Origin of the sequence: Nitrobacter vulgaris (genome assembly GCF_002028545.1) — a bacterium.
Taxonomy (GTDB): domain Bacteria; phylum Pseudomonadota; class Alphaproteobacteria; order Rhizobiales; family Xanthobacteraceae; genus Nitrobacter; species Nitrobacter vulgaris.
This window is the reverse complement of the sequence record NZ_MWPQ01000004.1, coordinates 1-108,464: the sequence shown is the minus strand read 5'-3', so window position 1 is coordinate 108,464 and position 108,464 is coordinate 1. Positions and strand designations below refer to the sequence as shown.

100 protein-coding genes, 2 tRNA genes and 4 pseudogenes are annotated in these 108,464 nt (G+C 60.0%); 52 read left to right on the top strand and 54 right to left on the bottom strand.

The genetic code is table 11. The features are described 5' to 3' along the window. Nucleotides 1–87 (top strand): annotated as a pseudogene (locus tag B2M20_RS18875) (IS5/IS1182 family transposase); the annotation flags it as partial. On the opposite strand, the gene B2M20_RS01840 reads toward B2M20_RS18875, so the two are convergent. From B2M20_RS01840 to B2M20_RS01825, 4 genes are all read right to left on the bottom strand, one after another. Further along, a complete protein-coding gene (locus B2M20_RS01840; protein ID WP_139372808.1) occupies nt 71–2,014 on the bottom strand; it encodes a P-loop NTPase family protein in 1,944 nt (647 codons plus the stop codon). The pseudogene B2M20_RS18875 and the gene B2M20_RS01840 sit on opposite strands and share 17 nt — an antisense overlap. 342 nt (nt 2,015–2,356) lie before the next feature. Further along, a complete protein-coding gene (locus B2M20_RS01835) occupies nt 2,357–3,664 on the bottom strand; it encodes a type II toxin-antitoxin system HipA family toxin (protein WP_079445392.1) in 1,308 nt (435 codons plus the stop codon). Continuing rightward, nucleotides 3,664–3,915, bottom strand: coding sequence for a helix-turn-helix domain-containing protein (locus B2M20_RS01830; RefSeq protein ID WP_079445391.1), 252 nt, complete (start codon nt 3,913–3,915; stop codon nt 3,664–3,666). Before B2M20_RS01830 ends, B2M20_RS01835 begins: the two co-directional genes overlap by 1 nt. Nucleotides 3,916–4,163: 248 nt before the next feature. Beyond that, nucleotides 4,164–4,511, bottom strand: coding sequence for a hypothetical protein (locus B2M20_RS01825; protein WP_079445390.1), 348 nt, complete (start codon nt 4,509–4,511; stop codon nt 4,164–4,166). A gap of 172 nt (nt 4,512–4,683) precedes the next feature. On the opposite strand from B2M20_RS01825, the gene B2M20_RS01820 reads away from it, so the two are divergent. From B2M20_RS01820 to B2M20_RS01810, 3 genes and pseudogenes are all read left to right on the top strand, one after another. Then, a complete protein-coding gene (locus tag B2M20_RS01820) occupies nt 4,684–4,947 on the top strand; it encodes a helix-turn-helix transcriptional regulator (RefSeq protein ID WP_079445389.1) in 264 nt (87 codons plus the stop codon). 191 nt (nt 4,948–5,138) lie between these two features. Further along, the gene (locus tag B2M20_RS01815) at nt 5,139–5,381 is read left to right on the top strand and encodes a helix-turn-helix domain-containing protein (RefSeq protein WP_079445408.1); all 243 of its coding nucleotides are present in this window, start codon (nt 5,139–5,141) and stop codon (nt 5,379–5,381) included. 270 nt (nt 5,382–5,651) lie between these two features. Then, nucleotides 5,652–5,816, top strand: a pseudogene (locus B2M20_RS01810) (JAB domain-containing protein); the annotation flags it as partial. An 80-nt stretch (nt 5,817–5,896) separates the two neighbouring features. On the opposite strand, the gene B2M20_RS01805 reads toward B2M20_RS01810, so the two are convergent. Genes B2M20_RS01805 through B2M20_RS01790 form a run of 4 tightly spaced genes read right to left on the bottom strand, consistent with a single transcriptional unit; the run spans nt 5,897 to nt 9,329 of the window. Next, on the bottom strand, nt 5,897–6,640 hold the full coding sequence (locus B2M20_RS01805; RefSeq protein ID WP_079445387.1) for an AprI/Inh family metalloprotease inhibitor: 744 nt from the start codon (nt 6,638–6,640) through the stop codon (nt 5,897–5,899). Beyond that, complete coding sequence (locus B2M20_RS01800) at nt 6,640–7,476, bottom strand: ABC transporter permease (protein ID WP_079445386.1); 837 nt, start codon at nt 7,474–7,476, stop codon at nt 6,640–6,642. Before B2M20_RS01800 ends, B2M20_RS01805 begins: the two co-directional genes overlap by 1 nt. Continuing rightward, nucleotides 7,473–8,279 carry an ABC transporter ATP-binding protein gene (locus B2M20_RS01795; RefSeq protein WP_079445385.1) on the bottom strand — a complete coding sequence of 269 codons (807 nt, stop codon included), beginning with the start codon at nt 8,277–8,279 and terminating at the stop codon, nt 7,473–7,475. The genes B2M20_RS01800 and B2M20_RS01795 overlap by 4 nt, the downstream gene beginning before the upstream one ends. 12 nt (nt 8,280–8,291) lie before the next feature. After that, nucleotides 8,292–9,329 (bottom strand): ABC transporter substrate-binding protein, encoded by a 1,038-nt coding sequence (locus tag B2M20_RS01790; RefSeq protein WP_079445384.1) that lies wholly within the window; start codon nt 9,327–9,329, stop codon nt 8,292–8,294. Nucleotides 9,330–9,560: 231 nt separating this feature from the next. Here B2M20_RS01790 and B2M20_RS01785 point away from each other — a divergent pair, with 231 nt between their 5' ends. Then, nucleotides 9,561–10,379, top strand: coding sequence for a creatininase family protein (locus tag B2M20_RS01785; RefSeq protein ID WP_079445383.1), 819 nt, complete (start codon nt 9,561–9,563; stop codon nt 10,377–10,379). 339 nt (nt 10,380–10,718) lie between these two features. Beyond that, a complete protein-coding gene (locus B2M20_RS01780) occupies nt 10,719–12,716 on the top strand; it encodes a carbohydrate porin (protein ID WP_079445382.1) in 1,998 nt (665 codons plus the stop codon). Nucleotides 12,717–12,752: 36 nt separating this feature from the next. Here the strand turns inward: B2M20_RS01780 and B2M20_RS01775 are convergent, their stop codons facing one another. From B2M20_RS01775 to B2M20_RS01760, 4 genes are all read right to left on the bottom strand, one after another. After that, on the bottom strand, nt 12,753–14,003 hold the full coding sequence (locus tag B2M20_RS01775; protein ID WP_079445381.1) for an MFS transporter: 1,251 nt from the start codon (nt 14,001–14,003) through the stop codon (nt 12,753–12,755). A 90-nt stretch (nt 14,004–14,093) separates the two neighbouring features. Further along, nucleotides 14,094–14,603: a PRC-barrel domain-containing protein gene (locus tag B2M20_RS01770; RefSeq protein ID WP_079445380.1), complete on the bottom strand. Its 510-nt coding sequence runs from the start codon at nt 14,601–14,603 to the stop codon at nt 14,094–14,096. 63 nt (nt 14,604–14,666) lie between these two features. Continuing rightward, nucleotides 14,667–16,871 carry an amylo-alpha-1,6-glucosidase gene (locus B2M20_RS01765; RefSeq protein WP_079445407.1) on the bottom strand — a complete coding sequence of 735 codons (2,205 nt, stop codon included), beginning with the start codon at nt 16,869–16,871 and terminating at the stop codon, nt 14,667–14,669. A gap of 71 nt (nt 16,872–16,942) precedes the next feature. Continuing rightward, on the bottom strand, nt 16,943–18,706 hold the full coding sequence (locus tag B2M20_RS01760) for an ABC transporter ATP-binding protein (RefSeq protein ID WP_079445379.1): 1,764 nt from the start codon (nt 18,704–18,706) through the stop codon (nt 16,943–16,945). Between the two features lie 291 nt (nt 18,707–18,997). Between B2M20_RS01760 and B2M20_RS01755 the strand changes: the two genes are divergently transcribed. Beyond that, complete coding sequence (locus B2M20_RS01755) at nt 18,998–20,065, top strand: glycosyltransferase family 4 protein (RefSeq protein ID WP_079445378.1); 1,068 nt, start codon at nt 18,998–19,000, stop codon at nt 20,063–20,065. A gap of 63 nt (nt 20,066–20,128) precedes the next feature. Here the strand turns inward: B2M20_RS01755 and B2M20_RS01750 are convergent, their stop codons facing one another. The 4 genes from B2M20_RS01750 to acnA form a co-directional block, all read right to left on the bottom strand. Next, the gene (locus tag B2M20_RS01750) at nt 20,129–20,821 is read right to left on the bottom strand and encodes a hypothetical protein (RefSeq protein ID WP_244553377.1); all 693 of its coding nucleotides are present in this window, start codon (nt 20,819–20,821) and stop codon (nt 20,129–20,131) included. A gap of 200 nt (nt 20,822–21,021) precedes the next feature. Then, nucleotides 21,022–21,393, bottom strand: a complete 372-nt coding sequence (locus B2M20_RS01745) for a DUF2794 domain-containing protein (protein ID WP_079445377.1) — start codon at nt 21,391–21,393, stop codon at nt 21,022–21,024. Between the two features lie 411 nt (nt 21,394–21,804). Beyond that, entirely contained in the window at nt 21,805–22,560 is a 756-nt protein-coding gene (locus tag B2M20_RS01735; RefSeq protein WP_079445405.1) for a DUF1223 domain-containing protein, read from the bottom strand. Nucleotides 22,561–22,852: 292 nt separating this feature from the next. Continuing rightward, the gene (acnA, locus tag B2M20_RS01730; RefSeq protein WP_079445375.1) at nt 22,853–25,570 is read right to left on the bottom strand and encodes an aconitate hydratase AcnA; all 2,718 of its coding nucleotides are present in this window, start codon (nt 25,568–25,570) and stop codon (nt 22,853–22,855) included. Nucleotides 25,571–25,795: 225 nt separating this feature from the next. Here acnA and ccmA point away from each other — a divergent pair, with 225 nt between their 5' ends. The 6 genes from ccmA to B2M20_RS01700 all read left to right on the top strand — a co-directional run bounded on the left by ccmA (nt 25,796) and on the right by B2M20_RS01700 (nt 29,165). Continuing rightward, nucleotides 25,796–26,398, top strand: a complete 603-nt coding sequence (ccmA, locus tag B2M20_RS01725; RefSeq protein WP_079445374.1) for a heme ABC exporter ATP-binding protein CcmA — start codon at nt 25,796–25,798, stop codon at nt 26,396–26,398. Then, nucleotides 26,395–27,063 carry a heme exporter protein CcmB gene (ccmB, locus tag B2M20_RS01720; RefSeq protein ID WP_079445373.1) on the top strand — a complete coding sequence of 223 codons (669 nt, stop codon included), beginning with the start codon at nt 26,395–26,397 and terminating at the stop codon, nt 27,061–27,063. The genes ccmA and ccmB overlap by 4 nt, the downstream gene beginning before the upstream one ends. Nucleotides 27,064–27,157: 94 nt before the next feature. Further along, entirely contained in the window at nt 27,158–27,889 is a 732-nt protein-coding gene (locus B2M20_RS01715; protein ID WP_079445372.1) for a heme ABC transporter permease, read from the top strand. Nucleotides 27,890–27,894: 5 nt separating this feature from the next. Beyond that, the gene (ccmD, locus tag B2M20_RS01710; RefSeq protein WP_079445404.1) at nt 27,895–28,074 is read left to right on the top strand and encodes a heme exporter protein CcmD; all 180 of its coding nucleotides are present in this window, start codon (nt 27,895–27,897) and stop codon (nt 28,072–28,074) included. Further along, the gene (locus tag B2M20_RS01705; RefSeq protein ID WP_079445371.1) at nt 28,071–28,664 is read left to right on the top strand and encodes a DsbE family thiol:disulfide interchange protein; all 594 of its coding nucleotides are present in this window, start codon (nt 28,071–28,073) and stop codon (nt 28,662–28,664) included. The genes ccmD and B2M20_RS01705 overlap by 4 nt, the downstream gene beginning before the upstream one ends. A gap of 138 nt (nt 28,665–28,802) precedes the next feature. Further along, nucleotides 28,803–29,165: a ComEA family DNA-binding protein gene (locus B2M20_RS01700; RefSeq protein WP_079445370.1), complete on the top strand. Its 363-nt coding sequence runs from the start codon at nt 28,803–28,805 to the stop codon at nt 29,163–29,165. 52 nt (nt 29,166–29,217) lie between these two features. On the opposite strand, the gene B2M20_RS01695 is transcribed toward B2M20_RS01700, so the two are convergent. Continuing rightward, nucleotides 29,218–29,820, bottom strand: coding sequence for a septation protein A (locus B2M20_RS01695; protein WP_079445369.1), 603 nt, complete (start codon nt 29,818–29,820; stop codon nt 29,218–29,220). Nucleotides 29,821–29,911: 91 nt separating this feature from the next. Then, complete coding sequence (gene ftsY, locus B2M20_RS01690; protein WP_079445368.1) at nt 29,912–30,859, bottom strand: signal recognition particle-docking protein FtsY; 948 nt, start codon at nt 30,857–30,859, stop codon at nt 29,912–29,914. A 112-nt stretch (nt 30,860–30,971) separates the two neighbouring features. Between ftsY and B2M20_RS01685 the strand changes: the two genes are divergently transcribed. From B2M20_RS01685 to B2M20_RS01670, 4 genes are all read left to right on the top strand, one after another. Then, on the top strand, nt 30,972–31,832 hold the full coding sequence (locus B2M20_RS01685) for an RluA family pseudouridine synthase (protein ID WP_079445367.1): 861 nt from the start codon (nt 30,972–30,974) through the stop codon (nt 31,830–31,832). Between the two features lie 345 nt (nt 31,833–32,177). Beyond that, on the top strand, nt 32,178–33,614 hold the full coding sequence (locus tag B2M20_RS01680) for a DEAD/DEAH box helicase (protein ID WP_079445366.1): 1,437 nt from the start codon (nt 32,178–32,180) through the stop codon (nt 33,612–33,614). 265 nt (nt 33,615–33,879) lie between these two features. Continuing rightward, a complete protein-coding gene (gene infA, locus B2M20_RS01675) occupies nt 33,880–34,161 on the top strand; it encodes a translation initiation factor IF-1 (protein ID WP_011313644.1) in 282 nt (93 codons plus the stop codon). Nucleotides 34,162–34,415: 254 nt separating this feature from the next. Beyond that, nucleotides 34,416–34,628 carry a cold-shock protein gene (locus B2M20_RS01670; RefSeq protein WP_002714433.1) on the top strand — a complete coding sequence of 71 codons (213 nt, stop codon included), beginning with the start codon at nt 34,416–34,418 and terminating at the stop codon, nt 34,626–34,628. 109 nt (nt 34,629–34,737) lie between these two features. Here the strand turns inward: B2M20_RS01670 and B2M20_RS01665 are convergent, their stop codons facing one another. From B2M20_RS01665 to B2M20_RS01655, 3 genes are all read right to left on the bottom strand, one after another. Next, a complete protein-coding gene (locus tag B2M20_RS01665) occupies nt 34,738–35,286 on the bottom strand; it encodes a TadE family protein (protein WP_420799256.1) in 549 nt (182 codons plus the stop codon). 216 nt (nt 35,287–35,502) lie between these two features. After that, on the bottom strand, nt 35,503–36,069 hold the full coding sequence (locus B2M20_RS01660) for a TadE/TadG family type IV pilus assembly protein (RefSeq protein ID WP_079445364.1): 567 nt from the start codon (nt 36,067–36,069) through the stop codon (nt 35,503–35,505). A 180-nt stretch (nt 36,070–36,249) separates the two neighbouring features. Further along, on the bottom strand, nt 36,250–36,741 hold the full coding sequence (locus B2M20_RS01655; RefSeq protein ID WP_079445363.1) for a pilus assembly protein N-terminal domain-containing protein: 492 nt from the start codon (nt 36,739–36,741) through the stop codon (nt 36,250–36,252). Nucleotides 36,742–37,123: 382 nt separating this feature from the next. Between B2M20_RS01655 and B2M20_RS01650 the strand changes: the two genes are divergently transcribed. From B2M20_RS01650 to B2M20_RS01610, 9 genes are all read left to right on the top strand, one after another. Next, a complete protein-coding gene (locus B2M20_RS01650; RefSeq protein ID WP_079445362.1) occupies nt 37,124–37,294 on the top strand; it encodes a Flp family type IVb pilin in 171 nt (56 codons plus the stop codon). 318 nt (nt 37,295–37,612) lie between these two features. After that, nucleotides 37,613–38,137 carry an A24 family peptidase gene (locus B2M20_RS01645; RefSeq protein ID WP_079445361.1) on the top strand — a complete coding sequence of 175 codons (525 nt, stop codon included), beginning with the start codon at nt 37,613–37,615 and terminating at the stop codon, nt 38,135–38,137. A gap of 126 nt (nt 38,138–38,263) precedes the next feature. Continuing rightward, nucleotides 38,264–39,046 (top strand): Flp pilus assembly protein CpaB, encoded by a 783-nt coding sequence (gene cpaB / locus B2M20_RS01640; protein WP_079445360.1) that lies wholly within the window; start codon nt 38,264–38,266, stop codon nt 39,044–39,046. Nucleotides 39,047–39,060: 14 nt separating this feature from the next. Beyond that, nucleotides 39,061–40,560, top strand: coding sequence for a type II and III secretion system protein family protein (locus B2M20_RS01635; protein ID WP_173815874.1), 1,500 nt, complete (start codon nt 39,061–39,063; stop codon nt 40,558–40,560). 20 nt (nt 40,561–40,580) lie between these two features. After that, nucleotides 40,581–41,318, top strand: coding sequence for a CpaD family pilus assembly protein (locus B2M20_RS01630; RefSeq protein WP_079445358.1), 738 nt, complete (start codon nt 40,581–40,583; stop codon nt 41,316–41,318). Further along, nucleotides 41,315–42,580, top strand: coding sequence for a CpaE/TadZ family protein (locus B2M20_RS01625; RefSeq protein ID WP_079445357.1), 1,266 nt, complete (start codon nt 41,315–41,317; stop codon nt 42,578–42,580). Before B2M20_RS01630 ends, B2M20_RS01625 begins: the two co-directional genes overlap by 4 nt. 81 nt (nt 42,581–42,661) lie before the next feature. Next, nucleotides 42,662–44,068 (top strand): TadA family conjugal transfer-associated ATPase, encoded by a 1,407-nt coding sequence (locus B2M20_RS01620; RefSeq protein WP_374708850.1) that lies wholly within the window; start codon nt 42,662–42,664, stop codon nt 44,066–44,068. Between the two features lie 12 nt (nt 44,069–44,080). Beyond that, complete coding sequence (locus B2M20_RS01615; protein ID WP_079445356.1) at nt 44,081–45,055, top strand: type II secretion system F family protein; 975 nt, start codon at nt 44,081–44,083, stop codon at nt 45,053–45,055. A gap of 9 nt (nt 45,056–45,064) precedes the next feature. Further along, a complete protein-coding gene (locus B2M20_RS01610; protein ID WP_079445355.1) occupies nt 45,065–46,042 on the top strand; it encodes a type II secretion system F family protein in 978 nt (325 codons plus the stop codon). A 19-nt stretch (nt 46,043–46,061) separates the two neighbouring features. Here the strand turns inward: B2M20_RS01610 and B2M20_RS01605 are convergent, their stop codons facing one another. Next, nucleotides 46,062–46,910 (bottom strand): tetratricopeptide repeat protein, encoded by an 849-nt coding sequence (locus tag B2M20_RS01605; RefSeq protein WP_079445354.1) that lies wholly within the window; start codon nt 46,908–46,910, stop codon nt 46,062–46,064. 149 nt (nt 46,911–47,059) lie between these two features. Here B2M20_RS01605 and B2M20_RS01600 point away from each other — a divergent pair, with 149 nt between their 5' ends. Further along, nucleotides 47,060–48,442, top strand: a complete 1,383-nt coding sequence (locus tag B2M20_RS01600; protein WP_079445353.1) for a leucyl aminopeptidase family protein — start codon at nt 47,060–47,062, stop codon at nt 48,440–48,442. Further along, complete coding sequence (locus tag B2M20_RS01595; RefSeq protein ID WP_079445352.1) at nt 48,435–49,280, top strand: C40 family peptidase; 846 nt, start codon at nt 48,435–48,437, stop codon at nt 49,278–49,280. Before B2M20_RS01600 ends, B2M20_RS01595 begins: the two co-directional genes overlap by 8 nt. 66 nt (nt 49,281–49,346) lie before the next feature. On the opposite strand, the gene B2M20_RS01590 is transcribed toward B2M20_RS01595, so the two are convergent. The 6 genes from B2M20_RS01590 to B2M20_RS01565 all read right to left on the bottom strand — a co-directional run bounded on the left by B2M20_RS01590 (nt 49,347) and on the right by B2M20_RS01565 (nt 58,048). Then, the gene (locus B2M20_RS01590; protein ID WP_079445351.1) at nt 49,347–50,984 is read right to left on the bottom strand and encodes an ABC transporter ATP-binding protein; all 1,638 of its coding nucleotides are present in this window, start codon (nt 50,982–50,984) and stop codon (nt 49,347–49,349) included. Between the two features lie 8 nt (nt 50,985–50,992). Then, nucleotides 50,993–52,171, bottom strand: coding sequence for an ABC transporter permease (locus tag B2M20_RS01585; RefSeq protein WP_079445350.1), 1,179 nt, complete (start codon nt 52,169–52,171; stop codon nt 50,993–50,995). Further along, on the bottom strand, nt 52,171–53,280 hold the full coding sequence (locus tag B2M20_RS01580; RefSeq protein ID WP_079445402.1) for a microcin C ABC transporter permease YejB: 1,110 nt from the start codon (nt 53,278–53,280) through the stop codon (nt 52,171–52,173). The genes B2M20_RS01585 and B2M20_RS01580 overlap by 1 nt, the downstream gene beginning before the upstream one ends. A gap of 2 nt (nt 53,281–53,282) precedes the next feature. Further along, nucleotides 53,283–55,160, bottom strand: a complete 1,878-nt coding sequence (locus B2M20_RS01575; RefSeq protein ID WP_079445349.1) for an extracellular solute-binding protein — start codon at nt 55,158–55,160, stop codon at nt 53,283–53,285. A gap of 14 nt (nt 55,161–55,174) precedes the next feature. Then, entirely contained in the window at nt 55,175–57,076 is a 1,902-nt protein-coding gene (locus tag B2M20_RS01570; protein WP_079445348.1) for an extracellular solute-binding protein, read from the bottom strand. A gap of 417 nt (nt 57,077–57,493) precedes the next feature. Continuing rightward, complete coding sequence (locus tag B2M20_RS01565; RefSeq protein ID WP_079445347.1) at nt 57,494–58,048, bottom strand: c-type cytochrome; 555 nt, start codon at nt 58,046–58,048, stop codon at nt 57,494–57,496. A 191-nt stretch (nt 58,049–58,239) separates the two neighbouring features. Here B2M20_RS01565 and B2M20_RS01560 point away from each other — a divergent pair, with 191 nt between their 5' ends. The 5 genes from B2M20_RS01560 (at nt 58,240) to B2M20_RS01540 (ending at nt 65,483) form a co-directional block, all read left to right on the top strand. Next, nucleotides 58,240–59,004, top strand: coding sequence for a 3-deoxy-manno-octulosonate cytidylyltransferase (locus tag B2M20_RS01560; RefSeq protein WP_079445346.1), 765 nt, complete (start codon nt 58,240–58,242; stop codon nt 59,002–59,004). Between the two features lie 11 nt (nt 59,005–59,015). Then, on the top strand, nt 59,016–59,876 hold the full coding sequence (locus B2M20_RS01555) for a prephenate dehydratase (RefSeq protein ID WP_079445345.1): 861 nt from the start codon (nt 59,016–59,018) through the stop codon (nt 59,874–59,876). A 328-nt stretch (nt 59,877–60,204) separates the two neighbouring features. Continuing rightward, complete coding sequence (gene metF, locus B2M20_RS01550; RefSeq protein WP_079445344.1) at nt 60,205–61,119, top strand: methylenetetrahydrofolate reductase [NAD(P)H]; 915 nt, start codon at nt 60,205–60,207, stop codon at nt 61,117–61,119. Between the two features lie 69 nt (nt 61,120–61,188). Continuing rightward, nucleotides 61,189–65,061, top strand: a complete 3,873-nt coding sequence (metH, locus tag B2M20_RS01545; protein WP_079445401.1) for a methionine synthase — start codon at nt 61,189–61,191, stop codon at nt 65,059–65,061. 2 nt (nt 65,062–65,063) lie between these two features. Next, complete coding sequence (locus B2M20_RS01540; protein WP_079445343.1) at nt 65,064–65,483, top strand: PAS domain-containing protein; 420 nt, start codon at nt 65,064–65,066, stop codon at nt 65,481–65,483. Between the two features lie 59 nt (nt 65,484–65,542). Here the strand turns inward: B2M20_RS01540 and glpK are convergent, their stop codons facing one another. Continuing rightward, entirely contained in the window at nt 65,543–67,045 is a 1,503-nt protein-coding gene (gene glpK / locus B2M20_RS01535; RefSeq protein ID WP_079445400.1) for a glycerol kinase GlpK, read from the bottom strand. A 245-nt stretch (nt 67,046–67,290) separates the two neighbouring features. On the opposite strand from glpK, the gene B2M20_RS01530 reads away from it, so the two are divergent. After that, entirely contained in the window at nt 67,291–67,677 is a 387-nt protein-coding gene (locus B2M20_RS01530) for a hypothetical protein (RefSeq protein WP_079445342.1), read from the top strand. Between the two features lie 138 nt (nt 67,678–67,815). On the opposite strand, the gene B2M20_RS01525 is transcribed toward B2M20_RS01530, so the two are convergent. Then, complete coding sequence (locus B2M20_RS01525) at nt 67,816–69,003, bottom strand: acetyl-CoA C-acyltransferase (protein WP_079445341.1); 1,188 nt, start codon at nt 69,001–69,003, stop codon at nt 67,816–67,818. A gap of 109 nt (nt 69,004–69,112) precedes the next feature. Further along, nucleotides 69,113–70,309: a hypothetical protein gene (locus B2M20_RS01520; protein ID WP_079445340.1), complete on the bottom strand. Its 1,197-nt coding sequence runs from the start codon at nt 70,307–70,309 to the stop codon at nt 69,113–69,115. Between the two features lie 304 nt (nt 70,310–70,613). Between B2M20_RS01520 and B2M20_RS01515 the strand changes: the two genes are divergently transcribed. The 3 genes from B2M20_RS01515 (at nt 70,614) to B2M20_RS01505 (ending at nt 71,682) form a co-directional block, all read left to right on the top strand. Further along, entirely contained in the window at nt 70,614–71,237 is a 624-nt protein-coding gene (locus B2M20_RS01515; protein WP_079445339.1) for a Maf-like protein, read from the top strand. Further along, nucleotides 71,227–71,409 (top strand): DNA gyrase inhibitor YacG, encoded by a 183-nt coding sequence (gene yacG, locus B2M20_RS01510; RefSeq protein ID WP_079445338.1) that lies wholly within the window; start codon nt 71,227–71,229, stop codon nt 71,407–71,409. Before B2M20_RS01515 ends, yacG begins: the two co-directional genes overlap by 11 nt. 197 nt (nt 71,410–71,606) lie before the next feature. Further along, a tRNA-Phe gene (locus B2M20_RS01505) sits at nt 71,607–71,682 on the top strand. Nucleotides 71,683–71,887: 205 nt separating this feature from the next. Here the strand turns inward: B2M20_RS01505 and B2M20_RS20055 are convergent. Together B2M20_RS20055 and B2M20_RS01490 are read right to left on the bottom strand one after the other, a co-directional pair. Further along, nucleotides 71,888–72,415 (bottom strand): annotated as a pseudogene (locus B2M20_RS20055) (tyrosine-type recombinase/integrase); the annotation flags it as partial. A gap of 795 nt (nt 72,416–73,210) precedes the next feature. Continuing rightward, the gene (locus B2M20_RS01490) at nt 73,211–73,510 is read right to left on the bottom strand and encodes a hypothetical protein (protein WP_079445336.1); all 300 of its coding nucleotides are present in this window, start codon (nt 73,508–73,510) and stop codon (nt 73,211–73,213) included. A gap of 371 nt (nt 73,511–73,881) precedes the next feature. Between B2M20_RS01490 and B2M20_RS01485 the strand changes: the two genes are divergently transcribed. Together B2M20_RS01485 and B2M20_RS01480 are read left to right on the top strand one after the other, a co-directional pair. Continuing rightward, nucleotides 73,882–74,655: a putative phage abortive infection protein gene (locus B2M20_RS01485; protein WP_079445335.1), complete on the top strand. Its 774-nt coding sequence runs from the start codon at nt 73,882–73,884 to the stop codon at nt 74,653–74,655. Nucleotides 74,656–74,733: 78 nt separating this feature from the next. Next, nucleotides 74,734–76,035 carry an AAA family ATPase gene (locus B2M20_RS01480; protein WP_079445334.1) on the top strand — a complete coding sequence of 434 codons (1,302 nt, stop codon included), beginning with the start codon at nt 74,734–74,736 and terminating at the stop codon, nt 76,033–76,035. Between the two features lie 200 nt (nt 76,036–76,235). Here B2M20_RS01480 and B2M20_RS01475 read toward each other — a convergent pair whose 3' ends face one another. The 8 genes from B2M20_RS01475 to B2M20_RS18865 all read right to left on the bottom strand — a co-directional run bounded on the left by B2M20_RS01475 (nt 76,236) and on the right by B2M20_RS18865 (nt 83,373). Beyond that, the gene (locus B2M20_RS01475) at nt 76,236–76,670 is read right to left on the bottom strand and encodes a hypothetical protein (RefSeq protein ID WP_079445333.1); all 435 of its coding nucleotides are present in this window, start codon (nt 76,668–76,670) and stop codon (nt 76,236–76,238) included. A 250-nt stretch (nt 76,671–76,920) separates the two neighbouring features. After that, nucleotides 76,921–77,502 carry an HK97 family phage prohead protease gene (locus B2M20_RS01470; RefSeq protein ID WP_139372805.1) on the bottom strand — a complete coding sequence of 194 codons (582 nt, stop codon included), beginning with the start codon at nt 77,500–77,502 and terminating at the stop codon, nt 76,921–76,923. 46 nt (nt 77,503–77,548) lie between these two features. After that, the gene (locus B2M20_RS01465) at nt 77,549–78,856 is read right to left on the bottom strand and encodes a phage major capsid protein (protein ID WP_079445331.1); all 1,308 of its coding nucleotides are present in this window, start codon (nt 78,854–78,856) and stop codon (nt 77,549–77,551) included. A gap of 1 nt (nt 78,857) precedes the next feature. Further along, nucleotides 78,858–79,277: a hypothetical protein gene (locus tag B2M20_RS01460; RefSeq protein WP_079445330.1), complete on the bottom strand. Its 420-nt coding sequence runs from the start codon at nt 79,275–79,277 to the stop codon at nt 78,858–78,860. A gap of 213 nt (nt 79,278–79,490) precedes the next feature. After that, complete coding sequence (locus B2M20_RS01455; RefSeq protein ID WP_079445329.1) at nt 79,491–80,159, bottom strand: hypothetical protein; 669 nt, start codon at nt 80,157–80,159, stop codon at nt 79,491–79,493. 267 nt (nt 80,160–80,426) lie between these two features. Further along, nucleotides 80,427–81,944 (bottom strand): AAA family ATPase, encoded by a 1,518-nt coding sequence (locus tag B2M20_RS01450; RefSeq protein ID WP_244553376.1) that lies wholly within the window; start codon nt 81,942–81,944, stop codon nt 80,427–80,429. A 272-nt stretch (nt 81,945–82,216) separates the two neighbouring features. After that, nucleotides 82,217–82,432 carry a helix-turn-helix transcriptional regulator gene (locus B2M20_RS01440; protein WP_079445326.1) on the bottom strand — a complete coding sequence of 72 codons (216 nt, stop codon included), beginning with the start codon at nt 82,430–82,432 and terminating at the stop codon, nt 82,217–82,219. A gap of 722 nt (nt 82,433–83,154) precedes the next feature. Continuing rightward, entirely contained in the window at nt 83,155–83,373 is a 219-nt protein-coding gene (locus tag B2M20_RS18865) for a hypothetical protein (protein ID WP_139372804.1), read from the bottom strand. A 152-nt stretch (nt 83,374–83,525) separates the two neighbouring features. On the opposite strand from B2M20_RS18865, the gene B2M20_RS01430 reads away from it, so the two are divergent. The 3 genes from B2M20_RS01430 (at nt 83,526) to B2M20_RS01420 (ending at nt 86,964) form a co-directional block, all read left to right on the top strand. Next, entirely contained in the window at nt 83,526–83,819 is a 294-nt protein-coding gene (locus tag B2M20_RS01430; protein WP_158081480.1) for an Imm27 family immunity protein, read from the top strand. Between the two features lie 317 nt (nt 83,820–84,136). Then, nucleotides 84,137–85,168, top strand: coding sequence for a cytochrome-c peroxidase (locus tag B2M20_RS01425; RefSeq protein ID WP_079445323.1), 1,032 nt, complete (start codon nt 84,137–84,139; stop codon nt 85,166–85,168). A gap of 734 nt (nt 85,169–85,902) precedes the next feature. Beyond that, complete coding sequence (locus tag B2M20_RS01420; protein WP_087881089.1) at nt 85,903–86,964, top strand: hypothetical protein; 1,062 nt, start codon at nt 85,903–85,905, stop codon at nt 86,962–86,964. A 24-nt stretch (nt 86,965–86,988) separates the two neighbouring features. On the opposite strand, the gene B2M20_RS01415 is transcribed toward B2M20_RS01420, so the two are convergent. Next, a complete protein-coding gene (locus tag B2M20_RS01415) occupies nt 86,989–87,348 on the bottom strand; it encodes a cupredoxin domain-containing protein (protein ID WP_079445322.1) in 360 nt (119 codons plus the stop codon). A 230-nt stretch (nt 87,349–87,578) separates the two neighbouring features. Here B2M20_RS01415 and B2M20_RS01410 point away from each other — a divergent pair, with 230 nt between their 5' ends. Next, nucleotides 87,579–90,491, top strand: coding sequence for an EAL domain-containing protein (locus B2M20_RS01410; RefSeq protein WP_079445321.1), 2,913 nt, complete (start codon nt 87,579–87,581; stop codon nt 90,489–90,491). 125 nt (nt 90,492–90,616) lie between these two features. Here the strand turns inward: B2M20_RS01410 and B2M20_RS01405 are convergent, their stop codons facing one another. The 5 genes from B2M20_RS01405 to B2M20_RS19930 form a co-directional block, all read right to left on the bottom strand. After that, nucleotides 90,617–91,087, bottom strand: coding sequence for an arsenate-mycothiol transferase ArsC (locus B2M20_RS01405; protein WP_079445398.1), 471 nt, complete (start codon nt 91,085–91,087; stop codon nt 90,617–90,619). An 87-nt stretch (nt 91,088–91,174) separates the two neighbouring features. Next, nucleotides 91,175–91,675, bottom strand: coding sequence for a UPF0262 family protein (locus tag B2M20_RS01400; protein WP_079445397.1), 501 nt, complete (start codon nt 91,673–91,675; stop codon nt 91,175–91,177). A 72-nt stretch (nt 91,676–91,747) separates the two neighbouring features. Beyond that, nucleotides 91,748–93,037, bottom strand: a complete 1,290-nt coding sequence (gene hisD, locus B2M20_RS01395; RefSeq protein WP_079445396.1) for a histidinol dehydrogenase — start codon at nt 93,035–93,037, stop codon at nt 91,748–91,750. Nucleotides 93,038–93,361: 324 nt separating this feature from the next. Further along, entirely contained in the window at nt 93,362–94,654 is a 1,293-nt protein-coding gene (murA, locus tag B2M20_RS01390; protein WP_079445320.1) for a UDP-N-acetylglucosamine 1-carboxyvinyltransferase, read from the bottom strand. Between the two features lie 295 nt (nt 94,655–94,949). Further along, the gene (locus tag B2M20_RS19930) at nt 94,950–95,117 is read right to left on the bottom strand and encodes a hypothetical protein (RefSeq protein ID WP_210189114.1); all 168 of its coding nucleotides are present in this window, start codon (nt 95,115–95,117) and stop codon (nt 94,950–94,952) included. A gap of 248 nt (nt 95,118–95,365) precedes the next feature. On the opposite strand from B2M20_RS19930, the gene B2M20_RS01380 reads away from it, so the two are divergent. The 4 genes from B2M20_RS01380 to hemA all read left to right on the top strand — a co-directional run bounded on the left by B2M20_RS01380 (nt 95,366) and on the right by hemA (nt 99,114). After that, nucleotides 95,366–95,440 (top strand) — tRNA-Thr (locus tag B2M20_RS01380). Between the two features lie 332 nt (nt 95,441–95,772). Next, nucleotides 95,773–96,453 carry an outer membrane protein gene (locus tag B2M20_RS01375; RefSeq protein ID WP_079445395.1) on the top strand — a complete coding sequence of 227 codons (681 nt, stop codon included), beginning with the start codon at nt 95,773–95,775 and terminating at the stop codon, nt 96,451–96,453. Nucleotides 96,454–96,634: 181 nt separating this feature from the next. Then, nucleotides 96,635–97,660, top strand: coding sequence for a biotin synthase BioB (gene bioB / locus B2M20_RS01370; RefSeq protein WP_079445318.1), 1,026 nt, complete (start codon nt 96,635–96,637; stop codon nt 97,658–97,660). A 224-nt stretch (nt 97,661–97,884) separates the two neighbouring features. Further along, the gene (hemA, locus tag B2M20_RS01365) at nt 97,885–99,114 is read left to right on the top strand and encodes a 5-aminolevulinate synthase (protein WP_079445317.1); all 1,230 of its coding nucleotides are present in this window, start codon (nt 97,885–97,887) and stop codon (nt 99,112–99,114) included. 297 nt (nt 99,115–99,411) lie between these two features. Here hemA and B2M20_RS01360 read toward each other — a convergent pair whose 3' ends face one another. Together B2M20_RS01360 and B2M20_RS01355 are read right to left on the bottom strand one after the other, a co-directional pair. Then, nucleotides 99,412–100,062, bottom strand: coding sequence for a response regulator transcription factor (locus tag B2M20_RS01360; RefSeq protein WP_079445316.1), 651 nt, complete (start codon nt 100,060–100,062; stop codon nt 99,412–99,414). A 228-nt stretch (nt 100,063–100,290) separates the two neighbouring features. Beyond that, nucleotides 100,291–100,818: a hypothetical protein gene (locus tag B2M20_RS01355; RefSeq protein WP_079445315.1), complete on the bottom strand. Its 528-nt coding sequence runs from the start codon at nt 100,816–100,818 to the stop codon at nt 100,291–100,293. A 424-nt stretch (nt 100,819–101,242) separates the two neighbouring features. Between B2M20_RS01355 and B2M20_RS01350 the strand changes: the two genes are divergently transcribed. From B2M20_RS01350 to B2M20_RS01330, 5 genes are all read left to right on the top strand, one after another. Further along, nucleotides 101,243–101,626, top strand: coding sequence for an AtpZ/AtpI family protein (locus B2M20_RS01350; protein WP_079445314.1), 384 nt, complete (start codon nt 101,243–101,245; stop codon nt 101,624–101,626). A 68-nt stretch (nt 101,627–101,694) separates the two neighbouring features. Next, nucleotides 101,695–102,438: a F0F1 ATP synthase subunit A gene (locus tag B2M20_RS01345; protein ID WP_079445313.1), complete on the top strand. Its 744-nt coding sequence runs from the start codon at nt 101,695–101,697 to the stop codon at nt 102,436–102,438. A 57-nt stretch (nt 102,439–102,495) separates the two neighbouring features. Then, nucleotides 102,496–102,723, top strand: a complete 228-nt coding sequence (locus tag B2M20_RS01340) for a F0F1 ATP synthase subunit C (RefSeq protein WP_009796340.1) — start codon at nt 102,496–102,498, stop codon at nt 102,721–102,723. 63 nt (nt 102,724–102,786) lie between these two features. Further along, on the top strand, nt 102,787–103,344 hold the full coding sequence (locus B2M20_RS01335) for a F0F1 ATP synthase subunit B family protein (protein ID WP_079445312.1): 558 nt from the start codon (nt 102,787–102,789) through the stop codon (nt 103,342–103,344). A gap of 7 nt (nt 103,345–103,351) precedes the next feature. Continuing rightward, nucleotides 103,352–103,837 carry a F0F1 ATP synthase subunit B family protein gene (locus tag B2M20_RS01330; RefSeq protein WP_079445311.1) on the top strand — a complete coding sequence of 162 codons (486 nt, stop codon included), beginning with the start codon at nt 103,352–103,354 and terminating at the stop codon, nt 103,835–103,837. Nucleotides 103,838–104,033: 196 nt separating this feature from the next. Here B2M20_RS01330 and B2M20_RS01325 read toward each other — a convergent pair whose 3' ends face one another. The 5 genes and pseudogenes from B2M20_RS01325 to B2M20_RS01305 all read right to left on the bottom strand — a co-directional run. Continuing rightward, nucleotides 104,034–104,729 (bottom strand): hypothetical protein, encoded by a 696-nt coding sequence (locus B2M20_RS01325; protein ID WP_079445310.1) that lies wholly within the window; start codon nt 104,727–104,729, stop codon nt 104,034–104,036. 131 nt (nt 104,730–104,860) lie between these two features. Continuing rightward, on the bottom strand, nt 104,861–105,445 hold the full coding sequence (locus B2M20_RS01320) for a GNAT family N-acetyltransferase (RefSeq protein WP_079445309.1): 585 nt from the start codon (nt 105,443–105,445) through the stop codon (nt 104,861–104,863). Nucleotides 105,446–105,478: 33 nt separating this feature from the next. Then, entirely contained in the window at nt 105,479–106,768 is a 1,290-nt protein-coding gene (locus B2M20_RS01315) for a M16 family metallopeptidase (protein WP_079445308.1), read from the bottom strand. Beyond that, nucleotides 106,765–108,183, bottom strand: coding sequence for a threonine synthase (gene thrC / locus B2M20_RS01310; protein ID WP_079445394.1), 1,419 nt, complete (start codon nt 108,181–108,183; stop codon nt 106,765–106,767). The genes B2M20_RS01315 and thrC overlap by 4 nt, the downstream gene beginning before the upstream one ends. Nucleotides 108,184–108,364: 181 nt before the next feature. Continuing rightward, nucleotides 108,365–108,464, bottom strand: a pseudogene (locus B2M20_RS01305) (DUF983 domain-containing protein); the annotation flags it as partial.

Sequence of the window (108,464 nt, the reverse complement as noted above, 5' to 3'; positions counted from 1 at the left end):
CGCCGCATCGCCACCAGATATGATCGTCTCGCAATCAATTTCCTCGCAGCCGTCTGCATCGCTGCGCTGGTCAGTTACTGGTTATGAGTCCGGACCCTAGTGTCAAACGCCGCCGTCCGAAGTCCGACTGAATTAAAGTCGGAAACCGTGTCGAATCCGCCAAAGCATAAGCCCGAGCACCGTCCTTGATTGCTACCAAGAACCCAGGCAGAGCCTCCGCTGCATATTGCGACGATACCTGTGCGTCATGGAGACGCTGCGCTATGGCTTGTTGAGAAGCCGTGTCGTTAGAATACGTATCACGGACATAAGTTTCTGTTGGTTCGTCGCGGAAAATCGCGCCGTGCGTGGGAACGATCTCGAGCATCGGAGCCAGATCAGAAGCCGCGCTCATCACTTGCGATATCGACCACCCTAAGGCGGTTGCCAGTTCGTCCAAAGGCATGGGCGGCGGCAATAAAGAAATAGCGGAGAAAAACTCCCGAACATCCGAATCTAGCCACCCAGCGATTCGAAGATCGGAGAAGATCTTGTTGCACTTCTCCGAGATGAGTTGATCAACGGTGATTTCGGTTTTGTCTGGATTTCCCGCTACGTTCGTAGCCCAAGTATCAACCAAATAAGCCAACACCCGCGCGTTGCCGCTAGATCGTGAAAACGCGGTCGCAAATTCAGCGCTCGTGATATTTTCGCGGCGGGAAGCCAGATATAATTCTGCTTCTTTCTGCGTAAACGGACGAAGCGGAAACGGTACAACTGTTGATCGATCGACAACGCGAGCCATTCGATGTGTGCGGGCCGTCAGAACAAGCTTTACTCCCTCGACGCTGTTTTCGCTGAGTGACGCCAGAAGAAGCCTTGGAAATGAATCGTCCTTACGGTCGTCAGCTTCGATTTGCGCATTGTCTGCCGCATCGATGATTATCATTACGCCCTTTCGCTTCGATTGGACTTTCAGCGTCTCAACGGCCTGAGTAAGGCGGCGGCGTAGTGCATTTATCAACGCAACGGATTCTGCGTCGCCAGGAAGCAACGGGTCGCACAGCCCTCTTGAAGCCAACTCATTGGCGATCTGTACGTATCCTACTCGCGGCAGATGCCGCTCTTGGTCCTGCGATCGATAAGCACCTCCGCCGAAGCAATCGAATACAATGACCTCGTACGCTTCAGATTGCGCGGCAGCGAGGCTGCCAATAAAGACTGTTTTACCAACACCGCCGTCGGCATGAATGAAGACTGGTTCGCTTGTCGTTGCGATCAAATGGCTCGCATCGTTCAATTGTTCGCGTGGGACAATGTCGCCCACATCAATGAAGCGAGTATCTGCCGGAAACAGATCTTCCTCTTCACAGCTCAAGGCGACGAGCACGTCTTCTCGTTTGATGAGGTTGTTGTTCTTGTTCTTCAGACCGGCCTTTTCGCGAACAACTTCGACCAGCTCAAAGAGTCGAGACTTGCTGCGCAGCTCATTTCCGGCTGACCAATCAGCCATGGCGCGTCTCAAGTTACTATTTAAAACTGGAAGCGTTTCCTCGGATGCGTGAAATTCGCAGCGGCTGAATAGCCGTTGTGCATCTACATTCTTCTTTGTGCAGAGGCCTTTCAGATAGTCATGTTGAGTTAGGGCTTCGCCTCCGGCAGGCGCTATACCCGATTTCAGGCCGCTAATCGCTGTCCATAGATCCGGCGAGAACTCCGCATTAGTGACAAACGCAAAGGTCAGTTTCTTGTCGATATCAGCCGACGGTATTGTCTTTTCATAGCCAACAATTGTGTCGGCAAACTTTTCGATTGTCTTACGAAGATACGACGCTGTCACTGCACCGGCTATTGTTCTGTATTTAAATTGCGCCGTCTGAACAGCTTCCGACGTGGCAAAGTTGTCGCCATCTCCGTAATAGAGAACGAGATCGGCCACGTCTTCGGCTTCCGCGCCGGGATCGGCTGTTTCGGTGTTCGAAAGTCCTTCAATGGCGATCGCTTTCAAGCGATCACTGGGGAAGACCAATTGCATCGCTCGCCGCGCTGCCCAGCGCTCATGGAACGTGTGTCCCGCGCGGGAGGCGCTCACGATACTTACGGTTGGACTTTTCGGAGCCTTTTTTGCCATGGTGAGAGCATAAAGAGTTTTGGAACGATCCCGAGCGCAAGTCCGGGGCCTTGCCCATCATCGTTCGCCCGAGCGCAATAAGCTGTTACACCATTATCCGACCGTAGGAGAATACGTGTCTACTCCTGCTTACCTCACCGTTGCTGAAGTCGTCGAACGCTACCGCGGCAAATAACCCCACTAGCACACTGCAACCAAGACGGCGATGCTGACTCCGACGGAGCTGGAGCACATTGATCTTTGGCATCACGCGTCCTCCAACCTGCGGAGACGAGCCTTGACCCCATTGCTGATGCTATCGGTGACTTCAGCGGGAAATGCTTTCGGGAGCGACGCGATGACCTGTTCGACTGCTGCTGACGCCTGTGTGCGCAGGTCACCGAAAATCGCGGTCACGAGTCCCGCGCCAATCCCTGCCTTGGCTGCGGTCTGGATAAAATGGCGGGGCATAACGCTGTCCACGACATAGTGGCGGCTTTCACCGACCGCCATGGCCAACTTCATCTTGTTACGCTTGATCTGGCCCGCGTCGAGACTGGGCTGCGCCGAGATCACATCGTAGAGCGGAGTCATGCGGAAGCGGCCGCCGGGAGAGAGAAAAACGCTGAAATTCTTGGCATGACCATCTGTGGCACCGAGCAGCCAGAAGGCCATCACGGCCTTCAGAAACGTCGCTTGATCCGCCTGCGGTTGATCGCTCCCCTTCAGCAGATTGAGGATAGCCGGAATGCCGGGGCCGCCATCGGATTCGTATTTCAAGGATGGCGGCACGGACAAGGCCTGGCAGCAATCCTCTTGCGGCAAACGCAGGAGACGGTTGTCGCTGGTCCAACGGCGATCGAACCGCTCGACCACGAGCACGCGGTTACCCTCAAACTCCTCAATCGCGACGGCGGCGCTCGGAAGTCCAAGAGCAGCCGCCAGCTTAAGGCAGAAGAACTCGTTTTCAACGCTGTAGGATAGATCGATGCCATTCGGCAGTCGGCCAATCTGCGGTTTGAGGATGTGCGTCGTGGCCGTAGTCGCCAGCGGCTTGTACCAACGCCCGTTCCAGAACAGCAGTGCGGTCTTTTCCTGGGCGCCGGCGATCGATATCCGAAAGTCCTCATCCTCGCCAAGTCCAAGGGGAGCGGATGCAAGGTCACCGAGAAGCCGGGCGATTCCCTTGTCGTCGATAGGTTTGCCGCCGACAGCGCCGGCGACGCCGGGTTCGATGCCGTCCGGCAGGAATTGCAATGCGCCGACGCAGTCCCGTCCGACAGCAGCGAGTAGGTCGTAAGCGTCTATGCCCTGAGCGTGAACTCGCTCCGCCATGCGGCGGCGGATGGGCATGCTATCCGGCAGGAGATTGTCGAAGACGGCGATGACAGGCGCACCGATATAGCGGTCCTCACGCAGAGGCAGAGATAGCGACACGGGCAGCGCATGCTCCCACGCAAGCCAGGACAGATCGTACTGAAAGTCGATTGCACCGCTGGATTGCCTGTTCAGCCGCCCGACGAGGCGGCCATTCAGGAAGACATTAAGCGGGATGTGCCGACGCGGGCGGGCCATCAGAAGATGTCCTCGATCTCGGCCGGCTTTGCCTTCGTCCTGGGACGGATAACAAACTCGAGGTCAAGCGCCGCGAGAATGTCGCAAAGCGTCCCGAGCTGGGTCCCGAGGGCGCCACTCTCGACGGCTGAGATGGTTGCCTGCCGTAGCTTTGTCTTGTCCCCGACGCCAGTCTGGTTCAGGCCGAGCTTGCGGCGCTGCCGGCGGATGGCATCTCCGATTTGCTTAGGCGTTCGGGCGATCTGGTCCACGGCGCACCTCTCTGAGCACGCTGTATACGCTCTAGAGGATAAATGTCAATATACGCTTCAGAGAATAAATACCTATATACGTCATAACGTATAACGCAGATAAATACCTCTTAGCGTATAATTCAGCACGCTCGCACTGGTCCGCGGGTTCTCAATTGAATATTCAGCGCGGCTTAATCACCTCTACCTGCCCCGGACCGGAGCACGGTATCGCGCGGGAGAATGATCCTCGCCAGCGAAGAGCGCGATCAGTCGGAAGCGGTCCAACTCCAGCCTTTAACGGCCATTGCTTCACCGATCCATGGCGCCACCACGCCCGGAGGTCCACTGCAATACCACAAGATGTAGTCACCCTCTTCACGTACCCAGGCGACAAGTGTGGCCGCTTCTCGAAAAGAGTAGGAAACAACGGCCCCATTCGATGCATGCCATCGAACGTTGGCCAACGCCGACCAGAGATCGACGCCACATGCACCATCGGCTCTCACCAGCTCTCCAATCGCGCGATCAATGGCGGCTTCAAATTCCTTGATCGGTCGCTTGGAGCGCTGGCTTGGAACGCCTGCAAAATCGCTTTTATCGAAGAACGGGAACATCCGCCTCCATGGTTCTCGTCTCTTTAGCTCCGCTGAAGAGGGGATGAAACAATTAAATTGAAGCGTGAGCAGCTGCACTCGACACTTCGCCAGCGGACAGTTCTTTCCAGTGAAATCGTAAAACCACCTGGTCGCAGGCCGTTCCGGCCCACGAAACAAAGGAGTTATCGATATGCAGCCACCCGTCATTCCGCCGCGTTATCTTCGTACCCGCGAGGCCGCAATGTTCCTCGGACTGTCGCCGCGAACACTAGAGAAGCATCGGACCTATGGAACAGGCCCGATCTACCGCAAGCTCGGCGGTCGGGTAGTGTATGCGCTCGCCGACCTGCAACAATGGGCGGATTCGGGGACAGTGAGTTCAACGTCCGATCCGAATAGCAAAACGGTCCGACCGGCTGCGCCACAGCATCAGGCAGCTCGCCGAAAGGCCTAAGCTCCGATCGGGCTCGCGGTCACTCCGTCGAGAAGCAGCCGCGAGCCTCGAGTCCGATGTCGGACTCCCCGATAACCGGCGTGATCACGGAATTGTCCAGCGCCAAGCGCAGCGAGGTCAATCCTGCTCATCCGCCTCATACACATTTGTGCAGCAGGCCGTTGCACAACTACTGGAGCTATGGAGAAATTGTGTCTGTTCCTGCCTATTTGACCCTAGAAGAGGTCGTCGAGCGTTATCGCAACCAGGTTAGCGAGGGTACGCTACGCAACTGGCGATCGAAGAGAATCGGTCCGTCATTCGTCAAAATTGGCAAAGCGATCCTATACCCGATCGAGGAGTTGGAGCGATGGGATCGTTCAAACCTGATTTCCTGTAAGCGCATATCAACTGCGTCCTTAGGCGCCAACGACACCGAGGGAGCGGTGGACTGAATGGACAGGGCTGGCCTTCGATTGACGATGGATGCGGTTTGCCATCGTCAATCAAGGTCAGCTCCTGTTCTGATCCGTGCTCGCCTAAAATGGGATAGACCGATGTGGAGTTCGTGCAGCAGCATGCGAATGCGGGCACTTGAGGGGTTGTCCGGGTTACACCGGGATTGTCCCGAATTGGCGCGAGTTACAGACACCAGATACCGGCACCACCTCATTTGCGCCGTTATATATCCTATTGAAATATAACAATTTTCTAAATTTCACAGGTTGGTCCATAATCATCCCTCCGGGGATCCGACGCCATCGCAAGCCGACATCCAAATGACCAAATCGATTATCGACATTTCGTCACCGCTCGGGATCTCCGTGCATGACCACATCATTGTCGGCAAGAACGGCCACGCCAGTCTGAAAGGGTTGCGGCTGATCTAGCGAAGAACGCCAAGCCGTGCGTGCACCGTGGGGTGCATCACAGCGACCGGACGGACCACCCATCCGAACGGTAGCCAGGGCTACTGCCGCATGAGAATCAGCGGATCGGTGCTATCGGGAACCAGCCGCCACTGTGCGTTGTCGTCGGCCTGGAAGTGCCAGGTCTCGCCGCTCGCCGACATCAGAAGGATTTCACCGCGCTCGAGACGCCAGACCTCTGGCTTGAGGTTCGCGATCGCCTCATCGCATTTGGGTTTAAGGAATGCCTGGAAATTATCCGGTGGGACTTCGGTGTTCGTCAGCGTGATGCCGCAGATCGGCTTACCGTTGCCGCGGACGAACGTCCAGTCGCCAATCATCTGGTCCATCGATCTGGCGAGCGAACGGGCCTCGGCGAGATTTTGCAGGATGTAAATGCCTTCATTCTCCCGCCGGCCTTCGAGAATTCCGCTCTCGACTTCGGTGAAATCGACCACCGGCTCTCCGGTCGCGGTCTGCAAGCGCACGATATCGAGGCCCGCGACAGTCCAGGCCGCAATGTCCTTCGTAAACGGTAGCGACGCCGCACAGCCCGGCTCAAGATCGACCTTGAAACCCTGCGGCGACGTCTCGCCCCTGAGCGTCACCACGCAGGTTTTGCTGCGTTCGGTCGTGGACAACTCCCACTGCCCGATCATGTTTTTTTTCAAGGCGGATGCATCCTGCGCCGATGCGGCCGGTCCGTAGGCCATCAACATCGCCACAACGACAAGAACAGGTCTCCGCTTCCGCCACATTGGCGTGCTGCCGCCATCGATCTTGTCCAGGGAGACAGGCGCGGCCATCAGTTTTCCCTCCCGAGCGCGCTTTCGTGCCAGCGCCGCAACATCAGATGCGACACTGTCGCAAGGAACATATAAATGACAATGCCAGCCACAGAGAGCAACAATAACGCCGCGAACATGCGCGGAATGTTGAGCCGGTAGCCGGACTCCGCAATTCTGTAGGCCAGACCCGACCCGGCGCCGGCCGAACCCGCCGCGATTTCCGCAACCACCGCGCCGATCAACGACAAGCCGCCGGCAATACGTAAACCGCCGAGAATGTACGGCAGAGCCGCCGGCAGTTTGAGATAACGCAGCGTCTGCAGCCGCGATGCCCCGTAGAGTTGAAACAGGCCGACGAGACTGCGGTCGACCGAGTTCAGGCCGAGCGTGGTGTTTGACAGCACCGGAAAGAACGCGACGATCCAGGCACAAACGACGACCGCGGTCTGCTGCGGCAGGTAGATCAAAAGGAGCGGCGCAATCGCGATCACCGGCGTGACCTGCAGGACGATCGCATAGGGCAGGAAGGCCTGTTCCAGCCATTTCGATTGGTTGAACAGCAGCGCCAGCACGATCCCGCCTGCGGCGGCGGCGGCAAAGCCCTCCACCGTGGTCAGTAAGGTTGTCAGCAGCGAGTGCCACAGGACCGGCCAGTCTTCCACCAGCGTCGCCGCCACCAGCACTGGGCCAGGCAGCACATAGGGCGGAATCTCATAGGTATCCACGATCCAATGCCATACCAGGACGCCAGCCCCCAACACGATCACCGGCAACAGCACGCGTGCCACCGGCGTCCCCCGAGCGCTCTGTGATGGCTCATTGTCGGCCGGCGCCGATGGGTTGGATGCCGTCATCGGCGACGCGCTCCCTTGCCCATGGCCAGTGACAACGCAGCCGACACCTCACGGCAATACGCTCCGTATTCCGCCGAAGTTCTGAAGTTCTCGTCCCTCGGCTCGGGCGTGTCGATGCAGTACTCGGCGCTGATGCGGCCGGGACGCGGCGTCATCACCACGACGCGGCGCGCGAGATAGACCGACTCAAACACCGAATGCGTGACGAAGATGACGGTCTTGCGCAAATCGCGCCACAGCGCGAGCAGATCGTTGTTGAGGCGGAAGCGGGTGATCTCGTCGAGCGCCGCGAAAGGTTCGTCCATCAACAGAACGTCCGGGTCAGTGACGAGGGCGCGGGCGAGTGATGCCCGCATCCTCATGCCGCCGGACAGTTCGCGCGGATAGGCGGCGGCGAACTCTGCAAGGCCCACCCGCGCCAGAGCAGCCTCGACGCAGCCGCCGATGTCGGCACGCGGACGGTGCGTCAGTTTCAGCGGCAGCGCCACGTTGTCGCGAACGCTGGCCCATGGCATGAGCGTCGGCTCCTGAAATACGAAGCCGATGGAGCGCCTGCCGCCGGCAACGCAAACCGTGCCGGAGGTTGGATCGCTCAATCCGGCGATGATCCGCAGCGCGGTCGATTTCCCACAGCCGGACGGCCCGAGCAGCGATACGAAATCGCCGCTGCGCACATTGAAATCGACAGGCCCCAGCGCCGCGACGCCGCGGTCATAGCGTTTCGTGACGCCCTTCAGGCTCACCGCGTCTCCCGCGCGCGGGCCTGTGCCGGCTGCGGACAACGCTGTTGCGTGCTCGATCATCGGCGACGGGTGCTATTTCTCGGGCTGCAAGTTTTTAGGCCGCAGATCGAGGCCGACGCCTTTGTTGACGAACTGCAGCGTGTAGGCCTTGCGGAAATCGATGTCCCGGCGTACCACGCCGGCCCGCACCATCATGTCGAAGAAGCTCGCATAGCGCGCGTCGTTCATGGCGCCGATGCCATCGCGCCGGGAGTCGCCCGAATCGACGATTCCATACTCCTTCATTCTCGCCACGGAATACGCCAAGAGGTCGTCGGTCATTTCTGGATTGAGCTTCTTGATCGTGGCATTGCCTGCGGCGTTGTCGCCGTAGAGGTAGGTATACCAGCCGACGATCGAGGCGTCGACGAAGCGCTGCACCAGATCCTGTTTGTTCTCCACCAGATCGCGGCGGGTTTCGATCAACGTCGAATATGGGTTGAATCCGGCGTCGGCGAGCAGAATCACGGTCGGCTTGAAGCCAGCCCGCTTCTCCACCGCATATGGCTCTGAGGTGACGTAGCCCTGCATCGCGCTTCGTTTATCGGCGAGAAAGGGCTGAGCGTTGAAGGTATAAGGTTTGACCTTCTCCGCACTGAATCCATGTTCTGATTTGAGCCACTGAAAATAGCTGGCGATGCCTTCCTTTGACACAAACAAGGTGAGTGGCTTCAGATCGTCGATTTTTGTCACCTTCGATTCCGGGTGCGCGAGAAAGACCTGCGGATCTTTCTGGAACATCGCAGCGACCGCCACGACGGGCACGTTATTGGCAACCGCATCGAACGACTGCATGGTGTTCGCGGTCATGAAGAAGTCGAGCTTGCCGGCAATCAGGAGAACCCGGTTGTTCACATTAGGGCCACCCGGAACGATGGTCACGTCCAGACCGAATTTTTTGTAGGTGCCATCGGCCAGGGCTTGAAAGAAACCGCCGTGCTCGCCCTCGGCGACCCAGTTCGTGCCAAAGGAAACTTTGTCCAGCGCCGGTTCAGCCTTGGCCGATGGCATGATGCCAAGCGCAAGCACGATTGCGGCGGTTAGCGTTCGCAGCGAAACGGCAAGGCTCATCCTTCGGCTCCTCGATCTTTATGGCCCATGACAGGAATCGACCGGCACCGGCGCGCCCGCTGGTCGGCCCACGGTCTTGATCGGACACATCAACTTAGAGCCTTTCGGTTTCTGAAGAAACAGAAGCAGGCTTTATGGTTTGGATTTGAACGCGTGTTTTCACGCGAAACGGTGTCCACGTTGCTCGAAACGCTATAATCTGCGTTCCCGTTCAATGAAACGCTGCGCGAGATGATCCGGACGCCCCCCTTCGACTGGTTGACCATCCATTGGCCCGGCGTTGCACCCGAGAACGCCGCAAACTGGATCGCGGTGCTGCCCCTGGCCGCAACCGAGCAGCACGGGCCACATCTGCCGCTTACGACCGACGTGCTGATCGCAGACGCCTATATTGCAAAGGTCCGCGAATTGCTGCCACAGGATACACCCGCGACCTTTCTGCCAGTGCAGCCCGTCGGCATTTCTACTGAGCACATGGATTTTCCGGGCACCCAGACGCTGACCGGCGAGGCAGCGCTCAGGGCCTGGACCACGCTCGGCGAGGAGGCGGCGCGGCGCGGAATCAGAAAGATCGTGATGGTGTCCAGTCATGGCGGCAACAGCGCCGCGATGACGATGGTGGCGCAGGACTTGCGCGCGCGACATCGTATGCTCGCGGTCACCACCGCATGGTCACGCTTCGGCGTACCGGATGGCCTGTTTGATGCGGAGGAGTTGCGCCACGGCATTCACGGCGGCGCGGTCGAAACCTCGATCATGCTGGCGCGCTATCCCGCCGAGGTCCGTCGCGACAGCATCGCCGACTTCCGCCCCGCGAGCATCGCGATTGAGAAGACCTATCGCTGGCTCGGCACGCAGCGGCCCGCGCCGTTTGCCTGGCAGACGCAGGACCTTCACCCGAGTGGCGCGGTGGGTGATGCGACGCAGGCCTCCGCGAAGAAAGGCGAGCGGCTGCTCGAACATGGCGCACGCGCTTTCTGCGAATTGCTGGCCGACATGGCGAGGTTCGATCCGGCACAGCTCAAAGCTGGCCCGCGCGATCCGACGTGACTTGCTCACGCCTATAATAACCTCGGCCTGGCCTTCACGTCATCGCAGTGCCTCCTAGAGGGCTGGGTCGCACCGGTGTCATCAGGAGATGGGATGTATCGTCATGCTTTGTTGCATATTTGCTATTGCAAATTAGTTGCAATAATAACCGGGAATAATTTTAACTGGACCTGGTCCGCAGACGGATCGAAGGCAGAATGGCGGTATCAAATTGGTCGCGGATCGGCCATCGCCTTGCCACCCGAGGAGACCTGTGGCGCATTACGGTCGAAATGGGGCGCGGTCGAATGGGGCGACAATGACCACCACGGTGCCTTACCGGTCTGAGCAAACGGTCCAATGAATGCAGTCCGGCCGGTCCTGCTACGGCTTATGCTGGCCGGCGTGGTGCTGGGCACGCTGATCGGCACGGCCGGTGCCGCCGATGTCGGTGTATCCCGCCAACCGGCCAAAGCCATGGCCCAGCCGCTTGTCGACTGGACCGGTCTCTATTTTGGCGCCCATGCTGGATTCGGCGGCGGCCGATCGGCCGCCGCAATCTCGGACCCCGCACGGGTCACTGGCCGCAACGATTTCGGCGGGCTGATCGGCGGCGTTCAGGGCGGCTACAACCTCTGGCTCCCCTCGGGACTACTGCTCGGCACCGAAGCCGACATCTCATTTCCGAGCTACATCGAATCAAATTCGATTGTCTCAAAGCTCGCGACAGCGCGCTCCGACGTCACGCACCAGTGGGACTTCATCGGATCGGCACGCGGCCGGATCGGCTACGCCACGGGTCCGTGGCTTGCCTATACCACCGGCGGCTTTGCCTTTGCCGGTGAGCGTTATCTGAACGATCTGCCGTCGGGCGATCGGGAGAAAACACTGGGCGCCCGTTATGGCTGGACCGCTGGCGCGGGGCTTGAATACGCTTTCGCGCCGCACTGGAGCGCAAGGCTTGAATATCTTTACTACCGATTCGACGGAACAAGCGTTCAGTTTCCGTCGGCTGCGCAATACACCGCGACCATGGATTTTCAGTCGGTCCGCGTCGGCCTAAACCGCAAGCTCGATCTAAACCCGGCCAGCGCCAACCTTTCGGCGGCCTCACTCACCGATCCCGAATCGGATCGCTGGGAAATTCACGGCCAGACCACTTACCTCGGCCAAGGTTATCCATCTTTCGCCGCGCCCTACAGCGGCAGCAACAGCCTGACGCCTGCCTCCCAATATAAGGCGACCTGGAGCAACAGCCTGTTTCTGAACGCGCGGCTATGGGACGGCGGCGAAGTCTATTATAACCCCGAGCTGCTTCAGGGTTTTGGCTTCAACGACACTGTTGGCATAGCGGGTTTTACAAACGGCGAGGCGCAAAGGTCCAACTTTCCTTATCCGCACTACAACACCACTCGGCTGTTCGCACGCCAGACCTTCGGCCTCGGTGGCGAGCAGGAAGAGCTGGACAACGGACCAACCCAATTGTCGGACAAGGCCGATATCTCGCGGCTGACGCTGCAAGCCGGCAAGTTCGCTGTTCTCGACGTGTTCGACGGCAACGACTTCGCCAAGGACACCCGCAAGGACTTCATGAACTGGGCGCTGTGGGCGCCGGGCGCCTTCGACTACTCCGCAGACAAGGTTGGCCTGAGCTACGGCGCCACCGCCGAACTCAATCAGAAACAATGGGCGCTCCGCGGCGGCTATTTTCTGATGGTTTCTGAATCGAACTCCAACAGCTTCGATTCAAACCTGTTTCAGCGCGGCGAGTATCTGCTGGAACTGGAGACGCGCTATTCGCTGCTGGGCCAGCCGGGCAAGCTCCGCGCCATCGGCTGGCTCAACAGCGCCTATATGGGCAGCTATCGTGACACGCTGAACAACCCCGCGTTCAATCTCAATATCGCGCTGACTCGTACCGGGCGTATCAAGTACGGGTACGTCTTCAGCGTCGAGCAGGTCGTCACTGACGACGTCGGGCTATTCGGACGCTGGAGCTGGAATGACGGCAAGACCGAGATCATGGCGTTCACCGACATCGACGCCAGCCTCTCGCTGGGAACCTCGATCAAGGGCACACGATGGGGCCGGCCGGACGACGTGATCGGCATCGGCGGCGCGATCAACGGTCTGTCACGGGATCATCGCGACTTCCTCGCAGCCGGCGGCCTTGGCATTCTCATCGGCGACGGCCAGCTCAATTACAGCCGCGAGCGCATATTGGAAACGTACTATGCCTATGCGCTGAACAAATGGTTCACGCTGACCGCCGACTATCAGCTTGTTACGAACCCCGCCTACAACGCCGACCGCGGCCCCGTGCATGTATTCTCCGGGCGGCTGCACGGCGAGTTTTGAAAATAGTTTCTTTCGGGAGCTATCGGGTTTTTCACCTTACGACCCTTGCTTCGCTCCCTCCGCGAGGCGGGTTTCCGGCATGAGGGCCCAGACCACAAGCAAGCCCAATGACGCGACAGCGGCCAATTGCAGAAACGCGATGCCATGTCCGAAATGATCGCTCACGTAGCCGCCAACCATGTTGCTGAGCGACGCGCCTATTCCGGTGGCCGTGCCGATGATGCCCTGCGCAAGGTTGAAGTGACCTGAACCGAAGGCAACATCGGCGACAATGAGGGGAATCATGACGCCGAAAACCGCAGCCGTGATGCCATCCAGCACCTGCACAGCGACCAGCAGCGACGGATCGTGGATCGTCGCAAACAACGTTCCGCGAGCGGCCAGCGCGGCGAAGGCAATCATGAGTAGCGGGCGGCGTCCCCATACCTGCGCCTTGCGGCCGACGGAAGGTGATATCAGAGCGACGATCGCTTGCGGAACGATGATGCAGAGCGCAATCAGCATCGGCGCACCCTGACTCGAGCGTGCGGTCACGATACCCGCCGTCAGGGGCAGCATGGCCGCATTGGCAAACTGAAGCAGGAAAACCACGCAGGCAAAAACGACCAGCGGCCGCTGATGCAGAAGATGCACGATGCTGGTCGCATCGGGATCCGGCTTCGCGCGCGCAATGGCACCATGGGCCTGTTCCGGATCGATCTCCCGATCGCGGATTCGCGCCAGCGAAAGCAGCGTCGCGATCACAAACACGAAACTCACCACGAACACGGCGCGGCTCGATAGCAGGTATCCGACGACACCCATCACCCCCGCAGCCACGCCATTGCCAAGCGATGCGTAGCGCGCGTTGCGTCCGAGTCTCTCGCCGATCGCTTCCGGTCCCACAAGTCCGAGGCTGATGGCGGCTATCGCAGGTCCAAGCACGCAACTCGCCGCGGCATGCAGGATCGCCGCTAGCGCGATTACCGGAAAGATCGGCCACGCCGCGTAGGCGAGCGCGCTGAGACCGATCGTGGCGACAGCAAGCCCTGCGACCAGACGCTCCGAGCGGGCCGCATCGATGACGGCACCACCCGGCATCTGACCGATCAGCCCGATGATCCCGCCGATCGACAGGATCAGTCCGATCTCGGATTGCGTCCACTTCTGCGTGGTGAGATAGACCGCGACGAAGGGACCGAATCCGGTCTGCACGTCTGCAAGGAAGAAGATGAACCAGTCGAGGCCGCGCTGGCTTTGCGCCGAGGGATGATGGCCCCGCGCGCTTGCCACCGGCGACGGACTCACGTCCTCTGCGCCCGCCCGCCGCGGGCGCGCACTATCCGGATCGGCCGATCGACGGGCCCCTCGCGCAAAACAGATCGGATATCCTCCTGATCAAGGACCGATATTGAGGGGCTGCAGCGTTCCCGACGCGCCCAGCACCACAACCGACGCGCCTTCCTTGTATTCCGGCGCCGCCCTCACCTGGTCCTGCGTCAGTTCGAGGCTAATGCTGTCGCTCTTGCCCTTAACCCCGCCAAAGTGGAGCGCGTTCCAGTCGACCACGATCTTCCGGCTGCCGACCCCGAGGAAGCCGCCAAAATCAATTACGGCGGCGCGAACCACGCCTGCCCGATCCACGATCACCTCGACGATCCGCCCCATGTTCTGACCGCCCGTGCTCCGCACGTCGCGTCCCAGCACGCCATGGGCATCGGCGGGACTGATCACGGTGATCGATGGCGGCGCTGTTGTCTCGCCCGAGGGTTTTGCAGCGGCCGGCGGGTTGGCGGGGGCGGGATTCGCCGGCGGCGAACCGGTGTCGTCGGCCATCGCATTTGGGACAGCGCAGATCAGGGCGGCAGCCATCAAAACAACGACGCTCGTCGGGACATTTCGAGACATGAATCCTCGCTGTCAAAACCCGCGATGCCTACGTACGCGGTCAATTCCTTGCGACCGTCCGTCCTAGCGCGTCATCACGATCGACACCTGAATGTGGCCTCGCGTCCGCAATACTTCGAGCGACACGTCCTCATCATGACGGCGCAGACGCAGATCAACACTAGATTCGCCGAGATGCAGCCCACGCAGGATCACCTCGTTTAGGAATGCGGGAAGCCGCGGGTTGCGCAGCCTTATCTCGTTCCTTGCAGCATCGAACTCCAGACCCAGCGCGGCTTCCAGCAGCGTGAAAGGCGTGGCGCTCGCCCACGCCTGCGGCAAACAGGCGACGGGATAGAGCGTAGGCCCACGCCGCGGCTCACGCCGGAAGCCGCAGAACAGTTCCGGCAGCCGCCGCAAATCCATATAGGAAGCCGCATCAAACAGGCCCTTGAAAACGTGCTCAACCGAGTGCTTGAGACCATATCGCGCGAGCCCGAGCGCTATCAGCGCGTTGTCGTGCGGCCAGATCGAGCCATTGTGATAGGACATCGGATTGTAACGCGCTTCCCCGATAGAAACGGTACGAATTCCCCATCCGGTGAAAAACGCCGGCCGCATCAGATCGGCGGCGACCATCCGCGCCCGGTCTTCCTGGACGATACCGGTGAACAGCAATTGTCCGGCGTTCGACGTCCGCACTTTGCAGGGGCGTTTCTTCCCATCGAGCGCCAGCGCGTAGGTGCGCAAATCCGGCAACCAGAATGCCTCCTCGAACCGGGCCGCCAAACGATCGGCCGCGCGCTCCAGTTCACGGGCGCGGTCGGTGAGACCGAGAGCACGCGCGCATCGCGCCGCCGATCGCTTGGCGGCGAAGACATAACCCTGCACCTCCGCCAGTGCGATATTGCCCTCAGCAAGCGTGCCGTCGGCATGAAAGATCGCGTCGAATGAATCCTTCCAGCCCTGATTGGCGAGCCCCTGTTCGGACGCGCACCGGTACTCAACGAATCCGTCGCCATCCGGATCGCCGGGGCCGTCAATCCAGCCCAGCGCAGCCTCGATCGCCGGCCACAACTCATCCAGGATGGATTCGTCGCCCGTGCGTTCGACGTAAAGCCCCGCTAACAGCACGAACAGCGGCGTCGAATCGACACTGCCGTAGTATCGCTCGAACGGTACCTCACGCAACGCGGCCATTTCTCCGCCGCGCATTTCGTGAAGAATCTTTCCCGGCTCCGCGTCCGCGAGGGGATCGACGGCCTGTGCCTGAAACGCCGCGAGCCTTCTGAGAACGCCGCGTGCGATGCCGGGGTCAATCCACAACATCTGCAACGCCGTTATCAGTCCGTCCCGCCCAAACGTCGTCGAGTACCAGGGGATCCCGGCATAGGGATAGCGGCCGTGCGGCGTCTGCGTCATCAGGATATTCAGATCGGCCATCGACTGGCACAGCACCTCGTTGAAGATGTTGTTCGAGGTTTCGATATTTGTCGCACCCGACCATGCGCGTCGCATTTCACGGCGATGCGCCAGCAATCCCCGAAAGAACGGACCGGGCACCTCCGTTGCCGGCGTGTTGCAGGACACGGTAAGGAATATGGCGGTGGACTGCTGCGGCGGCAGATCGAGGTGATAGATCGCACTATTGACGGCAAGGCGCGTCGGCCGCGGATCGAAATGCAGGCGCGAGGTCCGAACGATATCATCGAGACCGACGTAGGACAGAACGACGGTGGCGGGACCGGACAGTTCGCCGCTGCCGACGCCGCGGCGCGCACGTCGTTCGCCGCGCACCTCGAACAGATCAGCGAAATCGTTGTCGAACAGCAGGGAGAGATCGAAGCTCGCGGTCTGCTCGCCATGGTTCTGAATGCCGATCCTCTGATACGCGATCCCGCGCCAGAGAAAGATCGTGCGCACGATATGTATCGTATCCTTGCGGAATACGAGCCGGTCGCCGTCGTAGATATCCGGATTGGTCAGATCGACCGTCAGGCCGGAATTATCGTTGCGCAGATTGGAGCCAAGCAGCAGCGGCTGCATGTCGTTGAGAACCAACTCCAGCCGGGCAAGATAGCGCGTGTCGGTATTGAAAAGCCCGTCGGGTCCCCCCGCGGAAGCTCCGATATCGCCGTGGCTATCCAGCACAACGAACGTATCATCGTGCTTCAACGTGCGGCGCGGACGGGCGGAGGGCCCGGTCATCGGAATATAGAACGGCGATTCCACCGCTAGAATATCGGACAACGGCGTGATCGTGATCTGAGCCGCGCGTTTTGTTGCCATCACCTGCCCCTTGCCGAATTCCTGATCGTGCGGCGCCGGCCAGCGCCCGGCGCTTGACAACGATCAGGACTTTAAGCCGCGTGAACAGAGAGGCGGCTCATCTCCTTGGCGACGAGATTCCGATAGTGTCCGTCTTTGCGCATCAGACAAGCAGGTTGGCCGTCTTCGATGATCTTGCCGTTCTTGAGCACGACCACGCGATCGAAATTGCGCAAGGTCGAAAGCCGGTGCGCGATCGCGATCACTGTGCGGCCTCGCATCAAATGGCCGAGCGCCTCGCGGATCGCCTCTTCGGATTCACTGTCCAACGCCGAGGTCGCCTCGTCAAGCAGCAAGATCGGCGCATCCTTGAGGAACGCGCGCGCGATGGCGATGCGCTGACGCTGGCCGCCAGACAGTTTTACGCCGCGATCGCCGACCATAGTCGCCAGCCCTTCGGGTAGGGTTTCGACGAAATCGCAACGCGCCGCGATGGCCGCGCGCAGCACCTCGTCGTCGGTTGCGGTCGGACGGCCGTAGCGGATGTTCTCCAGAATGGATCTGTGAAACAGTGAAATATCCTGCGGCACCACAGATATGGCTGCGCGCAGGCTCTGCTGCGTAACTCGCGAGATATCCTGATCGTCGATCGTTACGCTTCCGCGCTCAGGATCGTAGAACCGCTGCAACAGGACGAACAGCGTCGACTTGCCGCCGCCGGATTCTCCAACCAATCCGACGCGTTGCCCCGGCTGAATCCTAAGGTTGAACCGCCTGAAAACGGATGGACTACCGGGGTAACGAAACGAAACGTTGTTGAACCCGATAGCCGCACCGCTTTTCTGCAACGGCTCCGCTTCCGGGTGATCGGTCAATTCGTGCGGGATCAGCAGCGTCGCGACCGCTTCAGACAGGCGCGCGATATGCTGGGTGATATCCACGAGGGCGACCGCCAAATCGCGGGTCGCATGCAGAATCGACAGGCCGAGCGTGCAGACAAGAACGACATCGCCGGTGGTGGCACCGCCGCGCTGCCACAGCGTGATGGCCCAGGCCAGCAGCGAAATGGTCAGCACGACGGTGATGGCGGCGTGGGTGACCCTGAGTTTCTCGAGATAGCGAAGACTTCGTCCGCGCGCGCTCAGCTCGCGGCCGACGGTCGCATCGAAACGATCATGCTCGTGATCAATCCCGCAAAAAGCCCTGACCAGCGGCATGTTGTTGACGACATCGACCATCTCGCCATCAACCGCCGCGGCCTTGTTGGCGAAATCGTCATGCAAGGGTTTGCCCGCCGCCGCCATTTTGAACATCGCGACGACCATGATGCCCGCCATGATCATCAGCCCGCCCGCCATCGGCAGACTGACGGTTCCAATCAGCGCAATCGCGGCGATGGTCGCGATGCAGGGCGGCAACACATTCCAGGCGAGCATATTTTCGACGGTAAACACGGCGTTCGAGGTCGCTGTGATCCGGCTTGTTAGCATCCCCGGCATCCGATTGGCGAAGTAACTCGGCGCATGACCCGTCAGGTGCTTGAAGATATCGCGGCGCAAGTCGCCGGTGACGCCAACAAAAGTGAAACTCGCGACCCAACTCGCCACGCGCCAGAGAAAATTGTCGGCGGCGATCAGCGACACAAGAAAGATAAACGCCAGCCATACCGCCCCGCTATGCGCTGGCCCGTGCGCCAGCGCATCGACCAGCGATTTGACGCCGTATTGCGTCCCCACTGAACACACCACCGCAGCCACGACGCACAAAAGGATCCCAATGTGCGACGCTGACCGCCGGCGGCAATAACCCATCACGAATGCAAAGGGCCGACTGGCGTATCCCGAGAAATCGTCCATGCATTCCTACCGAGCTGCGTTGAAAGTTCACCAGAGGTCGTCTGCTCGGGATCCTGTTCGACAATGCCGCACAAGACCCTCAGAAAAGCCGTCAATGCGCAGAAACTTCGTTGCAAAGCCTGCATAGGCTGTTTGCAAGGCAGTGATGGCATCACCAAGACGACAATGTGGAAGAAGTTGCGCAGAAGATAGGAACCTCTCAAATCCGAGAACGTTCCTGAATCCCGATAAACCCCGATGCCTCCACCCGCTGACCGGAAGTGACATGAACAAATCACAGGAGACTGCTAGATGCGCATCGCGCAGGTTGCCCCGCTAACGGAAGCCGTTCCCCCGAAATTATATGGCGGCACCGAACGTGTGGTGCACTGGTTGACGGAGGAACTTGTCGCGTTGGGCCACGACGTAACTCTTTTCGCCAGCGGCGATTCTCTCACCTCGGCTCGTCTGGATGCGACCTGGCCGAGAGCCTTGCGGCTGGATGGTGCCGTGCGCGATCCGAACGCCCTGCATATGGTGATGCTAGAACGGGTCCGCCGGAAATGCGACGATGGAGAGTTCGACTTTCTCCACTTTCACCTCGACTACTATCCCTTCTCCCTGTTTTCGAGGCAACCGACGCCCTTTCTCACGACGCTGCATGGCCGCCTCGATCTTCCAGAGCTCCAGCCTGTATTCAACGAGTTTTCATCAATTCCCTTGATTTCAATCTCCAACGCACAACGCCGCCCGGCGCCCCAGGCCCGCTGGCTCCGTACTGTTTACCACGGTCTTCCGGAGAAACTGCTGACACCCCGCCCCGGCCAACCGAGCTATCTTGCCGTGCTCGGCCGCATCGCTCCGGAGAAAGGCGTAGACCGTGCAATCAGGATCGCGATTCGATGCGGCATCCCGCTCAAGATCGCCGCAAAGGTCGATCGCGCGGACCAGGATTATTACGATGAATGCATCCGACCGATGATGGATCATCCGCTGGTGGAATTTATTGGCGAGATCAGCGACCATGAAAAGCCGGACTTCCTCAGCGGCGCCATCGGGCTGCTGGTGCCGATTGCCTGGCCTGAACCTTTCGGTCTGGTTATGATCGAGGCGATGGCGTGCGGTACGCCCGTTATTGCCTACAATCGCGGCTCCGTCGCCGAAATCATTTCGGACGGGCGAACGGGCTTTATTGTCGAGGACGAGATCAGCGCGGTTGCCGCCGTCCACGGCCTGGCAACGCTCGATCGCGCGGCCATCCGGGCGGAGTTCGAGGCACGCTTTACGGCGCGGCGTATGGCGCTGGATTATCTGGACGCCTATCGCAGCCTGATCGAGGCTACGACGCCGAGGATCAAGCTGGTTAGCAACGCCAACTAAGACCCTTGCGACGTGACTGATGGCATGGCGGTACACAGCGATCACCGCGCCATCGCCCAGGATTCATTTGGCGGTCTGAACCGGCGGTTTAGCAGGCAGATGAGCACGAACGGCCTGAGCATCGTTCGTGCTCGTCTTCGCGAGAGAACCGAAGAGAGCGTTTTTGAGGTCCTGCACGCCGGTTGAAATTCTCGACCAGTTGCAGGCTGACAAAATATCGTCCCCACAATGAGGAGCCGCCTTCGGGCGCGGGCGCGGAAGCACGGCGAGGCGCTTTACAGGCGTTTTCGGCGCCGGCGCCAGCCTGATATTGACCGGGTCTGCTTTGTCGCTAGCCACGGGCGTGGCATTGGCCTGCTCGGCCTGTTGCCGCTTCTGGAAAAACGCCGCCGCGATGATGCTGCGCCGCTGATCCTTGAGAAAAGCAGCATATTGCTCATCGATGTGCCTTTGCTCTTCCGTCGTCGGGTTCGGCCCCGCAATGTCGAAATGCCGGTTCTGCATGAAGTCGTAATAAGTGTAGCCTCCGCCGGGCTTCCGCCGGCCGGCGAATCGGGCCTCGCATGCCGTGAGCCGTCTGCCCTTTTCCTCGGACGAGGTCGCATTCTTTTCGGCGCCCGCCGCGCAATCCTCGAAGTCAACCGGCGCGCGCGACCACCACCCCGCATGGGCATCGACGGAGACCAGCGCCATGGCGGAGACAATTGCAAAACCGGCCAGAAGTCTTCTCGCGCCAGCCACCGCCAACAACCTCATCCATCGCTTTCCCGATCGAACGATTCTCGGGAAAAATCGCTGTCTTGTCAGCCCGGATTGAGGTTTATCCCGCTTTTGATTTTCGGTGGCCGTGGGAAAGCGACAGTTCCAAGGGTCGACGGCTTTCCGCTTCTAGGCTAAAGGAGGCTCCCTCATGCCGCAAAATACACGCAGGCGAGTGTCCGACCGACGCCGCCGAATCAGACCAGCGCCAGTTTGCGGTCGATGACAAGCAGAACCCGGTCAAGTTCGTGACCGCGCCGCAGAACAAGACCACTTGCTGAGATCACGCTATAGGCGCCTTGTTTGCGCGCCAGCCGCGGATCTTTCTCGATACGATAAATCGGAACCTCAGAGGCACGGCGGAAGACCGAGAACACTGCGCGGTCCTTGAAGAAGTCAATGGCATAATCGCACCAATCGCCGTCGGCGACCATCCGTCCATATAGATTGAGGATTCGATTGAGTTCGAGACGGTTGAACGTCACTCTGATTGGAACGGGAACAACGGCGGGGGCGCGTTCCGTCGGGCGGCTTTCCCCTGGATCGAAATCGTCCGGCAGCGAACTCATCGGCACCTCCTGTCAAGGTTGATGACATCCTCGTCCCGGATGCGACTTGCCGCAAGAGGTCTCACCTCTTGTCTCGCAAGTGGCGCAGGATAGCTGGTTCCTGACGCAAGCGAATCAGAACACCCGCTATGACGGCCGCTAAACAAGAACGTTAGCCAAAATCATAATACAGCCCAAATTCCGTCAAGCAACCGCCCCGCTGAGCTGCGAAAAAACATGCTCTGCGATGGCCCGATTCTTTTGGGACCGGATCCTCAGCCCCCAGCCCCCCGGGATCATCAGGATCGGGCCTAATCGCAGAACTTGAGTTCCGACAATTGCGGACTGGCCAAAGCCGGTCCTTTTTCTTTTCAGAGCATCCCCGACTAGGAGGCGTGACGCGTTTATCACGCGGAGCCGGGACTCGGAAAATCAATGCAGCAAGGTGTAAGCCGCACCTAGCATCGCACCAGGCTTTTCGCGATTGCCGTCCTGAACATAGACGACCGCGGCATCGACGCCATTATAAGCGATATTCTCCATCGGCACCGCCCAGGTACCGGCCTCGCCCGTCCAGTCACCGACCTTGAGCCAGCTCCGAACGACGTTGTGGTAGATCACTTCGCGGCCGCTATTTTCTCCGCGCCCGATCGCAATCGGAACCGCCTTCGAAATCGCGCATATCCAGATTTCGCCGTGATCGGAGGGATGGTTGCCGTTGGCGGATGCGACCGACACATTGAGCTGACTACCCGACACCGACATTGAAACCGGCACCGACATTACATCCTGGTTTTTCCGCGTATCGCGGACCGACCTTTCGATGGCTTCGCGATCGCTGCCGATCACATGGGCCGATCCATTGACAATCACCTGCGGCGTGTAGACATCGCGGTCGCCGCGCATCTGCGAATAGGCTTTCTGGCGCGCCGTGAAGCGATTGTCTGCCAGCGTATCCTTCCAGCCGAGATAATCCCAGTAATCGATCGGCATACTCAGTGCTACGATCGAAGGATCCTTGGAAAGATCGCCAAGAATCTCGTCGGCGGCCGGGCATGAGGAGCAGCCCTGCGACGTGAACAGTTCGACCACGGCGCGCGGCTCCGCCAAAGCGGGACGACTGATCGCGACAAGCGCACAAACGCCGAGCGCTCCGGACAGTCGCGACAAAACACCACGAGACATCATCAACCACCAAGACAGCGGCACGAAATGTGCCGGCGGCATGAAGGAAAAGCACGCCTCCACATGCGAGAAGCCGGCATTTTGATAGGCTGCCCCTGGCTTGCCCGCCACTCAATTCGCGGTGAAGGCATCATGCATGAGTGCACCGATTTGACATCGTCGCCCCGGCGATCACGATTTCCGGATGCGAAGGTCAAATGTAAATTGTTTCCATTCCAGTTCACATCGCTGCAGATCCTCTTGATTCCAACGCATCGCTTGAACGCGATGCAAATGTCGGAATAGGATCGGCAGGTCAAGCTGCGAGTTTGCGCAACACATAGTGCAGGATACCCCCGTTGCGGTAGTAGTCGAGCTCGTCGAGCGTATCGATGCGGCAGAGCAGCAAGACACGGCGAAGCGAACCATCGCGAGAAACGATGTCCGCCGTAAGCTTCTGGCGCGGTTTCAGATTGCCCTGCAAGCCGCGAATCGTCACCGTCTCGTCGCCCTTGAGCCCGAGGGATTGCCAGGACGCGCCATCCTCGAAAGTCAGCGGCAGGACGCCCATGCCGACGAGGTTGGAGCGGTGAATGCGCTCGAAGCTCTCGCAGATCACCGCACGCACGCCGAGCAGCAGCGTTCCCTTGGCTGCCCAGTCGCGCGACGAGCCGTTGCCGTATTCGGCTCCGGCGAACACGACAAGCGGGACATTCTCCTGCTGGTACTTCATCGCGGCGTCGTAAATCGACATCTGCTCGCCGTCCGGCCAGTGCCTGGTCAACCCGCCCTCCGGGACGGTGCCATCAGCGCCCCTGAGCATGAAGTTCTTGATGCGGATATTGGCGAAGGTGCCCCGCATCATCACCTCATGATTGCCGCGCCGCGTGCCGTACTGATTGAAATCAGCCGGACGCACCTGATGTTCGCTGAGATATTTTCCGGCCGGCGACGTCAGCTTGATCGCGCCCGCTGGTGAGATGTGATCGGTGGTGATCTTGTCACCGAGCATCGCCAGAATGTGCGCATCGACAATATCCGCAATCGGCTCCGGCTCCTTTTTCATCCCTTCGAAGTAAGGCGGGTTCTGCACATAGGTCGAATTCATGTTCCAGCGATAGGTCTCGCTCGCAACCGTCTGGATCTTGCGCCAGTTATCGTCGCCCTTGAACACGTCGGCGTACTTCTTCTTGAAGATTTTTGAGGTCACGTACTTCTTGATGAAGGCGTTGATCTCCTTCGAAGTCGGCCAGATCTCCTTCAAGTACACCGGCTTGCCATCCTTGTCCGTCCCCAGCGGCTCGCGGCTTAAATCTTTGGTCACCGACCCCGCCAGCGCATAGGCGACGACCAGCGGTGGCGAGGCGAGATAATTCGCCTGCACGTCCGGCGACACGCGGCCCTCGAAGTTGCGGTTACCCGACAGCACGGCGGCGGCGACAATGCCGTTGTCGTTGATCGACTTCGATATCTCTTCCGGCAGCGGCCCGGAGTTGCCGATGCAGGTTGTGCAGCCGAATCCGATCAGATTAAAACCAACCTTGTCGAGGTCGAGTTGAAGTCCTGACGCCGCGAGATATTCGGCAACCACCTGGCTGCCCGGAGCCAGCGACGTTTTCACCCAGGGCTTCGCGGTCAGTCCCCTCGCCACTGCCTTGCGCGCCAGCAGCCCGGCAGCCATCAGCACGCTCGGATTGGATGTGTTGGTGCATGAGGTGATCGCAGCGATCACCACGTCGCCATGTCCGAGATCAAAGTTGCGGCCTTCAACCGGGAAACGCGCCGTGGCGTCGGTCTTCCTGTATTCGTCTGCGAGCGCACTGGCGAAGCCGTCCGCGACTGCCGATAGCGGCTGGCGGCCCTCCGGCCGCTTCGGTCCCGCGAGTGATGGCACCACAGTTCCGAGATCGAGCGTCAGCTTTTCGGTGAATACCGGATCAGTCGAAGCGACGCTGCGAAACAAACCTTGCGCCTTGGCGTATTTCGTCACCAGTGCAACACGGGCCGCCGTGCGGCCGGAAGTCTTGAGGTAATCGATGGTCGCCGCATCGATCGGAAAGAAGCCACAGGTCGCGCCGTATTCCGGCGCCATGTTGGCGATGGTCGCCTTGTCCGCGACCGACAGATGATCGAGGCCAGGTCCGTAGAACTCGACGAACTTGCCGACGACGCCCTGCTTGCGCAGCATCTGGGTGACGGTGAGTACGAGATCGGTAGCGGTGACGCCTTCCTTGAGCACGCCCTTGAGCTTGAAGCCGACCACGTCGGGCAGCAGCATCGATAGCGGCTGGCCGAGCATGGCGGCTTCCGCCTCGATGCCGCCGACGCCCCAGCCCAGCACGGCAAGACCGTTGACCATGGTGGTGTGGGAATCGGTGCCGAGCAGCGTATCCGGATAGGCAACCTCGGTGCTGGCGGTCTTTCGGCCGATCGTCAGCTTTTCCTTCCTCGTCCACACCGTCTGCGCCAGATATTCCAGATTGACCTGATGGCAGATGCCGGTGCCGGGCGGAACCACGGAGAAATTTGAGAATGCCTTCTGGCCCCATTTCAGGAACTCGTAGCGCTCCTGGTTCTGCCTGTATTCCTCCACCACGTTCTTGGCGAACGCCTTGTTGTCACCGAAGAAGTTCACGATCACGCTATGGTCGATGACGAGATCAACCGGCACCAACGGATTGATCTTCTCGGGCTTGCCGCCAAGACTTTGCATCGCATTGCGCATCGCCGCGAGATCGACCACCGCGGGCACACCGGTAAAATCCTGCATCAACACGCGAGCAGGGCGGAATGCAATTTCGTGATCGAGCCTACGCTTCTTCAGCCATTTGGCGAATGCGGTAATGTTCTCCTTCGTCACCGAGCGGCCATCCTCGTTGCGCAGCAGATTTTCCAGAAGAACCTTCATGGAATAGGGCAGCCGAGAGATGCCCTTGAGACCGTTTTTTTCCGCAGCCGGCAGACTGTAGTAAGCATAGGTCTTGCCACCGACCTTGAGGGTTTTCAGACATTTGAAGCTATCGAGCGAAGCCATGTGAAATCCCGATCCAAAAAGTCTGGGGCGCCGGTCCGGCAAACTTTTAAGGTATTAAAACACCGCTGATACGCCGAGTCCCCGGGGTTTCGTTGCGGCGCGTTTTGTGCTGCATCAAGTTCCAGTTTTATAGAGTCTTTCCAGACCATCCGCCACGTCCACAATGCCTGTGCCCCCGCCTTTCAGCTCTCCACGGAAACAATCAGTTCCGCGAACAGGACCATCATGAGACTTTCAGGCAGCGGCTTGCGGTGCGTAAGGGGAGGGCGGGAGGTTTTTGTCGGCCTTGATGTGATGGCGGAGTCGGGCCGTGCGGTGGCGATCACCGGCCCCAACGGCGCGGGGAAAACGTCCCTGCTACGGCTGCTGGCCGGGCTGTTGGCCATGGCGGGTGGATCGATCGGCCTTGAGGGTGGCGATCCGGAGCTGACGCTGCCCGAACAGGCGCACTACCTCGGCCATCGCGATGCTTTGAAACCTGCGCTCACGGTCAACGAAAACCTGTCATTCTGGCGGGACTTCCTCGGCGGCGGAAAATCTGGCGAATCGGATGCGCTCGCGGCGGTCGGGCTCGATCATGTCGCGCATCTGCCGGCGGCCTATCTCTCGGCGGGACAGCGGCGACGGCTCTCGATCGCCCGGCTGCTGGCGGTCAAGCGCCCGGTCTGGCTGCTGGACGAGCCCACCTCGGCCCTCGACGTCACCGGCCAAGCCGCTTTCGCCGCCATCATGACCGGCCATCTCGCGGGCGGCGGCATCGTTCTGGCCGCAACCCATACGCCGCTCGGCATTGCCGTGCAGGAACTGCGGATCGGGAGGACAGCATGACCGCCCTCTCCGCCCTGGTCCGCCGGGATATCCGCGTCGCGTTGCGCGTCGGCGGCGGCGCGCTGATCGGCGTGCTGTTTTTTCTTATCGTCGTGGTGCTGATGCCGTTCGCGGTCGGCCCCGATCTCGCGCTCCTGAAAAAGCTCGGCCCCGCGATTCTCTGGCTCGGCGCACTGCTCGCAAGCCTGCTGACGCTCGATCGCCTGTTCACCGCCGATCACGACGATGGTTCGCTCGACCTGATCGTCATGAGCCGCACGCCGCTAGAGCTGGCTTGCGCCGCGAAGGCGTTGGCGCATTGGCTGGCGGTAGGGTTGCCGCTGGTCGCCGCAACGCCGATCCTGGGACTCCTGCTCAACCTCGACGCCGTCGCGACCGGCGCCGTGGCGCTGACGCTCCTTGCAGGAACGCCCGCGCTCACTTTCACCGGAATGATCGGCGCCGCCCTCGCCGTCGTCCTGCGTCGCGGCGGGCTGCTGCTCTCGGTGCTGGTCCTTCCGTTGTCGATCCCGGTACTGATCTTCGGCGTCGCCGCTTCTAACGCTGCGGTGTCCGGACCATCGCCGTTCGGCACGCCGTTCTCGATTCTGTGCGCGCTGTCGCTGGCGAGCCTTGTGATCGGCCCTTTTGCCGCCGCCGCCAGCCTGCGGCACGGGCTGGATTGAGGCGCAGCATGCGGCTAATCAATTTTTGCTCAGGAAAGAAACCGGACGCAAATCCGCATTGCCTGACGTAGCTACGGCGACTATCAGTGGTGCCATGACCCTGATTGATCTCGCCAACCCCTCCCGGTTTCTCACGCTTGCCGGCCGGATTCTGCCGTGGCTCGTGGCCGTTACCGCGCTGGTGCTCGCGATCGGCCTGTACCAGTCCGCCATCGCGCCCGACGACTACCAGCAGGGCGCGACCGTGAAAATCATGTTCATCCACGTTCCGAATGCGTGGCTGTCGATGTTCGTGTGGGGCGTGATGAGCATTGCCGCGCTGGGCACGCTGGTGTGGCGGCATCCGCTTGCGGACGTCGCTGCCAAGACCGCCGCTCCGATCGGCGCAGCCTTCACATTCCTTGCCCTTTTGACTGGATCACTGTGGGGCCGGCCGATGTGGGGCACCTATTGGGAATGGGATGCGCGGCTGACCTCGGTGCTGATCCTGTTCCTGATGTATCTCGGCCTGATGGCGCTGTGGCGCGCGGTTGAGGATCCCTCGCGCGCCGCGCGCGCCGCCGCGGTGCTGACGCTGGTTGGCTCGGTCAACATCCCTATCATCAAGTTCTCGGTCGACTGGTGGAATACGCTGCATCAGCCGGCCTCGGTTATCCGCATGGGTGGCTCGACACTCGACCGCTCGTTTCTGATCCCCCTGCTGGTGATGGCGATTGGATTCACGCTGCTGTTCCTGACGCTGCATATCGCGGCGATGCGGAACGAGATCCTGCGCCGACGCGTGCGCACCTTGCAGATGCTGCAAGCCAGCAAGTCGGCGGCGTGACGGCCATGACGCTCGGTCCTTATGCCTCTTTCATCGTGACCTCCTATGTATCGGTCGCAACCGTGGTTGTGGCGCTCATTGTCTGGGTGATCGTGGACTACCGCCGTCAGAAGGCGCGCCTGCGCGGCCTTGAAGCCGCGGGCGCCATCAGGCGATCGGGGCGCAGCGCTGCGGAGGTTCAATGACCGACCCCGCAATTCCGTCGGCCACCCCCAAACGACGTTGGTTGATGGCGCTGCCGCTCGTCGTCTTTGCCGCACTGGCACTCTTGTTCTGGTTCCGACTCGGCGACAGCGACATTTCGCGAATCCCCTCCGCGCTGATCGGCCGTGCCGCGCCTACAACCACGCTACCGCCACTGTCCGACCTCATGGCGGATGGCAAGCCGGTGCCGGGGATCGACCCCGCAACCTTCGTGGGCAAGGTCAGCATTGTGAATGTCTGGGCTTCCTGGTGCGTCCCCTGCCATAGCGAGGCGCCGCTGCTGACCGAGTTCGCCAAGGATCAGCGCGTGCAATTCGTCGGCATTAACTATAAGGACGCCCCCGACAACGCCCGCCGCTTCCTCGGCCGCTACGGCAACCCGTTCGACGTCGTCGGCGTCGACAGCCATGGCAGGGCCTCCATCGAATGGGGCGTCTACGGCGTGCCCGAGACCTTCGTGGTCGCGCGCGACGGCACGATCGCCTACAAGCTGGTCGGGGAGATCACGTCCCAAAATATCGAAGCGGTGCTGAAGCCGGAAATCGAAAAGGCCCTGAAGGCGGGCTCGTAACATCGCTTTGTCGTCGCGACGAAGACTCCGCGAGAATATTCAGGGCATTTATCCGCCGTTCATTTGACGGCCATGCCGCCGCCGCAAATTCCCAGCTAACTTGGCGTCGCCAGCAAACACCCGCTCAGGGAGGTTTTCATGCGCCGTTACACGCTCGCCTCGATCACCACCGCCGTTCTTGCGCTCGGCCTGCTTGTTTCCTCACCATCGATGGCCCAGTCGTTTCAACCCGCTCCCCACTCCGACAGGATGGCGCCGGCGGGGAAAATGGCGCCTGCCAGCAAGACGGCGCCCGCGAAATCCGACGCGGAAAAGCTCGACATCAACACCGCGACCAAGGAAGAATTGATGGCCTTCAAGGGCATCGGCGACAAGTATTCCGACAAGATCATCGCCGGCCGTCCCTACGCCAAGAAGGACCAACTCGTCTCCAAGAAGATTCTTCCTGAAGCGACCTACAAGAAGATCTCCGGCCAGATCATCGCCTCGCAACCAAAGTAAATCACGCCTTCGTTGCACATTGCTCTCGCAAGCCGCGAAAGGATGGAAGCGATTAGCCTTTCCCGATATCGCCTTCCCTCGCGTCGCTGGCCTCGAGCGTGGCGGGCTCCAGCTGATAGCGTTTAGTCAACGGCATCTGCATCATCGCGAAGATCATGGTGAGCGGGACCGCGCCGAAAACCTTGAAGTTGACCCAGACATCCGTGCTTTGGGTACGCCAGATGAATTCGTTGAGGATTGCCATCGCGAAAAAGAACAGCGCCCAGCGCAGCGTTAACAGCCGCCAACCGCGCGGCGTCAGATTGAACACCTGATCGAACATGATCGCGATGAAGGAGCGGCCGAACAGCAACCCGCCGCCGAGCACGCTTGCGAACAGCCCGTATATGATGGTCGGCTTCACCTTGATGAAGGTTTCGTCGTGCAGCACCAGCGTCAGCGTACCGAACACGATGACGATACCCCCCGTAACCAGGGCCATCAACGGAATATGTCGGGTCACCGCATAGGAGGCGATCATCGCCACTGTGATCGCCACCATGAACGCAGCCGTTGCGACGAACAGGTTAAACTTCGCATTGGCGGCGAAGAACACCAGCAGCGGCCCGAGTTCGGTCGCAAGCTTGAACAGCGGGTGCGGTTGCTTCTTGTCCATCCATCCTGCCTGTTGTGACCGTCCGCGAAAGCGGATGATCCGATATTCCGAACGGTTTCGATATCCCGTCGACGCGGGCATGACAAAAAAACTAGGTCTCGATCCCCGCGACCGCCCGTGCGAAATCGCGCGCGGTGAACGGCGCGAGATCGTCGATGCTCTCGCCGACGCCGATGAAATGTACCGGCAGTTTATGCTTCTCCGCCAGCGCCACCAGAATACCGCCGCGGGCGGTGCCATCCAGCTTGGTCATCACGAGACCGGTGACCCCGGCAGTGCGATGAAATGCCTCGACTTGCGACAGCGCGTTCTGTCCGACAGTGGCATCGAGCACGAGCAGCACCGCATGCGGGGCCAATGCATCGACCCTCCGGATGACGCGAACCATTTTTTCAAGTTCGTTCATCAGTTCCGCCTTGTTCTGCAGGCGACCCGCCGTATCGATCAGCAGCACATCGCGTTTCTCGTTCCGCGCCTCCGTCAGCGCGTTGAATGCCAGACTGGCCGAATCCGACCCCTGCGCGCCTGCGATGACCGGCGACCCGGTTCGCTCGCCCCATACCTTCAATTGCTCGATCGCCGCAGCGCGGAACGTGTCGCCGGCCGCCATCATCACCTTGCGGCCCTCGGCGGACAATTTCGCCGCCAGCTTGCCGATGGTCGTGGTCTTGCCGGAGCCGTTGACGCCGACCACCAGGATGACGAAGGGCTTTAACGTGTCGTCGATGACCAGCGGCCGTGCCACCGGAGCAAGAACTTTTTCCACTTCGGTCGCGACAACCGCCTTCACCTCATCGGCGGAAATCGCCTTGTCGTAGCGTCCCTCGCCCACCGCCTCCGCGATGCGTTCCGCGACCGCGGTTCCAAGATCGGCGCGCAACAGCACGTCCTCGATGTCGTCGAGCATCGCGCGGTCGAGCTTGCGCTTGGTGACAAGATCAGCCACTGCGGTCCCAAGCGAAGTCGAAGTCCGCTTGAGGCCGCCGGACAGCCTACGCCACCAGCTTTGTTTCGGTTTGTCCTCGGTGCTGTCGCTCATTATGGAGGTGTGTTAGCCGTTTCGACCTGCGAGCGAAAGGGTTGAGCGGCCCGATGCCAAAAAGCTGCAATTTTCGGATGAGGCTATGCCGACATCGGAATTAATGTGAGCCATGGATACAGCACAGCCGACGCCGGAGGAAATCCAGGCCCGCGTGCTCCACCGCGACGGGTTGATGCTGGTGATCGACAAGCCGGCCGGCATCCCCGTGCATCGCGGCCCCAAGGGCGGCGCCAATCTCGAAGCGTCGTTCGATGCGCTGCGGTTCGGCCTGCCGCGACCGCCGGTGCTTGCCCATCGGCTTGACCGCGACACATCGGGCTGTCTGGTGCTCGGACGCCATCGCAAGGCGACGGCTTCGCTCGGCTTGCTATTCAAGCACGGCAAGATCTCAAAAACCTACTGGGCCGTGGTCGAGGGCGGCCCTGCCGAGAACGAGGGCACCGTCGACATTCCGCTCGGGCGGCTGAACGAAGAACGCGGCTGGTGGCAGAAGCCAGATCCGAACGGGTTGCCGTCGGTCACGAAATGGAAAGTGCTGGGGCGATCTCCTCTTAATATCTCCCCTTCTGAGGGAGGGGTCGAACCCGAAGCGTGCAGGAGCGAAGTAAACTCAAGCGGCTGTGAGGCTGCAGTTCACCCCTTTCCCGAATCCTCCCCCACAAAGGGAAATGGAGTTCAGTTCACCTGGCTGTCGCTGGAGCCGGTTACCGGCCGCACCCATCAACTGCGCGTCCATTGTGCGGCGATGGACTGGCCGATCGTCGGCGACACCATTTACGGAACCGAGGCCAGTTTACGCCGCCTGCGAAACGAACAATACATCCCGCGTTTCGGCGAGCCTAGCCTTCACCTGCATGCGCGCGAGATCGCGATTCCCCTTTCGAAGAACAAGCCGCCTGTGGTGGTCACCGCGCCGGTGCCGGCGCATTTGCACGCGTTGCTCAAGGTCTGCGGTTGGAGCGGACAGTAAAAGTAAAGGCCGACTGGCAGTGGGCTGCCGGTCAACGGCCAAGTTCTGTACATTCCTGGCCGGGTGGGACCTCCAGCGTCGATGACGGCAGGCTGGCTATAGCTCCACGGGAACTCGTCGCGGGGCGAAACCACGACAATTCACCTTGAATCCGTCGCGTTCCTGCTTCATATGATAGCACGACCTTGAAAGATATCAGGTCACTGCGAGCCGCGTGTTCTGAGCCCGTCCGACGGTTTCTGGCTTGCCCTTTCTCTAGCTAACCTCATCGACGCCCCAAACACGCGGGTGTCACAGACGCCCTGGTACGCTCCGGCCGATGTGGCCCGGGCGCCTGGTCGCATAATGGAAAGAAACAGCCTTTTGTCTACCTTTCAGGATTTCGGCCTTGCCGATCCGATTTTGCGTGCGCTCGCGGAAGAAAACTATCTGACGCCCACGCCCATCCAAGCTCAAACCATTCCTCTTGCCCTTACGGGACGCGACATTGTCGGGATTGCCCAGACTGGCACCGGCAAGACGGCGGCCTTCGCGCTGCCGATCTTGCATCGGCTGCTGCAGAATCGCATCAAGCCGCAATCCAAGAACTGCCGGGTTCTGGTGCTCAGCCCAACGCGCGAGCTTTCGGGCCAGATCCTCGAAAACTTCAACGCCTACGGCCGTCACATGCGCCTGACTTCAGCTCTCGCGATCGGCGGCGTCCCGATGGGACGGCAGGTCCGCTCTGTTATGCACGGCGTCGACGTCATGGTCGCTACGCCAGGACGCTTGCTCGATCTCGTTCAAAGCAACGGCCTGAAGCTCGGCCAAGTCGAATTTCTCGTGCTGGACGAAGCCGACCGTATGCTCGACATGGGCTTCATCCATGACATTCGCAAAGTCATCGCCAAGCTGCCGGTGAAGCGGCAAACGCTGCTTTTCTCGGCCACCATGCCAAAGGACATCGCAGAACTCGCCAACCAGATGTTACGTGATCCGGCTCGCGTCGCGGTAACACCGGTCGCCTCGACCGTGGACCGCATCGCCCAACGCATCATCCAGGTCGATCATGCCAACAAGTCCGCGTTCCTGGCCCAGCTTCTGAAGCAGGAGCCGGTCAACCGGGCGTTGATCTTCACGCGGACCAAGCATGGCGCCGACAAGGTCGTGAAGAGCCTTGCCAAGTCCGGCATCAGGTCGGATGCGATCCACGGCAACAAATCGCAAAACCACCGCGAGCGCGTGCTGGCGGCGTTCCGAACCGGCGAGATCCGGACGCTGGTTGCGACCGACATCGCGGCGCGGGGCATCGACGTTGACGGGATCAGCCACGTCGTCAATTTCGACCTCCCGAATGTCCCGGAAACTTACGTCCATCGCATTGGCCGCACCGCGCGCGCAGGCACCGAAGGCGCGGCGATCTCCCTGGTCGCCGGAGCGGAAGAAATGGCCTATCTCCGCGATATCGAGAAACTGATCCGCGTGGTGCTGCCAAGAGAAGACCGCCGGACACCGGGGCAGCGCGAGACCGCGCCGGCTCAGCAACAGCCTCGCAGCGGACGCCCCGCACCCCACGGTCATGCGACCAGAGCGGACGCCGCCGCTCCCGGCGCAAAAAGCCCGCGCCGTCGCCGCCGTAATGGCAAGGGGACGCCGCAAACGAACCGCCGATCGGAAACCGCCCGGCAAGAGCCCTCCCGTTCATCACAGGGGAGCAAGGCCGACGGGATGCAGGGGGTTGCGTTCCTGCATCGCAAAAGTCGGCCTGCGCGCCTTAAATCCAACCAGCCGCCTCAGCGCTAGCGGGTGAATGTGACGTTTGCTATCCACTCGCGGCAAGTCGATAAGAGAATGCCGATCCAGAGATCATTTGCAGGACTCCTGTGCAGGACTCCTGCCCGACGGATGCAAATGCTAGAATCGCAAGACCAGAGCGGGCGAGCAAGTAGCGGTTTTCCGACCCTTCCCGCTTATCAGAATATCGGAATCGATCACGGTCATGGTTTTGGATCGCTTCGATCCACTATCATCGTGATCTAGTGAACCGCCACTCGATCCGGAGAAACTCATGGCGAAAGAAGAACTGATCCAGTTCGAAGGACTGGTTACCGAAATTCTGCCCGACGCCCGCTATCGGGTGCAGCTCGATGCCGGACACGAAATCGTTGCCTATACCGCCGGCAAGATGAAAAAAAACCGGATCAAGACGCTGGCCGGCGACCGCGTCACCATCGAGATGTCCCCCTACGATCTGGAGAAGGGACGTCTGATCTTCCGGCACAAGGACGAGCGTCCCGGTGGCCCGCCGCGCAGCGGACCACCGCGCGGTGGCCAGTTTCGCCGCAGATAACCTTCTCGGCGTGGGAGAAGACCGCTCGCCGATAGAGGGCCAAAGGCCCGGCGACGCATCTTTTAAAAAATCCTGCACGTCAGGATTGTTTCGGAGCTTACCTTCGAATAATATAGGGTTAGCGATTTTCGGCCGGACGACATTAGCTACCACCGGTATAGCCGGTTTAGACGCTGACGACCCTTCCAAAAATCCAATCTCACCAGCCCGCCAAAAGCGGGCTTCGACATACGTACTTGATAAAGGGACTACCCGTGAGCATGGGAACCGTGAAGTGGTTTAACGCAACCAAGGGCTACGGCTTCATTCAACCTGACGATGGCGGCAACGACGTGTTCGTTCACATCAGCGCAGTTGAGCGTGCCGGACTCGGAACGCTGCGTGAAGGACAGAAGATCAGCTACGAAATCGTCGCTGATCGCCGTTCTGGAAAGTCTTCAGCCGACAATCTCCGCGCGGCTGGTTAGGCAGCGACCTGCTCCTGTTGATAACCAAAAGATCACATCAGAAGAAAGGCCGCGCCCTCAGCGCGGCCTTTTTTGGTTTGTGACGATACCTTGGAGTTTTCGCGTAACTTCAACTGGTCGGGCAAGGAGGATAAATGCCAGAGGCCGGCGTGGGATAGGTGACGCAGCTGAACTTACGCGGGCGGGTATAAGTGGTGTCGCTTAGCCTGATGCCCGCCTTCGAGATCACGTAGCCGAGGACCGGCTCATAAAGATAGCTGACCTCGCTGAAGATCAGGTACTGATTGGGGAGCACGTTGCCAGACGAATCCCGCCCGATGAGCCCGGGGGGTATGCCGACTGTCGACCCTGTGCCTCGCGGCGCTTGACCTTGGCTCCATTGCACCCGCGCCACCGAGGTCGCAGGATCGATATACAACTCCGAAATCGTGGCCTGAACAGGTGCCGAGTTATAGGGCCACATGATGCCATAGCTGGCAGCCAAAAAATTCGTCACATCGGCATCGTTAACCCCCCGGGACTGCGAGGTGAGATCGGACAGAGTCCGCGCGACCAGCGTGACTTTGCGATTGACAGCCACGCCTGATGACACCTCGATGGTCCCGAACAGCATCACCAGCATCATCGGCACGATCATCGCAAACTCGGTCGCTGCCAAGCCGCGCGAATCCCGCCACAGCGCTGCGGCCGTACGTCTGAGGCAAGACCGGATGCTCGAGCCATTTCCGTTCCGATCAAATCGGAACGAGGCCCCAGATTCTTGTTTTGACGCGTTGTCTTCACGCGAACCGGTATCCACTTCGCTCGAAAACACTCTTAACATCGGTTTCACATTCTCAATTCGCATACACTGCCGTTTCCAGCACACCGATCATCAGGATGATGGTGTCGGGGCCGGATAGGGCTCGTTCTTGAAGGCGGCCGTCGCCGACAGCAGCCGCTTGCTGCCGCTGAGGTTTGCAAGATTGTAACCCAGTCCGGTGACATACAGCGGCCACTGATAGAACAGCCTTACAACGACGATATCGCCCGGGCCACCGGGATTGTATTGGGTGTTATCGACGAAGTTTCCTCCCGAGATCGGATCGGAGATCGTCACGCTCCCGAATCCGGACGGGTAGCTCTGGACATCGACAAAGATGCCGTTCTCACAGTCGAACAGAACACTGGCGTACTTGCAGACGATGTTGGCCTTGAAGCTCTGTTTTGTGAGATTGCTGATCTGTGCCTGACCGGTCATGATCGCGCGCGCGGAGTCCTGCAAGGCGGTCTCAAGGCTCTGGCTCGCAAAAAACACCAATCCTGTCTCGATGATCGCGAACAGGAGCGCGAAGAACAGCGGTGCGACGAGAGCAAATTCCACCGCCGCGGACCCGCGCTGGTTGCCGCGAAAACGAGCCGCGCTTGCGATTGTGGACCTGAGGCGGAGAAACGGCGACATCGTGAAATCCTTGCACACGGCGGGATTTATCTACCGTCAAGGACTAGCCGAAACTGATTGTTGAAGTGTTTCGTCAGATAGGAGCAGAATGCCCCTCGCCGTATACCAGATATTAACCGATTCAGAATTCGTGAAGGAATGCTGCCAGCAGAGCTGGAAGCCAGTCATCAATCGGCGCTCTTATTTTGTGGAGGTACCGCCGGCCTGCGAACTCAGATTGCTGGCCTGGTCCATTGTTGCCTTGAAGTAAGCGGTGCTGTCCCCGAGGGTGACCCGCTTCTGGCAAATCGGCATGCAGCTATATGATTCACGCTCCAGGCCCCGATAGACCGTCACCACCTGATCGCTCGGCCCTTCGACCTGAATGATGCGATCGACGAGAATGCTTCCAGCGCGGTCCATCGCAATCACGTTGGTTGCGCCATAACCCTTACCGGTCACGACAACGAGGCCGCCAGGCTGCAGGGTAACGTCGGCAATTAGCGGGTTACCGACCACAATCGTTGCGATATGCCCGGGCAGCCTGACCAGCTTCGCCTGGTCGACATTGACGGAAATCGGCTCACTGGTCACTTCGGCGGGAGCCGCCACCGGACCAAGCAAAATTGCCGCTGCGAGCGACATGCCGATGACCGAAGCAGGCGAAGGGCTGCGCAGGGACTTAAACCACATACTCTACTCCGGAACGCACAGGGACCGAAAAGGACAATGCCAACACTGCCGGCCACGACGTGAAATTTGCCGTTAATTGATGAATGAACTGCAAACGCGTACCAGGGAAACGTGCCGGCGCCTCGCTTTCGGACGGAGGGCGATCTGCAGAAGCCGCCGCCGCGAACATACTCCAGCGCAGTTTCATGTCGAACGCATTTTTATAAATCTCCCTTAAATATAAATTCACTCTGAGACACACATAGCCCCTTATGGCCGTGTTTCTTCAATCGAATTAACTGCGCTGCAATTCTCCCCGCTTACGGTGACGACATGGTCACGGTGCTGAGAACGCCGTTAGGACCAGGTAGTTCGACAGCCACGTGAACACATGGAGCCAGTTATGAAGACCCTTTTTTCGCGTTTTCTGAAGGATGAGTCCGGCGCGACCGCCATCGAATATGGACTGATCGCCGCCGGCATTGCCGTCGCGATCATCACGATGGTCCAGACGGTCGGAACTTCGCTGAACACCGTGTTCACAAACGTGAACACCGAATTGAACAAAAAGTAAGCGAAAGCTTTCCGCTTTTGCGATCGAAAAGGTCCCGGCATGCCGGGACCTTTTCTGTTCCTACTTCCCTTCTTTTTTTCGTGCAGCGATCATGTCGAGACATTCCGTGCCCAAGACGCATTCTTCGCCCTATGATGAGCCAACGAAACGGGCGATCCAAACCATTTGCATGGCACTCACCATCGCCGTCATTGCCATCGCAGCCAGAATTATCGCTGTATGGCCATGACCTTTCTCGTTTCCAGAATGTTCACATCGGACGACTACGATCGGACTCCATAACGGATCCGCCGTAGAGGAAATCGGGACGGGTATTCCATGGCACTCGATGTCGCACGATTGCTGTTATTCCCCGCCTTGATGGCGTTCGCGGCCGCGAGCGATCTGCTGACCATGACGATCTCGAATCGAGTCTCGCTGCTTTTGGTAGCCGGCTTTCTCGTGATGGCCCTCCTGAGCGGCATGGGACTTCACGAGATGCTATCCCATGCGGGAGCGGGGCTGGCGGTTCTCGTTGTAGCCTTCTCCTGTTTTGCGATGGGTTGGATCGGCGGCGGCGACGCCAAGGTGGCCGCCGCGGCCGCCCTCTGGTTCGGCTTCGGGCATACGCTGGAATATCTCGTCTATGCTTCCCTGCTCGGCGGAGTTCTGACGCTATTGCTGCTCCAGTTCCGGCAATGGCCATTGCCGGCATCGCTTTACAGTCAAGACTGGCTACTGCGACTGCATGGCAAGAATACAGGAATTCCGTATGGCATCGCGCTCGCCTTTGCCGCTCTGCTGATTTATCCGGAAACCGACTGGATACGTGCAGTCGATCTGACGCGCTTCGGTTTCCAGTGATCGCGCACAAGCAACATCTCATTAACGCGATTTAGATACGCCTCATTAACCATGCTTTGACGAATAAATGTTCAACTCCCGTGACGGCGACGCAAGCGCCGCGCCGTAACGTGGAAAATCAAGCGCATGAATACCGCCCGCATTGTCGTTCTGACCATCGCAGTCGGCGCTGGCGGCCTCGCCGCCTACCTCGCGAGCGGATCCGACAAGAAACCCGAACCCGCTCAGACGGTACAGCTGCCGACCGTCGACGTCCTGGTTGCGAAGTCGGATATCCCGCTCGGCCAAGCGGTCACCGCAAGCGACGTGGCATGGCAGACCTGGCCAGCGGATAGCGCCAGCAGCAGCTTCATTCGCCGCGACCGACGTCCGGACGCCACCACGCAACTCGAGGGGTCGATCGCCCGCTCGCCCTTCATCGCCGGAGAGCCCATTCGCGAACCCAAGCTCGTCAGCGCAAAGGGATCCGGGTTTATGGCGGCGATCCTGCCAACGGGGATGCGCGCGATTTCGACCGAAATTTCGCCGGAGACAGGCGCTGGCGGCTTCATTCTTCCCAATGACCGCGTCGACGTGATCCTCTCGAGGCGGGAGAAAGACGCCGATCATCCGAGCGGGGATTCCGTCAACTCGGAGACTATTCTCGGCAACGTACGCGTTCTCGCGGTCGATCAGACCATCGAGGAGAAGAACGGACAAAAGGTCGTGGTCGGCAGGACCGCGACGCTCGAATTGAAACCGGAGCAGGCGGAGACGCTGGCGCGGTCGCGCCAGATGGGAACGCTGTCGCTCGCGCTGCGCAGCCTCGCCGACGCCAATGCCCCGGAAAGCGACACCGATGATCGGAGGCGCGACAGCATCAATGTCGTCCGTTACGGCGTTCCGTCTCAAACCACCGTGCAGAGGTAATGAGGACGCCCGTCATGGAATGGACGACAAAACCCACATCAGTACGGGCCTTTGTGTCACGGTCATTCGCCTTCGCGGCAATTGGCGCTTTCACGCTGAACCCGGCGTTGACGCCAGTGTTCGCGAGCGATTACCGCGTGTCCGCCGCAACGGCCGGCGCAAAGATGTCCGCGCAATCTCTCTCGCTCGGTATCGGTAAGTCGGTGGTCGTGGATTTGCCCCGCGACGTGAAGGACGTTCTGGTCGCCGACCCGAAGATCGCAAATGCCGTGGTGAGGTCAGCGCAACGCGCCTACATCATCGGCGCGGCAGTCGGTCAAACCAACATCATATTCTTTGACAGCAGCGGCCAGCAGATTTCGGCTTACGATATCGCGGTCACGCGCGACCTAAACGGCTTGCGCGCCGCGCTCAAGCAGCTTTTGCCGAATGCCGCTATCAAGGTCGATGGCTTGGGTGACGGAGTCATGCTCTCAGGATGGGTGTCGAGCCCGATCGAGGCGCAACAGGCTGGCGATCTCGCCGCACGCCTCGCCGACGGCGCACAAAAAGTCGTCAATAATATCGCCGTACGGGGTCGCGACCAGGTCATGCTCAAGGTCACGGTCGCCGAAGTCGCTCGCACCATCATCAAGCAGATGGGCATCGACCTCACCGCCAACATGAACTACGGCACCGCGGTCGTGAACTTCAGCAATTCGAATCCGTTCACCGCTCTCGGTAGGCCGCTTGTAACTGGAAATGCTCTTAGCGGATCCTCCGGCCTGACAAATCTCCTGCCTGGGCAGGCCGGCTATCCTGGGGTGGTCCCGAGCGTACAGGCTACGCTTCGGGCGATGGAAAGCGCAGGTGTGATCCGGACGCTCGCCGAGCCGAACCTCACCGCGATATCCGGTGAGTCGGCAACGTTCGTCTCGGGAGGCGAGTTTCCCATTCCAGCGGGCTATTCATGCGATCCCGCAACCCGGGTCTGCCTGACGCAGATCAGATTCAAGAAGTTCGGCATCTCGCTGAATTTCACGCCGGTGGTACTGACCGAAGGCCGGATCAGCCTGCGGGTGATGACCGAGGTTTCGGAACTGTCGAGCGAGAACTCGATGACGATAACCCAGACGATCGGCAACTCGCTCACCGTCCCCTCGATAAGAACCCGGCGCGCGGAAACGACACTGGAGATTCCGTCCGGCGGCTCGATGGCCATGGCCGGCCTGATCCAGCAACAGACCAAGCAGGCCATCAACGGCTTGCCCGGTCTCACCCAGCTGCCGGTCCTCGGATCGCTGTTCCGCAGCCGCGACTATGTCAACGGACAGACCGAACTGGTGGTCCTCGTAACTCCCTATGTGGTGCGCGCCGTCGCACAAAAGGATCTGTCGCGGCCCGATGACGGTTTCGCCGACGCATCTGACCCGCAGTCCGACCTCCTGGGAAGCATCAACCGCATCTACGGCGCTCCGGGTCGTGCCGAACCCGCGCGTCCCTATCGCGGCACCTACGGCTTCATCACCGACTGAGGCGGGCAAGGAACGAAACGATGACATCCGCAGATTCCGCCGAACGCCGCAACCTTCGCATGGCCGTCCTCGTCGCCGGCCTCACCGCCGCGCTGGGCGCCTGCACTCATACGGGTCGGGTGGACACCACCGCGAGCATTCCGGACGATTATCGCTTGCGGCATCCTATCGCGATCCAGGAAACCGACCAAACCGTCAATATCTTCGTCGGCAACACACGAGGCGGCCTGACGGCTCCGCAGCGCGCAGATGTCATCGGGCTTGCGAGCGTCTGGCTCCGCGAGGGAACCGGCGCCATTATCGCTGAGGTACCCACGGGCACCAGCAATGCCCGGGCGGCGGCAGATTCATTCAAGGAGGTGCGTTCGCTATTGAACGCAGCCGGGGTGCCGCCGCGCGGAATCATCGTCCGGCAATACCACCCCGCCGATCCGCGCCTGTTCGCAACCATTCGCCTGACCTATCCGCGAATCGGCGCCGTGGCAGGCCCGTGCGGTGTCTGGCCTGACGATCTCGGCCCTTCGATCAAGAACAGGGGCTATCTCGACAACAAGCCTTACTGGAATTTGGGGTGCGCCACTCAGCGCAACCTTGCATCGATGATCGACAATCCATCGGACCTCGTCCAGCCGCGGCCCGAAACCCCGCCCTACACGGCTCGCCGCACCGAAGGTTTCGAAAAGTATCGCAAGGGCATGACCACCGCGACGGACTATCCCGAAGCCGAAAAAGCCAAACTCAGCGACACAGGCAAATGATCAGTTACGCTCGCCAGGACGCAGACTCGACCGCATCCCCTTCGCCGGGCGCGGAGGATCATATTGCACCGGCGCCGCGTGTATCGGTGCAGGTCTTTTGCGAGACGATGGAAACAGCGACGGCCGTTCAAGCCGCCGGCGAGGATCGCCGGCTGGCCAAGGCTCACCTCAAGATCCAGATGGGCGGCATGGCCGCTGCGGTGGAAGCCTATCGGTCGGCGCCGACACCGAACGTCATCATTCTCGAGACCGAAGAGCGCGGCGACATTCTGGCAGCACTCGACCACCTTGCGACCGTGTGCGACGCAGGCACGCGCGTTATCGTGATCGGCCGCGTCAACGACGTGACGCTGTATCGCGAGTTGGTCAAGCGCGGCGTCAGCGATTATGTCATCGCGCCCACCGCTCCCATCGACATCGTACGCTCCGTTTGCGGCTTGTTTTCAGCCCCGGAAGCGAAGGCGGTCGGCCGGGTCATCGCAATTGCCGGTGCCAAAGGCGGCGTCGGCGCCTCGGCGATCGCCCATAATGTCGCCTGGGCTATTGCACGCGATCTGGCGCTCGATTCCGTTGTTGCCGACCTCGACCTCGCTTTCGGTACCGCTGGGCTGGACTTTAATCAGGATCCATCTCAAGGAATCGCCGATGCCGTCTTTTCGCCGGACCGTATCGACACCGCTTTCGTCGATCGCCTGTTGTCGAAATGCACCGATCATCTGAGTCTGCTCGCCGCGCCGGCGACGCTGGACCGCGTCTATGACTTCGGGACGGAAGCATTCGATTCGACCCTTGATACGCTGCGGGCGACGATGCCCTGCATCGTGCTCGATATTCCACATCAATGGTCGGGCTGGACCAGGCGAGCCCTGATCGGAGCAGACGATATCCTCATCGTCGCGACACCTGATCTCGCCAGCCTTCGCAACACAAAAAACCTGTTCGACCTGCTCAAGGCCGCGCGGCCGAACGATCGACCTCCGCTGTATTGCCTCAACCAGGTCGGGGTTCCAAAGCGGCCGGAAATCAACGCCAGTGAATTCGCCAAGGCCATTGAAAGCCAGCCGATCGTCAGCATTCCGTTCGACCCACAGATGTTCGGGTCGGCCGCGAACAACGGCCAGATGATCGCGGAAATCGCGCCGAGCCATCGCACTACCGAAATGTTCCTGCAGATCGCCCAACGCCTCACCGGCCGCGGCGAAGCGAAAAAGCCGAGAAAATCGTTCCTGCCGCCATTCATCGAGAAGTTGCGGGCAAAATAAGTCATTGCGTGGAGTACCGTCGTGTTTGGCAAGCGTAGCGGACCAGAGGATAACGCCCGGAAGCTGGCGGGCCTGACGGAGATCACACCGCCCGCCCCGCTTGCGCAAACGTCCACGGAAATCGCTCCGCCCAAAGTCTCCTCACCGCAGCTCGCGCCAACACGCCCGGCGACCCAAACGCCGACCATCGATACCCGCCGGTCAGACACCTATTACCAGGTCAAGGCCACCATTTTCGGCGCGCTGATCGAGGCCATCGATCTCGCTCAGCTCGCCAAGCTCGACGGCGAATCCGCGCGCGAGGAAATTCGCGACATCGTCAACGAGATCATCGCGATCAAGAATATCGTGATGTCTATTGCCGAGCAGGAAGAACTGCTTGACGACATCTGCAACGACGTTCTCGGTTATGGCCCGCTCGAGCCGCTCCTGTCCCGCGACGATATCGCAGACATCATGGTCAATGGCGCCGGCACGGTCTTCATCGAAGTCGCAGGAAAAATCCAGCGAACCGGAATCCGGTTTCGCGACAACCAGCAACTATTGAACATCTGTCAGCGCATCGTCAGCCAGGTTGGCCGGCGGGTCGACGAATCCTCGCCGATATGCGATGCGCGTCTTGCCGACGGATCCCGCGTCAACGCCATCGTCCCGCCACTCGCGATTGACGGACCCGCGCTGACGATCCGCAAGTTCAAGAAGGACAAGCTGACCCTCGACCATTTGGTGAAGTTCGGCGCCATCACCCAGGAAGGCAGCACGATCCTTCAAATCATCGGTCGGTGCCGTGCCAATGTGCTGATCTCGGGTGGCACCGGCTCCGGCAAGACCACGCTGCTAAACTGCCTCACCAACTATATCGACCACGACGAACGCATCATCACCTGCGAGGACGCGGCCGAGCTTCAGTTGCAGCAACCGCACGTCGTTCGGCTCGAAACCCGCCCGCCGAACATCGAGGGCGAGGGTCAGGTCATGATGCGCGACCTGGTCCGCAACTGCCTGCGCATGCGCCCCGAACGCATCATCGTCGGCGAGGTTCGCGGACCGGAAGCGTTTGACCTGCTACAGGCAATGAACACAGGCCATGACGGCTCGATGGGCACGCTGCACGCGAACAATCCGCGCGAAGCGCTATCTCGCTGCGAGTCGATGATCACAATGGGCGGCTTTGCGCTGCCTTCGCGTACAATCCGCGAGATGATCTGCGCCTCGATCGATATCATCATCCAGGCCGCACGGCTGCGCGACGGCTCGCGACGCATCACTCACATTACCGAGTTGATGGGGATGGAGGGCGAAACCATCATCACCCAGGATATCTTCGTTTACGACCTGCTTGGCGAGGATGCCAACGGCAACGTGATCGGCCGGCACCGTTCGACGGGAATCGGCCGGCCGCGATTTTGGGAACGCGCGCGGTACTATAACGAGGAGAAGCGGCTCGCAGCCGCGCTCGATGCGTCGGAAGTCAAGGTCGAGATCTGAGGACGCGCGCTCATGAACTTGCAAATACTGGCCTTGGCATTCATGGCTGCAACCGCAGTGGGCGGCGTCGCATGGGTTTTCCTGTATCCGACGTTGTCGGGCGAGGTGAAGGCGGAAAAGCGCCGGGCCGCGTTCGCGCGAACCAGTCCGGATATCCGACAAGTCGATAGAACCCAGCGCTCGCGCCGCGAGCAGATCGAGGGATCGCTACGGGAAATCGAGCAACGCCAGAAACGCGACAGAAAAGTCACCCTCAACCATCGCATCACACAGGCGGGCCTGTCATGGTCGAAGGAGAAGTTTCTGATCGCTTCCGGCATTTTCGCCCTGATCTGTTTCGCCGTTCCAATGATTTGGGGAGCCGGACCGATCGCGGCGGTCGGTCTGGCATTCGCGGCAGGCTTTGGTGTGCCGCGCTGGCTCCTCGGATTTCTCAAGAAACGTCGGGAGACTGCGTTTCTGCGGGCTCTTCCCGATGCGGTGGACGTGATCGTCCGCGGCATCAAGGCCGGCTTGCCGCTGTTTGAATCGCTCAAGGTCGTCGCCGCCGACTCGCCGGAGCCGTTAAAAAGCGAATTCCGGGCCATCATCGAAACACAGGCGATCGGCATGCCACTCGGCGAGGCCTGTTCGCGATTGTTCGAACGCATGCCGGTGCCGGAAGCGAACTTTTTCGGGATCGTGATCTCGATCCAGCAGAAATCCGGCGGCAATCTGTCGGAAGCACTCGGCAACCTGTCCAAGGTGCTGCGCGACCGCAAGAAGATGGCCGAGAAAATCCAGGCCATGTCGATGGAGGCCAAGGCGTCCGCCGCGATCATCGGCTCGCTGCCTCCGATCGTCATGCTGCTGGTCTATCTATCCACGCCTGACTACATCGCGATGCTGTGGACCCATCCCACCGGGCGGCTGATGCTGGCCGGCTCCGTGCTGTGGATGTCGGCCGGCATCTACGTGATGAAGAAAATGATCAATTTCGATTTCTGACGGTGCAACATGCTCGAGTTCCTGATCGAGAAATTCCACGACCCGCGGTTCATGACGATGGTCCTCGCCGCCATCGCCGCCAGCGCGACCGTCTATACGCTGGTCACGCCTTTTCTTGCGACGGATGGCTTTACCAAGCGGATGAAGGCCGTCGCCAGCGAGCGCGAGCGCATTCGGCAGCGGGAGCGCGAGCGGCTCGCGAAATCCGAAAAGGTCTCTCTTCGTCAAGCACCGAAGCAGTTCGTTTCGAAGATCGTGGACGATCTCAATCTTGGGAAGTGGGTGGCTCAGGAGGCCGCACGCGAAAAACTCGTCATGGCGGGATATCGCGGTCAGGCTCCTTACGTCACCTTTCTATTCTTCCGCATGGTCACCCCGATCGTGATGCTGATCGGAGCGATCACCTACGTTTTTCTGATATCGCACACGCAGCAATCCACCCCTATCAAGATCGGCATCTGCATCGGCGCCGCGTTTTTGGGCTTGCAGGCGCCAATGTTGTTTCTGAAAAACGCCATTACCAAGCGTCAGCTCTCGATCAAGCGAGCCTTCCCGGACTCGCTCGATCTGCTGCTGATCTGCATTGAATCCGGCATGTCCATCGAAGTCGCGTTCCGCAAGGTCAGCACGGAGATCGGCAACCAGTCGGTCGCGCTGGCGGAAGAATTTACTCTGACCACAGCAGAACTGTCGTACCTTCAGGATCGCAAGATCGCCTACGAAAATCTGGCGAACCGCACCGGTGTCGAAGGAGTTAAATCGGTGTGTCTCGCGCTCCAGCAGTCAGAACGATACGGCACCCCGCTCGCGCAAAGCCTTCGCGTAATGGCGCAGGAAAATCGTGATATGCGCATGACCGAGGCCGAGAAGAAGGCCGCCGCTCTGCCGCCCAAGCTGACGGTCCCGATGATCGTGTTCTTCCTGCCCGTTCTGTTCGTGGTCATTCTCGGACCGAGCGGCATCAAGATCGCAGCGCAAATGCACTGAGGCTTTGCAAAACGGCGGTTTAAGAGACCGGCCCGTCCGACCGCGGATAACTTTCCGCCCGTGATCTGCGGGAGTCTTGCCTGACCGCATCAGCCGCACCGACCCGCGCGTTGGCGCCGCGCCCGAGCATCTGCTTCAGATAGGCCACGTTCGCCGCTGCTTCATCGACGGGCAGATCGGCCTTCACGATACCCTCGGCTTCGTCGAACCGGCCCTGCAATCCGACGACCAGCGCCAGGTTCTGCCGGATCCGGCCATCGACCGGAGCGCCGGCGTAAGCACGACGCAAGGTCTCCTCTGCTTTTGGCAACTCCTTGGTCAGGACATACGACATTCCGAGATTGGACAGCACCGAGGGCTCGTCGGGCACGATTCTGAGCGCGCTCGCGTAATAGCGGCGCGCATCCTCGTGACGACCGAGCTTGTCGAGCGTCGTCCCCTGGACGGAAAGAATCCGCCAGTCCGGATTCGCCGGCGTGTGCGCCCGGCCGAGAACATCGAAGGCTTGCTGCGACTGCCCGTTGTCCGCCAATGCCCGGCCCCAGCTGGCAAGCACCAACTTGTTTCCAGGATTGAGGATCGCGGCGCGTTCCAACACCGCGGCCGCCTGAGCGCGCTGCCCGATGGCGCGCAATGCCGCTCCATATTTCAAGGCCGCGTCGACATCCTTGGGGTTGGCACGAAACTTCTCGCCATAAAGTTCGGCCGCTTGATGAGGATCGGTTTCGGAATTTGTCGCGGATTTCGTGCCTAGCGAGCCGGTGACATCACGCATGCCCGCAGTCTGACAGCCGGCAAGACCGGACGCCAGCATTGTCGTTACGGTAGCGGATGCGAGAAGCCTAGCAAGGCACGACTGCTGACGCATGGCACTTTCACTCGCAATTGCGGCTGATCGAAAGTTGGGCCACTTCAGCAATAGACTGTTAACCCTAACGTCTGGTTAACTACTCCGACTGGCGCCAGCGTCGCTTCCGGTTTAACTCTCCCTCTTCTAACGGAATGAGATCACCCACCATGAATCCCGCGTTTGCGACTTCGTCAGCCGAGGCAGCTATTCCGATCATTTTTGTGTCGAAGGCAGCTTGGCAAGCGGCTGACGCAACGCCCGACGGTCCTGCTCGCCGTTTTGCCGAGGCGAGCGGCTTTCTGGCCAAGTCGGGACAGTACCTCGCGCTACCCGCGGCGAACGGCGACATCTCACACATTCTCTTCGGTCTTGGCGAGGAATCAGACCAAACGCGCGATCCCTTTCTCGCTGGCAAGCTGCCGGGTCTGTTGCCGCCCGGCACCTACCGCTTTGCCAATGCGCCGCGCGATATCCATCTCGCAACACTGGCCTTCGCGCTCGGCAACTATCGCTTCGATCGCTATCGCAAGGCCGACGCACCCAAAGCGCGTCTGGTGCCGCCCGAGGGCGTCGACATCGCGGCCATCTCGCGGATGGGGGAAGCGGCATCACTTGCCCGCGACCTGATCAATACGCCCGCCAACGACATGGGACCCGAAGAACTTGCGGCAGCGGCTCAACATCTCGCCCAGCGTTTCGGCGGGGAATTCAGTTGCATCGTCGGCGACGATCTGAAGCAGCGGAATTTTCCGCTGATCCATGCGGTCGGCATGGCCTCGCCGCGCGCGCCGCGCCTGATCGATATTGCCTGGGGCGATCCCACGCACCCGAAGGTCACGCTGGTCGGCAAGGGCGTCTGCTTCGATACCGGTGGCGTCGATCTCAAACCCGCCAGCGGCATGCAGATCATGAAGAAGGACATGGGCGGCGCCGCCAATGTGCTCGCTTTGGCGCTGATGGTGATGGATGCGAAGCTGAAAGTCAGGTTGCGCGTGCTGATCCCGGCCGTTGAGAACGCCGTGGCCGGGAACGCATTCCGGCCGCTCGACATCTTTCCGTCGCGTAAGGGACCGACGGTGGAAATCGGCAACACCGATGCCGAAGGCCGACTGGTCCTTGCCGACGCGCTGGCGCTGGCCGACGAAGAAGCACCTGAGCTACTGATCGATCTCGGAACGCTCACCGGCGCGGCCCGCGTGGCGCTGGGGCCGGACGTACCGCCGTTCTATACAAACGACGACGCATTGGCGCTCGACATCGCGCGCTGCGCGCAGACCGAGAACGATCCGCTGTGGCGGATGCCGCTGTGGCCGGCCTACGGTACTTGGCTCGATTCCAAGGTCGCCGACATCAATAATGCGCCGTCGGGCGGCTTTGCCGGATCGATCGTATGCGCGCTGTTTCTGCAACGCTTTGTCGAGGCGGCGACGAGCTGGCTTCACGTCGACATCTACGGCTGGACGCCGTCGGCCAAACCGGCGCGTCCGGAAGGTGGCGAATGCCAGGCCGCGCGCGCGATCTACAGACTGCTGAGCGAACGCTATGGATGATCCGCGTCTCACACCGGCCCGGCCGGAGGTCGCCGCCCGCTATCTCGAGGGCAAGATCAATGCGGCGCGCTTCACCGACGGCGAGGAACACGAAGTTGTCGAAGCGGTAGCTCCCCTACAGCGCGAGCCTGCGCCGGATGCAATGCTCGAGACCCAGGCGCTGCGCGGCGAGCGCGTCATGATCTACGACCACAGTGCCGAAGGCTGGGCCTGGGGCCAGTTGGAAGGCGACGGCTATGTCGGCTGGCTCCCGGACCGCGCGCTTGCAAGGCCCGGCGCAGCACCGACGCACAAGGTCGTTGCCTTGCGGACGTTTGCGTTTCCCGGACCGTCGATCAAACTGCCGCCGGTTGAGACGCTATCGATCGGCGCCAGACTAACCGTCCAGCGTCATGACGGCGATTTTGCCGTTGCCAATGGTCATCTCTACATACCCGCCATCCATATCGCGCCGCTCGATCATATTGTGGCGGATTTCGTCGCGGTCGCCGAAATGTTCGTCGGAACGCCGTATCTGTGGGGTGGCAAGACCAGCCTCGGCATCGATTGCTCTGGCCTCGTGCAGGTCGCGCTCAACGCATCCGGCATCGCATGTCCGCGCGACAGCGATATGCAGGAGCAAGCCATGGGTCGCACGTTGTCTTCGACGGAATCGCAAGAGCTGCGGCGCGGTGATCTGATGTTCTGGAAAGGACACGTCGCCATCATCCGCGACGCAACCACGCTCGTCCACGCCAACGCCTATCACATGGCAACGGCGATCGAGACAATCGAAGTGGCGCTCGCCCGCATCCAGACGGGAGGCAGCACCGTCACCTGTGTCAAGCGGCTGGATTGATTATAGCGTTTTCGAGCGACGAGGATCCAAAGCCCCGCTTCTGATTCCATCAGAAGCGCGAAGGCTCTAGTCTGCGTTCGATTCCCCCGACGCAGTCTCCAGCCGGAAGGCGGCGGCGAACAGCGCGCGCGTGTAATCTGATTTCGGACTCTTGAACAGCTCCGACGCCGGCCCTTCCTCGACGACCTTGCCGTGCCGCATCACGATGAGATGACTGGCAAGGGAAGCGACCACGCGCAGATCGTGGGAGATGAACATGTAGGTCAGGTCGCGCTTGCGCTGAAGCTCTCGCAAGAGATCGACCATCTGCGCCTGAAACAGCATGTCGAGTGCGCTGGTCGGTTCGTCGAGCACGACGAAATTCGGCTCCAGCACCACGGCGCGCGCGATACTGATACGCTGGCGCTGGCCGCCAGAAAATTCGTGCGGATAGCGGAAGCGCGTCGCAGGATCGAGCCCGACATCTTTCAGAGCCTTGACCACCCGTGTCTCGCGCTCGGCGTCCGTCAGTGCACGCTGATGCACGCTCAAGCCCTCGGCCACGATATCGCCGACCGACATCCGCGGACTTAACGCTCCGAACGGATCCTGAAAAACGATCTGCATATCGCGACGGAACGGCCGCATCTCCTTGAAGCGCAAACCCTGGATATTTTTGCCGAGGAACACGATCGGGCCGTCCGACGAGATCAGCCGCAACAGCGCCAGTCCGAGTGTGGTCTTGCCGGACCCGGATTCGCCGACGACACCGAGCGTTTCGCCCTTGCGCACCTTCAGCGTCACACCGTCCACCGCCTTGATGTGGCCGACCGTCCTGCGTAACAGACCGCGGCGGACTGGAAACCAGACCTTGAGTTCGTCGGCCGCGATCACGACGGGCGATTCCGGCCGCGGCGGCGCCGGGTCGGGCTTCGGCTCCGCGGCCAGCAGTTCGCGCGTGTAGGGATGCCGCGGCGACTCAAAAACCTCCTCGACCGGTCCCTTCTCGACGATCTTGCCGCCGTTCATGACGCAGACGCGATCGGCGATGCGGCGGACGATGCCGAGATCGTGCGTGATGAAGAGAAGGCTCATACCGAGCCGGGCGCGGATATCCGCCAACAGGGCCAGGATCTGCGCCTGCACCGTAACATCGAGCGCGGTGGTCGGCTCGTCCGCGATCAGAAGGTCGGGTTCGTTGGCAAGCGCCATCGCGATCATCACGCGCTGACGTTGGCCGCCGGACAACTGATGCGGATAGCTGGCAAGGCGGGTTTCCGGATCAAGAATGCCGACCTGGCCCAGCAGTTCCAGCGTCCGCTTCCGCGCCGCCGCGCCGCGAATTCCACCGTGCAGCAGCAATATCTCGCCGATCTGCGCCTCGATGGTGTGCAGCGGATTGAGCGAGGTCATCGGCTCCTGAAAGATAATCGAGATGTCGTTGCCGCGAACGCTCCTGATTTCGCGCTCGGACAGGCTGAGCAGCTCGCGTCCGTTAAAGCGGATGTTCCCGGAGGGATGCGATGCGGCCGGATAAGGCAACAGCTTCAGGACCGAGAGCGCGCTGACAGACTTTCCAGAACCGGACTCGCCGACCAATGCCACGCACTCGCCGCGCTTGATCTCGAATGAAATGCGATCAACGGCAATCGACGGTCCGCCGGCATGGTGAAATGCAACGGACAGGTCGCAAACGTCGAGCAGCGGCTGATCGATGGTGTCCATCCGGGGCCTTACCTGAACGTCTTGCGCGGATCGAAGGCGTCACGCACGGCTTCGCCGATGAAGATCAGCAGCGATAGCATGATCGCGAGCGCGAAGAACCCTGTGAAGCCGAGCCACGGCGCCTGCACGTTGGCCTTGCCCTGCGCCAGCATTTCGCCGAGCGAAGGCGAGCCCGGCGGCAATCCGAAGCCGAGAAAATCCAATGCAGTGAGAGTCATGACCGACGACGATACGATGAACGGCAGGAACGTCATGGTCGCGACCATGGCGTTCGGCAGAAGATGGCGAAACATGATGGTCGCATTCGATACGCCAAGCGCCCGCGCCGCCGTGATGTATTCGAAGTTTCGGCCACGCAGGAATTCGGCGCGCACAAGACCGACCAGCGAGACCCACGAGAACAGCAGCAGGATTCCGAGCAGGACGAAGAATCCCGGCACCAGGATCGACGACAGGATCAAGAGCAGATAGAGCGAGGGGATCGCGGTCCAGACTTCGATGAAGCGCTGAAAGCCGAGATCAACCCAGCCGCCGAAATAACCCTGCACCCCGCCAGCCGCGATACCGATGACCGACGAGACAATGGTCAGGCAAAGCCCGAACAGGACCGAAATCCGGAATCCGTAGATCAGCCGTGCCACCACATCGCGGCCCTGATCGTCGGTGCCGAGCCAGTTGTATTCGAGGTCGCGGCAGCTTGTGAGGTTCTTTCGCTGAACCACCTCCTTGCATTCGGCCTCGGTCAAAAGCCAGGTTGGTTTTGAAGGCGCCGGCGTCGGCAAATCGAGATTGTGGGTGTCGTAGGAATAACGGATCGGCGGCCAGATGATGGTGCCACCCTTGGCCGCGATCAGCTTCTGCAAATAGGGATCGCGATAATCGGCGGCGGTCTCGAAGTCGCCTCCAAATGCGGTTTCCGGATAGGTCACGAATGCCGGGAAATAAAGGTGCCCATCAAACCGGATCAGGAATGGCCGGTCGTTGGCGATTAATTCCGCGAACAGCGAGATGAAGAAAAGGATCAGGAATATCCAGAGCGACCAGTAGCCGCGCCGGTTGGATTTGAAGTTCTGCCAGCGGCGGCGATTGAGCGGCGACAGGCGCAGCGGATGGCGCGCCGGCGGCACAGCCTCCCCGAGCGGCGCCACGGAATCGGCTTCAACGGGCTTTGGCAACGTCACCGCCATCAGACCTCCCGCGCCTCGAAGTCGATCCGCGGGTCGATCCACATGTAGGTCAGATCGGAGATCAGGTTGATCACAAGCCCAACCAGCGAAAAGATGAACAGCGTGCCAAACACCACCGGATAATCGCGATTGAGCACGCTCTCAAAACCGAGAAGGCCGAGGCCGTCGAGCGAAAAGATGGTTTCGATCAAAAGCGAACCTGAAAAGAAAGCGTGAACGAACGCGCCGGGAAATCCGGCGATGACGATCAGCATGGCGTTGCGGAATACGTGATTGTAGAGCACCTGCCGCTCGCTGCAGCCCTTGGCGCGCGCCGTCATCACATACTGCTTGCGGATTTCGTCAAGGAATGAATTCTTGGTCAGCAATGTCATGGTGGCGAAGGCGCCCAGCGCCATCGAGATGATGGGCAGCGTGAGATGCCAGAAGTAATCAAGAATCTTCCAGTACCAGGGAAACTGGCTCCAGCCGTCCGACGTCAATCCGCGCAAAGGGAAGATGCTGAAGAACGATCCGCCGGCGAACAGAATGATGAGAAGAATCGCGAACAAGAATCCCGGAATCGCAAACCCGACGATGATGACCGCCGAAGTCCAGGTATCGAAGCGCGATCCGTCCCTCACCGCCTTGCGGATTCCGAGCGGGATCGAAATCAGATAGGTCAAAAGCGTCATCCAGATGCCGAGCGACATCGAAACCGGCAGCTTCTCCTTGATGAGCTGGATCACGGTGGTGTCGCGGAAATAGCTCTTTCCGAAATCGAAGCGGGAGAAGTTCCACAGCATCAGCAGAAAGCGCTCGGGCGCCGGTTTGTCGAATCCGAACTGCTGTTCAAGGCTTTTGATGAAGGCCGGATCAAGCCCCTGCGCGCCACGGTATTTCGAGCTGACAGCGTCGGAGGATGCTCCCACCTGGGCGCGCGCGCCGAAGTCGCCGCCGGACGATCCCGATATGCGCGACATCCCCCCGGTGTCGGAGCCGCTCAGTTGCGCGATCACCCGCTCGACCGGACCGCCGGGCGCGAACTGCACCACGACGAACGACACGAACAGGATGCCCAGCAGCGTGGGGATCATCAACAGAATGCGGCGGGCGATATAGGCGGCCATGCTTATTCCGCCTGACCGGACGACGCCGGTTTGGCCAGCGCCGACCACCAGATGTCAGGCGCCATGACGCCGAGATATTTTGGAAGGGTCGGCGGATGCCCGAACACATCCCAATAGGCCAGCCGGTGCGCGTTCGAATACCATTGCGGCACCCAGTAACGGCCCGCGCGAATGACGCGGTCCAGCGCGCGCGCGGCAAACACCAGCTTGGCGCGGGTATCGGCGGCGATCACCTGCTCCATCAGGGTGTCGACCGCGGGATCCGAAATGCCGGCGAGGTTGTACGATCCCTTGGTTGCTGCCGCCTGCGACGAAAAGAACGGCCGCAGCGAGTCACCCGGCACGGTCGAGAAGCTGAAGCGCTCGATCACCATGTCGAAATCGAAGTCGTCGCGCCGCGCCCTCGCCTGCACGGAATCTACCAGCCGCAGCGTCGCCTCAATACCGAGCGTCCCGAGGTTCTTGATGTAGGGCATGTGGTGGGCCTGGAATGACGGCTCGTCGAGCAGGAACTCAACGCGGAATGCCTCGCCCTGTGGCGTCATCCGCTTGCCGTCCTTGATGTGAAAGCCCGCGTCGTTGAGCAGTTGCGCGGCTCTGCGCAACAGCTTACGATCCTGTCCCGAGCCGTCGGACACCGGCGGCACGAACGGCATGCCGAACACCTCGTCCGGAACCTTGCCGCGGAACGGCTCCAGCAACGCCGCTTCCTCCGGCGACGGCAGGCCGCTCGCCATCAGATCGGAGTTCTGGAACGGCGACACCGTCCGCACATAGGCGCCGTACATGATGCTCTTGTTGGTCCACTCGAAATCGAAGGCGCAGTCGAGCGCCTCGCGAACGCGCAGGTCCCTGAACTTGTCGCGGCGCGTATTGATGAACCAGCCTTGCGCGCCGGACGGCGTCTCGTCGGGCAACTGCTCGCGCTTGACGCGGCCCTCGGTCATCGCCGGGAAATCGTAGCGCGTATTCCAGATGCGCGAGGTGAATTCCTCGCGGTACAGGTAGCTGCGGCCGGTGAAGCCTTCAAAAGCCACATCGCGATCGCGATAGAAGTCGAACCGCACCGTATCGAAATTATAACTGCCGCGGCAGACCGGAAGATCGGCGCCCCACCAGTCCTTGACCCGGTCGAACTCGATGAAGCGATTGGATTCGAACCGGCCGACCTTGTACGGCCCGCTGCCGAGCGGGACATCCATCGTCGATTCCTCGAACGGATGCGCGGTGTAATAGGCTTGCGAGAAGATCGGCATGCTTGCTACGAACGGCGGCACGTCACGGCCGCGCTTCGCAGCGAAGGTGACGACGAGCGTCGCATCGTCGATCGCTTCGGCCTTCACCATGTCACGCATCTGCTGCGTGATCAGGGGGTGGCCTTTGGTCTTCAAAATCGTCAGCGAAAAGGCGGCATCGCGCGCGGTGAGTTTTTGCCCGTCATGAAACCGGGCCTCCGGTCGCATCTTGAATTGATAGGTCAATCCGTCGGCCGAGATACGCACGGTCTTCGCCGCCAGACCGTACATCGCATCGGGTTCGTCGCCGGCACGCGCCATCAGCGAGGTGAACGTCATCCCCATGCCCTGCGCGCCGTCCCCTTTCAGAATGAAGGCGTTGAGCGAATTGAAGGTCTGGAACGACTGGTTGAAGGCGCGGCTGGACGGAATGGTCGAAAATAGCCCGCCCTTCGGCGCGTCGGGATTGACATAGTCAAAGTGGTGGAAATCAGCAGGGTATTTCAGGTCGCCGAATGCCGACATGCCGTGGGATTCACCATGGGATTCGGTCTTCGCGTCGTTCGCGGCAGCCGGCCGTAGCCATGCCGACCCTACCGCGCCGATCCCGAGAGCGATCACCTGCCGGCGGCTGGGCTGCCTCATCCGCGCGACCCTCCTCAAGATCGCTTGCCGACCTTGGCCGCCTTGTCGGCATCGTACCACCACAGCGCCGGAAAGGCGTCGACACCGTACTTCGGCATCTCGGCAGGCCGCCCAAAGCGGTCCCAACGGGCGGTGCGATGAAAGGGATAGCTGAATTGCGGCACCACATAGTGGTTCCACAACAGCACGCGGTCGAGTGCCTTGGTGGCTGCGACAAGGTCGGCGCGGTCTTTAGCGAAGATCACCCGCTCGATCAGCTTGTCGACGGCGGGATTCTTGATGCCGAGGACATTGCGCGAGCCCGGCATATCCGCCGCGTGCGAACCCCAGAACTCTCGCTGCTCATTGCCCGGCGACAGCGATTCAATCCAGTTATTGACGACCACATCGAAGTCCCAGCTGCGCATCCGGTTCTCGTACTGCGTCGTATCGACGGTCCGAACGGTTGCAGTGATGCCCATGCGCTCCAGCGACGGCTTGAAGAACAGCATGATCCGCTCAGCGCTCGGATCTTCCGACATTAATTCCAGTTCGAATGGCGCGCCGGTCTTGCTGTCTACCAGCTTGTGGTCACGCACCTCATATCCCGCCTCTTTGAAGAGCTTCATGCCTTCGCGCAGGTTGCTGCGAACCGCTTCGGGATTGCCGCCGACCGGATTGCTGTAAGGCGTGGTGAACACTTCGGCCGGAACTTCAGCGCGAACGGTTTCAAGGATTTCAAGCTCCCTGCCCTCGGGCAGGCCGCTTGATGCCAGTTCTGTGCCATAGAAATAGCTATTGATGCGCTTGTACTGGCCGTAGAATAGTTGCTTGTTCATTTCCTCGAAATCGAACGCGAAATTCAGCGCCCACCGCACGCGAGGATCCTTGAACTTGTCGCGGCGGATGTTGAGGGCGAACGCCTGCATCACGCCCGCATTGCGAATGGGAAATTCTTCCAGAACAACGCGGCCGTCCTTCACCGCCGGAAAATTGTAAGCCGTGGCCCAGTTCTTGGCGCTGTTTTCGGTGCGCCAGTCGACCTGATCGGCCTTAAAGGCTTCGAGCGCAACCGTGCCGTCGCGGAAATATTCATAGCGCAGCTCGTCGAAATTATTTTGGCCAACGTTGATATTGAGATCGCGGCCCCAGTAATCCTTGACCCGTTCCAGCGTCACCGAGCGCGCTGCTTCAAAACTCTTGATCCTGTAGGCCCCGCTGCCGAGCGGCGGCTCCAGCGTGGTCGCGGAAATGTCCCGTTTGACGCCCGCCTCGTTGGTGCCTTCCCACCAGTGCTTCGGTAACACCATCAACTGTCCGACGATCTGCGGCAGTTCGCGGTTGCCCGGCGCATCGAAGGTGAAGGTCACCTCGCGCTCCCCGGTCTTTTCGGCTTTCACAACATGGCGGTAATAAGCTGCATAGAACGGACGATGCTTCTTCAGCGCGTTGAACGAAAAAATCACGTCATCGGGCGTGACCGGCTTGCCGTCGTGCCACTTCGCCTCGGCCCGTAGCCGGTGGGTCACGAACGAGAAATCGTCGGGATAACCAACCGACTCGGCCAGCGCGCCATACTCCGTTGAAACCTCGTCCAGCGATTGAGTCGTCAGCGATTCATAGATCAGCGCGACTCCTGACGCGATCAAACCCTTCACGCCCGCCACGGCAGGGTTGAAATTATCGAAAGTGCCGAGCGCGATCTGCCGCGCCATACCGCCTTTGGGCGCGTCCGGATTGACATAGTCGAAATGCTTGAAGCCTTCCGGATATTTCACCTCGCCGAACAGCGAAAGCGCGTGCCGCCATTTGAGGCCGGCCGACCCCGCCTGCGCATGCGCCGCTTCGATTGCCGAAGCGCCGGTCAGGACTTTGATCGCGGGTGCGGCTGCGATCAGGGCACCGCCGTGAAGGAGACGTCGTCGTGTGAAGGCCAATGCGAGTATCCCTACGAGTTATCGGGGCGAGCTAGCGCATGATGCGCCAAAGTGTGATGGGCTGGCGACGATCATGCGCGTTCTCACTCCTGGAGCGCAATCGATCCAGGATTGCTGATCGCGCTCCAGAGTCCGATTCAACCGCGTTGAACCGACCTCTGTTCTATTTTTTCGATTGAGCATGATCTTGTTTGAAAACCGGTTTCCACTTTTCGGCATCATGCCTGGCGGTGCAACTCGAAGCGCACTGTCTCGGCCGATTATGTCGGTTTTCGGGGATGATACCACCCACCTCTCGAACTTGTGCGGTGAAACCAGCCGGTTAAGTGTGGGCGACCGGCACGGTGAGCGACTTTGAAAACTCCTGCCGCCGGTTGGCAAGGCTATACAGCGTAACCTTGCGGCATCCGTCAGCGGCTAGGGCTTGTCGGAATTCTTGCGCAGATAGGCAATGAGGTCGGCTCGGTCGGTGTCCTTCGGAATGCCGGCGAACGACATCGCCGTGCCGGGGATGTATTCCTTCGGACCGGCCAGGAACTTGTCCAGTTCATCAAGCGTCCAGGTGCCGCCCTTGGCCTTCATGGCAGCCGAGAAATTGAAGTCATGGCCCTTGCCGCGCGGCTCGCCGACGATGCCATAAAGGTTAGGACCGACGCGGTTCGGTCCGCCCTTCTCAAGGGTATGGCAGGCGGCGCATTTCTTGGCCACGATGGCGCCGTTCTCGACCGAAGCGGCTTGCAGCCGCTTCCCCAGCGACACCGCCGACGCGACCTCGGCTTCCTTGCTCGAAGCCGCCGGCTTGTCGTCCTTGTGAACTGCTTCCTTGTGAGCTGCCTCTGGCGCTTCCTTGACCTCAATTTTATAACCAGGCTTCGCAGGCGCATGCGACGCGAAAATCGTCTTGGCAACGAAATTCATGACCAGCAGAACGAGGCAGGTGCCCAGAACCGCGCCAAGAAATTTATTGATCATTGAGGAAGTCCATCTGCGGCAAGGCTCCACGCTCGAAAGTCGGCCGCACGGCCGGCTGAACGACGACGGAGATGCCGCGGACCGGCCTCGCGGAGGCGGCAGGACGAGATAACGGTTTGCCGGCGTTCTGACAACCCGTATAAATGCCGCAGATCTTAGAAGCTGCGCCAATTTCCGCTCTCCCCCAACCGATGACCCAGACCCGCACCCTCGTGCTGATACCCGCCCGCATGGCCGCGACCCGACTTCCAGGCAAACCATTGCTGGATATCGGCGGCCTGCCGATGGTCGTTCACGTCTTGCGGCGGGCTGAGGCAGCCGGCATCGGGCGCGTCGCTGTCGCCACCGACACTCCCGACATCGCGGCCGCGGTGACGGCCCATGGCGGCGAGGCGATCATGACGCGCGCCGATCATCCGTCCGGGTCCGACCGCGTTTTCGAGGCGCTAGGCAGACTGGACCCCGAAGGCAGCATCGATACAATCATCAACCTCCAGGGCGACTTCCCGACCATCCGTCCGGGCACGATTCGCGACGTGCTCAAGCCGCTGGCCGACCCCTCGGTCGATATCGCAACGCTGGCCGCCGAAATTCAATCCGATGAGGAGGCCACCAACCCGAATGTGGTCAAGGCCATCGGATCTCCGGTCGACTCTCGGCGACTGCGCGCGCTTTATTTTACCCGCGCCACCGCCCCGTATGGCGAGGGCCCGCGCTACCATCATGTCGGGCTTTACGCATATCGCCGCGAGGCCTTGCAGCGCTTTGTCGAGCTGCCGCCCTCGCCTCTCGAGCGACAGGAACGGCTCGAGCAGTTGCGGGCGCTGGAAGGCGGAATGCGGATAGACATCATGATTGTGGACGACGTGCCGCGGGGCGTCGATACCCCGGCCGACCTCGAAACCGCCCGTCGGCTCCTCGCCAATTCAGCCTCTGGCGAACACCCGGCCCGCTGATAGAACAGCTGATGACCAAGATGATGAAAATCGTATTCCAGGGCGAACCCGGCGCGAATTCCCATATTGCCATCGCGGACGCCTATCCCGATGCCGAACCATTGCCTTGCGCGACCTTCGAGGACGCGCTCGCCGCCATCGCGTCCGGCGAAGCCGACCTCGGCATGATCCCAATCGAGAATTCGGTGGCCGGCCGCGTCGCCGACATTCACCACCTGCTTCCGCAGTCGGGGTTGTTCATCGTCGGCGAATACTTCCTGCCGGTCCGCCATCAACTGGTGGCGCCGCGCGGAGCAACGCTCGCGGATATCAAGACCGTCGAAAGTCACGTTCACGCCCTCGGGCAATGCCGCCGTATCATCCGCAAACTTGGCATCCGGCCGATCGTCTCGGGCGATACCGCCGGCGCTGCCCGCCTTGTCGCCGAACGCCGCGATACCAGCTGTGCGGCGATCGCTTCGCGTCTCGCTGCGCAACTCCATCATCTCGACATTCTCGCCGAGGATGTCGAGGACGAGGACCACAACACCACGCGTTTCGTGGTGCTGGCACGAGAGGCCAACTGGGCCAAGCAAGGATCTGGGCCGCTGGTCACCAGTTTTGTCTTTCGAGTGCGCAACCTGCCGGCCGCGCTCTATAAAGCGATGGGGGGATTTGCCACCAACAGCGTCAACATGACCAAGCTCGAAAGCTACATGGTCGATGGCAACTTCTTCGCTACACAATTCTATGCGGATGTCGAAGGCCACCCGGACGATCGCGGCCTCGCATTCGCGCTGGAGGAGTTGAGGTTCTTTTCAAAGGAGCTTCGCATCGTGGGCGTCTATCCGGCTCATCCGTTCCGCGCGACTTTCCGCGAACGAGCGGATTGACCAAGTTTCGTGCATTGTCCGCCCCTTGAGTTGGGCAATTTTCAGTTTATGTCGATATATGTGCATGTTCCCAAACAGGTGATATTTGATATCATCAACGAATTCAATATAATACAATTTCTCAGTCTGCCCATTATATCGCACGCCTGATCTATTTGCCTTACATTTATGGGTGAGGTGGGCTACTTCCCATCACGAGGATGTCTAATTATGGGCTACCCTAGTGGGAACGCCAATCTGTGATGGCACGGCCATGAGGCCTAGGCGTTTTCCGGAAACTATCGGCGCTGAAGGCACGGTGAGGCAGATGCAGTGGAGTTCACGAGTCATGACAGACGCTTCCGCCGCGGTTCATAATGACCTTGGCGCGCAAAAACGACCCACGATCTCGTTCGAGTTCTTTCCGCCCAAAACCGAGGAGATGGAGCACAATCTTTGGGGCACCATTACCCGCCTCGCGCCCCTTGATCCGAGCTTTGTCTCTGTGACATACGGCGCCGGCGGCTCGACTCGCGAGCGCACCCATTCGACCATCGCGCGCATCCTGTCGGAGACCCAGCTTCGTCCGGCGGCGCATCTCACCTGTGTCGGCGCTCCGCGCGGGGAGGTCGATGAGATTGTCAGCCGCTATCGCGACATCGGCGTCCGCCATATCGTCGCCCTTCGCGGAGACCCCCCGGGCGGCATCGGCACGGCCTACAGCACCCATCCCGAAGGTTATCGCAGTTCGACCGACCTCGTCGCCGGCATCAAGCGGCGGCATGGCGACATCGAAATTTCTGTGTCGGCCTATCCCGAAAAGCACCCCGAGAGTCCCGACATCGATACCGACATCGACGTCCTTAAGGCAAAGGTCGATGCCGGCGCGACCCGCGCCATCACCCAGGTCTTTTTCGACAACGACCTTTACCTTCGCTATCTCGATCGCGTCCGCGCGCGCGGCATTGATATTCCGATTGTGCCGGGCATCATGCCGATGCACAACTTCAAGCAGGCCAGAGCCTTTGTGACCAAGGCGGGCACCACGGTTCCAACCTGGCTCGCCGAAAAATTCGAAGGGCTCGATGAGGATCCGGAAACGCGCAAGCTGATCGCGGCGACGGTCGCGGCCGGTCAGGTCCAGAAGCTCGCCAAGCGCGGCGTCGATACGTTCCACTTCTACACCATGAACCGCGCCGACCTGGTGTTCGCGATTTGTCATCTGCTCGGCATCCGGCCCGATGCTGCCCAGAAGGCGGCGTGATCCCATCTTCCGCCCAAAGACGTGGATGTCCGCTATAAGCGCGGGCATAACGATCACAGGATAACAAGCGTGACAAAAAGTTCGAATCCCACTGCCGAGAAACTCCGGAACCTCGCGCGCGAGCGCATTCTGGTGCTCGACGGCGCCATGGGCACCATGATCCAGGCGCGAGGGTTCGATGAAGCCGCGTTTCGTGGCGAGCGATTCAAGGATTTTCACCGCGACGTGCGCGGCAACAACGACCTCCTCATCCTCACCCAACCGCAAGCGATCGAGGACATTCACGCGCAGTATCTGCGCGCCGGCGCTGACCTCGTCGCCACCAACACGTTTTCATCGACATCGATCGCGCAGGCCGACTATGACATGTCGGATCTCGTCTACGAACTCAACCGCGAGGGCGCGAAGCTCGCGCGCGCCGCCGCCGCCCGGGTCAGTGGCGAGGACGGCAAGCCGCGTTTTGTCGTCGGCGCTATCGGCCCAACCAATCGCACCGCGTCGATCTCACCAGACGTCGCCAATCCTGGCTACCGGGCGGTCACCTTCGACGACCTGCGCAAGGCCTATGGCGAACAGATCAATGGCCTGCTCGACGGCGGCGCGGATCTGCTGCTGGTTGAAACCATCTTCGACACGCTGAACGCCAAGGCTGCGCTTTACGCCGTCGCCGAAATCGGCGAGGAGCGCGGCATCGAGATTCCGGTGATGGTCTCCGGCACCATCACCGACAAGTCCGGCCGCTTGCTGTCGGGCCAATTGCCCGAAGCGTTCTGGCACTCGGTACGGCACGCCAGTCCGCTCACCATCGGTTTCAATTGCGCGCTCGGCGCGGAAGACCTGCGCGCGCATGTCGCCGAGATCGGACGCGTCGCCGACACGCTGGTTTGCGCCTATCCGAACGCGGGCCTGCCCAACGAGTTCGGCGAGTACGACGAGAGCCCGGACTACATGGCGCGGCTGATCGGCGAGTTCGCACAAGCCGGCCTCGTCAACATCGTCGGCGGCTGCTGCGGCACCACGCCGGATCATATCGCGGCCATCGCGGCCGTGGTCGCCCCACACAAGCCGCGCGTGGTGCCGGTCGTTGCGCCGCGGCTGCGGCTGTCGGGGCTGGAGCCGTTCTCGCTGACCTCCGACATCCCCTTCGTCAACGTCGGCGAGCGCACCAACGTCACCGGCTCGGCCAAATTCCGTAACCTGATCAAGGCCGGCGATTACACCGCTGCGCTCGATGTGGCGCGCAACCAGGTCGAGAACGGCGCCCAGATCATCGACGTCAACATGGACGAAGGCCTGCTGGATTCGGAAGCGGCGATGGTCACCTTCCTCAACCTGATCGCGTCCGAACCCGACATCGCCCGCGTGCCAGTGATGGTCGATTCCTCCAAGTTCTCGGTGATCGAGGCTGGGCTGAAATGCATCCAGGGCAAGCCGGTAGTGAACTCAATCTCGCTCAAGGAAGGCGAGGAGAAATTCTTGCACGAGGCGCGGATTGCACGACGCCACGGCGCGGCTGTGGTGGTGATGGCGTTCGACGAGACTGGGCAGGCCGACACCTATCAACGCAAAACCGAAATCTGCAAGCGCGCTTACGACATCCTGACCGAGGAGGTCGGCTTTCCCCCGGAAGACATCATCTTCGATCCGAACATCTTCGCCATCGCCACCGGTCTCGAGGAGCACAACAACTACGGCGTCGACTTCATCGAGGGAACGCGCTGGATTCGCCAAAACCTGCCGCACGCGCATATCTCAGGCGGCGTCTCCAACCTGTCGTTCTCGTTCCGCGGCAATGAGCCGGTGCGCGAGGCCATGCACTCGGTGTTCCTGTATCACGCCATCAAGGCCGGCATGGATATGGGCATCGTCAATGCCGGGCAGATGATCATCTACGACGACATCGACCCCGAGCTGCGACAGACCTGCGAAGACGTGATTCTGAACCGCGATCCCGGAGCATCGGAACGGCTGCTGCAACTGGCGGAGAAATTCCGCGGCGCTGGCAAGGAAGTGAAGGAGAAGGATCTCTCCTGGCGCGAATGGCCGGTGGAGAAGCGGCTGAGCCACGCGCTGGTCAACGGCATCACCGAATATATCGAGGAAGACACCGAAGCCGCGCGCTTGACGGTCGAGCGCCCGCTCAACGTGATCGAAGGGCCGCTGATGGCCGGTATGAACGTGGTCGGCGACCTGTTCGGCGACGGCAAGATGTTCCTGCCGCAGGTGGTGAAGTCGGCGCGGGTGATGAAGCAGGCGGTCGCCTATCTGATGCCGTTCATGGAGGAGGAGAAGGCACGCAATCAGGCCGCCGGCATCGAGGGCGCGGGCAGCACCTCCGCCGGCAAGATCCTGCTCGCCACCGTCAAGGGCGACGTCCACGATATCGGGAAGAACATCGTCGGCATTGTGCTTCAGTGCAACAACTACGAGGTGATCGACCTCGGCGTGATGGTGCCGGCCGCCAAGATCATCGAGACGGCAAAGGCCGAGAAGGCCGATATCGTCGGCCTCTCCGGCCTGATCACGCCGTCGCTGGACGAGATGGGCTATTTCGCGGCGGAGCTTGAGCGTCAGGGTCTCAACCTGCCGCTCCTGATCGGCGGTGCGACCACCAGCCGCGTCCATACCGCCGTGAAGATCGACCCTAACTATCGCAACGGCCCGGTGATCCACGTCAACGACGCCAGCCGCGCCGTCGGCGTCGTTGCCTCGCTGATGTCGCCGGAGCGGCGGGAGGCCTACGCGGCCGGAGTGCGCGCCGAATACGCCAAGATTTCCGCGGCGCATTTCCGCGCCCAGCAGGACAAGAAACGGCTGCCACTCGCGGCCGCCCGCGCCAACGCAGTGCCGATTGACTGGAGCAGCTACCGCCCGGTCAAGCCGACCTTCCTCGGAACCAAAGCCTTCACCGACTATCCGCTGGAAGAACTGGTGGAGGTGATCGACTGGACGCCGTTCTTCCAGGTGTGGGAACTGGCCGGGCGCTTTCCAGCGATCCTCGACGACAAGGTGGTCGGCGAGACCGCGCGCGCCCTTTATGACGACGCACGCAAGATGCTGGACCGCATCGTTAAAGAAAAGTGGTTCAAGGCCTCCAGCGTGATCGGCTTTTGGCCCGCCAACCGTGTCGGCGACGATATCGCGGTTTACAGCGACGAGAGCCGCACCACGCAGATCGCGACCTATCACACCCTGCGCCAGCAACTCGAAAAACGCGAGGGCCGTCACAACTCCGCGCTGGCGGACTTCATCGCTCCGAAAGAAACCGGCATCGCCGACTATATCGGCGGCTTCGCCGTCACCGCAGGCCTAGGCGAGGATGAAATCGCAGCGCGCTTCAAGAACGCCAATGACGACTACTCGTCCATTCTGGTGAAGGCGCTGGCCGACCGCCTCGCGGAAGCCTTCGCCGAACGGATGCATCAGCGCGTGCGAACGGAATTCTGGGGCTACGCGCCGGATGAGGCGCTGACCAACGATCAGCTCATCCGGGAAGAATATGTCGGTATCCGCCCCGCGCCCGGCTATCCGGCGCAGCCCGATCATACAGAGAAGGCCACGCTGTTCCGCCTGCTGGATGCGACTCGCGCGACCGGCGTCGAGCTGACGGAGAGCTTTGCGATGTGGCCCGGCTCCTCGGTCTCCGGTCTCTATTACAGCCATCCCGAAAGCCAATATTTCGGCGTCGGCAAGATCGAGCGCGATCAGGTCGAGGACTATGCCGCGCGCAAGGAGATGGAGGTCGCCGAGATCGAGCGCTGGCTGGCGTCGATCCTCAACTACATTCCCGGTCAGGATGTTTCCGGCCAGGGCGGAAAGCCCACCGCGACGCCGGCGCCCGCGCCCGCCAACGACGCCTCCGCCGACGTCGCCGGTCATCCGCCGGGCTGCCAATGCGCGGTGCATCTGAAATTGCGCAAGACCGCTGCGCGGGCGGGCTGACTGTGGACACATCCGCGATCGCCGCCGCACTGCTGGATTCATCCGCGGACGCGATCATCGCCACCGATCGCAACGGCACGATCACGTTCTGGAGCCCAGGCGCGGTCAGGATTTTCGGCCATAGCACCAGCGAGGCAATCGGCCAGTCGCTCGACCTCATCATTCCGGAAAACCAGCGCGCCCGGCACTGGGCCGGATACCGCGAGGTGATGCTGACCGGGCAGAGCCGCTACAGCGGTGGCGACGTGCTTGCCGTTCCCGCGCTTCACAGGGACGGCCGGCGCATCTCACTCGAATTCACCATCGTGCCGCTGACGGACGTCGCTGGCCGCATCACCGGGCTGGTGTCGGTGCTGCGCGATGTCACCGCCCGTTTCGAGGAAATCCGTCAACTGCGCCACAAGGCGGCGGCGAAAGTCTGAGCGACTGGTCCTGCCGCGCGTGCGCGGCCGGCATGCCGCATTCCCCACATACGAAAAGCCTATTGCTCGTCGCTCGCCAGCACGCCACGCACTGCGGCCGCCCAACCCTTGAGCTTTCGCGTCCGCGTCGCGGCACTCATCGCCGGCCTGAAACGGCGCTCGAGCCGCCAGCTGTCGGCAAATCTCGACGGCTCCGGATAAACGCCTGCGGAGAGCCCCGCGAGGTAGGCCGCGCCCAGCGCCGTGGTCTCCTGAATCACCGGCCGATCGACCGGTGCCTCGAGCAGGTCCGCAAGGCGCTGCATAGTCCAGTCCGAGGCCGTCATGCCGCCGTCGACACGGAGCACGGTGTGCGCGGCGTCGGCGCCCGGCCAATCGGCGCGCATTGCGTCCCAAAGATCAAACGTCTGGTAGCAGACGCTTTCCAGCGCCGCATGAGCGAGTTCCGCCGGCCCGGTGTTGCGGGTCAGTCCGAACAGCGCACCGCGCACATTCGGTTTCCAGTACGGCGCTCCCATGCCGACGAAAGCCGGCACAAGATACACGGATTGGGTGGGATCGGACTGTTCGGCCAGCGGCCCGGTGTCCGAAGCCTGCTTGATGAGACCAAGGCCGTCCCGCAGCCACTGCACCGCGGAGCCTGCGACGAAGATCGAGCCTTCCAGCGCGTAGGTGCGTTGGCCGTTCAGCTGATAGGCGATCGTCGTGAGCAGCTTGTTGTTCGATGCGACCGGCGTCGTGCCGGTGTTGAGCAGCGCAAAGCAGCCGGTGCCATAGGTCGACTTGATCATACCGGGGGCGAAACACGCCTGACCCACCACCGCGGCCTGCTGGTCGCCGGCGATGCCCCGGATCGAGATCGGCGCGCCAAACAGCTCGGGGGCGCTGTCGCCGAAATGCAGGGACGAATCTTTCACCTCCGGCAACATCGCGCGGGGCACCTGGAGCATATCCAGCAGTTCGTCGTCCCACTGCCCGGTGTGAATGTTGAACAGCAGCGTGCGTGACGCATTGGTGGCGTCGGTTGCGTGCACCTTGCCGCCGGTCAGCCGCCACAAGAGATAACAATCCACGGTACCGAACATCAGCTCTCCGCGCATCGCTCGCGCACGCGCGCCGGGCACCGAGTCGAGGATCCAGGCGACCTTGGTGCCGGAAAAATAGGGATCGATGATCAGGCCGGTTTTCGCCGATATCGCGGGCTCATGGCCCTCGGCCTTCAGCCGCGCGCAAATATCCGCCGTGCGCCGGTCCTGCCACACGATCGCGCGATGCACCGCCTTTCCGGTGGCCCGATCCCAGACCACAGTGGTTTCCCGCTGGTTGGTGATGCCGATGGCGGCGATGTCCTTCGGCGTGACGCCCGCTTTCTTCATCGCCTGCCGGCAGGTCGCAACGGTCGAGGTCCAGATGTCTTCCGGCTCGTGCTCGACCCAGCCCGACGCTGGAAAATGCTGCGGGAATTCCTGCTGCGCGATCGCGGCGATGGAGATGTCAGCGCGAAACACGATGGCACGCGACGATGTGGTGCCCTGATCGATGGCGAGAATGTGAGTTTCCATGAATTTCTTTTCAAACTTGCGGGCTTGCTCCCCGGCTGCGCCAAGCAAGCGGAGGGTCGAGGCAAGCGGATTGCCTGACCAAGGTCAAGTTTGTGCCTTCGTTTTGATTCACGCTTCCCCCCGACGAAAGGATAAGATGCCGGCACGGCTTCCATCCGACCGTCCGTCCCGCCGGGCAGAAGTGCCCGACCGAAAGCAAATTACACTCGTTTGTCCATGACTATTCAGCAACCGAAAGACCCTAGATGATACTGGCAAAGATGATTTTGGCCGGCTCCTTGTTCGCGATCGTCGGTGCAACGGCCTCCGCTCAAGCAACGCCTCCGACCCAGCAGACGCCATCGGCGGAGACCCGGAAGGGTCTGGTGACGGTCGTCAACCGGCTCAACGGCACGATTGCGATCCGGGAGGAGCAGGACGACAAGGGCAAGGAGGGAGATAAAGAGAAAGAGAATAAGGCTAAGGAAAAAGAGAAGGATAAGGCTGACGTCGAAGACGCGGCCACGCAGTTCAAGATCGACCACAAGCTGTCAGAGTCGGTTCACGCCGGCGACAAGGTGAAGTTTTCCGTCAGGGACGGCGGCGATCCCAAAAATACCGAAAAGACCATCACCAAAATCGAGGTGGATTAGCGGGAAGCCGATTGCCCTTGGAGCATGATCCCGAAAAGTGGAAACCGGCTTTCGGACAAGATCTTGCTCAATCGAAAGAATGCGATGCGGAATCCGTGCAGTTGCGTGGATTCCGCGCTTCGCGTTCGCCAAGGAAGCTTACGGGAGCACCTCGAACAGGCCTGCCGCGCCCATGCCGCCGCCAACGCACATGGTAACCACGGCGTACTTGGCCTTGCGCCGGCGCCCTTCGATCAGAGCATGGCCGGCGAGGCGCGCGCCCGACATGCCATAGGGATGGCCGACCGCGATGGCGCCGCCGTCGACGTTGAGTTTCTCCGGATCGATGCCGAGCTTGTCGCGGCAATAGATCACCTGCACCGCGAATGCCTCGTTCAACTCCCAGAGATCAATGTCTTCCACCGTGAGGCCGTGACGCTTGAGCAGGCGCGGCACCGCGAACACCGGCCCGATGCCCATTTCATCGGGCTCACAGCCCGCGGCGACGAAGCCGCGGAAGATACCGAGCGGCTTCAGGCCGCGCCTCGACGCCTCCTTGTCGCTCATGATCACGGTAGCGCTGGCGCCATCCGATAACTGGCTGGCGTTGCCGGCTGTGATAGTGAAGCCCTCGCCACGGACCGGCTTAAGCCCGGCGAGACCTTCAGCGGTCGTATCAGGACGCGGACCTTCGTCCTGCGACAGCGTCACGTCCTTGAACGTGACCTCTTTGGTCTGCTTGTCGACGATCGCCATTCTTGTGGAGATCGGCGCCAGCTCGTCCTTGAATCTGCCGACCTGTTGCGCGGCCGCCGTGCGGCGCTGGCTTTCCAGCGCGTATTCATCCTGCGCCTCGCGCGAGATGCCGTAGCGCTTCGCCACCACTTCCGCGGTGTCGATCATGGGCATGTAGACTTCGCTTTTGATCTCGAGAAGCGCGGGATCTTGCGCGTGGAAGGTGTTGGCGTGCTCGTTCTGCACCAGACTGATCGATTCGCCGCCGCCGCCGACCGCGATTCCGACGCCGTCGAACAGGACCGAGCGCGCGGCGAGAGCGATCGCCTGAAGGCCCGAGGCGCATTGGCGGTCTATGGTGGTGCCGGCCACGGTTACGGGGAGCCCGGCGCGAAGCAGCGCCTTGCGGGCGATATTGCCGCCGGTGGCGCCCTGCTGCATGGCGACACCCATCACCACATCCTCGATCTCTTTCGGATCAACCCCGGCGCGGGCAACGGCTTCTCCGATGGCATGGCCGAGCAGGGTCGCTCCTTCAGTGGCGTTGAGAGCGCCCCGATAAGCCTTGCCGATCGGCGTGCGGGCGGTGGAAACAATCACGGCTTCGGTCATCGGCGGTCCCCTGGCAAAATTTGGGTCATTTGATCTCTCGTTTTCTTCAACGCGAACTAGAATCCATCCTCAGATCAATCCCGGGGACATTCTGCGTTCGGAGACTCCGTCAGAACGCCGCCGCCAGATCCCGCGCACCCGGCTTCGCGCTGTTGCTGTCCATCCGGGCGTCGGTGACCGCGAGCAGCTTCGCCACCGTGTCGTGACGGATCGCCACCGGATTGCGTTCGTAGCCCTGACGCTGGAAAAAATTCGCTGTCGGGACGCGTTCTCGCATCGCCGGCGGCATCGTCACCATGTCGAGGCCGGTGCCGTCACCGGTGAGATTCATCATCTCCAGTTCGGCGGCGGTCAGCGGACGAGCGTAGCCCTTGTTGCGTGCGAAAATGATCGAGGTCAGGAGCTTGTGGGTCTGCAACAGCGGACCGACATCGATATCCAGCACCAGCGCATGGATCGCCCAGCCTTTCGGCGTGTCGGCAAGCTTCTCGTGCGCGCTCCAGGTATCGGGCATCGAGTGTGCGTAGGCTACCATCCGCTTGATCGCCGCGATCTTGCGCTCCATCGCGGCGCGCTGCGGTCCTGACAATCGCGCCGCTTTCTCCCCAAGCGCGCGCAGGATGTCATCGCCTTGCTCGGCGAGAAGTTCGACGCTGTTGGTGGTGAGCAACTGGTTATAGCCAATCGCGGTGGAGATCGCGCGGGATCCCGGTCGGGACGTGCTGAGACCCGATTGCATGTCGTGATTGCCGTTGCCGCCGGTCTCGAACGAATAGACCCGAACCGCCTGCTCCTTCGTCAGGCCGTAGGCTTGCGCCACCCGCGCATAGGCGCGCTTGAAATCGATTTCGGTTCTAGGCCGCTGCGGCGCGAACTGGAACTGCTCCGCCGCAGCCTTCAGGAAATCGGCGACAACGGGAATGTGTTTGCGCTGCCGCGGCGCAGGCCCCTCTTCCGGCTCCGGGTTGATCGGGCGGTGCGGTCCCTCGTAGAGCGGAGGCCGGGCCAGCACGTAGTCGTCAAGCGTGATCGACTGGTGGCTGCGTCGCTTGGCACTGCGAATACGCCTCTTGTCAGCAATCGCGTTCCAATAGGCGCCCGCCTCCTGCTCGAAAGCAGCGCGGGCCTCCTGATACGCGTTCAGCTTGCGGCGGTAATCCGCAATTGCGGCCGGGGCCGCAGCCTGCGCCATCGCGTCGGCTGGCGTCGCGGGAGCGGCCGCGCCCTCGGAAACGTCAGCGAGCGGCGCAAGCAGCAATGCGCCCACGACGATCTGGTGACAACGACGAATCACTCGGCTCCGCATCGCTCCTGTGTAGCAACCCCTCGACAGATGTCAGCCGCCAATCACCCCAGCCGCCGCCGGAACGCCCTCAAAAGGGCTTGGAGAACGGGCATCGTTGCGGTCACGGTTGTGGAACCGGGCGCGTTCCGATAGCTTCCCCGCACTCGATCCCTGCCCTTAAGAGTCCGAATTCAACTGCGTTGAATCAAGCTCTGCTATATTTTCTTCAACCGAACATGATCTTGTCCGAAAACCGGATTTGACGCGTTTTCTTCACGCGAACCGGATTCCACTTCGCTCGAAAACGCTATAGACACGAAACCGCATGTCAGGCCGCCCCAAACTCGTACTCGCCTCCGGTTCGCCGCGACGGCTTAGCCTCCTCAACCAGGCAGGCATCGAACCCGACGCGCTGCGGCCTGTCGACATTGACGAGACACCGACGAAAGGGGAGCTTCCGCGCGCCTGCGCCAATCGCCTTGCTCGCGCCAAGGCTGATGCAGCCCTGAGAGCGTTGCAGCTCGACGACGAACTGCGCGGCTCGTTCATTCTGGCTGCCGATACCGTTGTCGCAGTCGGCCGCCGCATCCTGCCCAAGGCCGACCTGGTCGATGAGGCCTCCCAGTGCCTGCGGCTGCTCTCGGGCCGCAATCATCGCGTCTACACCGCGGTATGCCTCGTGACGCCGAAGGAAAACTTTCGTCAGCGGCTGGTCGAAACGCGTGTTCGCTTCAAACGGCTGACCGAGGAAGACATTCGAGCCTACATCGGCTCCGGCGAATGGCGAGGCAAGGCAGGCGGCTACGCGGTTCAGGGCATCGCCGGTTCGTTCGTGGTCAAGCTGGTGGGCTCCTATACCAATGTGGTCGGATTGCCACTCAACGAGTCGATTGCGCTACTCGGCGGCGAGGAATTTCCGATCCGCGCCGGCTGGTTGAATGCCGGTTAGGAAACCGGCCCCCGCACGGCCGGAGAAGCCGTGCCCGATCTGCGGCAAGCCATCGGTTAAGGCTTCGCGTCCGTTTTGCTCGGAACGCTGCCGCGACGTGGATCTGAACCGCTGGCTGTCCGGTTCTTACGTTATTCCGGTCAACAAGTCCGACGGCGAGGATGAGGAATAGGTGTCCGGTCTCAGCGAGACGGATTGGTTTTGCCGGCTCCCGTGCGCTTCTGTGAGAGTGAACGCCGGGGTCCGGCGGCTTTCGGGGTTGATCTCCGGTCAAAGCCTTGAACGCCTAGCGACGCCAATTTGGCGGACGGGTGGACACGGCCATCGGGCCTGACTATAAACCGGCGCGCCCGGCTGTAGTCGGACGACGCCCAGGTAGCTCAGTTGGTAGAGCATGCGACTGAAAATCGCAGTGTCGGTGGTTCGATCCCGCCCCTGGGCACCATCAGTTTGTCTATATCCTTATTTTTCAATGTGTTAGTTGGTGGTTTCTTCCCACCACCTTTCTGGCCGGATTCCGGTGGGAAAGTCACGGCTATTTCTGACTTGGGATTGAGTCGCGCCATTGCCGAAGCGGCGAGCACCTTCTGCCGCGCCGCCCGGGTGTATCGCATGACTTCCTTCGAGGTGGTGTGGCCGGTGATCGACATGATCTCACGCTCGCTGGAGCCAAGCTCGGCGAGGCGGGTTGCGGCGGCCTTTCGCAGTCCATGAAAGCGGCCGGGAACGCCGGCCTCGACACAGCGATCGTGAAACCAATTGCCGAATCCGTTGGCGGTGAAGGATCTACCGAGGCCGTTCAGAAGGAAGGTCTCCTTTCCGCACGCGGTGGCGTCAATGATTGCCTGCAACTCGTCGACCACGGGGATGTCGAGCGTGATCGGCTTCCGCTCCCGGCCCTTGAATTGCGTGAAGTGAAGCCAACCATCCTTGACGTGTTTTGGCCCGAGCAGCACGGCATCTGATTTCCGCTGGCCGGTGTAAAGCCCCAGCGCGAGCGCGAGGCGTGCCGTGGTGCCAATAGGATGCTTCTTCTCGAAGCGCTCGACCTCTTCCAACGTCCAGGTGTGGTGTCCGTCACCATTCGCCTTGAGATATGGCACGGCTTTCGCCGGGTTCGAAGCGACGTAATCATTCTCAATGGCAAAGGCGAAAACCTGCCTCAGCGCCTTGATCATGCCGTTCGCCGACTCGGGACGATCTGCACGCGCATCGCGACGCGCTCTGATATGCTTCGGCAAAAGCAACTTGTATGGTTTTTCGCCATCCGCCGCGCAGATGTGATCAAGAGTCGCGCGCCGAACGTATCGGGTTCGCTCATTCAACTGCTTGTATTCGGCGGAGGTATAATACTGCGAGCATAGCCACGCGAGCGAGTCCCTGTTGAACGGCTTGCGTTCAATGCGAGTGCTTGGCGGTGGCGGCTTGATGTTGCCGGCCATCGCGTCACGGTATGCCTGCCAGAAGGCGGGCGTGCCATATTCATCGCGCAGCCGAACCTTTGGCCCTTCGAGCGTGCGAACGTACCATCGGATATTACCGTGCCGGTCGATGTCTTTCGTCAGGCGTGGAGGGTTCGGTCGTGGCACCTACGCATCCCACGGGTTCGCAGCCTCTTTGCGGGGCAACGCATCAAATGCTTCATCGAGTTCGAATCGATCCCAGACAGTCCGGCTGTTGATCATCCGCGGCCCCGGCATCCTGCCATCCCTAACCATTTCATCAAACAGCGAAGGTGAAATGCAAATGTACGCCGCCGCATCCGCCCTTCGGAGACCGCGAGGAATGATTCCCCCGCGTTGATTGTCGTTGGCGTGAGGTGTGGTCATGGCTTGGCTCTGGTAAAGGGCGGCGTAGTTGCAAGCCCCCATTATAACAGGTGCTGCCACCGGTAGACGTGCGGCCCGCCGCTCAGTTGCTGGGCGGACCGCGCAGGTGAGCCGGCACCCTATGGGTGTCGAGTCGATGGTGGGTTACTCCGCTGCTTGCGCAAACATGGTCTCATCCTGGTCGCAGCGGGTCCCGTCAAATTCGAATCCCAACTTGTGGATGTCCTCGTCGAGGCGCTTCGCGATCCATTGTGCCGCGATAATGGCGTCCATAACGTCCGAGCCAACCTTCATATCCAGCTCAAATCCGGCATTGAAGGCCTTATCAAGGTGGGAAATCAGTAACTCGATCCCAACGCCGAGCTCGCAGGTCACGTCGTTAAATGCCGGGCGATTGTCAGTAGTGGTGGTGGGTGTGGTATCCGTGTCGGTAGCCTGTGCCATTGGCGGCCCCTCTGGTTCGGGTTAGGGCCGGTAGGAAGCTCCAACTTCCTTCCGGTCTGTCCTTGTGGTATCACACCGAAATGAAGAAAGCAAGCAGTGGTACCACGACGCCACGATGGCGGCGCTCACCCGAAACAGGCACTCAAATTCAAGTGCGGCTGCAGCCTGACGATTTGGCTGCGGTAGATGCTTGGCGAGACGAGCAAGACGACGCGCCGACAAGGCCGGAAGCGGTGCGGAAGCTAATAAGAAAAGCACTAAAGACCAAAACAAAATGACCAACTGGTCCCGCCGCTTCGACAATCCTATCCCGATGCCAGACGGCAGCACCATTCGCACCATTGGCGAAGCGGCAGAATACGCGACTAAAAATGACTGACCTGATCAGTCTATCTCTGGTGAGCTGGATGAGCAGAACGACGATCAATGTATTAATGTTTTCCGTAGGAATTATTTTCGGCGGATGGGTCATCTATGTGATGGTGCGCGCGACAATCACATGGGATGTACACAGCATCGGTGAGTTTGGTGACAGCTTCGGTGTGTTGAATGCTCTGTTCGCGGCAGGCGCATTTATTGCGGTACTGTTTAGCCTCAAATCGCAGAGCGACGAATTGCACCGCCAGCGTTTCGAGGCATCTTATTTTGAGTTGCTCGCTCTACTCCGCGAACTGCGAAAGCAAGCTGTAATTTTCCAACCTGGAGCATACCAACCAGACGTTCGTGGTGAGGCTGCAATAATCAAAATCTACAATGCGATGCACGTCATGGCGAAGCAAATAGCACCACAACGAAAGGTCGAGAAGGAGCAGTGGGCCAACTGGTACGATCAGACCTGCCAATTCGACGGCAGCAACACACTAGGTCCCTACTTTCGCGTTATGTACAGTATGCTTCAACGGGTATCCGAAGATAAAATTCTCACCTCAGCTGAGAAAGTACGTTACGGGAATCTTCTAAGAGGCCAGTTGTCCACATATGAAATCGGTATAGTCGGATGGAACGGGCTGACGGACGGTTCGAATGATTTTGCAAAATACGTCGAAGAATTTCGACTTCTGAAATACCTCAATGACCCCGATCTACGGGGCGTATTTGGGCAATATTATCAGCCACCTGCATTCGAAGGTCGGCCGAACAAATGAGATAGCGCTCCATCGTCTCTCGGATGTACAACCTTCGTTGCAGCTCCGCTTTTTAACCGCGACACACTTGGTGGATAAATGCCTAAATTAAATCCGTTTCGTCCCGGAAGCGTTATATCACCCGGCATGTTTGTGGGCAGAACGGAGGAAATCCAGGTCGTCGAACAATCTCTTTTGCAAACTCGCGATGGAAATCCCCAACACTTCATAATTGAAGGGGAGCGCGGGATTGGGAAATCGTCGCTTTGTCTGTGGGTCGACTATCTGGCTAAGGGAGACAGAACTTATGATGGAGTAAACCGACTCACCTTTGTTGTGGTGAACATCGAACTTCACGGTGCGATGGCCTATGATGATATCGTCGACGAGATTCTTACGGAACTAAAGCGCCAAATTTCAACAAGGCAGCCCCTAGTGGAAAGCTGCAAAAAAGCTTGGGACTTTCTCAGTCGTTTCGAAATATCGGGTGTAAAATATGGTCACCCAATACCTTTATCGAACGACGGCCGGAGGCTGGATGAACTTACAGAGGTCCTCGTAAACTTAATTGAGGAGTCCGCCGGCGCCATCGAGGGCGTTCTAATTTTAATAGATGAGGCGGACCGACCAACCAGCGACGCTCACCTAGGACAGCTATGCAAACTACTCACCGAGCGCCTTTCCCGGCGACGTTGCGAGAAAGTTTGCATCGGTCTCAGCGGTCTCCCCGACCTCTTGCAGAAACTTAAGGAGTCTCACGAATCATCACTAAGGATTTTCAACATCCTTGAGCTAAAACCGTTAGAATTTTCCGAACGGATGACTGTAATTGACCAGGGCTTGAATCAAGCAAACGCAAAAAACGTACCGCCAACCACCATCGATCTACAAGCCAAGCAACTGATCGCAAACCTATCGGAGGGGTATCCGCACTTCCTACAAGAATTTGCCCATTGCTCTTTCGCGACAGATACCGACAATAGAATCAATATCGAAGACGTTCTTCAGGGTACCTTCAGTGAACACGGAGCCCTGAATCAGCTTGGAAAAAAATATTTTGCTGACATCTATATCGATAAAATTGGATCTGAAGACTATCGTCGCGTACTCATCGCGATGGCTGACCACATGGACGATTGGGTCGGGCGCCAGACGATTATTAATCGATCTGGTGTGAAACCATCGATAGTCAATAACGCTCTCACCGCCTTGAGAGATCGGAAGATAATCCTACTCAATCCTAGGGTACGAGGTGAATACCGCCTCCCAACGCGGTCATTCGCTGTATGGATAAAGGCTAGAGAATCTCAGAAAAAGGCAGAGCCCGCGCTGTCTCAAGGCGATACCCAAACGGCAGTCAATGTTCTTTCCAGCACACAGAATGCGGCTAGTGGGCACTAATAAACGCTAGTGAAAGCTAAAAAACGCTAGTGAAGGCTAGTGAAAGAGAACAAAGCGGGCACTCTCCTCTTCTCTGGACGGAACAATCCTCCTCCAGGCGCATTGGAACCCCCGGAACGGGTTGTACCGCCTCCTGTGATTCCCGAACTCACTTTGGTCCGCTGTAGCCTCCGTCTGGCCGACCTTTTTGTGCGTCGCATCTAAGCCCGCACCGCCCTCATCAGCTGTTCCGGCAAAGCCGCCACGTCCAAGCCAGCGACATACGCCGGGACGTCGGCCTCTTCCGCCCTGGCCGTATCCTTCTCCAAAGCCACCAGATCTTTTTGCAATTTCCCACGCAGGGCTTCAACCGCGCCGCCGACTATGGCCCGACGCAGCCACGGTCGCAGATCGAAGGCGAAGCCACCACCGCCCTCCAAAAGCCCCGCATTAAGAGCGAGTGATCCGTCAGACTTGCGTCGCAGGCGGCACCCTCTCATGCGAAGCAAGTCGGCAAGCTCAACTTCAAACGTGGCGAGCGTTCCTATGCCGCCCGGTGGATGCAACGCCTTGACGTTGAGAAACCGCAGCGATTCCCGGACTTCTTTCCGGTCAAATATTTCTTCCACCGCGTCCTCCTTCACCGTCTCAGCCATTCGCTTTCGATAACCCGCGGCCTCTGCAAGGCCGGAAGCCACAGTCGATTTCCTATTCTACGGATGCGTGCTGCGTGCGCAGAACGAGCGCGAATGCTTGTCCTACCGAAGAAATCGTTCGGTCTTCAAAATCATCAATAGTCCCAATAGGAAGGAAGCGGCCCACGAAAAAAATTGCAACGAGCGAAAATCCGGGGTTACGCGTACCCGCATAGGTGGTGGGGGTTCAGGGGGAAACTAACGGAGGGGGTCAGTGGGCCAGCCTTTGTGCCAGCGCCTGCCGTAGCGCCCCCCGCCGCGCCACCATGCCACGCACTGCCACCCCACTGCGCACCTGGGCTCCTGCGTCAGCTGGAATTGTCACGAGGCTAAGCTCATGCGGCACCCAGCGCGTCACTGTTCGTACCGCAACATCATCGGCTCCGGTAGCGGACTCGTCTTTCCAATCATCCTGACTATAACCAACGCTAACGTTGCGCACGATCCCCTGCTCTATGAGCGCGAACACCTCGTCAGCCCGAGCACTGGTCCCAGCATCTGGGAAGCGCAACAATGCGATGCCACTGCCGCCGGCAATCCATGCCCGCTCGACGACTGCAAGCTGATCAGAGACGCCTCCAGCGCGGTGTCCATCAAGTACAGGTGCGCCCGCATTCAAGCGTGATAAATCGATCGCCTTATCCGAGACAATCAGGCGCTCCTCGTAAGGCACGACGTCATAGCCATCAATATGGTAACGACGCACTGGAGCGCCGGTAGTCCAAACCACTTCGACCGTGCGCGCGGCCGGGTCGGCAGTGTTTCTGCGAAGTGTTTCAGTTCGAGTTTGCACGACAGTCCTCATAGGAGCGGGCGGGCCGAAGCCCGCCCTTGAAGCGCTACACGCCCGGATTTTTAACGATGCCGCGATGATCAAGGAAGCCCGCGCCGAAATCCAAACGAACGCGAGTTTCGAGGCCATCGATGTCGAAGCCATGGCGAGTTTCTAGCTGCGGGCCGGACGCGCCCTCCAGGTACGAGTATTCTATCGACGGCACAGCGGCTGGATCGGCTGCGATGAACCACGCCTTAACGTCAGTCAACCGGGGCTCGACGATCAGGGAAAGACGCTGCGCGAACGGGTTCACCTCATCAACCGTTGCAGCCGCAAGCGTTGCGAGAACCTGCTCGGCCTTTGTCTCAAGCGCTGCGGGCACGACAAGAAACTTCGGCGCCACGGCAATCGGTTCGCCTGCGAGTCCTCGCTGCGTCCGTAACGCGAGCCGCGCAGCGGAAAGCGCGTCAACGGAAAGCGCGGCTGCAGTCAGCAAGTTGCCATGGTTCGCGTGGAAGACCGCTTTGGTATCCGACATCACGGGGTTTGCTTCGAGAAGCTTCACGAGAAAGTCCGCCTCGAACTCAGCCGACGCAGCGCCCAGAACCCTCCCGATCGCATCGAACGCGCCAAGATCGTCATTCACGAGGGCTTGACGGGTAATAGCGAAGACTTTTCCAAACGTAGCTACCCGGTAGCTTTCAGCTCCTTCAACGAGCGAACCGCGTTTGAACTCTCCGTGTTCATTCACCAGTTCAAGCTTCGGACCGGCTGAAAGTTGAATCGACGATTTCGCTTTGAAGTTGCGCGCCGTCGACTGTCGGGCAATTGCTTTAATCGCGGCCGGTGCTGCCTCATAGCCTGCGCGCAGGACGGCATTCGCAACATTGCCCATGATAATCGGGAAATCCGACGTCGTAGCGAATCCGCGAGTCAGGGCTTCGGCGGGCGACAGCCCTTCGGCGCGTTGATGCTCAGACAACAGCGTCCGCGCAATCTCGGGGAGACTGAGGCCCGCATACCTTTCCGCTCCCGAAAGCAGCTGCTGGCCCGGCACTGCGCGAGCAATCAACGCCGACGTAATAGCAGAGCGGCGATCGTGCGATGTCGCGTGCGCGGCCACAGTGCTATGAGTGGCGGGAGCCTTAGCTTCAACCAACGCGTCAAGCAGCGCGGTCCGACGTTTAGCGTTGCTTCCTTTCGATGGAATGCCGAGACGCTTCTCCTCAGGCTGAAAATTGCGTTCGAAATCGATTTGTTCGAGAAGTTCAGCGTGGCGAGCCTCAATCTCTGCAACGTCGGCCTCAGCCATGTCGGGTGTGATCGAGTCCGCGAGTTTCTGCGCGCGGCGGATAAGGGTTTGGATGTTCAATTTAGTAGCTCCTGAAATGGGAAAGTTGCGGCTCGAGTTTGAGCCATATCTGCGAGAGCTCGACCTCGATTACGACTGGCCCGTCGTGGAGATGAAGTTGGTCAAACAGGTTCGGTAGGACAGGACGTCCCTGGTGAAACGTGATCTGCAACACTGATTTGACGAGGGATGCTGTCAATGTGACGTGGGCGGCAGAAATGTGTCGCAACACCGAAACCACGTATGCCCCATGCGCCGACAGCAATCGGCGCGGGCCAGGTTTCACCGAAAGTTCGTAGCCAGCCGCGGCGGCTAAGGTCGACCAGTAGCTTACGGTGTTCGGCGGTGCGCCCGTCAGGGCTGCAATTTCCTTCAGGGTGAAGGCCGGCTCGGTGAGCCATGCAGGCGCATCGATTCCGATCTTCACCGGAGGTCCGGTCATTGATTGTCTCCTTAGGTGTTGGGAGTGTTGGGTTTTAAAAAATCGCGCAGTGCGCGAGCGTCGGCCATTAGCCGGGAAAGGGTGCTCGCCTGTACTTCCGAGGACGAGCGAGAAAAGGAATGCGCGGGATCGAACCGCGCGAAGTTTTTAACGAGGAACGAGGGTTATGAAGCCCTATACCTTATAGGTGCGGGAGGCAGGAATTTTTCAGTTTTAGGCCGCGACGCTCAAATATTTTTCAATCACCGCGTCGACATACTTCTCAGCCTTGGCACGGCTCACACTAAGGCTGTCCGCAATCTCCGTCGTGGTGGCTCCACTTGCTGCAAGGTCAAGCAACGTGCAGACAGCGGCCCCAAGCTTTTCGCGAATGCGCTCGCAGTCGATCGCATGGAGCCGTTTGTCTTCTTCCGAAACGTCATCGACGCTCCAATCCGGTTTCGCCCCTGAATGGCGCCGGCTGGAGAAACTGACGCCAGCGATTGACCGCCACTCGCCTTTGATCGGCTGGCCCTCCTCGTCTCGTTTAGAGACAACGAAGATTTCCTGCGTGTCTTCGCGGTAGTGTTTTCCAGGCTCCTTCTTCTCCGCTTCAACCGCGGCCATGATGGTGTCGGCGTCCACGACGTCACGCTCTGTGATCTCGGTGCAGGCTGCGTTGACGGACTGATTATCGTTCGCGGCGGCTAGGCGTGGCATACTGTTGAGAAGTTGCCAACTCGCGAGCCCTCCTAGAAGGCGGATATTACCGGCCTTGTGGAGGCGGTTGCCCTGCGGCCACGAGCCGGATTGATAAGTGCGCTCGCCCGTCGTGGATTGCTCGGCAACCATGGCGCGGTGTTCAGCGGGGGTTCGCGGGCTATTGTCGTTGGCGTAGTTCATCGTGATGGTCCTCGTTAGTGGCCGGCAGCGCGGCCCTTTTTCTCTCTGCCCTTAGGCGCGCTCCTCAGGAGCGCGCCAGAAGGGCGCTAGGGGTATGGGGGGTGTGCGAACACCCATGCGAAGGCGTGCGAAGTCAATGAAATCAAGAACTTGCGACACCATGCGAAGGGTGCGAAGGCGATATGCGAACATTCATGATTTCAACGGTTTAGCGAACCATGCGAAGGCGTGCGAAGTGGTGCGAATCTGATGCGAAGGTGTGCGAAGTCACCCGCTATCCGCATCGTCATCCACTCCCCCGAAGTCCTCCGCGGAGACGATCAACCGAGCATATCGGCGCGAGGGCGGACCTTCCTGCACCACCTTGATCTTGCCAGCGTCCAGCAAGCGGTGCATCGCCTGCTCCATTGCCTGAGTCTTCGTGCCCTTCCCGTCGGGGTGCTTCGCGATCATTTTCGGTGCGAAGGATGGCGACTTATTCGGACTTGGTCGCATACCGTTCCGATTGAGTTTCGATAGGACGGCTAGAAACTTCTTGTCGTCGTGACTTGCAATCAATCCATCCGCGATCGTCGGCTCAGTGGGATCGTGGGTCACAAACACACCCTCCCGCCATTCCAAGTGGAGTTCGCCGCCCTTTTTTCCGTAATTCGATTTTACTGTTTTCAAGATTCGGGCGTCGCCTTCGCCGCTCGTGAGATACAGGCGCGAACGGACACTGTTATTCCACGCGGTAGAGCCGCTATAGCCCGATCCCGACGTCATTCCGGCAACAGAAGGATGAGCCAACAGCAACACCGCACACTTGTGGCCTATAGCGATCTTGCGCAACATCCCGACAAAGTGCCGGACCTGAGATCGCTTGATTTCATCGCCACCATACAGATCTGCGGCGGTGTCGAGCACAATGAGGCCGGGCTGCCAATCCTTAACGAACCGCTCAACACGCTTCCAAAGAGGCGTGGCCTTCATGTTGCCTTTCGCGTCCGGTTCGGAAAGGATCGCATCCTGATCCGCGAGCGGTAGAATGCGAAGGTCAGTCAAGTCGCCAATCTCGCGGCCATGAGCCGCGCAGATGTCATCTAACCGGCGATGAAACTCGTCGGCCTCGTCTTCCGCGCCGAGATAAAGAACACGGCCTGGTCGCGGCTCTAGCCCTAGCGTTTTAATCGCCAAGGCGGACGTGGCACCGATCTGCAGCGCCAGGAGCGACTTGCCCATACCGCCGTCGCCCGATAGTAGCGTCACCTGCCGGTGTGGAATGAGGCCGGACAGAAACCACTCCCGCTCCGTCGCGACAGTCCCGTGCCATTCGGAAGGATCTACGAGGGGAAACGGTGCCGATGGTGTGATGGGCTCGACGATACCGTCAACGTGCAATTTCGGTGCGCCGTCAAGCACGCCCATAAAGACATCACCGGCGAAACCTTCAATGATCGCTTCTTTGATGTGCCAGAATGGGCCGGTTGAAGGTGCGCGGAACGCAGCGTCATCAAAGACAAGCTCGCCGCGCTCGCCGGGCAGCAGTTGCTCGCGCTGGAAGTTCTCCAGATACTCGCGTTCCTCGTCGGCTGTCAGTTTGGATTTGGTTGGCGTTGCTGCTGCGGGAAGCTCGTTGTCATTGTCCGCCGCTAGATCATTGGCCTCACACGCGCCGGCATACCGCTGGCGCCACCGTTCCATAATTTCCGGGTCAACATCCTCATCGAATGCGATCCAGTTCTGGGTTGTCTCGCCGCGGTGCGGCAGCGTCGAAGGATCGATCCATTTGTAAGGCGCAATCATTCGGCGTGCCTCCCGCATGTTTGGGAAGCCGCAAGTGCAAGCTCGATTAGCTCTTGCTCGGCGTGGCGTTTCAGAAACACGCCCTTGCCATTGCCGAAGACGCGGAATTGTCCGTCTGGCCTTCGAATCAGCGCAAGTTGGTTGATGATAATTCCTGGCGCTACTTCAGCATCGAAATTGCCAAAGCGTCGCCCCTCGCCACGGCCGTGGCGAAAGCTCAAAATTTTCAAGTTGAAAGTACTCCAGTGGAGGAATGCCCAAAGGGGCGGTTGTCAGGCGGCGTTGGGCTGCCGGACGTTTTCGTTCGCCGCCCAGGTGCTCCTGCGACGTTGCGACAGAATCCAGGCATCCACATCGGCGCGGTCATATTTAATGACTCGCCCGAGCTTGAAAAAAGCCGGGCCACTCCCGTTGCAGCGGCGTTTGGCGAGGGTCGAGCGGCTGAGGCCGGTGAGTGCGGCCGCATCATTAATAGAAAGCAAGTTCATAACGTCCCCCAGAAGTTGGGAGGAGTTTCCACCCCGGCCGGGTTCTAACCGTTAGCGCCAGTCGGCGGCCCCGGAAACCAAGCAATGGCGTTGGTTGTCGTTGGTTTTCAAAGATAAGACGCGAGGCGGCAAAAACTGCAGAAAAAGATTCAGCCTGGCAAACTGCGAGAACCAAGCTCTATCGCGAGGCCAGTTCGATTCCGCCTTTAGGCATCGAACCACCGCCCGTAAGTCGGTGGGAACGCGCAATCAAAAAGCTATGGAATAGTGGGAAACAAAACGACTTTCCCACCTCACCTAACTATCGGTTTTTGCTTTTCTTCCTTCGCCCGCCCCTGGGCACCATTTCATCAAAGAAAATCAATGAGTTCGAACTGGCCGTATCGCCCATCGTGGTGATGTACCGTCGCTGCGTACGGTATGGGTGCTAGTAGAGTGCTCGAATGGTGCAATGACGAGCACAAACATCAACGAGAGTTGGGCCGACCAGGTTTTTCCTTCCAAGTAGGAAACGATCTGCGATGACCAATTCGATGTGGCTCAGAGCGGTTCTTGGCTTCCTCGTTGCCCCGATAACGCCACGTCTGCTGGCAGCGATTCTCGCGGCACCGTTTCGCATCGAAGCAATCGGCTTTGATCTCCGAGAATTGTCTGAAGCGGCGTGGATAATCGGCCTCTCCGCAGTGCTTGGATATCCGATCACCGTTGTTTTTGGGGTGCCTTTATTCATCTTTCTTAGGTCGCGCGACTGGAATGGTTAGCCGGTTTACGTGGCCGCCGGAGCGCTTCTGGGGCTCGTGATTTATGTAGTACGTGCTGCTCCCCGAGTACTCATCAAACGGTTCGTGGGGATTAACGACGAAATTTTTGAACACTGCGGCGGTCCAAATTCCATTGGTGATGATCTGCGGAACAGTGACTGCCTTGTTCTTCTGGCTCATCGCACGCCCTGACCGCAGCGGCCTTGTGACAGGGCAATAGTCATATCGGATACAGCGACTCGGCAGAATGAGCGTTGACCCGCCTGATTGGAGTCGGCGCAGATGCGTCGTAGTCGGGGATCGGCGGTCGGTCTAGCGATGGCGGTGCCATGATGAACATCGAACCTGATGAAACGATGCTGATTGGTCAGTGGGTGTTGAAGGATGGCCGCCTCGTCGCTGATGATGTCAACATGCGGATCGTGGCGCTTACCAAATCGCATCTTCTTGAGATCGGGCGCGATGCAAGCGGGTGGCTCACTCTCTATCGCGATCCCAATGATGGAAGGCTCTGGGAACTCGATTATCCGCAGAGCGAACTTCACGGTGGAGGACCAACCTCGTTTGCGAGCGATATCGCCCGAAGAAGCGCGCCAGAAATTTCGTCGAAACTTAGGACCAAATAGCCCGTTTTTAGCAATCGCGAAATGAGCGATTGAAGAGGATGATTCTCCGAACGTGTTTGGCCGGGACTTTGCGCATTCCTACGTTCAGATACGTTGGGAATGACGCAACGGTTGCCGTAAGTCCTCAGGGAAACATGGTAACGAGCTGGGCGACAAAGCCGAGTCGTGGGGAAATCCTGCGACGCTTGCTCGACATTTCGCGGATCACAGAGCTGATTTTCAAATGTGACTTGCGTGCGCCCTAGCTTCCCCGAACCCTGCCATCAATCTTTAAGCATTAGGAAAGTATATCAGGCTATCGTCAAACTTGGTGCTACATGACACGACGGACTGGGCTTCTTATCGCAGCGTTGCTTGCCTGCGTTCCGCTTAATTTTTCAGCGGCCGAAGAAACGGATAGTTCTGGCCTCATCTCTGATAAGGTCAAGTCCGACTATCAACGCCCGGCAAAGATCCCATTTCCGGACAGCAATCCCTACACTCCCGCCAAGGCTGATCTTGGCAGGATGCTGTTCTTCGATCCCATTCTTTCAGGATCGCGCAAGATCTCCTGTGCGTCATGTCATGACCCGTCGAAATCATGGGCAGACGGCTTGCCGCAGGCGGTCGGCGAAGACCCGGCGGGGCTTAAGATTCGTACGCCCACATTAATTGACATCGCGTTCGTTGATATTCTTGGCTGGGATGGAAAATTTCCGGATCTCGAGTCGGTGGCCTTCAAGCCATTGGTGAGTCCGCAGATCATGGACATCACAGAACGTGAACTGGTGCGACGCTTGCGCCACGCGCCGAGATATGTTGCCGCCTTTAACGCCGCCTTCGGGAAAGGCGCTATCACACGAACCAGAATTGAGAAGGCGTTGGGAATCTACCAACGCACCATCGTCGCCGGTGAAGCACCGTTCGATCGCTGGATTGCGGGCGACGAGACGGCCATTTCTACCGAAGCCAAGCGCGGGTTCGCGCTGTTCAACGGCAAAGCTCATTGCTCGCACTGCCACAGCGGCCCATCGTTCACTGATGGATCCTTTCAGGACATTGGTACTGCGACCGGCGCCGATATTGGAAGGGGCCGAATTTTTCCGAAATCAGAGATGCTGCGCTACGCCTTCAAGACTCCGACGTTACGCAACGTCGCGAAGCGTGCACCCTACATGCACGATGGCTCGATTCCGACTTTGGAAGGCGTGATCGAGTTATACAATAGAGGCGGCATCGATCGACCTAGCCGCTCGCCTTCCATTGAACCACTCTCGCTGACGGAAGCCGATAAGAAGGCGCTCATTGAATTTCTACAAACATTGACCGCCGACTCGCCTAGTGCGCGGCTATCTGGACCCACTCAATAAATCCATCGCGAAAAATCTGCCTCGTTCGATCACGCGGCCAAATGCGATAGCAAAGCGCCTAAAAGACCGAAGCCGGCAAAAAGCGATATACCCGCGCAGGTCTCCAGTGTTTCCAAATGGACGGTGTGTCTATCCGCAGCCCACGCCAGTACAACCCCGGCCAAAATAGCCGCGACACTCAATAGGACAAACATCCCAATCTCCGCCTCTCGCTTACATAAACGATAGGTCAAAAAAATTGATATCTCGTGGTTCCAATACCTAAAATTTGAAAGAGAAGCGCCGCTGAATGGGGACTCATTGATTGAAATAAAGGCGACTGTAGCTGCAGTACAGATTGCTGAGAAGACGATGCGCGCGGAATGCGTCGTAGCGGATGGCAACCCGGATGATGCGCCAATCTTTGAGACGGCCGAGTCGATCCTATGTCGTTGACGATAGAGACGATCTTCGGTCGGCGATCAGACTTGTGGCCCGCGCCCTTGTGGTACTCATCCGACCTTCGCTCAGTTTGCGTCGCAGACAGCATACTCATCACACGAATAGATTGGCCATCAGAGTTCCCCAATCGCAGACTCCTCGAAACTCCTACAAATTAGTAGGTCCCTAACCCGAGTTCCGCGCGGGTTTTGTCCAATTTTAACCATGCTAAATGGCATGCCTTCCAAACTATTCAATTTGCAGTATAGTAAATAAATTCCCAACACGTTCTGGTTAATTGCCTGGATTGCGCGATGAACGGCTACCTTCAGCGGAGCATCCCCGTCCTGAGAAACTCGTCTCTTGTCCTCGCCCGGTGTCTCCTCGCCTTGCTGTTCGCCGTGACGAGCACTGCCAGTGCCAGCGCCCATGTGAAATGGTTCTGCGCTTACGATGTCGCGGGCCAGCCACTGGAACTCTCCAACGTGCTGTGCCAGGACTTCGAAATCCTAATCTTCATTGCCGCGGTCGGACTTCTTGCCGGTTGCTTTCTCGAGAAGACGCCTCTCGGTGAAGCGATGTTACGGTCAATGGATCGCGTCACCATTGGAATACGCCTCCATACTGAGGAAATGGTGCGTGCGTTCTGCTTCTTTTTCTTCATCGGTGTTTGGACGCTGGGTGGCATCCTGTTAACGCCAGAATTGACCAGCAAATCGCTGCTCCTCCCTCCCCTGCAGTTCACAATCGCGATTTGCCTATTGTGGAGGCGGACTTTGCCGATCTCCGCGCTCGGCATCGTCATCTTGTTCGGCATGGCGATACACGACTACGGAATGTTCCATTTGGCGGACTACCCAATCTTTCTGGGCATCGCAGCATATCTTGCTTTGAGGGGACTTCAGAAGAAGTTCTTCGGGATCGAGCCGATTGATATCATGCGCTATGCGACAGCGGTGACTCTGATGTGGGCGTCCGTTGAAAAATGGGCCTATCCTCAGTGGAGTTATCCGATCTTCATCACGCATCCGAGCATTACTTTCGGGTTTGATCCCGCGTTCTATATGCGTGCTGCTGGCGCCGTTGAGTTCGTATTGGCATTTGCGTTGCTCTGGACGCCGCTGGTCCGGCGCTGCGCAGCGGCAATTCTCGCCGGTATGTTCATCGCTGCTTGCCTGGAATTTGGAAAAATAGACACCATCGGGCATTCCGGCATCATTGCGGTGCTGTTCGCAGTGCTTGCCGATGACCGCCGGGTAGAGAACGACCGGCGTGTTCCACTCGCCGCTCCGGCCGGGTTCTGCGCTGCACTTGCCGCAACGCTGTTTGCCTACTACGTCGGCCACGCAGCGCTGTTCAATACGACGGTTTTGTAACCCCGGGCGGGCCAGCAAACAAACTCAGTTCACCTTCACCGTCAGCTTCATTTTTGGATGGATCCCGCACCGCACCGTAAAGCTGCCCGCGACCGGAAAGACAACGGTGAATGAGGTGCCCGGCTTCTGATCGTTCGAATCGAACGAGAACGTTGGGGAGGTGAGATAAGCGTGGTGAAGAAGATCGCCATCGTCGTTGATAAAGCGCAAAGCCTCGCCGCGGTTAATGGCAATATGGCCTGGCTGAAATTCACGATTTTTCTGTGAAATTTGATAAGGGCTGGCAGCTAATGCACCGCCGGCGAGCAAACCACCTAACACTGCTAACAAAACATGCGTATCACTCCGTCTTAGAAGGATCGAAATCCATCTGAGCACATGCATTCCGTTGCTCCGTCAGACCTTCATGCGCGAACTGTAAATTAGAACGATTCGATGCACTAACTGGTTACCATAATCCAGAAGTACCTTTACTCAACACCGGCCGTAAAGATTATATCGCTATTCCGATGAGTGATGTCACCTTCGAATGCCCTTATCGCCAGGGCTATCCCTGAAAGTAGGGCTTATTCTTCGGTCGCTGACGGAAGTGGAGCCATCGTGTGGGTGCGAGTATGTCGTCAGGAGTCGGGGCAAATCGCGCGCTGTTCCACGCTGCTTACGAAAGCATACGCTCCTGCATACCGGCGGGTAACACAATCCGAACACAGATCCTGGTTTGCTATCTGTTAATGAGTGCCATCACGGCGGCTCTCGGATTCTACGCCATGCAAAGCATCAAGCACGCTGGCGGTCTTGTTGCCAAAACATTCGACGAATCTCTGATGTCGATCAACTACGCACGGGCAGCGGCCGCAGACTTCTCTAAAATGCGCGCAGTCGCCTCCCGGCGACTGGGGATTCTCGACCTTCAGGCGCGCACCGAGCTTGATAAAAAAATTACCAGGCTTGAAAGTACCTTTTACGACGATCTGAATATCGCCGCCGAACGGTCTCAGTCCCCCGGCGCGACTGATGCGGTCACAAAGGTACGCAAAGCAGTCAGTGAATGGGCCACGCTGTATAGCAACGGCGGCAAAGTACCTGATGTGAATAACCGCGCCATCTATGTCGACCGCCTGGATGGCTACGCGAAGACCGTTGACCAGCAGATTGATCTTTTGATCAACCACACTGCTGGCGACGGCTTTTTGTTCCGCCAACGAGCTCTGTCCGCGATTGATCGTGACTTGCATTTCAATCTCGGCGCTATCGCCATCGCGCTTCTTCTCTCCGGATTCGTCACTTGGCTGTTAAGCCGCCGTATTATTGGGCAGGTTGCTGTTGCCTCCAAAGCCGCACGAAGCATCGCGGCGGGCGAGCTCGATGTTAACATCCCCAGGGGAGGAGCCGACGAACTCGGTACGTTAATCGCCGCGATGAGCGTGATGCGAAATAATATTAAAGATATGGTTGGGCGTGAAATCGCTCAGCGGAGGTCCGCACAAGCGCGTTTGACCGATGCGCTTGAAAATTCCCGCGAAGGCGTCGTTCTTCTTCATCCTGACGGAAAGATCGCGCTGGCCAACTCCCGCTCAAGCGAATTTCTTGCCAGTGCACCGGAGCTTCTCCGGTTCGACTCGCTAGACACATTCAAGATTGCGTTTCCCTCAACTGGCCCGGCGCTCCTCGCGAACGACGACCTCACAGGCGAAGCGTGTTTACCGGACGGTCGGTGGCTGCGCGTCAGCCGTAGCAAGACCCAGGAAGGCGGCGAGATCGTAGTTTTCAGCGACATCACAGCCTTAAAGAGGCAGGAAGAGCAACTCTACGAGACCAACCGAAGACTCGATGCCGCTCTCGACAACATGTCGCAGGGTTTGTGTCTGTATGACAACGATGGTTGCCTGCAAGTCGTCAACCGTCGTTTCTGCGAGATTTTCCGCATTCCTTCCGGCCATGTCCGCGCTGGCATGCAGTTCGAATCTGTTCTGAAGCTGAGCATCATGGCAGGAAATCACGCGGGTCAGACCCTCGATGAACTCGTGGAGTCGTCCATATCGCGCTCGGAGATCGGAAGCTATTTTCAGAGTTTAAGCGATGGTCGCATTATTCGTATCGACCGCCGTTCGACCTCCGATGGCGGATGGCTGGAAACTTGCGAAGACGTCACCGAGCAGCAGCGGGCGGAGACTCAGATCGCTTTTATGGCCCGTCACGATGCCCTCACCCACCTCCCGAATCGTCTGCTGCTGGCGGAGCGTATCGAACAAGCTATTGCCCAAGCCGGACGCGGAGCTGGATTCAGCGTTCTATGTTTGGACCTCGACAACTTCAAACAGGTCAACGACACACTCGGACATCCGATCGGCGACGAGCTGCTTTGTGCAGTCGCCGACAGGCTGCTCGCCTGTGTCCGGGAGATCGATACCGTCGCTCGTTTGGGCGGCGATGAGTTTGCCATCATCCAAGCAGGCACGCGAGACTCTAACGATGTGGAGCGACTTGCACGACGTATCGTTGAATGCATCGGACAGTCTTATGAATTCAACGGACAACGGATTGTCATCGGCTGTAGTATCGGTATCTCGCTGGCTCCTCACGATGGCTCGAATGGCGAAAAGCTCCTGAAGAATGCAGACTTGGCGTTGTATCGTGCCAAGGCTGAAGGTAGCGGCGTCTGGCGGTTCTTTGAAACTGAGATGGACGAAAGTCTACAGAAACGCCGCGCTCTCGAACTCGATCTTCGGGACGCGATGACGAATGGCCAGTTTGAGTTGGTCTATCAGCCAATCTACAATCTCAAACTTGAAAAGATTTGCCGGTTCGAAGCTCTGCTGCGGTGGCGTCACCCGCAGCTCGGCCTCGTGTCTCCCGAAAAGTTCATCCCTGTGGCCGAGGAGATTGGTCTCATTATTCGGCTCGGCGAATGGGTGATTGATCAGGCTTGCCAACAAGCTGCATCCTGGCCAGACGACATCAAGGTCTCAGTGAATGTCTCTTCCGTGCAATTCCGTAGCCCGCGCCTCGTCGAGGCTTTCTCATCGGCGCTGATGCACTCGCGGCTACCAGCCGGACGCCTGGAGATCGAGATCACCGAGTCGGTGCTTCTTACGAATAGCACGGAAACCATGGCGACCCTGCACAAGCTCCGGTCGCTTGGCTTGCGGATCGCAATTGACGATTTCGGGACGGGATATTCTTCTTTGAGCTACCTGCAGAGTTTTCCCTTCGATAAGCTCAAGATTGATCAATCGTTCGTCCATGACTTGACCTCGACAGAAGGGTCGAAGCTGATCGTTCGCGCTATCGTGAGCCTTGGAAAAAGCCTCGGCATGCAAATCACTGCCGAAGGCGTGGAGAACATCGCCCAGTTTGATCAGGCTGCCGCTGAAGGCTGCGATGAAGTGCAAGGCTTTTTCCTCAGCAAACCGGTATCGGCGCCCCAAGTCTCATCCGTGATTCGCAAATTTGAGAGGCGTCGTGGTACTTCGCGTTCATCCCGGAAGCTCGGCAAGCTCACGACTGCAAGTGGCTTTTCACGCTGATTGCGTAGCTTGAAACGAAACGATGCTCCCGAAGATATGGGGCCGGTAGGCCGTCTTGGATCTGCGGACGTTAAGCTGACTCGAACCGCGGCGGTCTTTCGCTCAACCGGTTCCGTTCTCGCAAATCAGGCCTTGAGTCCTGTTCCGCCCCGAGCAAAGCGCTTGCGGATACGTGACAGCAATCCGTCGCAGACGTCGCGATAGGCCTGCAGACGCTGCTCGCGGCTGCCTTCGATGCTGGTGGGATCCGGCGTCGGCCAGTATTCGACATCGGCTGCAATCGTCCGCGTCAATTCCAGCGCCTTGTGATGGGCTTCCGGTGACAGCGTGATGATGAGATCGAAGTTGAGACCTTCCCAGTCCTCGACTTCTTCGAACGTCATCGGCCGGTGCTTCGCGATATCCTGGCCCAGTTCGGCCATCACGGCGACGGCGAACGGATCGAGTTCACCGGTCCGGACACCGGCGGATCGTACATAGAGCGTTCGCGGAAACATGTGCTGCAACAGGCTCGCCGCCATCGGCGAGCGCACGCTGTTATGCGCGCAGGCGAACAGCACCGACTGGGGATTGTCCACGCGCGCCGGCGCGGCCATGCGCTCAGGCCACTTTCGTTTCGCGCGCGCCCTCCGCGCAACCATCACGCAGGTATCGCGACAGCGACAGATGTTCCGCCATTCGGATCATGCGCCACCCTTCCAATGCAAGACGGAGATCAGCGTGAACAGCCGCCGCGCGGTCTCGAAATCGACGCGGACCTTGCCGCTCAGTCGCTCCTGAAGCGTGCGTGAACCTTCGTCGTGAACACCGCGCCGGCCCATGTCGATGGCTTCGATCTTGTCCGACGTCGCGGTGCGGATCGCCTGATAATAGCTATCGCAGATCATAAAGTAGTCTTTCACGATCCGACGAAACGGGGTCAGGGACAACAGGTGCGTCACCACCGGCGCGCCGTCTTCGCGCCTGATATCGAACATCAGGCGGTTGCCGGTGATCGCGATGTGCAGCGTGAACGGGCCACCTTCCGCGCCTTCCGGCGCGAACAGGTTCTTCTCGACGAGATCGTAGATCGCGATCGCCCGCTCGTGTTCGATATCCGGCCCGGAACGCCCAATCGAATCCTCATCGAGCGTGACCGCCACGATACAATTGCGAGAATCATCCTGGGGTGAGTCCTGGCTCATCGCCTGCTGGTCCAATTCCAACATTCGCATCCCGTTTCGGCGCGGTGAGAGGCGGATGTCAAATTCGCTCCACTAGTTGAGACGCACTCCGACCGAGCGGGCGTGGGCGTCAAGGCCCTCGGCCTTGCCCAGGGTCATCGCCGCCGGCCCCAGCGCCCGCAACTGGTCCGGTCCGCATTTCAGGATTGACGTTCGCTTCATGAAGTCAAGCACGCCAAGGCCCGATGAGAACCGCGCCGAGCGTGCCGTCGGCAGCACATGGTTGGAGCCGCCGACATAATCGCCAATCGCCTCCGGCGTGTGGGGGCCGAGAAAGATCGCGCCAGCATTTCGGATCCGCGCGGCGAGGCTTTCAGGGTCGACTGTCATGATCTCCAGATGCTCCGCGGCAATGGCATCCGCCAGCGTCACCGCTTCATCGAGGCTCTTTACCAGAATGATGGCGCCGTAATTGGTCCATGAGGCGCGCGCGATGTCCGCCCTCGGCAATGTTGCAAGTTGCGCCTCCACGGCGCGCTCGACGTCGGCGGCAAGCGTCTCGCTGTCGGTGATCAGGATCGACTGCGCATTGGCATCGTGCTCCGCCTGCGCCAGCAAGTCAGCGGCGATCCAGTTCGCATTACCGGTGTCGTCGGCGATGACAAGAACTTCCGAGGGACCAGCGATCATGTCGATGCCGACCCTGCCGAATACCTGGCGCTTCGCGGCGGCGACATAGGCGTTGCCCGGTCCCACGATTTTGGCTACCGGCGCGATGGTCGCGGTGCCGTAGGCGAGAGCAGCGACCGCCTGCGCGCCGCCGACGCGATAGATTTCGGAGACACCGCCAAGCCGCGCCGCCGCCAGCACCAGTGGATTGATCTTGCCCTCTGGCGAGGGCACGACCATGACAACGCGGGCGACACCGGCGACCCTGGCCGGCACCGCGTTCATCAGCACCGACGACGGATACGCCGCGGAGCCGCCCGGGACGTAAAGTCCGACCGCCTCGATCGCAGTCCAGCGCGAGCCGAGCTCGACGCCGAGCGCGTCGGTGAAATGGTCGTCCTTCGGCAGTTGGCGGCGATGAAAAATCTCGATCCGATCGCGCGCCAGTTTCAGCGCGTCCAGCGTCGCCGTGTCGCAAGCCTCCGCGGCGGCGTCGATCTCGGCGGCCGTGAAGCGGAGTCCTGCGGCATCAATGGAAAGCCGGTCGAACCTGCGGGTCGCCTCGATCAGCGCCGCATCGCCGCGTGCCGCCACGTCATCGACGATCACACGAGTGGCCGCCTCGATATCGGCCGAGACCTCGCGCTTGGTCGCGAGAAACGCCCTGAAGCGCGAGGCAAAATCGGCGCTGCGGCTATCGATACGGATCGGCATGGGAATGTTTCCGGCAAGATCTATAGCGTTTTCAAGCGAAGTGGGCACCGGTTCGCATGAAGAAAACGTGTCAAATCAAAATCATAGAGCCCCGCTTCCGATTCCATCAGAAGCGGAAAGGCTCTCATGGAGCGAACCCGCTCTCGGGTACAGCGCTCAATGGCGCGGCCTCAAATCGCCGTCAACCCTTCGAGACACCTGACGCCTGATTCAGCGTTAAAAACTGACTTGTCTTCATCCTTGATCGAGGATGATCGTGCCCGAAACCGGTTGGCACGAGCCCGCTCCGGCGGCGCGAAGCTAGCGGGAACGGTAAAAATCGGATCACCGTTCGCTGATCCGCTCGATCGAAGCCCCGCACGCCGACAGTTTTTTCTCAAGCTGCTCGAAACCGCGGTCGAGGTGGTAGACGCGGTTGACCACGGTCTCCCCTTCGGCGGCAAGTCCCGCAATCACCAGCGACACCGAGGCTCGCAAATCCGTCGCCATGACCGGCGCTCCGCGCAGCGTTCCAATGCCATCGATGGTGGCTGTTTCGCCGTCCAGATGAATGCGTGCGCCGAACCGTGCCAGCTCCTGCACGTGCATGAAGCGGTTTTCGAAGATTGTCTCGGTGATATGGGACGCCCCCTTGGCGCGCGTCATCAACGCCATGAGTTGTGCCTGAAGGTCGGTCGGAAATCCCGGAAACGGCGCGGTGGAGACCGTGACCGGATTGATGCCGACGCCGTTGCGTGCGACCCGAATACCCTCATTGTTCGGCGTGATGACAACGCCCGCATCGGTCAGCACATCGAGCGCCGACTGCAACAGCTCCGGCCGCGCGCCGCGCAGCAGCACCTCGCCGCCGGTCATCGCCACCGCCATCGCATAAGTGCCGGTCTCGATCCGGTCGGGCAGCACGGTGTGCCGTGCGCCAGCCAGCCTGCCGACGCCCTCGATGACGATCCGCGGCGTGCCCGCCCCGGAAATGCGCGCGCCCATTTTATTGAGACAATCCGCGACGTCGGCGATTTCCGGCTCGCAGGCCGCGTTGGTGATGATGGTGGTGCCGTTCGCCAGCGTTGCCGCCATCAACGCAACATGGGTACCGCTTACGGTCACCTTGGGAAATTCCACTTCGGCGCCCGTCAGGCCGCCGGGCGCGCTGGCGATCACATAGCCGCCGTCGATCGCAATCCTGGCGCCCAGTTTTTCCAGCGCCATGATCAGGAGATCGACCGGACGGGTGCCGATGGCGCAACCGCCGGGCAATGACACCCGGGCCTCATGCATCCGTGCTAGGAGCGGCGCAATCACCCAGAAGCTGGCCCGCATCCTCGAGACCAGTTCGTACGGCGCGGTGGTGTCGATGACGTTCGCGGCCGAAATGTGCAGGGTCTGTCCCTGATATTCGTGATCGCCCGAGCGCTTGCCCGCCGACATGATGTCGACGCCGTGGTTTCCGAGGATACGCTGCAACTGCGCAACGTCCGCAAGCCGCGGCACGTTGTCGAGGATCAGCGTCTCCTCGGTCAGCAGCGCGGCGATCATCAAAGGCAGCGCCGCGTTCTTTGCGCCAGAAATCGGAATGGTGCCGTTGAGCTTGTTGCCACCGACGATGCGAATGCGATCCATACCCATTTCCGTTTCTATGGATGAAGTAGAAGAGAAATCGCCCCGCGCTCGAAAGCTTCGCAAATCAGGGCGTTGAGAGGAGCTTACAACCTGTCGGCCGGATGATTTCCTGATGATTTATAGCGTTTTCGAGCAAAGTAGATACCGGTTCGCGTGAAGAAAACGCGTCAAAACAACAAAGCTTCGTTTCTGATTCAGTCAGAAGCAAAAAAATAGACTAGCTAGAACATCGCGCGGCAAGCGCCATCATCTCTTCGCGCCTGTCGCGCACCGAAGAGAGCGAGTGGCTTCGGCATCATTCGTCCCGACACTCCGGTTCAGGATCTTCCGCGGAAGCGGCTTGATCGGCTCGTCCGCGGGATTGCGATTTACGCCGTTTGAGGTTTTCGCGCAGCGCCGCCCTCAGCCGCATCCGACGTTTTCCATTCTCCGCGTCGCGGTCGGTGTCGCGGTTGTCGATCATGGTGTTCCGCTCGGGAGTCCGGATGCGCCCGATCCTCGATCTGGGAGGAGCAGGCGAATTCAACATACATGCCCCGGCGCGGCTGCCGCAACCAAGCCTTCCACAGGCGCGGTTCGTCCGCCTCGATAGCGATCGCCCTGGCCCGCCCGATTCGCAGCAACGCAGCCGCCTCGGCTTGCGCGCCCTACAGCCTTGTGGCAAGGATCGGCCCGCCTTGTCGGCCATAGGCTGATTCCGCGTTGGGGCTTGCTGCCGTAGCTCAGTGGTAGAGCACTCCATTGGTAATGGAGAGGTCGACAGTTCAATCCTGTCTGGCAGCACCATTCCTTCCTTGAAGAGCGCGAACGATCCTCAAGTAGCGCGAATCGAAAGGTGATTCGCAGAGTTGCGGCTCCGAGACCGCCCGAGGAAGCTTCAGCAGCCGTGTTGCTTGCCCAAAATTGGCGGGAAGGCACGGGAATTAAGGCTCCATTTAGCTTTTATTAGGGCGGCATTAAGCTTACAAGGTCCGATGCCCTCTTGCTGCCCCCTCAACGGATTGCGAACGTTTCAGAGTGTGGCGTCTCAGTGACAGCTTTTTTCGGCAAATCGATCTAGGGTCCAAATGACGGGGCCGACGAACGGCTGCTCGGAACTTGAATTCCTGGAGAACACAATGAAAAAGATTCTGCTCGCTTCTGTAGCCTTCCTCGGTATGGCCGCGATCGTGCCAGCACAAGCCGCCGATCTTGCGGCGCGTCCCTACACCAAGGCACCGGCCTACACGCCCGCGCCGATCTATAACTGGACCGGTTTCTACATCGGTGGTCACATCGGCGGCGCTTTCGGTGGCAGCAATAACGTCCTTGCACCGGGCTTTATCAACAACAACAACGACGGCCGGTTCATGGGTGGTGGTCAGATCGGCTACGACACGCAGTTCTCCCCTAACTGGGTGTTCGGTATCGAAGCCAACTACAGCTTCCTCGACACCGGTAGCAATTTCGCCAACCGTGGCCTCGGATCGGTCACCGGCCGGCTCGGCTACACCTGGGGTCCGGCGCTGCTGTACGTCAAGGGCGGCTACGGCTGGGCTGACTCGCGCTTCACCAACGGCTTTGCCGGCACCGGCGGCCGCGACGGATACACTGTCGGCGGTGGTCTGGAATACCTGTTCACCCAGAATTGGTCGGGCAAGGTCGAATACCAATACTACGATTTTGGCAATGTGAATTTCATCGGTCCGGTCGGAGCTTTTGGCACCTTCCGCAACGACCAGCACACCATCAAGGTCGGCCTGAACTATCGTTTCAACTGGGGTGCTCCGATGGGCGCTCCGCTTGCTCCGGGATACTGATCACTTCCGAACCTCACGGTTCTGAAATAGAGAAGGGCCGGCATCTGATGCCGGCCCTTCTTGCTTTGGGGCTTTTCGCGGCTTGAGTCGTTCGCGATTCGCCATGCACATGGTATCTCTGCCAGGCGGTAGGCCGGTTCAAAACCTGATTCCGCATGACGAGACACACGGGAATAACGCCATGGACTCAGCCTCGGTTTCGTTCGACAGCACCCATGATTCGGTCGCGCGCACACGCCACGATTGGACGCGGCTCGAAGCCGAGACACTTTATAACCTCCCGTTCCCGGATCTGCTTTTTCAGGCGCAGACCATCCATCGCCGCAATTTCGATCCCAATCACGTCGAGACCGCGAGCCTGCTCAGCATCAAGACCGGCGGCTGCCCGGAAGACTGCGGATACTGTGCGCAAAGCGCGCATTACGACGCCGGGGTCAAAGCCACGAAGCTGATGGACAGGGAAGCGGTCATTGACACCGCCCGGCGGGCAAAGGATGCCGGCGCCGGCCGGTTCTGCATGGCGGCGGCCTGGCGCAATCCGAAGGACAGGGATCTCGATCGGATCTGTGACATGGTCAGCGCCGTCAAGGAACTGGGCATGGAGACCTGCGCGACGCTGGGGATGCTCACGCCCGAGCAGGCCCGGCGGCTGCAGAAGGCCGGACTCGATTTCTACAACCACAATGTCGATACTTCCCCCGAATTCTACGGCCAGATTATCACCACCCGCACCATGCAGGACCGTATCGACACGCTCGCCCATGCACGCGAGGCCGGGCTGAAGCTCTGCTGCGGCGGTATCATCGGCATGGGAGAGCAGGTCGGCGACCGCCTCGGCATGTTGATGCTGCTGGCCAATCTCCCGGCGCATCCGGAAAGCGTTCCTATCAACATGTGGAACGAGGTCCAGGGGGTGCCGGTCAACGCCACGGCCGAGCGACCGGATCCTATCGCGCTGGTCCGCATGATCGCGGTGGCGCGGATCATGATGCCGAAGAGCGTGGTAAGGCTGTCAGCGGGCCGGCAATACATGACCGATGAACTGCAAGCGCTGTGCTTCGTGGCCGGCGCCAACTCCATTTTCATAGGCGACCTTTTGCTCACCACGAAGAATCCGCAGACCGTGCGCGACGCGGCATTGCTCGACCGCCTCGGCATGAGGTCGCCGCTGGACAGTGCGAAAGCGCCTGCCGTCGCGCTGATCTGACCGGGAGAATTACCTCGGTTGCGGCGTAACGAGGGGTCATCAGCTTGCTCGCATGACGCGAGCGGGCAGCCGGTTGCAGGGCCGCTTTGTTCCAGCGCAAAATTAATGGCGATTTTTAACCCTCAAGCCGGCGCTTTTGCGGATTCGGCTCGACAGCCCCGCTGGAAAGGCTCTAAAAAGGTTCTGATCGGTCCGGCGTACCGGGCTTTTATCCGGATGTTGTCATGGATTATAGCAAGTTCTTCAGTAACGCGCTGGATCGCCTTCATGACGAGCGGCGCTACCGTGTTTTCGCCGATCTTGAGCGCATCGCCGGTCGGTTCCCCTATGCCACCTTGCACACGCCCAAGGGGCCGCGCAACGTCATCATCTGGTGTTCGAACGACTATCTCGGCATGGGTCAGCACCCGAAGGTGGTCGGCGCCATGGTCGAGACCGCGACCCGTATCGGCACCGGCGCCGGAGGCACCCGCAATATCGCTGGAAACCATCATCCTCTGGTCCAGCTCGAACAGGAGCTTGCCGATCTGCACGGCAAGCCGGCGGCGCTCGTGTTCACGTCCGGTTATGTCTCCAATCAGACCGGTATTTCGACCCTCGCAAAGCTGATTCCGAACTGCCTGATCCTCTCTGACGCGCTCAACCACAATTCGATGATCGAAGGCATCCGCCAGTCCGGCTGTGAACGTGTGGTTTTCCGCCACAACGACCTTGCCCATCTCGAGGAGCTGCTTCGCGCCGCCGCCCCAGATCGTCCCAAGCTGATCGCCTGCGAAAGCCTGTATTCGATGGATGGCGATGTCGCGCCGCTTTCGAAGATCTGCGACCTCGCCGAACGCTACGACGCCATGACTTATGTTGACGAAGTGCACGCCGTCGGCATGTATGGTCCGCGCGGCGGCGGCATCGCGGAGCGCGAAGGCGTCATGCACCGCATCGACGTCCTCGAAGGCACGCTCGCCAAGGCCTTCGGCTGCCTCGGCGGCTACATCGCCGGCAATTCCGAGATCATCGACGCCGTGCGCTCTTATGCGCCGGGCTTCATCTTTACCACCTCATTGCCGCCCGCGATCTGCTCCGCGGCGACCGCCGCGATCCGACATCTCAAATCATCAACCTGGGAACGCGAACGCCATCAAGAGCGGGCCGCGCGAACCAAGGCGAGCCTGATCGCGGCAGGTCTGCCGGTGATGGTCAGTTCGACGCATATCGTTCCGATTTTCGTCGGCGATCCCGAGCGCTGCAAGCAGGCCTGCGATATGTTGCTGCACGACCACAACATCTATATCCAGCCAATCAACTATCCGACCGTTGCCAAGGGAATGGAGCGGTTACGAATCACGCCGTCGCCGTACCACGACGACGCGCTGATCGATCAGTTGGCCGAAGCGCTGCTTCAGGTGTGGGAGCGTCTCGGTCTGCCGCTGCAGGCGAAATCCATGGCAGCCGAGTAACGACCTGTCGGAACGTTTTCGCGTTTAACGGAAACACAAACGCGTTCTCGTTCGAGGTGAGGTTTTTTTCCGCGTGAACCGCTGCCCCTCCTCCGCTAAGCGGAGGAACTGATCAGCTGGAAACTATCCAGCTGAGGGGGTGCGATTGCCGCGAAGTTTTTCCAAGCAAAACCCGCCTTAGTAGCGGAAGGGCTAATATAGCATTTTCGAGCGAAGTGGGCACCGGTTCGCGTGAAGAAAACGCGTTAAATCAAGATTATAGAGCCCCGCTTCTGATTCCGTCAGAAGCGGAGGGCTCTAGGACGCGGAAAGCTGCCGCCGTGAACTCGCCTCCGAGAACACAATCCGAATCAGATCGGCAGTGTTTTTCGCCCCGAGCTTGTCCATGATCCGCGCGCGATGAACCTCGACGGTGCGCGGACTGATGCCAAGTCTCCTCCCCGCTTCCTTGTTCGAAGCACCCCTGGCCACCTGGGACAGAACCTCGCGCTCTCGGCAGGTCAACAGATGGCAGCCGGGAAAATTGGCGAGGCCGCCGTTCTCGCTCCCACGCGTCTCTCGCCAAACCTTCACCGCGGCACGAACACGGTCGACGATGGCATCGGAGAAAAACGGCTTCTCCAGGAAGTCGAGCGCGCCATGCTTCATGGCTTCGACAGCCATTGCAATGTCGGCTGCGCCCGAGATCACAAGGATAGGCGAGGCAACTTTTTCGGCGGCGAGCCTGCGTAGGATTTGAAATCCCGATTCGCCGGGAAGATGCAGGTCGAGAATGACACAGGCGGGAGATGCGCTGCGAATCTCCTCAAGAAACGAAGCGCCGTCGCCAAAGCCTTGCGCGGCATACCCCTCGATTTTCAAAAGGAGAACCAGCGTTTCACGTACCGACGAATCATCGTCGACGACGAAAACCGGGACATCCGACACAAAAGGCAAAAGCTTTCCCATCCGCGGCTTCCTCACGAGCGAAAGGCGAGTTACCACAACTTATACGTGTATAATCTGATTCGTGCGGGGTCCGCAATCATCTCGGCAGAGTGGTCCGCGAGGCAGTTTGATTTGATGGTGAGAGCAGCAGCCATCAGGGGCTTCAAGGGCAAGCCCTGCGACACACAATATGGCACGACAGGCGTGATCGCCGCCGCCGCCATCAAATGCCTTCAGCTGACCCGGGCATCAGATTCCTGACGTATCGCGCTGGACGCGGCTCGCCATCTCGATCAGCCGCCGCCAGGCACGCTCGACGAATGACATCAAGCGGCCCATATCGCGATCGCTCGGGAGTGGAATCTCAATGCTGTTGCGGTTGACGTCCGCGGATTTCGGTCCGTCAGCCTTTGGCGCAGCCGGCCCCGGCTCACCCGACCCCTGTTGTTGAGGCAATTCTTTCTGAATCTTGTCGGCCGGCTCGCGCGCGGCGAGCTGCGCCTTCAATTTTTCGTTCTCCGCCTGCAACCGGCCGATTTCCTTATCCAGCGCGGCATGCTCTTCAGGCAATACGTAGCACGCCCAACCCGAGCCCTTGTTCTCGCAATGGGAAACCACGCCGGTAAGCGTATCCAGCCTGACAAAGCCGCCGCTCATCGGCACGAGCGTATAGCGTCCTTTCTCAGCCTCCTGCGCAAGCGCCGGAACAACCAGGCAAAAGAGCATCGCGGTGATCGCGGAAATCCGCAACAGTCTGAACGGTATCGCCGCGTACATGCTCTGCTCCGTCGAGACCGAATTCGCTTCACCCGAGCGGGCGCTCTGTCATCGACCTATAGCGCCGACCACCCGATTTCAACGCGTCGGCAGTCCGTTTCGGGTCCACGTCCACCCTCAACTATCCTGCCGCTGCGGCGCGTCAGACGACCCTCCAGATACCCCAAGTCGCCAGCTTTCTTGCGTTGCGAGCGCGCCCGCAACGCTTAGCCAGCCCGCCGCCTTTCGCGAAGACCGCTTTTGCAGCGCGGCAACTAAGCGCAGCCGCTTTGATTTTCTAGAATAAAGCCAGCTAATTCAACGCTATAGTCCACAGCGACACAATCTTGACTTGACCTTGGGCCGTCAGTATGGTCCGCGCGGCTTCTGAGGGTAACGGGCGTAATTTCCTGAAGATCGCGGCGTTGTGTCGGGTGTCGAGAGCATGGCTGACGGCACGGACAAAAACAGCAGCGGGCACGGAGATCGCGAGCATTCGGCTCCCGACGAAGCTGCGCTTTCCGAAAGGCTCGGAAATCTCGATCAACGGCTGTCCAAGCTTCGTGGGCACCGCAAGAACGAGACTGACCAATCCGGTGATGGAAGCGGGGACGGAGCTGCCAGGGCCTCGGCAATGGCGCGTGGTTTCCGCCTATCCTCCGAATTGATCGCGGGCGTTGCTGTCGGGGCGTTGATAGGCTGGGGATTCGACCGCTTGCTGTCGACCTCGCCCTGGGGGCTGATTGTGTTTTTCCTGCTTGGCTTCGCAGCCGGCGTGATCAACGTGATGCGGTCGGCGGGCGTGATTCCCGAGCAGACAGACCGATGACGGATGGCCGTCTGGACGATTGAGTTGCTTGAACGCCGGCCTGCCGGCAGACTGAAAGTTGCACGCGGATGATGGACCCGATCCACCAGTTCAACATCGAGAAGATTTTCACGATCGGCCATATCGGCGGCCAGGAAATCGCCTTCACCAATTCCTCCGCCTACATGCTGCTCGCCGTCGTGCTGACATCGCTTTTGATGCTGGGCACCGGTCGCAAGCTCGTGCCCGGGCGCATGCAATCGATCGCCGAGATCAGCTACGAGTTCGTCGCCGACACCATACGCACCACCGCCGGCAAGGACGGCATGAAGTTCTTTCCCTTCGTGTTCTCAATCTTCATGCTGGTGACCGTCTCAAACCTCGTCGGCATCATTCCCTACACCTTCACGATCTCGAGCCACATCATCATCACGGCCGGCCTGGCTTTCCTCGTCTTCTTCACGGTGCTGATCTACGGCTTCTACAAGAACGGCCTGAGATTCTTCAAACTATTCGTGCCGTCGGGCATTCCGGTCGCGATCCTGCCGCTGGTGGTGGCGATCGAGATCATCTCGTTCTTGTCGCGGCCGGTCTCGCACAGCGTGCGTCTGTTCGCCAACATGCTGGCGGGTCACATTACGCTGAAAGTGTTCGCGAGCTTCGTCACCATGCTCGGCGCCATGGGAATCGTCGGCGTGTTCGGCGCCGTGCTGCCGCTGGCGCTGGTGGTAGCGCTCACCGCACTCGAGTTATTGGTCGCATTCCTTCAGGCCTACGTCTTCACAATTCTCACCTGCATCTACATCAACGATGCGATTCATCCCGGTCACTAAGACCGGTACACATCCCTCCAAAGTCACTCTCACAAACCTCAGCAAGGAGTTTGTTTCATGGATCCGATTGCCGCGAAGTACATTGGCGCTGGTATTGCCTGCATCGGGATGGGTGGCGCCGGCGCCGGCGTGGGCATCATCTTCGGCAACTATCTTGCCGCCGCGGTGCGCAATCCCTCGGCCGCCCAGGGCCAGTTCGGCAACCTGATCTTCGGCTTCGCGGTGACGGAAGCGCTCGGCATCTTCTCGCTGCTGATCGCCCTGTTGTTGCTGTTCGCACTTTAAGATCACTGACCGGCTGACGGGACCTGGAAAGCCGGGTCCCGATCGACCGCAAAGGAGACGCCCGTGGCTGAAAGTCATGGCAACGCACAGGGCACGACGGCCCACACCGAAGCCGACGGCGGCCACAAGGCTCCGTTCCCGCCGTTCCAGAAGGACACCTTCGCGTCCCAGCTGGTATCGCTGACGATCACGTTCGTTGCGCTCTATATGATCTCGTCGCGAGTGGCCTTGCCACGCGTCCGCCAGACCATCGATGATCGGCAGAACACGATCGAGGGCGACCTCGCGCGGGCACAAAAGCTGAAGGACGAGTCCGACGGCGCATTGAAGGCCTATGAGACCGAACTCGCGGCCGCGCGGACACGAGCGCAGGCGATCAGCAACGACACCCGCGAGAAGCTGAATGCAGCGGCAGACGCCGAACGCAGGGCGCTCGAGGAACGGTTGTCCGTCAAGCTCGCCGACGCCGAGAAGACCATTGCCTCAACGCGCGCGGCGGCGATGAGCAACGTCCGCAGCATCGCAAGCGATGCGGCAACGGCTATCGTGCAGCAACTGACCGGCGCAACGCCCGATCCCAAGCTCGTCGACGGCGCCGTCGAAGCCTCGATGAAGGGATGACGAGACCATGTTTGCCCAACCGGAAACCTGGGTTGCCATAGCCTTCCTGATCCTGATGGGCGTCTTCGCCTATGTGGGAGTACACCGCACGGTGCTATCGGCGCTCGATCGTCGCAGCGCGCGCATCAAGGGCGAGCTCGACGATGCGCGTCGCCTGAAGGATGAAGCCGCGAAGCTGCTCGCCGACTACAAAGCCCGCCATGCGAGCGCCGAGCATGAAGCGCAGGAGATTATCGCCTCGGCCAAAGCCGAAGCCGAGCGCATCGCGGCCGAAGCAAAGGTCAAGATGGAAGATTTCGTCGCGCGCCGCACCAAGAGCGCGGAAGGCAAGATAGCCTCGGCAGAAGCCCAGGCTATCGCGGATGTCCGCGCCGCCGCTGCCGACGCCGCTGTCGCCGCTGCCTCCTCAATCCTGTCAAATTCGGTAAAGGGACAGCTTGCCGACGATCTGCTCGCCAAAGGCGTCAGCGAAGTTCGGACCAAGCTCAACTGAGTTCTTTCAAATGCGACGAAAGCCGGCGTGAGGTGCTCCGCCGGCTTTTTTGTTTCCCGGACTGTTACCGATGGACTGCCGAACGGTATCATCAAACGCGGAAGCGTGACCACAATCGCAACGACCGCGGCGTATTCAATATCCGCTTGCGCGAATTGCTGCCGACGGATCGCGCGCAGCGCAACCGCTGTGTCCGTTATCTCTGCGATCTCGGCCGTTTGCGATCCGAGCGTGGTTCAGGCTTCAGCGCCTGCGGATCGAATCCGACGTAAAACACGTAGCGGTCGGCGGCCGCGCTCTGCGGCGCCGGATACGAAATGTCGTCCGAAACAAAGCTGTAGGTCCCGCCTTCGTTGCCCGACAGGTTCACCGTAATCGTATAGGCCTTGGTGGCGATCGTTTTCGCGGAAACGCCATCCTCAACCACCGCGACGCGCAACGGCACCTCCACGGACGACGGTGCCCCCGCCGGCCCCACGATGACCCGCCCGCGGATACCGACCTTGATTGCGATCTGATGCGTATCGGTGTTGTAGTCGCATTCTCGCGCGGTATCGCCGATAGTCGCCTGATAGCGGACATCGGTACCACTCGCCGGCTGACCTGAGGCGCCGACCGTGTAGGTCGATGCGCCGGCACGGATGGAGACGGTCGGACAGGTAAGATCGTCGGGCACAGAAGCCACGTCGCCGGATGCCGGCGCCGCTCGCTCCGGCTGCGATTTGACGCCGAACATTTCCTTGAAACGATCCCCGAGCGACTGCGATAGCGCTGGGGAAGCGGCAACTATCCAGCAGCCTGCGACCATAGTCATCAGACGCAACGGAAAGCCAACCAAGTGCCTGACAGGAGCCGGTTCATCCACTTCGGTGGTGCCCGCAACATTAAGCATTCACGTCGTCCGTCGTTGTTTCCACGCGCGGCTTTATAACAAGCCAATGGCCGCAAGCCAAAGGTGGGGTTCGTCAGACGGAAATGACGGGCGATCTCGGACCGTCTCCGATTCTTTCGGACGGAAAATGTCTAGCCGTGGAAATCGTCGTGCAACATGCCGAACAGCAGGTGATCCTGCCAGATTCCATTGATGCAAAGATAGCGACGCGCCAACCCCTCCCGCGTGAAGCCGCACTTTTCCAGCACGCGAATGGACGGCATATTGCTGGGAATGCAGGCAGCCTCGATGCGATGCAGGTTCAGTTCGCCGAACAGGATCGGAAGCAGCACCCGCAACGCCGCGGTCATATAGCCTCGCCCCGCATAGGGCTGGCCTATCCAATATCCGATAGTGCCTGCCTGCGCGATGCCGCGACGGACATTGGCGAGCGTGACCCCACCCAACATGATGCCGTCGGATTCGCGAAACACAATGAATGGGTAGGACCTGTCGCCGGCGATATCCTCTGCGTAGCGGCGTAACCGCCGCCGAAATCCGGCGCGGGTCAGGTCGTCCGATGGCCACATCGGTTCCCATGGGGTCAGATAGGCGCGGCTGTGCTCACGAAGCTGTCTCCATTGCAAAAAATCGGACATCTCAGGCGCACGCAGCAACAGACCGTGCCCTCGCGGCACAAGCGCTGGCGCGCTGGACGGCAGACGAAATAGAGCCATGACCGTTCCTCGACCCCGAATCCCAGCCTGTGGCTAGTGGAGCAAAATTCGGGCCTTCGACTGTGCCAATCCTTCCGCAAAAGCGACCGCAGTGTCCAGCCCCCTGCCGCTGCCAAGCGCGACGACCGCGGGACGGCTGCGCGCCAGCAGGATGCGCGCCGCGTCGCGCGTTGAGTCGACGCTGACGGCATCGATCCTGGCCATCAATTCGGGAACGCCCTGGGGCCGTCCATAGACGAGCATATGCCGCGCCAATTGTTCGGCGCGGGCGCTGCAACTCTCCAAAGCCATCAGCAGGCCGGCTTTCATCTGCGCTTTCGCGCGCGCGATCTCGGCTTCCGTCAGCGTTTCCACAGCCTCGCTGATAACGTCGACGACGACTTCCATCATTTCCGGCGCGTCGCTCGGATCGGTGCCGGTGTAGAGCCCAAAGAAGCCAGTGTCGGCATAGGGTGCATGGAAGGTGTAGATTGAATAGCACAGACCGCGCTTCTCACGGACTTCCTGAAACAATCGCGAGGACATGCCCCCCCCCAGAACATTGGTGAACACCTGCAACGAGAATAGCGAGGCATCGGTCTGCGACACCCCTTCCAGCGCAAGCGTCAGATGCGCCTGCTCGAGGTCGCGATGCACCACTTTGGAGCCACCGCTGCCGAATTTCGCCGCCGGCGGCTGCGGAGCCGGCGCGGCATCCAGACTTGCAAAGCAACGCTCGACCTCGGCCACGACCGCCTTGTGCTCGATCGCACCCGCCGCCGCCACCACCATGTCCGGCCCGCGATAATGCGTTTTGAGATATCCATGCAGCATGTCGCTGTTGAACCGCTTCAGCGTCTCCGGCGTACCGAGCAGCGAACGCCCGATCGGCTGGTCCGGATAGCAGAGCTCGTTGAGATGCTCGAAAACGACGTCGTCAGGAGTGTCTTGCGCCGCACCCATTTCCTGCTCGATGACGCCTTTCTCGCATTCGAGTTCCTTCGCGTCGAAGCTCGGATTGGACAGGATATCGCTCAGCACGTCGAGCGCGAGCGGAACGTCAGCCTTCATCACCCGCGCGTAATAAGCCGTCGTCTCAACACCTGTAGCGGCATTGAGATCGCCACCGACTGCCTCGATCTCCTCGGCGATCTCTCGCGCCGAACGCCTGGTGGTTCCTTTAAATGCCATGTGCTCAAGCAAATGCGAGATGCCATGCTCGTTTGGTTTCTCGTCGCGGCCGCCAACCCCGGTCCAGACTCCGAGCGCGGCGGTTTCCAGATGCGGCATGGCATCAGTGATGACCGTGAGGCCGGAAGACAGTTTCGTCATATCGACACTCATCCGGCAACTCCGTGCTTGGCGGCGCGGCTGACGGACAGCGCGAACCGTTCGATTTCTGCCTGATCGTTGTTCACGACCGTGATCCGCTCGGGCCGAGTCATCAAGCCGTCGAGCCAGGCCGGTAATGGAGGCCGCACGCCGCAGGCGGCTTCAACCGCGTCAGGGAACTTTGCGCCATGGGCAGTCGCCAGCACGATATTGGGAACACGCGAGTCGGGCGCGTCGCGATCGGCCACTGTCAGCGCAACAGCTGTATGCGGGTCGACCAGATCTCCGGCTTCGCGCCACGCCGTGCGGATCGAGGCGGCGGTCTCTGTTTCGTCGGCGCGCCCGGCATCGAAGTCGGCGCGCATCGCGGCCAGCACCGAATCCGGCAGCGCGAAGCGACCGGATTGCTGCAGCGACGCCATCATCGCGCGCACCTGCGCGGCGTCGCGCCCCGTCGCCTCGAACAACAGCCGCTCGAAGTTCGACGACACCTGAATGTCCATCGATGGCGAGGTGGTGGCGTGAACTTCGCGCACTTCATAGATGCCGGTCTTTAGTGTACGCGGCAAGATATCGTTGATGTTGGCGGCGATACGCAACCAGCGTATCGGCAGACCCATGCGCTTTGCGACGTAGCCGGCAAAGATGTCGCCGAAGTTGCCGGTCGGCACGGTAAAATCGACGGCCCGCGCCGGCGCGCCAAGCGCGACCGCCGAGGTGAAGTAATACACCACCTGCGCAACAATTCGTGCCCAGTTGATCGAGTTGACACCGGAGAGCGACACCTCGTCCCGAAAGCGGTGGTTGTTGAACAGCCCTTTCACGATCGCCTGGCAGTCGTCGAAGGTGCCTTTGACGGCGAGTGCATGAACATTTGGCGCGGCCGTCGTCGTCATCATGCGCCGCTGCACTTCGGAGATGCGGCCGTCCGGGAACAGCACGATCAGATCGACATTGGCGCTGTTGGCGAATGCGTGGACCGCAGCGCCGCCGGTGTCACCCGAGGTTGCGACGACGATCGTGGTACGCTGGCCTCGTTGTGACAGAACATGATCCATCAACCGGGACAGCAATTGCATCGCCACGTCCTTGAACGCGAGCGTCGGACCGTGAAACAGCTCCAGCATGAACTGTTGAGGACCGATCTGATCAAGCGGCACCACCGCCGGGTGCCGGAACATCGCATAAGCCTCGTTGGCCATCCGGCCGAGATCGGCCTCGGCGATGTCTCCAGCCACGAACGGCCGGATTACCTCCACGGCCACCTCCCAGTACGGTCGGCCGAAGAAGCCTGCGATAGTGTCGGGCGTTAGCTGCGGCCAGATTTCGGGCACATAAAGGCCGCCGTCACGAGCGAGGCCAGCCAGCATCACATCGGAAAAGCCGAGTTTCTGGGTTTCCCCCCGAGTCGAAAGATAATGCGTCAAGCCGGCCTCCAACGGCGGAGTGCGTTGCCAAATATTTGATAGCGCGAGTTATCCATGTCGCCATCAGCGATAGCCGCCGCGTACCATAAAGCGTTTCGGGATGAAGAGGAAATCGAAGGGAGAGAAAAAGCCGCGCCGCCCAATGCAGCTAAACGTTGCGTTGAAGCGTTTCGCGCCTGGGGGTAACAGCGAGGACTGTTGGGATCCAGAGAGCAGCGTGGATCCAGAGGGCTGGCTGATACTTGACTTCGACGACGAGTGCGGCGGCGACGACGATGAAT

Excerpts from the sequence above, each read along its gene's own strand:
- B2M20_RS01840 (WP_139372808.1), bottom strand. The coding sequence starts at position 2,014 with ATGCAATTGGTCTTCCCCAGTGATCGCTTGAAAGCGATCGCCATTGAA.
- B2M20_RS01835 (WP_079445392.1), bottom strand. The coding sequence starts at position 3,664 with ATGGCCCGCCCGCGTCGGCACATCCCGCTTAATGTCTTCCTGAATGGC.
- B2M20_RS01825 (WP_079445390.1), bottom strand. The coding sequence starts at position 4,511 with ATGTTCCCGTTCTTCGATAAAAGCGATTTTGCAGGCGTTCCAAGCCAG.
- B2M20_RS01820 (WP_079445389.1), top strand. The coding sequence starts at position 4,684 with ATGCAGCCACCCGTCATTCCGCCGCGTTATCTTCGTACCCGCGAGGCC.
- B2M20_RS01805 (WP_079445387.1), bottom strand. The coding sequence starts at position 6,640 with ATGGCCGCGCCTGTCTCCCTGGACAAGATCGATGGCGGCAGCACGCCA.
- B2M20_RS01800 (WP_079445386.1), bottom strand. The coding sequence starts at position 7,476 with ATGACGGCATCCAACCCATCGGCGCCGGCCGACAATGAGCCATCACAG.
- B2M20_RS01795 (WP_079445385.1), bottom strand. The coding sequence starts at position 8,279 with ATGATCGAGCACGCAACAGCGTTGTCCGCAGCCGGCACAGGCCCGCGC.
- B2M20_RS01790 (WP_079445384.1), bottom strand. The coding sequence starts at position 9,329 with ATGAGCCTTGCCGTTTCGCTGCGAACGCTAACCGCCGCAATCGTGCTT.
- B2M20_RS01785 (WP_079445383.1), top strand. The coding sequence starts at position 9,561 with ATGATCCGGACGCCCCCCTTCGACTGGTTGACCATCCATTGGCCCGGC.
- B2M20_RS01780 (WP_079445382.1), top strand. The coding sequence starts at position 10,719 with ATGAATGCAGTCCGGCCGGTCCTGCTACGGCTTATGCTGGCCGGCGTG.
- B2M20_RS01770 (WP_079445380.1), bottom strand. The coding sequence starts at position 14,603 with ATGTCTCGAAATGTCCCGACGAGCGTCGTTGTTTTGATGGCTGCCGCC.
- B2M20_RS01765 (WP_079445407.1), bottom strand. The coding sequence starts at position 16,871 with ATGGCAACAAAACGCGCGGCTCAGATCACGATCACGCCGTTGTCCGAT.
- B2M20_RS01760 (WP_079445379.1), bottom strand. The coding sequence starts at position 18,706 with ATGGACGATTTCTCGGGATACGCCAGTCGGCCCTTTGCATTCGTGATG.
- B2M20_RS01755 (WP_079445378.1), top strand. The coding sequence starts at position 18,998 with ATGCGCATCGCGCAGGTTGCCCCGCTAACGGAAGCCGTTCCCCCGAAA.
- B2M20_RS01750 (WP_244553377.1), bottom strand. The coding sequence starts at position 20,821 with ATGAGGTTGTTGGCGGTGGCTGGCGCGAGAAGACTTCTGGCCGGTTTT.
- B2M20_RS01745 (WP_079445377.1), bottom strand. The coding sequence starts at position 21,393 with ATGAGTTCGCTGCCGGACGATTTCGATCCAGGGGAAAGCCGCCCGACG.
- B2M20_RS01735 (WP_079445405.1), bottom strand. The coding sequence starts at position 22,560 with ATGATGTCTCGTGGTGTTTTGTCGCGACTGTCCGGAGCGCTCGGCGTT.
- acnA (WP_079445375.1), bottom strand. The coding sequence starts at position 25,570 with ATGGCTTCGCTCGATAGCTTCAAATGTCTGAAAACCCTCAAGGTCGGT.
- ccmA (WP_079445374.1), top strand. The coding sequence starts at position 25,796 with ATGAGACTTTCAGGCAGCGGCTTGCGGTGCGTAAGGGGAGGGCGGGAG.
- ccmB (WP_079445373.1), top strand. The coding sequence starts at position 26,395 with ATGACCGCCCTCTCCGCCCTGGTCCGCCGGGATATCCGCGTCGCGTTG.
- B2M20_RS01715 (WP_079445372.1), top strand. The coding sequence starts at position 27,158 with ATGACCCTGATTGATCTCGCCAACCCCTCCCGGTTTCTCACGCTTGCC.
- ccmD (WP_079445404.1), top strand. The coding sequence starts at position 27,895 with ATGACGCTCGGTCCTTATGCCTCTTTCATCGTGACCTCCTATGTATCG.
- B2M20_RS01705 (WP_079445371.1), top strand. The coding sequence starts at position 28,071 with ATGACCGACCCCGCAATTCCGTCGGCCACCCCCAAACGACGTTGGTTG.
- B2M20_RS01700 (WP_079445370.1), top strand. The coding sequence starts at position 28,803 with ATGCGCCGTTACACGCTCGCCTCGATCACCACCGCCGTTCTTGCGCTC.
- B2M20_RS01695 (WP_079445369.1), bottom strand. The coding sequence starts at position 29,820 with ATGGACAAGAAGCAACCGCACCCGCTGTTCAAGCTTGCGACCGAACTC.
- ftsY (WP_079445368.1), bottom strand. The coding sequence starts at position 30,859 with ATGAGCGACAGCACCGAGGACAAACCGAAACAAAGCTGGTGGCGTAGG.
- B2M20_RS01685 (WP_079445367.1), top strand. The coding sequence starts at position 30,972 with ATGGATACAGCACAGCCGACGCCGGAGGAAATCCAGGCCCGCGTGCTC.
- B2M20_RS01680 (WP_079445366.1), top strand. The coding sequence starts at position 32,178 with ATGGAAAGAAACAGCCTTTTGTCTACCTTTCAGGATTTCGGCCTTGCC.
- infA (WP_011313644.1), top strand. The coding sequence starts at position 33,880 with ATGGCGAAAGAAGAACTGATCCAGTTCGAAGGACTGGTTACCGAAATT.
- B2M20_RS01660 (WP_079445364.1), bottom strand. The coding sequence starts at position 36,069 with ATGTCGCCGTTTCTCCGCCTCAGGTCCACAATCGCAAGCGCGGCTCGT.
- B2M20_RS01655 (WP_079445363.1), bottom strand. The coding sequence starts at position 36,741 with ATGTGGTTTAAGTCCCTGCGCAGCCCTTCGCCTGCTTCGGTCATCGGC.
- B2M20_RS01650 (WP_079445362.1), top strand. The coding sequence starts at position 37,124 with ATGAAGACCCTTTTTTCGCGTTTTCTGAAGGATGAGTCCGGCGCGACC.
- B2M20_RS01645 (WP_079445361.1), top strand. The coding sequence starts at position 37,613 with ATGGCACTCGATGTCGCACGATTGCTGTTATTCCCCGCCTTGATGGCG.
- cpaB (WP_079445360.1), top strand. The coding sequence starts at position 38,264 with ATGAATACCGCCCGCATTGTCGTTCTGACCATCGCAGTCGGCGCTGGC.
- B2M20_RS01635 (WP_173815874.1), top strand. The coding sequence starts at position 39,061 with ATGGAATGGACGACAAAACCCACATCAGTACGGGCCTTTGTGTCACGG.
- B2M20_RS01630 (WP_079445358.1), top strand. The coding sequence starts at position 40,581 with ATGACATCCGCAGATTCCGCCGAACGCCGCAACCTTCGCATGGCCGTC.
- B2M20_RS01625 (WP_079445357.1), top strand. The coding sequence starts at position 41,315 with ATGATCAGTTACGCTCGCCAGGACGCAGACTCGACCGCATCCCCTTCG.
- B2M20_RS01615 (WP_079445356.1), top strand. The coding sequence starts at position 44,081 with ATGAACTTGCAAATACTGGCCTTGGCATTCATGGCTGCAACCGCAGTG.
- B2M20_RS01610 (WP_079445355.1), top strand. The coding sequence starts at position 45,065 with ATGCTCGAGTTCCTGATCGAGAAATTCCACGACCCGCGGTTCATGACG.
- B2M20_RS01605 (WP_079445354.1), bottom strand. The coding sequence starts at position 46,910 with ATGCGTCAGCAGTCGTGCCTTGCTAGGCTTCTCGCATCCGCTACCGTA.
- B2M20_RS01600 (WP_079445353.1), top strand. The coding sequence starts at position 47,060 with ATGAATCCCGCGTTTGCGACTTCGTCAGCCGAGGCAGCTATTCCGATC.
- B2M20_RS01595 (WP_079445352.1), top strand. The coding sequence starts at position 48,435 with ATGGATGATCCGCGTCTCACACCGGCCCGGCCGGAGGTCGCCGCCCGC.
- B2M20_RS01590 (WP_079445351.1), bottom strand. The coding sequence starts at position 50,984 with ATGGACACCATCGATCAGCCGCTGCTCGACGTTTGCGACCTGTCCGTT.
- B2M20_RS01585 (WP_079445350.1), bottom strand. The coding sequence starts at position 52,171 with ATGGCGGTGACGTTGCCAAAGCCCGTTGAAGCCGATTCCGTGGCGCCG.
- B2M20_RS01580 (WP_079445402.1), bottom strand. The coding sequence starts at position 53,280 with ATGGCCGCCTATATCGCCCGCCGCATTCTGTTGATGATCCCCACGCTG.
- B2M20_RS01575 (WP_079445349.1), bottom strand. The coding sequence starts at position 55,160 with ATGAGGCAGCCCAGCCGCCGGCAGGTGATCGCTCTCGGGATCGGCGCG.
- B2M20_RS01565 (WP_079445347.1), bottom strand. The coding sequence starts at position 58,048 with ATGATCAATAAATTTCTTGGCGCGGTTCTGGGCACCTGCCTCGTTCTG.
- B2M20_RS01560 (WP_079445346.1), top strand. The coding sequence starts at position 58,240 with ATGACCCAGACCCGCACCCTCGTGCTGATACCCGCCCGCATGGCCGCG.
- B2M20_RS01555 (WP_079445345.1), top strand. The coding sequence starts at position 59,016 with ATGACCAAGATGATGAAAATCGTATTCCAGGGCGAACCCGGCGCGAAT.
- metF (WP_079445344.1), top strand. The coding sequence starts at position 60,205 with ATGACAGACGCTTCCGCCGCGGTTCATAATGACCTTGGCGCGCAAAAA.
- glpK (WP_079445400.1), bottom strand. The coding sequence starts at position 67,045 with ATGGAAACTCACATTCTCGCCATCGATCAGGGCACCACATCGTCGCGT.
- B2M20_RS01530 (WP_079445342.1), top strand. The coding sequence starts at position 67,291 with ATGATACTGGCAAAGATGATTTTGGCCGGCTCCTTGTTCGCGATCGTC.
- B2M20_RS01525 (WP_079445341.1), bottom strand. The coding sequence starts at position 69,003 with ATGACCGAAGCCGTGATTGTTTCCACCGCCCGCACGCCGATCGGCAAG.
- B2M20_RS01520 (WP_079445340.1), bottom strand. The coding sequence starts at position 70,309 with ATGCGGAGCCGAGTGATTCGTCGTTGTCACCAGATCGTCGTGGGCGCA.
- B2M20_RS01515 (WP_079445339.1), top strand. The coding sequence starts at position 70,614 with ATGTCAGGCCGCCCCAAACTCGTACTCGCCTCCGGTTCGCCGCGACGG.
- yacG (WP_079445338.1), top strand. The coding sequence starts at position 71,227 with ATGCCGGTTAGGAAACCGGCCCCCGCACGGCCGGAGAAGCCGTGCCCG.
- B2M20_RS01490 (WP_079445336.1), bottom strand. The coding sequence starts at position 73,510 with ATGGCACAGGCTACCGACACGGATACCACACCCACCACCACTACTGAC.
- B2M20_RS01485 (WP_079445335.1), top strand. The coding sequence starts at position 73,882 with ATGACTGACCTGATCAGTCTATCTCTGGTGAGCTGGATGAGCAGAACG.
- B2M20_RS01480 (WP_079445334.1), top strand. The coding sequence starts at position 74,734 with ATGCCTAAATTAAATCCGTTTCGTCCCGGAAGCGTTATATCACCCGGC.
- B2M20_RS01475 (WP_079445333.1), bottom strand. The coding sequence starts at position 76,670 with ATGGCTGAGACGGTGAAGGAGGACGCGGTGGAAGAAATATTTGACCGG.
- B2M20_RS01460 (WP_079445330.1), bottom strand. The coding sequence starts at position 79,277 with ATGACCGGACCTCCGGTGAAGATCGGAATCGATGCGCCTGCATGGCTC.
- B2M20_RS01455 (WP_079445329.1), bottom strand. The coding sequence starts at position 80,159 with ATGAACTACGCCAACGACAATAGCCCGCGAACCCCCGCTGAACACCGC.
- B2M20_RS01450 (WP_244553376.1), bottom strand. The coding sequence starts at position 81,944 with ATGATTGCGCCTTACAAATGGATCGATCCTTCGACGCTGCCGCACCGC.
- B2M20_RS01440 (WP_079445326.1), bottom strand. The coding sequence starts at position 82,432 with ATGAACTTGCTTTCTATTAATGATGCGGCCGCACTCACCGGCCTCAGC.
- B2M20_RS18865 (WP_139372804.1), bottom strand. The coding sequence starts at position 83,373 with ATGAGCCAGAAGAACAAGGCAGTCACTGTTCCGCAGATCATCACCAAT.
- B2M20_RS01430 (WP_158081480.1), top strand. The coding sequence starts at position 83,526 with ATGAACATCGAACCTGATGAAACGATGCTGATTGGTCAGTGGGTGTTG.
- B2M20_RS01425 (WP_079445323.1), top strand. The coding sequence starts at position 84,137 with ATGACACGACGGACTGGGCTTCTTATCGCAGCGTTGCTTGCCTGCGTT.
- B2M20_RS01420 (WP_087881089.1), top strand. The coding sequence starts at position 85,903 with ATGAACGGCTACCTTCAGCGGAGCATCCCCGTCCTGAGAAACTCGTCT.
- B2M20_RS01415 (WP_079445322.1), bottom strand. The coding sequence starts at position 87,348 with ATGCATGTGCTCAGATGGATTTCGATCCTTCTAAGACGGAGTGATACG.
- B2M20_RS01410 (WP_079445321.1), top strand. The coding sequence starts at position 87,579 with ATGTCGTCAGGAGTCGGGGCAAATCGCGCGCTGTTCCACGCTGCTTAC.
- B2M20_RS01405 (WP_079445398.1), bottom strand. The coding sequence starts at position 91,087 with ATGGCCGCGCCGGCGCGCGTGGACAATCCCCAGTCGGTGCTGTTCGCC.
- B2M20_RS01400 (WP_079445397.1), bottom strand. The coding sequence starts at position 91,675 with ATGAGCCAGGACTCACCCCAGGATGATTCTCGCAATTGTATCGTGGCG.
- hisD (WP_079445396.1), bottom strand. The coding sequence starts at position 93,037 with ATGCCGATCCGTATCGATAGCCGCAGCGCCGATTTTGCCTCGCGCTTC.
- murA (WP_079445320.1), bottom strand. The coding sequence starts at position 94,654 with ATGGATCGCATTCGCATCGTCGGTGGCAACAAGCTCAACGGCACCATT.
- B2M20_RS19930 (WP_210189114.1), bottom strand. The coding sequence starts at position 95,117 with ATGATCGACAACCGCGACACCGACCGCGACGCGGAGAATGGAAAACGT.
- B2M20_RS01375 (WP_079445395.1), top strand. The coding sequence starts at position 95,773 with ATGAAAAAGATTCTGCTCGCTTCTGTAGCCTTCCTCGGTATGGCCGCG.
- bioB (WP_079445318.1), top strand. The coding sequence starts at position 96,635 with ATGGACTCAGCCTCGGTTTCGTTCGACAGCACCCATGATTCGGTCGCG.
- hemA (WP_079445317.1), top strand. The coding sequence starts at position 97,885 with ATGGATTATAGCAAGTTCTTCAGTAACGCGCTGGATCGCCTTCATGAC.
- B2M20_RS01360 (WP_079445316.1), bottom strand. The coding sequence starts at position 100,062 with ATGGGAAAGCTTTTGCCTTTTGTGTCGGATGTCCCGGTTTTCGTCGTC.
- B2M20_RS01355 (WP_079445315.1), bottom strand. The coding sequence starts at position 100,818 with ATGTACGCGGCGATACCGTTCAGACTGTTGCGGATTTCCGCGATCACC.
- B2M20_RS01350 (WP_079445314.1), top strand. The coding sequence starts at position 101,243 with ATGGCTGACGGCACGGACAAAAACAGCAGCGGGCACGGAGATCGCGAG.
- B2M20_RS01345 (WP_079445313.1), top strand. The coding sequence starts at position 101,695 with ATGATGGACCCGATCCACCAGTTCAACATCGAGAAGATTTTCACGATC.
- B2M20_RS01340 (WP_009796340.1), top strand. The coding sequence starts at position 102,496 with ATGGATCCGATTGCCGCGAAGTACATTGGCGCTGGTATTGCCTGCATC.
- B2M20_RS01330 (WP_079445311.1), top strand. The coding sequence starts at position 103,352 with ATGTTTGCCCAACCGGAAACCTGGGTTGCCATAGCCTTCCTGATCCTG.
- B2M20_RS01325 (WP_079445310.1), bottom strand. The coding sequence starts at position 104,729 with ATGCTTAATGTTGCGGGCACCACCGAAGTGGATGAACCGGCTCCTGTC.
- B2M20_RS01320 (WP_079445309.1), bottom strand. The coding sequence starts at position 105,445 with ATGGCTCTATTTCGTCTGCCGTCCAGCGCGCCAGCGCTTGTGCCGCGA.
- B2M20_RS01315 (WP_079445308.1), bottom strand. The coding sequence starts at position 106,768 with ATGAGTGTCGATATGACGAAACTGTCTTCCGGCCTCACGGTCATCACT.